Genomic DNA, 111,772 nt, shown 5'->3' on the forward strand with positions numbered 1-111,772 from the left:
GACATATGGATGCAAGCGATCCGATCAGACCCTGAAAAAAACTCTTGTGGCACGGGGGCCGTCCACATATGGGTCCCGGCGCAAGGCCGGGACGACGGCTGGACGTAACTCCGCATTCTCGCGACACGCTGCGCCCGAGTTTTGCAAAATCGTTCGCCCTGAAAATAGAGGGCGCAGGGAAGACCGGGTGCGCGCTGCACCCGCGGTCTCGTGTGCAAAGATGCTTATAGAAAACGCACACGAGCATACAGGTTCAGCGGAAACACTCCGGCCTTCCCTGCGCAATGGTTTACGGCTTATTCCGTGCTCTCCCCGGTGAGACCAGGGCTTGTTTGTCACCGTCATTCCCAAGAAGCGTGAGCTTCCTGCGAACTTGACACCGGCCATTGGGGCGTCAGGACCACACGACTTTGCCGTCCGCGTCACGCGCCGTTCGTCAAAAGCGCATCCGCGTCCACCGCTCCCCGCCCCACGTCAGTGACGATGGCCAACGCCCCTCTCTTGGGACGGGATGACGAGGAATAAGCCGGTGATTTGGGTCAAGAGTCAAGGACAATTTCTGAAAATCAGAAATGGCGCGAGCATGAAAGAGGCTGCACACAACATCGCGTGATTTGCCCCATCGGCAAAATCAATCCGATGATCTCCACGGCAGCGCCATCCAAAAGCGCGTCCGGCGCCGATCAGCTATCCCTTGTCGGCTGCGGCGAACACCTCCCTGCAGGCGGCGACGCCGTTGATCGCCGCGGCGACGCCGACATAGGGCACGAGCTGCATCATGACCTCGACGAGCTGCTCGCGCGTAACGCCGCACCGCAGGGCTCCGCCGATATGAGTCCGCAATTGCGGCGCCGCCGTTCCAAGCGTCGCCAGCGCTGCGACGGTGACGATCTGTCGGGTGCGGGAGTCGAGGACCTCGTTCTGGTAGATATCTCCATAGATCGTCTCCAGCACATAGGTTGCGAGCCCGGGCGCGATGTCGCCCAGCGATCTCTCGACCTGTTCGGGGGCCTGCCCGAGAATCTCGCCGATCTTTTCTGCACCGCGCGCGCGGCGTTGTGGGTCTGATTGCATGGCGGCTTCCTTCTGTCCCGGGTGGCGCTAAGCTGATGCTGCCGCCGGTCTGGTCTGACATGACAAAAGTCCAGGCTGAGCGGCCGGCATCGTTAAACGATAACAAGGCGAAATACGCAACGCAGGGCAAGCGATGGGAGGAAGTATGTTCAGCCGGTATCGCAAATTGATGGTGCTTGGCGCAGCCGCGACGATAACACTGGTCGCAAGCGCTGCTTTGGCAGAGGCTCAGACCTATCCTGCGCGCCCGATCAAGATCGTGATCGGATTCGGTCCCGGTTCTGCCGCGGATATTCTGGCCCGGCTTGTCGGCAGGCAAATGGAAGTTAGCCTCGGTCAGCCGATCATCGTCGAAAATCGCTCCGGTAACAGCAGTATGCTGGCGGCCGAAACCGTGGCGCGCGCCCCCGCCGATGGATACACGCTTTTCATGGCGACCATCGCCAACACGCTCAACCCGGCAGAGACGAAAGCGGATTTCAATCTCGGACGGGATCTTGCGCCGATCGTCCTGCTGGGCGTGGTGCCCAACGTGCTGGTGGCCAATCCTTCGGTTCCAGCCAATAATTTGCAGGAGTTGATCGCGCTGGCGAAGAGCAAACCCGAGAGTTTGTCGTTCGGCTCCTCCGGCTACGCCACCGCGAGCTACATGGCAGCCGAGCTGTTCAATGCCAAAGCGGGCACCAAAATCCTGACGGTGCCTTATCAAGGCGGTAGCAACCAGGCGGTTTCCGATCTGCTCTCCGGCCGCATCACCCTGATGTTCAATGTCGCCCCAACGCTGGCCCCGCAGGTCGAGGCAGGTAAGTTGAAGGCTTTCGCCGTGGCGCAGCCAAAGCGCGCATCGATCATGCCCAACGTTCCCACCCTCGCGGAGGCGGGAATGACCGGCTATGACGCCGGCATCTGGATCGGGCTGCTCGCGCCGACTGGTACGCCGCCCGCCATCATCGAGAAATTGTCGGCTGCGGCGAATGCTGCGTTGAACACCGATGCGGTTCGCACCGGGCTCAAGCAACAGGGGACCGATCCGATCGGCGGTACGCCCGCGGAATTCGCCGACTTCATCCGCGCCGACATCGAGAAATGGGTCGCTCTGCTTGCGGCACCAAGCTCCGGAAAATGACCGGGTCCGCGCCAGCGCGGCCCGGTGACAGAGGCGTAATCCGCCGCTTTTGATCGCGGCCGGCGGATGACAATCCGCCGGCTGCGATCTCCATTGGCAGTGGGATCAAAAACGCTCGCCGACCATTTCCTCGCTCTTGGCCCACAGCGCTTCGGCGTGCTTCGCGTCAAGCGCATAGGCGCGAACGCCTTCGCTGATGGGGCTGATATCCCGATCGTCCGGTACGATCTCGCCCACATGGCAGTTCTCGCAGTAGCGGCCGCCGATCGCATCGGCCGATGCCACGGCGGCGGTCCAGACCGACGTCGCCGCACCTTGCGGGATGGTCTTCCACTGGAACGGCGGCTTGCCCTCGGCGGCCAGATCCTTGTTGATCTGCTCGACCCTCTCCTCCATGCCGCCCGATGGCAGATGACGGGCCAGCTCGGTGCGAATGCCTCCGGGATGCACCGCGGCGGCGCGAATGCCACGCGCGCGATGACGGCGGTCGAATTCGACGGCGAACAGGATATTGGCGGTCTTGGAGCGGCCGTAGCCGATGAAGGGCACATAGGCCGTGCGTTCGAAATTCGGATCGTCGAGATCGACGTCGGCGTAACGGTGACCTGATGACGCCAGGTTCACCAGTCGCGCGCCCTCGCGCATCAGCGGCGCGATCCGGTTCACCAGCACGAAATGTCCAAGATGGTTGGTCCCGAACTGGGTCTCGAAACCATCGGTGGTGTGACCGAGCGGCGGCGCCATCACACCGGCATTGGCGATCACCAGGTCAAAGGGGTCGGCCTTGGCGTTGAGGCGATCGGCGCAGGCGCGGACGCTGGCGAGCGAGGCCAGGTCGAGTGCCACGATCTCGAAACCACCGCCGCCGCTTTTCGCGGCATCCCGCACGGAAGCTGTCACATCCCGGGCCTTGGCCAGGTCGCGCGCCGCGCCAACCACATGGGCGCCGTGGGCCGCGAGCGCGCGGGCGGTCTCTACACCAATACCGGCAGACACGCCGGTCACAAATACCCTTTTGCCCCGCAGGCTGATGCCGGCGAGTACATCGTCCGTTGTCGAGGTCGCACCGAATGGCTGGGTCAAATTCCTGTCTCCTGTCTGTCTGGCCGGCGTTCGTCCCTTGCGGATCGTGCCGATCTCCGCAATAAACGGAGGATTACTCCGAAATGATATACGGAGCGTTTCTCCGTTTACAAGGGGCTGAGATTTGGCGCGCCTGCCCAAGCCTGTGACCGAGCCTGTGACCGAGCCTGTGAGCAAGGCTGTGACCGCCCGCAAGCCGCGCGCCGACGCGCTGCGCAACCGCGATCGCCTGATGGAGGTCGCCAAGGCCACGTTCACGCGCGCAGGCACTGAGATCAATCTGGACGATATTGCCAAGCAGGCCGGCGTGGGGGTCGGGACGCTGTATCGCCATTTCCCGACGCGCGACGCGTTGATCGAAGCGGTGTACCGCGCCGAAGTCGAACGGCTGGCCGCGGCGGCGGCGCGACTGTCGCTGGCTCATGCGCCGCTGGAAGCGTTACGTGAATGGATGCGGCTGTTCGTCGACTATATCGGGACCAAGAATTTGATCGCGCCTGCGCTCAATGCGATGGTCGGCGGCCCGTCGCAATTATACGCGACCTCGAGAGAGTTGGTGAAAGCCGCGATCGATTCCCTGGTCCGCCGCGCCGTGGAATCCGGCGACATCCGGCCCGATCTCGAACCGCTCGACCTGCTGCGCGCGCTGGCAGGTGTCGCCAATCTGTCCGCGAGCCCCGACTGGGAGGCCAGCGCCAAGCGGCTGGTCGACATCCTGCTGCTTGGATCGAAACCAGCCGGTTGACGATCTCGGCCTAGTTGCGCCACGGGTAGTACGCGATGAGAAAAACGTAATGCGCCCTGCTCTGCTCAATCCGCTGTTTGCCCTGGTTACGAGCCTCGCCGGCGTCGGGCCGAAGCAGGACAAGCTGCTGCGCTATCTGCTCGGCCGCAGCGAGACGCCGCGGCTGGTCGATTTGCTGCTGCATCTGCCGGCCAGCGTGATCGACCGCCGGGCGCGGCCGAAAATCCGCGACGCGGCGCAAGGCACCATGGTGACGCTGGAAGTCACCGTCGACCGCCATCGGCCGCCGCCACCGCGCAATTCCCGCGCGCCCTATCTGGTCTATGCCAGCGACGACACCGGCGACGTGGTGCTGACCTTTTTCCGCGCCAAACCCGGCTACGTCGAAAAGCTGCTGCCGGTCGGCGAGAAGCGCTACGTCTCCGGCACGCTTCAGATGTATGACGGGATCCCGCAGATCGTGCATCCCGACCGCGTGGTGGATGAGGCCGCCTTCGCCAAATTATCCGGCATCGATCCGGTCTACCCCCTCACGGTGGGCCTGGCGCTGGGCTCGCTGCGGCGCGCGGTGACGCAGGCGTTGCAGAAGCTGCCGGATTTGCCGGAATGGATCAGCCCGGAAGTCCTTCGCCGCTGCGGCTTTCCGCCGATCGCTGAGGCGCTCAACCGCGTCCACAATCCGGTCGACCTGACGGATATCCTGCCCGATCGCCCGTTCTGGTCGCGGCTTGCATTCGACGAGTTGTTGGCCGGTCAATTGGCGCTGGCGCTGGTGCGCGCGCAATTGCGCCGGCCCGCCGGCGATCGCCATGCCGGCGACGGCCATCTACGCAGCAAGATCATCGATGCGCTGCCCTACGCGCTAACGGCCTCGCAACAGGCGGCGGCGGCCGCGATCGCGGAGGATCTGCGCCAACCGCTGCGCATGCTGCGGCTGCTGCAGGGCGATGTCGGCTCCGGCAAGACCGTGGTGGCGCTGCTCGCCGCCGCCGCCGTCGCCGAGGTCGGCAAGCAGGCCGCGCTGATGGCGCCGACCGAGATTTTGGCGCGGCAGCATATCAAGACCATCACGCCGCTGGCCGAACGCGCCGGACTTCAGGTCGCCATTCTCACCGGCCGCGAAAAAGGTAGGGAGCGGCGCGACCTGCTGACGCGGCTGGAGGCCGGCGAGATCGATCTTTTGGTCGGCACCCACGCGCTGATCCAGGACGACGTGATTTTCAAGGCATTGGCGCTGGCGGTAGTCGACGAGCAGCATCGTTTTGGCGTGCGCGAGCGGCTGGCGCTGACCAACAAGGGCGATGCCGTCGATGTGCTGGTGCTGAGCGCAACGCCGATCCCGCGCACGCTGGTGCTGACGTATTTCGGCGACATGGACGTCTCGGAGTTGCGCGAAAAGCCGGCCGGACGCCAGCCGATCGAAACCCGCACGATCTCGATGAGCAGGCTCGAGGAGGTCACCGATGGCGTCGGCCGCGCGCTCGCATCGGGCAAGCTGGTCTACTGGATCTGCCCGCTGGTCGAGGAATCGGAAGCCGAAGGCACCGAGCATCTGACCAACGCCACCGAGCGGTTCGAATCGCTGCAACAGCGTTTTGGCGATCGCGTCGGGCTGGTCCACGGCCAGATGAAGGGCACGGACAAAGATCGCGTGATGGCGCAGTTCGCCGCGCACGAGATCGGCCTGCTGGTCGCGACCACCGTGGTCGAAGTCGGCGTCGATGTGCCGGCCGCCAGCATCATGGTGATCGAGAACGCCGAGCGTTTCGGGTTGGCGCAATTGCATCAATTGCGCGGCCGCATCGGCCGCGGCTCGGAGGCCTCGACCTGCCTGCTGCTCTACAAGGAGCCGCTCGGCGAAATGTCGAAGTCGCGGTTAAAAGTCATCCGCGAGACCACGGACGGCTTCCGGATCGCAGAGGAAGACTTAAAGCTGCGCGGCGAAGGCGATGTGCTTGGCATCCGGCAGAGCGGCCTGCCCGGCTACCGGATCGCGCGCTCCGAGGTCCACGGCCAGCTCATCACGCAGGCGCGCGACGAAGCGCTGCGCATCCTGAAGGACGATCCGAAACTGAAGGGCGAACGCGGCGAAGCGCTGCGTTGCCTGCTCTATCTCTATGAACGCGACGAAGCCGTGCCGCTGATCGGCGCCGGATAACGGAGACGCGTGGCTTCTTGCATTTCAGTCCGTGGCATGAAAACTGCGCCAATAGCGGTCGTTGAACAGGCGGGCCATTTGCGATGAAGACAGAGGACTCCCAACTGCTGCGCGCGATCGATCTGGCCGGCACCTTCGTGCTGGCGATCCAGGGCGCATCGATCGGCGCCGAGAAGAATCTCGATTTCCTCGGCGTGATGGTGATTTCGCTGGTCACCGCGATGGGCGGCGGCATCGCCCGCGACCTTCTGGTCGGTGAACACCCGCCGGAAGCGTTGCGCGGTTGGCCGATTCCGGCCGTAGCGCTTGCCGGCGGCCTGTTTACGATCTTCTCGTTTCACGTCATCGAGCAGGTTCCGGAGATGGCCCTGCTCACGGTCGATGCGCTGGGCCTGGCGTTGCTGGCGGTCTCCGGTGTCGAGAAGGCGATCGAGTACAAACTGACGCCGATCGCGGCCGTCATCATGGGCGCGATCGCCGGCACCGGCGGCCTGACCGCGGGCGAAGTGCTGCTGGCGCAAATCCCGACGATCCTGCGTACCGATTTTCTGGCGTCCGCGGCCATCATCGGCGCGATCGCCATGGTGATCGCGCGCAAGCTCGGTCTCGGTGCCAATTGGTCGGCGCTGCTTGGCGGCGCCGTCTGCTTCGTGTCGCGAACCATCGCGATCTGGCAACACTGGCATCTACCGACACCGCATTTGCATTAGCCGGCTTCGACGTTAATCCGCCTTTTCCGTCACCGGCTGCAGCGCGGGTGTATTGGCGACGCGCGCGGCGTTGGCCATGCCGGCGAGCGCTGCGATCTTCTTCTGCTGATCGGAGCCGGGCTGCACCACGCCGGCCGACATGATCAGGGTTGCGGCATCCTCGGCACTCATCTCGATTTCGATGATCTTGCTCTTGGGCACATAGAAGAAGAAGCCGGTGGTCGGGTTCGGCGCGCAGGGCAGGAACACCGAGATGTGCTCCTCCTGTCCCGGAAGGCTGTTGGCGATTTCCACGCTCGGCGGCTGCGAGATCAGCACGATCGACCACATGCCCGGCGAGGGAAATTCGACCAGCCCGACCCGGCGGAAGCTCGAGCCTGTGCCGGAGAACAATGTCTCGAACACCTGCTTGAGGCCGCGATAGATCGCGCGCACCACCGGCATGCGGCCGAGCAGTCTTTCGCCGAGATCGACCAGCGTGCGCCCGATCAGATTGTGGGTGAGGAAGCCCAGCAGGGTCAGCGCGATCACGGCGACCACGAGCCCGGAACCGGGCAGTCCGAACGGCAGGTAAGTCTCCGGGCGATAGGCGACCGGCACAAATGGCCGCACCAGGGCATCGACCCAGGTGACGAACCACCAGGTCAGGTACAGCGTGATCGCGACCGGACCCGCCACGATCAGGCCGGTCAGGAAGTAATTCCGCAACCGGGCCGTAAAGCCCCGTGGAGCAGCCGGAGGGAGTTCCGCCGGGGGCACGGCCGGGGGCAGATCGTCGCGGTTCATCGGGTTCCCAACATCGGTCCAAAATCGGTCGAAGTCACAGGCCCCATCGGTCGAGGCGGCTCGCGTCAAAACTCAGCTAAGCCATCCTAGCAGACTTTTGAAGGCCCCAAGGGGATGTACTAACGCCCTGCGACCTGATGGCAGGGTTATTCGACGGTTACCGATTTGGCCAGGTTTCGCGGCTGGTCGACGTCGGTGCCCATCACCACGGCGGTATGATAGGCCAGCAATTGCACCGGCACGGCATAGACCATCGGCGTGAAGGTCGCGTCCATGTCGGGCAGCACGATCGTCACCAGCGACTCGATGGTGGCTTCCGCCGCGCCCTTGGCATCCGTCATCAGGATGATATTGCCGCCGCGCGCCGCCACCTCCTGCATGTTGGAAACGGTCTTCTCGAACACCCGGTCGAACGGCGCGATCACCACCACCGGCATGTTCTCGTCGATCAGCGCGATCGGCCCGTGCTTGAGTTCGCCGGCGGCGTAGCCTTCGGCATGAATGTAGGAGATTTCCTTCAGCTTCAGCGCGCCTTCCAGCGCCAGCGGATAGCTGGTGCCGCGGCCGAGATAGAGCACGTCGCGGCATTTGGCGATGTCGCGCGCCAGTTTTTCGATCTGCGGTTCGCAGTGCAACGCCGACGCCATCAGCCGCGGAATTTCAACAAGGCCATGCACCAGCTTCGCCTCGTCCGCGTCGGACAATTCGCCACGCGCCTTGCCGGCGGCGACCGCGATCGCGGCCAGCACCATCAATTGGCAGGTGAAGGCCTTGGTGGAGGCAACGCCGATTTCAGGGCCCGCCAGCGTCGGCAGCACGGTCTCGCTTTCGCGCGCGATCGTCGAGGTCGGCACATTGACCACCGAAAGCGTGTGCACGCCCTGCGACTTGGCATAGCGCAATGCCGCCAGCGTATCGGCGGTCTCGCCGGATTGCGAGATGAAGATCGCCAGATCGCCCTTGCGCAGCGGCGCCTCGCGGTAGCGGAATTCGGAGGCGACATCGAGTTCGACCGGCACCCGGCCGAGCCGTTCGAACCAGTATTTGGCAATAAAACCGGCATAGCTCGCGGTGCCGCAGGCCACGATCGAGATGCGCTGGATATCCCTGAAGTCGAACGGCAGTTTGAGCGGCAGCATGACGCGCTCGGCCGCCATATCGACATAGCGCGCCAGCGTGTGGCCGACGACTTCGGGCTGCTCGTGAATTTCCTTGGCCATGAAGTGGCGGTAGTTCGCCTTGTCGACCAGGAATGACGACGCGCCGGATTTCAGCACGTCGCGATTGACCACGTTGTTATGGGAATCGTAGATCACGCCGACTTCGCGGCTCAGAACCACCCAATCGCCGTCCTCCAGATAGCTGATGGTGTCGGTGAACGGGGCCAGCGCGATCGCATCCGACCCCAGATACATCTCGCCATCGCCATGGCCGATCGCGAGCGGCGATCCCTTGCGGGCGCCGATCATCAGATCGCTATGGCCCTTGAACAGGAACGCCAGCGCGAATGCGCCGCGCAGTTGCGGCAGCGACGCCTTCACCGCTTCCTGCGGCGAAGCTCCCTTGAGCAAATAGGAGTTGACCAGATGCGCCACCACTTCGGTGTCGGTCTCGCTTGAAAATTGCGCGCCCTGCTGTTCCAGCATCAGCCGCAATTCGCGAAAGTTCTCGATGATGCCGTTGTGCACGACCACGACATTGTCGGTCGCGTGCGGATGGGCGTTGTTCTCGGTCGGCTTGCCGTGGGTGGCCCAGCGGGTATGACCGATGCCGCTCAGGCCCATCAGCGGCTGCGCCCGCAGTTTCGCTTCCAGGTTCTTCAGCTTGCCTTCGGCGCGGCGGCGGTCGAGATGACCGCCCTCCAGCGTGGCGACGCCGGCGGAGTCATAGCCGCGATATTCGAGACGCTTGAGCGAATCCACCAATTGCTCCGCGACCGGAGCCCGTCCCAGAATGCCGACAATCCCGCACATGCGGCTCAATATCCCCAGTCAAACAAAAATGGCCAGAACGGCTCGAGTCTCTCTTAACGAGTTTAGCGAACGCTCAGATATTCAATAATTGTTGCGGATTGAGACGGCGTTAAGCGAAACGCTTAACGATTCGGACCTAACGATTCGGACTTAACGATTCAGACTTAACCATTCAGACCTGCCCGCGCCGCGCGGCTTACCACGCTTGGCCTGCCACCTGCACGCCCATGCGGCACGGTTCTGCCAGCTTAGGCATATTCTCATGCGGTTTGGCCTGACGCTGCCTTGCCGCGCCTCACGCTGCCGGATACCACCGTTCGGGACCCCTGCGCTATATCAGTGAATTGATGGTTCTTCATGAATGAAATGAAGCCGGTCTCCGCCGGCGCGTCGCCAGCCGCCAAGCGATCCTTTGCGGCGATGCGCCACCCGGGCTTCCGTGCCCAGTTCGCGACCTTTGTGCTCGCGATGATGGCGGACAATATCGAGCACGTCATCAGCTACTGGATGGTGTACCAGAAATTCCATTCGCCGGCCTTGGCCGGCTTTGCCATCGTGTCGCATTGGCTCCCGTTTTTGTTGTTTTCGGTCGCCTCCGGCGCGCTCGCGGACCGCTTCGACCCGCGCCGCCTGATCCAGATCGGCATGGCGCTGTTCATCATCGCTTCCTTGAGCTGGAGCTATTTCTTCGTCACCGGCACGCTGCAGATGTGGCAGGCGATGGTGATCCTGGTGATCCATGGCTGCGCCGGCGTGCTGTGGCAGACGCCAAACCAGATGCTGCTCTACGACATCGTCGGACCGCAGGATCTGGAGAGCGCGGTGCGGCTGAACGCGATGGCGCGCTATCTGGCGATCCTGGTCGGCCCCGCCGTCGGCGGCGCCATCCTGCTGGCGCTCGGACCGGCCCCCGGCATCATGCTCAACACCGTGTTCTATCTGCCGCTGGTGCTGTGGCTGGTGAACGCGCCCTATGGTCCGCGCTTCCGCGCCGGCGCGCCTGCCCTGCGCCGCGCCGTGCGCGGATTTGGCGACATCGTGCAGACCATCCGCGATATCAAGGGCCGCTCCGTGATCGTCTCGATGACGCTGCTGGCCGGTGCGGCATCGTTCTTTGTCGGCAATGCTTATAGTTCACAGATGCCGGGGCTTGCCAGCGATCTCGGCCATGGCGATCCCGGCGTCTCCTACAGCATGCTGCTGGCCGCCGATGCCGCCGGTGGTTTATTGGCCGGCATCGTGCTGGAAGGCCGGGGATTGCTGCCGCCACGGCCGCGTACCGCGATCCTGCTCGCGATGCTGTGGTGCGCGGCGCTCGCGACCTTCTCGCTGGCCAACAATTATTGGCTCGCGCTCGGCTTCCTGTTTGCCGCGGGATTCCTCGAATTGTCCTTCAACGCCATGGCGCAAAGCCTGGTGCAGCTCGACGCCCCGCTCGATATGCGCGGCCGCGTCATCGGCCTGTTCAACATGTCGAGCCTCGGCCTGCGTGCCTTCAGCGGCATATCGGTCGGCCTGCTGGGCAGCCTGATCGGCGTGCACTGGTCGCTCGCGCTGTCGGCACTCGCGACCTTGGCCGTCGCGGGGGCACTGCTGGCACTGCCGTGACGGCGGTGCCCTAACCTTCTTTTTTCGGCTTCTTGCCCTTTGTCTTGATCTCGCGGTAGCGCTTGGCGCCGCCTTCGCGGATGGTCTGCTGGCTGCGCTCGACCGCCAGTGCGTCGTCGGGCACGTCTTTCGTGATCACGGAACCCGACCCGATATAGGCGCCGTTGCCGATTTTGACCGGCGCGACCAGCGAGGAATTGGTGCCGACGAAGGCGCCCTCGCCGATCTCGGTCTTGTGCTTGGAGAAACCATCGTAATTGCAGGTAATGGTGCCGGCGCCGATGTTGCTGTTGGCCCCGATATGGGCGTCGCCGATATAGCTGAGATGGTTGACCTTGACGCCGGCGTCCAGCACCGCGGCCTTGGTCTCGACGAAATTGCCGATCCTCGCGCCGTCGCCGAGCGAAGTGCCGGGCCGCAGCCGCGCATAAGGGCCGACTGATGTGTTCTTGCCGATCGACGCCTGCGTGATGTGGCAAAACGAATGTATCACCGCGCCGTCGTCGATCGAGACACCGGGGCCGATCACCACGAACGGCTCGATGGTGACGTCGTTGCCGAATTTGGTATCGGCGGCGAGATAGACCGTATCCGGCGCGATCAGCGTCACGCCGGCCTCGAGGGCTGCCTTGCGCAAGCGCTGCTGCATCACCTGCTCGGCCTCGGCGAGTTGGGCCTTGGTATTGATCCCGCGCACTTCATCCTCGCTGGTTTCGATCACGACGGCCTCCAATCCCAGGTCCCTGATGATGGCAACCGCGTCGGTCAGATAATATTCGCGCTTGCTGTTGGCGTTGCCGATCTTGTCGATGATGTCGAGCGCGCGGCGGCCATCGAACGCCATCACGCCGGCATTGCAGAGATCGACCGCGCGCTCGGCGGCACTGGCGTCGGCCTGCTCGCGGATCGCCACCAGATGATCGCCTTCGACCAGCAGCCGGCCGTAGCCGGTGGGATCGACGGCGCGAAAGCCGAGCACGGCGAGCGCCGCGCCGTTTCGCAACGGCGCCCGCAGCCGCGCGAAGGTCTCGGCCGAAATCAGCGGCGTATCGCCAAACGCCACCAACAGATCGTCGGCGCCGCCGGCGATCGCCTCGCGAGCGGCCAGCACCGCATGCGCGGTGCCGAGGCGTTCGCGCTGAATGTAGATCTTGGCATCGGGACGTATCCGCTTGATCTCCTGCTCGACAGCGGCGTGGTCGGGCCCGACCACCACGGCAAGGGCGGCGCCGGGCCCATGCGGGGCCGCGCCAAGCACATGCGCCAGCAGCGATTGGCCGGCGACCGGATGCAGCACCTTGGGCAGCGAGGACCGCATGCGCGTCCCCTCGCCGGCGGCGAGTACCACGGTCAGGCTGGATCGAGCTGTCATCCGGGTCCTTGCTGGTGCGCCAGTCGCTGCCGGTGCCTGGCAGGCTCCTGGGCGTTGACGGCGATGGTGATGCCGCCGCCGTCATAAAGCGTTTTGCGGTGGAGGGGAAACCCGAATCCCCGTCCGGCAACACAGCGAATCGGGGATCGGGGCGTATTTCCTGTTAATGTTTGCTGTGTGATTCGGCGGGGCCTGAGGGGGGCCGAAGAAGTCGTATGGCGAAAAATAGCGACCAGCGGGCTGGCGGTTTCGAGGCCGAAAATACCGGGGGCGTGCTGTCCGGCCTGTTGGCCGAAGAAGAGCATCTCGACCGCCGCGCCATGTTCCGGCTCGCCACCTGGGGCGTGGTCGCGGTTGGCGCCGTCGTGGTCGCCGTGTTCGCCAATCAGTCGGGCATGAAGTCGCGGCACGACGAGATCGCGGCACTGGACCTGACGCGGCAGTCGCAGCAGATCCAGTCGGTCGCCAAGGAAAGCCAGAACGAAACGCGGCGACTGGCCTCCGCGATCGACACGCTCAATAGCGATCGCGACCGGGTGTACTCCCGTTTGACCACCCTGGAACAAGGGCTGGAGTCCGTGACCGGCGCGATTGCCAAGCAGAACGCGGCGCCGCTGCCCGTGGCCGCAGCGCCCGCGGCCACACCGCCTGCCTCAACAGCTCCAGCCGCAACACCGCCTGCTTCAACACCTGCAGCCACGCCGCAGCCTGTCGCGCAAAATACGGCGCCGGAGCTTGCTCCGGTCATCGCGCCGGTGATGACGGTCGCAGCCGCCATGCCACCCGAAAAACCGGCGAATGAAAGGTGGCGGGGCGAGAGCAGGAAATCGTCGCAAGCAGCCATAGCCCCCGTCGCAGTCGCGACGCCCACGCCTTCGAGTGCGCCGTCGGCGACCTCGGCGACGCCGCTGATGGCTTCGAAATCGATGATCGGGCCGCCGGACCCGGCCGCCGGTAAATTGATCGAGCCCGAGACGGCCGCCAAACCCGTGGCCGCCGCGACACCCGCCCCTGCGACGCCTGCACCCGTCGCACTTGCACCTGCGACGCCTGCTCCTGCGACAGCCGCAACCACGACACCCGCGCCCGCAACATCGGTGGCCGCGATGCCGCCAGCCGCGCCGACACCGACACAAGCGACCAACCCCGAGCCCGCGCCGGAAATCACGGCGGCGGCGCCTGTCGCCGACAAACCCGGCGCCGACAAAGATAAAAAAGACGGCCCGGATGCCGCCCCCGCCCCTGCGCCGCAACTCGCGGTCAAGCGGACCGAATTCGGCGTGGATGTCGGCGGCGCCAATTCGGTCAGCGGCCTGCGTGCGCTATGGCGCGGACTGCTGAAATGGCGTTCGAACGCGGCCCTGGCGGGGCTGCAACCGATCATCGTGGTGAAGGAAAGCAATAACGGCCTCGGGATGCAGCTTCGGCTGGTCGCGGGGCCGCTGACCGACGCCGCCGCGGCGGCCAAGATCTGCGCCGCCATGACGATCAACGACCGGCATTGCGAGACCACCGTGTATGACGGCCAGCGTCTGGCTTTGAAGGCCGAAGATATGCCCACGACGACCGAATCCATTTCGGCCAAGCCATCCGCGGAAAAAACGTCGCCGGAAAAAACGTCAGACCCGGCTGCGGACAAGTCCGCATCGGACAAATCTTCCGCGGACAAGTCTTCCGCGGACAAGTCTTCGGCCAAGCCGGGTTACCGGCAGAGTTCGCGCCGGCACTATTCCTATTCAAGGCGCAGCGCGCCGGTCGCGGAAACGCCGCCGCCGCCACCTCCTGCGCAAACCTCGAGCCTGTCCTGGTTCCATCTCCGGTCGCAATAGGGCCCGCGGCTGCAATGCGTTGCCGCGGAATCTTCACGCGTTATCCTGAGAGCCTATGAAGCTATTTCGACGTCATCCTGAGGAGCGGCGTCTTCGCCGCGTCTCGAAGGATGGCCGCACGCACGGCGCAGAACAACCTCCTTCGAGGCTCGCAAGGGCGCGCACCTCAGGATGACGTCGGTAATTGCTTCACGGCCTCTCGGGAACGTCGATTGCCTCACAAGCTCTCAGGATGACGGCTGAGATAGCTGCCTGACATGCACGCCATTGTCACCCGCGACGGCTTGTCCGGCCGCGCATTCCCCATCATATTCGCCCGATGAAAAAAGCACCGTTCCGGCTGACGCCCTATCAGGTCCAATGGCTCATGATCGTCGGTTTCCTCACCGCCGGTTATGCCTTGTACCTGCGCTATCTCGTGATCGAATTCTCGACCGCGGCGCTGGCTTGCGACGCCGGGTTGCAGACCATGGTGTGCAAGAGCCGTACGCTGGTGACGGCCTTGTTCCAGAACTCGGTGTTCGGCGTCGTGGCGCTCATCATCGCGGTGCTGAACATCATGCGGCCGTCGGTGGTTTTGCTGACCGGTGGGCTGGTCGCCGCCGGATTGGGCATCGTGCTGTACAACGTCAGCCTGTCGGGCCTGGCGATCGGGCTGCTAATTCTGGGATTTGCACGCCCCGCGCCTGCCACAGCGTAAGCGCAAACAACAGAAACACCGCACAGGTCCACAACGATTGCCAGTTGTCCGGACCTTCGTTGAAGCCGGTAAAGAGGGCTGCCCCCGCCAGCAGGCCCGCGAACACCGCTTCCGCGATCGGGCGTGCCCCCGCTTTGGGGCGGTTGAGCAGCATCAGCGTTGCAAACGGCAGCACCGCCATGGTCAGCGAGGCAAACGGAAAGTCCTTGTAGCGCGGGTCGAACACGAAGCCGAGCGCGGTCTGCGCCGCCACCAGGCTGGTCACCGCGAGCACCAATCCCAGCAGGATCGGCAGCGCCGATCGCGTTCTGGCCTCGCGGGGGCCCAATAGTTCGAGGAATGTCGGCAGCGACCGCCCCGACATCAGCGCGTTGGTGCACAGCAAGGGCGAGGCGACGCCTGCCGCCAGCAACGCGCCCCATCCAAGCCAGCCGCCGAAACCATAGCTTTCGTAGTACATCTTGTCGGCGGCGACGCCGAGCAGAATGCCGCCCGAGGTCGCCGACAGCGCCACCGCGATCCAGGACGACAGCCGCGGCTTCCAGGGCCGGCGGCGCAAGGTCAGCCAACCGGTGCCGAACACCAGCACCGCCAAGGTCGTTCCGCCGCCCATCTGCCATTTCCACAGCGGAAAGTTGCTGATGGCCTCGCCGGGCGGATATTTCAGCGCTCGCTGCACCGAATCGAGCAGGCCCCAATAGCCGCCCACCGTGCCCTCGAGCCTGCGTTTCCAGGGCTGGTCATAGGCCTCGATCAGGTTGACGCGGAAATTCTCCTGCTTGGCCATCGCCAGAATCTCGGAGACCACCCTGGCCTGGTTGGTCCGCGACGGCAGCGCGCCGGCGCGCATCCGTCCCTCGCTCGGCCAGCCGGTTTCTCCGATCAGGATTTCCTTGCCGGGGAATGCCACCGCGAGCCGCTTGCGGATCGAATCGACGTGGGCGGCGGCGTATTTGGCGCGGATCGGAAAATCCTCCCAATACGGCAGGATATGGATCGTGATAAAATCGACCGCGTCGTAGATTTCCCGATTGCGCAGCCAGAATTCCCAGACATCGGCATAGGTGACGGGAACCGTAACCTGGGACTTCACCGATCGGATGGTGGCGACGAGGTCGGACGTCGTCATCTCACCGCGCAACAATACCTCGTTGCCGACCACGACGGCGCTGATGACATCGGGATATTGCTTGGTCAGCCCGATCACGGTCGAAATCTGCGCCGCGTTTTTCAGCCGGTCGCTGCCGAGCCAGATGCCCTGGATCACCTTGAGGCCGACCTTGGCGGCGAGACCTGGAACCTGATCGAGCCCGTTTTCGATCGAATAGGTCCGCACGCAATCGGATATTTTGGCCAGTTGCGCCAGATCCTGGGCGATCTGTTCCGAGGTGATGTGCGTGGTCGGCACCAGCGGCGTTTGCGCCGCCCGGAACGGCGCATAGGACACGCACAACAGCTTGGCGGCGGGATCGATCGGCGCGCGCGCCAAGGTGATCGGCGTGGCCAGCCACCACCATGCCGCGGCAATCGCACCTAGCGATATCAGGAGAAGCGCCAGCGGCGTACGAAGAGAAATCTGTTCCATCCTCCGGGCGAGGCCCGTCGCTTAGCCGGTCGCCGCGCGTCTGCCAAGCCCGTCTGCTGGGCACCGTCGATGAGCTATCGAGCGCTGGAGCTGCGGAATCATGTCACGACTTTACCACGACGCGATAAAGTTGTGACTTTGCTGGACAAAATCCGAAATGTCCGTCATGGGAATTCGCTAATGTCTCCGCCGTATTGGAGACCTATTTGGACGGCATCAAAACCAGCCCAAACCGGCCCTGGGCCGCTCTCAGGCTGGCACGGCAGGCAACAAATCGGGGAATCTATGCGTCGACGGGTGCTTCAGCTTCAAAATCCGGTTTTGCGCCATCTCGCCGTTGCCGGACTTGTCGCAAGTCTTGTTGTGGGAGCGGCGCTGCCGATCGCGGGCGGAAGCGCGTTTGCCCAGAGCGGAGACCCCCACCCCCAGGATCAACAGGGCAAGCCCGCCAACGGCAATCCGGCGCAGCCTGGCGATGCGGCCAAGGACAACCAGCGCAAGACCGACGAATTCGTCGAAGCCACCCAGGCCCTCAACGGCCCGGCCGGAAACCCCGAATGCGTCTGGCTCGGCCGCCGCGTCGTGCGCCTGATGTGGCTCGACGACCTCGACACCGCGTTCCGCCATCTCGATCTGTACGACCGTTTTGGCTGCCCCGGCGGCCACGTCCAGGCGGCGTTCCGCTGTCTGACCCGATTTGGCGGCCAGATCGATCCCAAGGTCGCCGATACGCTCAACAGCCGCGTCCACGCCTGCTGGATCAATCCGGCCGCGCAACCGCAGACGGCGGCGGCGACGCCGCCGGCGGCTCCGACCACCGCGGGTAGTGCGGCAGCACCAGCGGCGGTTCCCGCCGCGGCGGCAACACCGGCTCCCGCTCCCACGCCTGCGCCCGCCAAATAATTCCGGCCTGTCATTCGGGCCTGTAATTCGGACTTGCCGACCGGCGCAGACGGAAATTTTACGGCTGTGGTTTATTCGGCCCTGAAAACGCCATGCCGCCGTAAGAAACGGCGCCATAATAGTTGTTAAATCGTGTGGCGGAGATAAGCTCTCTTTGCCGCTGACTTGGTCGGATCTTGGGGACGGGTCCGCTGCCCTGCCATATTGGCCCCCTATGGTTGAGTAGCGATGCGCGCCGTCGTCGCCGTTCTGTTGTTCGTCACCGCCGCTCACGCTGCGCTTTGGGGTCTCCTCCAGCAGAAGCAACCAGCGCCCGATTTCCGGGGCATTCTGCCGAGCGCTTCCTATGCGCCATTTGAACCCGGTCATACCGTCGCCGACACCGCGGCCGACTCCGAGAAGGTTCGCGCCGAGCTGAAGAAACTCTCGACCCTGACGCGAGCGGTTCGGCTGTATTCGTCGACCGAAGGCAACGAGCTGGTGCCGCCGATTGCCGCCGAATTCGGCATGAAGGTCATGGTCGGCGCCTGGATCGACAAGGACGGCAACCGAAACAACCGCGAGATCGAAGCCGCCATCAATCTGGCGCGTCGCAACAGCAACGTCATCGGGGTCGTGGTCGGCAACGAAACCATTTATCGCGGCGAGCAAATACCTCTCGAGAACCTGGGGCCGGCAACCGAGGCCGGGCTCGAACCTGGGGAAGCCGCCGGAATCCTTCGCGAGGAAGGCGAGCGGATTCGGGACGCGGAAGCGCAGCCTGACGACAAGAAGGCCGAAGCGCAGAAATGGGCGGTCGCGGAAAACAACGTTCATCGGCTGATCAAGCTGGTTCAGCGGATCAAGAAGTCGGTCAATGTTCCCGTGACGACGGGCGAAATCTGGAACATCTGGCGCGACCATCCGCAGCTCGCCTACTCGGTCGATTTCATCGCCGCCCACGTGTTGCCCTATTGGGAAAATTTCACGGACAAGCAGGCCGTCGATCAGGCCGTTACGATCTATCAGCTGCTGCGCGACCAGTTCCCCGGCAAACGCATCATGATCGCGGAATTCGGCTGGCCGAGCGCCGGCTATAATCTGCGCAGTGCCGACCCGGGCCCGTTCCAGCAGGCCGTCGTGTTGCGCAACTTCGTGTCCCGCGCCGAAGCCATCGGCATGGAATACAACATTGTCGAGGCGATCGATCAGCCCTGGAAGTTCTTCGAAGGTGGCGTCGGCCCCTATTGGGGCATGCTGAACGCCGACCGCGAGCCGAAATTTTCCTGGACCGGCCCTGTGGTCAACGAGAACTACTGGAAATTCGCCAGCATCGCTCTCCTGGTCGGCATCCTGCTGTCGCTGCCGATCCTGCGGCTCGATCGCCCCACCCTGATGCAATCGATGATGCTGTCGGCCGCCGCCAACGGCGTCGGCGCCTGGGCTGCGGTCGTGTTCGAATACTGGACCGGGCATTATTTCGTGTTCGGCTCGGCCTTCGCCCTGACGCTCGGCCTGATCCTGCTGGTGCCGCTGGTGCTGATCGCGATGGCGCGGATCGAGGAGATCGCCGCGATTGCCTTTGGCCACGCCCCGCGCCGCCTGATCACCAAAAACGCGGCGCTGGCGCCCGCGACAATGGGAGAAGCCGTCAACTTCCCCAAAGTCTCGATCCATGTCCCGGCCTATCGCGAGCCGCCGGAAATGCTCAAGCAGACGCTCGATGCGGTGGCGCGGCTGGACTATCCGAACTTCGAATGCGTCGTGATCATCAACAACACGCCGGATCCGGAGTTCTGGCAGCCGATCCAGGATCATTGCCGTACGCTCGGCGAACGCTTCGTGTTCATCAATGCCGAGAAGGTGCAGGGCTTCAAGGCCGGCGCCCTAAAGATCGCGATGGAACGCACCGCCGTGGACGCCGAGATCATCGGCATCATCGATGCCGACTATGTCGTGACGCCGGACTGGCTGAAGGACCTGGTGCCGCTATTCGCCGACCCGCGCGTCGGCATCGTGCAGGCGCCGCAAGAGCATCGCGACGGCGACCGCTCGCTGATGCACTACATCATGAACGGCGAATATGCCGGGTTCTTCGACATCGGCATGGTCCAGCGCAACGAGTTCAATTCCATCATCGTCCACGGCACCATGTGCCTGATGCGGCGGGCGGCGATGGACATGGCGGGCGGCTGGGCCGGCGATACCATCTGCGAGGATACCGACCTTGGGCTAGCCATCATCGAGCAAGGCTGGGTGACGCATTACACCAATACCCGCTACGGCTACGGCCTGCTGCCGGACACCTATGAGGCGTTCAAGAAGCAGCGCCATCGCTGGGCCTACGGCGGCTTCCAGATCGTCAAGAAGCACTGGCGCCGCTTCCTGCCCGGCGCCAGCCGGCTGAGCCCGGATCAGCGCCGCGAATTCTCGCTGGGCTGGCTCAACTGGCTGGGCGCCGAAAGCCTCGGCGTGGTGGTGGCGATCCTCAATTTGATCTGGGTGCCGATCGTCGCGTTCGCCGACATCGCCATTCCCGACAAGATCCTGACGCTGCCGATCATCGCCTCCTTCGTGGTCTCGCTGGTGCATTTCGTAGCCCTCTATCGGCTGCGCGTGCATGTGAAGGCCGGACAGATGCTGGGCGCCATGATCGCGGCGATGTCGGTGCAATGGACGGTGTCGCGCGCGGTCGCCCAGGGGCTGATCACCGAGCATTTGCCGTTCGCCCGGACCTCCAAAGGCGGGCTGTCGCGGGTCTCGATCGAGTTCCAGGCGTTCTGGGAAGCCGTGATCGGCGCGCTGCTGTTGGCCGGCGCCGCGGTGCTGGTCGCCACCAACAGCACCAAGCAGGTGCGCGAAATCTACATCTTCGCCGGCGTGCTGGTGCTGGAGAGCCTGCCCTTCCTGTCGGCGGTCGCGATCGCCATCCTGGAGCAGTCGCGCATCAATTCGTTCTCGTTCTGGCGCGACAGCGCGATACGGACGGCGGAACTGATCGGGTTGCGCCCGGTGGCGATGCCGACCGTGATCGGCGCCGCCGCCCCGCCGGTCGCAACCTCCGACATTCACCGGGAATCCAACTGAGGGCTGCCCGCTTTTCCTGTGGGCAATCGGCTTGAAGAAGTCGCAGCAACACCCGGTATCGCCGGGGAAATCCGCGCTATTCTGCCTGATGTCAGCGGATTGTCACGCTATTGACCCACGACGCCCCGCCCCCTACACAGCGCGGCAAGTGAGCGCGTAGCTCAGGCGGTAGAGCACGTGACTTTTAATCATGGGGTCGTGGGTTCGAGTCCCACCGCGCTCACCAATGAAATCAATTATTTAGCGGAATTTTTTGTTCCCCTCGGAATTGTCCTGTGGGCAGTGTGTGGGCAAATCGATTGCTGCGGCACCCGCGTTTGACCACACTGCAACGGGCGATGCTCGCGCAGCCGCGATAGCGCGGGTCTTCGCGGCGCGCGTGGAGGCATAGGAGCCGAGATGAAGTCGTTTGCCCGCTCTCTACTTGTCGGAACCATCCTACTCGCCCGGTGCGCCTGGGCCACTGAACTCACCCCGGTAACATTTGCGAAGAGCGTGGTTTCGGAGCCGCGCTCGGAAACTTTTGCGACGGTGAGCTACCCGGACAAAACCTTGATCGTCGAGTTCAGACTCGAGCCTTACTCAACCGGCAAAGCAACCGCGGTTCGGGCTTTTGGCGAGATAACCAGAAAAATCGCAGAAGGCGCGTTCAGCAGATTCCCGAAGATCAAGGGCGTCCAGCTCATTGGCAACCTCGCGCTGCACGACAAGCACGGAAACGAAACTGTTGACCGCGCCGTCATGGCAAAGTTTTCGAGGGTCACCGCCGCGACGATCACATGGGAAAATGTCGATCCCGCCAACATCGTCGAGATCGCCGACAAGCACTGGGTCTTGCCGGAGCTGGGCTCCGATAAGAAATAATCGGTTGCTGGGGCCATCCTATAGCCCGTGAAAAAGCCGCCGCTGAGGTTGAGGTCAGCGACGGCTCTTGCGACAGTTTCATGCAACCCTTGGAGGGGTCGGGTCGCATGGTGGGACGGCCGGGTTAATGCGCGGTTACCCGCGAGGTCGAGCCCTGAGATCGCCTCCGAGCACGACGGTGCCAGTCGACCATGCCGTGCTCTCGTTCGGCCACGCTGGCCCAGCCTTTGCATCCATTCGAGCCATTCGCGGTCAATCGAACAAAACCGAGGAGGCTCCATGACGAAGTCACGTCTCGTTTCGTGCGCGGCCCTGCTTGCATCGATGCTCGCAGCGCCCGCGTTCGCCGAAGAGCTGACCGGTACCTTGCAGAAAATCAAGGAGACCGGTTCGATTGCGCTGGGCTATCGCGAAACCTCGATGCCATTTTCATACATTGACGACAACCAGAACCCGATCGGGTTCGCCCTGGATATCTGCTACAAGATCGTCGATGAGGTGAAGGAGACGCTGAAACTCGACAGACTGGAGGTCAAGCTCATTCCAGTAACGTCGGCGAGCCGGATTCCGCTGATTGGCAACGGGACGATCGACCTCGAATGCGCCTCGACGACGAACAATCTCGAGCGCGAAAAGCTGGTGGCGTTCTCGGCCAGTTATTTTCTCACCGCCAACCGGTTCGTCGCCAAGACGTCGAGCGGGCTCACAACAATCGACAACCTCAAGGGCAAGGCGGTCGCCTCAACAGCAGGCACTTCCAACATGAAGGAGCTCATCGAGACAAACATTTCGCGCAACCTCGGCATGACGATCCAGACGTCCAAGGATACCGCGGAAGGCTTTCTGTTGGTCGAGACCGGTCGTGCCGAAGCCTATGTCATGGACGACATCCTGCTCGCCGGCATCGTGGCCAGTTCGAAGACCCCGTCGGCCTATGTGATATCGACCGACGAATTTGCCGTTCCAGAGCCCTACGGCATCATGCTGCGACGGGATGATCCCGCCTTCAAGGCAGCCGTCGACCGGGCGACCGCCAAACTCTATCCCAGCCCCGAGATGGCAACGCTGTATGCCAAATGGTTCACGTCGCCGATTCCGCCGAAGGGCGTCAATTTCAATTTTCCCATGACACCCGTCATGCAGAAGGCTTTCGCGCATCCAAACGACAGTGGCGATCCCAACGCGTATTGATCTTGAATCTCGGATTACGGGGTGCCGTCCACCCCATCACCGTAATCATTGATTGCCGCGTCAAACGCCTCGTGATTCAAATGCCCGAGGCGTCCGGTCCCGCGCCCGACAGTCAGCGCGTCAGCACGAGATGGGTCGCGAGCTCCATGGGGACCGCCTCCGTCACCCGATAGCCAAGGCCTGGCAAGTCGATGCCTGCGAACAGGGATTCACCACGGCCCAGAACGACGGGCGACAGCGCCAGGTGCAACTCGTCGATCGCTCCTGCGAGCAGGTACTGGCGGACCGTCGAAACGCCGCCGCCGATCTTCACGTCGAGGTCGCCCGCGGCGGCCTTAGCCTGGGCGAGCGCCGCCTCGATCCCGTCGGTGACGAAATGGAAGGTCGTCCCGCCCTCCATCACGATCGGCGCCCGGGCGTGGTGGGTGAGGATGAAGGTCGGCGCGTGGTACGGCGGATTGTCGCCCCACCAGCCCTTCCAGTCGGGCCCGCCCCAATCGTCGCCGGCCGGCCCGAACATATTGCGGCCGAGGATGAAGGCGCCAAAGCCTTCCGCCGCGGCGCTGGCGAAGCGATCGTCAGTCCCGCCGTCTTTTCCGATCATCGATCGAAAGGCCCGGGTTGGGAAGAACCACTGCATCAATTCCTGACCCCGTTTGCCGAGCGGATGCTCCAGGCCCTGGTCCGGGCCGGCCCCGAAGCCATCGATGGACACTCCAAATCCCGCTACGCGCACCTTGCCCATCGGGGCCTCCGTTTGATTGTGAACTGACTTAAGGACGAACGGGCACGCGCGTTTCCGACAGCGTCAGCCCCTTTGACACAGAATTTTTCGAATTTCTAACCTTTGGCTGACTCGGCTTATGTTCTTGTTATGCTGCAGTCAGACATGACCGATCGACCTGCGTTCGAGGGCGACTGCCGCACGAAGTCCACGCCGGTGCCCGCCCCTCACCTCGTCTACGGTTTTCCGACAACCTCGCCCAACGCCGTCGTGCAGCCTATCCAACCGAAGGCCATGCCGGTCCGGCCGTTGTCGTCGATTGCAAAATTCCGAGGATAGATTGTATATTCTGTTGCGACCTATGCGAGCACTTTTCCATATTAACAATTTTGGATTTTAAAATGAGCCATTCGCATTTCAGCCGGCGCACCGTTCTTACAGGCCTCGGAGCCTCCGCACTAAACGCTTACGCGCCTCGCTACGCCCATGCCGACGAGCGCAAGCGAGGATTGGCGCCTGCGGTTCAATTCGTGGACATGGACCATCCCTATCCCATAGCGAACAAACCTCTTCAGCAGAAATTTCACAATGCCGGCGTCAAAATAATCGGGCGCTACTACTCCCACAAGCCAGATCCCCATCATCCGACCGGATGCAACGTACCAGGCAAAGTGCTTACATCGCCCGAACTGGATGCGATTGAGAGCGATCCCGATCAAGCCGTGATCACCGCCTTTCAGTTCTGCAATCGTTGTTCAGGATTCGGTGGCAACCTGACCTCCCAAAGCGACGCTATGAAATACGTCAGTCAAAAGGGGAGAGACGACGGTCAAGCCGCATTCGACATGGCCAAGGCCCTCAATCAGCCCCTCCACACTCCGATTTATTTCGGCGTGGACTTCGATCCTGAGAGCGATTGCGTTCATCGTGCTTCGTGGGACGATATGAGAAAACGGATCGTCGAATATTTTCGTCAGGTGAACGCCATCGTAGCACCAACATGGGATATCGGTGTTTACGGATTTGGCGCGGCTTGCGCCGAGGTCGGAAGCAACGGTTATGCGAACTACTTCTGGCTATCGGCTTCGGTCAGTCATCCAGGCACGCGCGCGTTTTTCAACGACGGCGAATGGAATATCTTTCAGGACATGACGTCGGATACCATAGGTTACGCCGGAATCCCGAACATCGACACGGACGTTCTGAATCCCGCGAAGAAGACTGCCGGACAATGGCGAAGAAGCGGAGCGGTCAATACGGATCAAAAAGCTGCGGCTGACATCCTTGCCGGAAGATTTTTTGTTACGAAAGATGTATGCGCTTATACAGATCGCGATTTGAAGCATCCGGCGAATGGCCCCGCCAGCATTTACCATTGGACTGCGCGGGTCGTCGAAGCGACGGATAAATACATCGCCGCGAGCTTCAACGAAAGCGATCAGGCTGCCTTCTATTTCCGATCAGAGGATATCAAGCTCGGCCTAACGAAAAACATGCCTGAATACTTTTCCGGCGCGCCCTGGCCCACCTGCCATTCGTGAGATTAATTCATGCGCCTTCGCACAACCTCAGAAAAGCGCGCACCGACCACCCTATTGAAGCGAGACCGCACCCGGGCAGTCGTTATGAGAGAAGGTCACCGGAATATTTCGATAAATCCACCCCATACCAAAACCAACATGGAGGGCTGGGAATGAAACACCTGATCTTAGCCGCTACACTTGCCTTGGCCGCGACCGCCGCGCAGGCGCAATATCTCGGGACGGAATCGAACCCGAACAGCCATCCGGTCCGGGCCTACACCACCGCGGGTCCCGCGGGCGCCGGGGCCTACCGGGAGGAGCCCCTGCCGGCCAATCCCAACAGCGCGCAGCTCGATAAAAGCGGCACGAGGGGCAAGGCAGCCGTCGGCGCGCGCAACGCGAGATCCCTAGGCAATTGACGGCTTCGAACATCAATGCCGTCGCAGGCGTCGAAACGCCTCGGCATCGGAGGCTTGTGCGCGCGGCCCGTTACACACGCTGCCCGCCATCCCCTCGCTCATCCACGTTCACGGGCAAATGTGCTGGCCGTTGTGCCAAAAGCAGGCCGAGCCGCGATGGTAGGCGTAGAAACCGCCGCCGTTGCGATAGGCGTGAATGTCGCCGGTCGGACCCACCGCGACCGCACCGTCCCGCGTGACGGCCCAGCTTCCGAGGTGGCCGCTGCAACCGGTGGCATATGAGTTGCTGAAGCAGGTGAATGCATTCGCGCTGGAAGCGCTGAAGAGCGCACCAAGCACTGCGACGGAAAGAGCGATCTTCTTCATGACGAGCATCCTGTTGCAAATGGCTAAATGAATGAGCGTATCGGCCTTCGATCCCTCGTCCGACCACGCCAGCGAACAGCGATGAACCTATTGCCGATGCAGACAGAGCACTGTGACTTCGGTCACGCGCCTGCTCGCGGCCTACCCGGGGGATGGCAACCGTGATGCCACGACATCCGCGCGCCATGTTATCCGCAGCATACCCACAACATATCCACAGCCCGCAAAACGCGGGATTCTGAGCAGTAGGAGCAGCTTGCTGCGCACAAATCCACAGCACGCGTGACGATCGACGATCTCCGCACTTCAGCGATGCCCGAGGCTCACGAGATAGGCGCAAAACATATCGGCCATGGCCGCGGCATAGATGTCGATCTCGGCGGGCGTCCGGGGACTTTCGGAAAAATCCTTGCCCACCGCGCTGAACGTCGTGGTGATGAGGTCGCCGGCCAAGGCACGGACAGCTTCCGGCGCGTCGGGCAGCGTCTCCCGCATAAAGGCATGGATAATGCGGTTTCCCGACGCCCTCGCCTCCTGCGCCTCCGGCGCGTCGCGATACAGCGGCGCGGCGTCGTTGAGCGCCACGCGGATGGCGGCCTCCTCGCATTCCGAACGGATGAAGGCGTGGACCAGGGTGCGCAGCCGCGCCAGCGGCGGCCGCTCGACATCCTCCAGGATTTCGCGCAGCAATTGGCTGGTCTGCCGCCATTCGTCGCTCTGCAGCCGGAACAGGATCGCGGTCTTGTTCGGAAAATACTGATAGAGCGATCCGATGCTCACGCCGGCCTTCTCGGCCACCCGCGCCGTGGTGAAGCGTGGCGCGCCTTCCTTCGCCAAAACCTGAACCGCGGCCTCCAAAATCGTCGCCACGAGCCCCGCCGAGCGAGCTTGTTTGGGCTGTTTTCGTGAGGAAATCCGGGTGCTTGGGCGATCGGTCACGGTGCGGCCTCGGAACGCGATTAGTAAACACGACGAATTAGTCGTATTTCCGATCCAGCGCAACGACGCTTCTCTTCAGACCGGAGACCCCATGACCACGCTGACCAATGCCCCGCTAAAAACCCTGCTGGATCGCTTGTTCGAACAGGCCGCCGCGGCCGAGACCGAAACGATCTCTGCCATCGCCGACATCTCTGACCAGGAGCGGATGCGCCTGATGCAGAGCAAAACCGATTACCGCGACCTCTACGGACGCTTGAAGCATGTTCCGCTCGCGGTCTCGCGCGAGACCGGCGCGCTGCTCTACATGCTGGCGCGCAGCAGCGGCGCCCGGGACATCGTCGAGTTCGGGACGTCGTTCGGCATCTCGACCCTGCACCTCGCAGCAGGACTGCGCGACAATGGCGGCGGCCGGCTGATCACCAGCGAGTTCGAGCCCTCCAAGGTGGCGCGGGCCCGCGATCATTTGACGGCGGGCGGCCTGATCGACCTCGTCGAGATCCGCGAAGGCGATGCGCTGCGAACGCTGAGCGTCAATCTCCCCGACACCATCGACCTCGTGCTGCTAGACGGCGCCAAGGCGCTCTACCCTGACATCCTCGAGCTGGTGGAGAGCCGGCTGCGTCCGGGCGCGTTGATCGTCGCCGACAACGCCGATCACAGCCCCGATTATCTGGCGCGCGTGCGCTCGCCCGCCAACGGCTATTTATCGACGCCGTTCGCCGAGGACGTCGAGCTGTCGATGCGGCTCGGCTGACGCCGATGCGGTGCGCACGGGATGACGAAGATTTACCGACGTCATCCTGAGGTGCGCGCTCTTGCGCGCCTCGAAGGATGGAAGCAAGACATGGACTCGCGGCCATCCTTCGAGACGGCGCTTCGCGCCTCCTCAGGATGAGGTCGGAGATGGCTTCACGACCTCTCCGGTGCGGTGCCGGCCGTTCGGCGATAACGCCTTACTGGCGAACGACTTCGATCGTGAGGTGGGAAACGGTGCTGAACCCGGCGAGCCTGGCGCGATAATAGTCGGCCTCGCGGCGGGTTGCCGTGACGATCGACACGATCGCGCCGAGATGACCCGGCCCCAGCCGCCATAGATGAAGGTCGGCGAGCCGATCGCCTTCGCGCTCGATCGTGGCGCGCAGATTTTGCGCCATGGCCCGATCCGGATTCATGTCCAGCAGAATAGCAGCGGTATCGCGGATCAGTCCGTAGGACCAGCTCGCGATCACGCAGGCTCCGATGATGCCGGCGAGCGGATCCATCCAGAGCCAGCCGAACGTGCGCGCCAGCAGCAGGCCGACGATCACCAGCACCGACACCGCGGCGTCCGCGACGACGTGGATCACGGCCGCCCGCATGTTGTTGTCGCGGTGCGCGTGACCATGCGCGTGCGTATGCTCATGCTCTGTAAAAATCGCCGGAACGTTCTCGCCGTCAACGCTGACATTGGCGGTGAACCCATGCGGCTCCGGAATTTCGTCGATCGATTCCAGATAATCGCCTCTGTCCGCGAAACGGAATGACTGGCGGGCGCCATCCGGCCTCACGGTTTCGATGGACACCGCCGCCACCGACGGCGCCGGACCGGTATCGGCGTAAATGCGAAACCGCGGTGGCACGCCGTCTTCGAAGATATCGAGCACGATGCTGCCGTCCTTGGTCGTCAAGCGCTGACTTTCATCGTGCGCGTCAGCGTCGCCGTGACCATGGGAATGCCCGTGAGCGTGGCCGTGATGGTGATCGCCGCTGCTCAGCAGCCAGGCACTGGCGACATTCACGGCAAGCCCGAGGCAGGCAATCGGTATGGCCTCGCCGAAATGAATTGGCACCGGCGCAAATAACCGGCCGACCGCCTCATAGCCGATCAAGAGCGCAATCATCGCCAGGATGATCGCACTGGTGAAGCCGGCGAGATCGCCGAGCTTTCCGGTTCCGAAGGTGAAGCGGGCGTCGTTGGCGTAGCGACGCGCATAGGTATAGGCCAGCGCGGCAAGCAGCAGCGCGCCGGCATGCGTGCTCATGTGCAGGCCGTCGGCGACCAGCGCAATCGAGCCGAAGAACAACCCGCCGATAATCTCCAAGAGCATCATGGCGCCACAGAGCCAAATCACCGCCCAGGTTTTGCGTTCGCTGCTTTGGTGCTGCTTGCCCAAAAAGACGTGATCGTGAAACCCCGAAAGACCGTTATTGCCACCTGCATTCGCAGCCATGTTCGCGCTCATGTTCACGTTCCTTGCCGACCTCATTTTACGTAAGTTCGGATAACGTCCAGCAACTGGTCGGCAGCCTCGACGTTGAGCGCACCCGGGTGGCGGTCGGCATCGACGAGGTGGGTACGCACGTGATCCTCGACCACTTCAGCCATCAGCCCCGACGTCGCGCCGCGCAGGCCGGCCAACAGGTGCATGACTTTTTCGCAGCCGGCCTCGCTCTCGAGCGCGCGCTCGATGGCTTCGACCTGGCCGCGGATGCGGCGAACCCGCGCCAGTAATTTCTGCTTTTCGCGCACCGTATGTGTCATTCGACGGAAATAGCATAGCCCCCTACCCTATACAAGCAGATGGCAAGACTTTGAACCTGAGCCGGCCTGGCAAGACTAATCATCGGCTGGAGGATTTGAGGGACTTCAGTGAAGAGCTCGACGCCGCCAAGCGATCATATTCCGCTTGAGCGGCGTTGTTGTTTGAACCTTTTCCGGTTTCGCGCATTTGATAACCGAAGCCGATGATCCCCCCCGATCGCCGCTTCCTTTGAGAAGGCCCCGCTTCCCCCCAGGCGGGGCCTTCGCGCTTTTAACGCGCGGCGCCGGCCCGCCTCACCGGCATTTTCGGACGCTTGGGCGGGGCCGGCCCACCCCATGGCGGCCGATGAAAAGATGTGGATCATGGCCTGCGGGCCGGGTTAGAGCATCCGCAGGCCGGCTCATCTATGGCATTCAGGATGGCTCGCACCCGGCGCCACGCGCCTCGTTTCAATCGATTTACGACGGAAGAGCCATCATGCGGATCACCCTCGTCGGCTCCCGCCATTTCGGCGTGACGACCCTGAACATGCTGCGCCAGCACGGCGTCGACATCGTCCGGGTGGTCGTTCATGACGGCGAGGACCGGCTGGCCACGACGGCGAGCGCCGCCGGCATCGAAGTCGTCGTGCAGGCCGATCCGAAGCGCGTGGCCGCCTCCGAGATCGCTCCGGGAACCGACCTGATCGTGACCGCGCACAGCCACGCCCGGGTCACCCGCGAGGCGCTGGCCGCCGCGAAACTCGGGGGCATCGGCTATCATCCGTCGCTGCTGCCCCGTCACCGCGGTATTGCCGCGGTGGAATGGACCATCAGGGAAGGCGATCCGATCGCCGGCGGCACCATCTATCATTTGGCGGACCGCATGGATGCCGGCGCCATCGCGGCCCAGGAATGGGTTTTCGTCAAAAAGGGCGAGACCGCCCGCCAATTGTGGGAGCGTGCGCTGGCCCCGCTGGGCCAAAAACTTCTCGCCGAAGTAATCGACCACGCCAAGGCCCATGGCAGTCTGCCGGCCAAGCCGCAGGACGAGGAGTTTGCGACCAGCGCGCCGAATCTCCCGGAGTAGTCGCTCTCTTCGGAGCGGTCTTTCGAAGAATCGTGCAGGTATCCTGGCACCGAGTGACGTTTTACTGGTCACATGGAACAAATTCGCGGTCCTTTTGGGGAACCAACCTCACTTCTATGTGTTTGAGCAGGTGGAACAATTTGCTTCGCCGCGGCGCAGCAAATTTTGAACACATTTGACCCGAATAAGCCCCCTCATCCAGACAAATTGAGGATTTCATTTCATGCGCCACGATCGCATTCGAGCGGCCTTTTTTGGTTCGTTTCTCGCCGCCGCCACCGCCCTCATCGCAGCTCCGGCCGTTGCCCAGTCCCCCTATGACGGTCTCTGGCAGGTTACCGTGGTAACCAAAACGGGTAGTTGCGAACCGCAGACCAGCTCCACACTTACTGTCACGGACGGAAGGGTTTCGGCGGCTGGCGCCGAGGTTTCCGGCAGCGTTGGTCGTGAGGGTATTGTACGTGTTTCAATCAATGGTGCATATGCGAACGGCCAGCTCAGTGGCAACGCAGGATCGGGGAAGTGGAATGGGGCATCGGCAGGCGTACCTTGCAGCGGCAGATGGCAAGCATCGCGTCAATAAAGCACAACGGACGGCCGGTCGTTTTTCGGTCGTCAGAGGACTGATGGTCGGAGCCGTCGCGTTGTTCGCGGCTTCGATTTCGAGTTCAGCGAGTTATGCCCAGTCGGGGCCATTTAACGGCCTCGCAGGGGTCTGGTCCGGCGCTGGCACCGTGACCCTGGACGACGGCTCGAGCGAGCGGATCAGGTGCCGCGCGACCTATGCGGTCGGCGCCGGCGGCGCGGGCCTCAACCAGTCCCTCACCTGTGCCAGCGACAGCTACAAATTCGATCTCAAGACCAATGTCGTCGCCGAAGGCGGCGCGATCACCGGAAGCTGGAGCGAGAGCAGCCGCGGCATCAACGGCAGCATCCAGGGCCACGGCAGCAGCGGCAATATCCAGGTCGAAGCCAGCGCCCCCGGCTTCACTGCGGGCATCACGGTGACGACGCACGGTAACAAGCAGTCCGTCGTAATCCGCGCCGAAAGCCAGTTCAAGGCCGCGACCATTTCGTTGACGCGCTCCTGAGCTAACCCGCACCCAGCCTACAGAGCGGGATGACTTTCGTTATCCCGCTCTAATTTATTGTTCGAGCATGATCTGCGGGCAAACGCTTCGCGTTTGTCCCGAGGGAAAACCGGTTTCCACTTTTCCGGATCATGCTCTGCTCAGCCCGGTCACTGTTTCGGCCGGGCGAGCCGGTCCGCGGTTTCCTTGATGGTCTTTGCGACCAACAAAGCCTGCTCCTTGTTGAACGCAAAATCCTGAATGCCCTTATGCGTGGTCAGCGTAAGCACCATGATCTCTGGCTGGTTTTCGGGCCAGCCGGTGGCGAAGGCTGTGACAAAATCCGCCGAGGTCGATCGCTTCGTCATCTCCAGATATCTCCTTGTCGCAATTGCCAGGTGCCGCGTTTAATGTTGCTGCGTTGTGGCGGAAAAAACTTGACCGCTATAAGCGCTGCGGCCAAGCCGGTCTACGCCTGCGGCACGAATGCGGTGACTTCGATTTCGACCTTGGCGCGCGCATCGACCAGGCCGTCGATATAGAGCAGCGTCGAGGGTGGAAAATTCCGCGCCAGCGTTTCCTTCCAGGCTGCGCCAATGCCGGCGCCGGCGGCCTGGTATTCGCTCCTGCTGGTCAAATACCAGGTCAGGCGAACGATGTGCTGCGGACCAGCCCCGGCCTCGGCGAGCAGCTTGATGATCCGCTGCAACGCCACCGCGACCTGAGCGGCCATGTCGGCGGGATAGTCCCCCTTATCGTCGCCGCCGGTCTGGCCGGCCAGCACAATCCATTGACCGGGACCATCGACCACGACGCCGTGCGAAAAACCGCGCGGCTTCGACCATTCGGCGGGTTGCAAGATGCGCATCGGCGGATACTCCCGAATTTGTTGTTTGTCGTAACCAAATGAGCCAGAGCGATCCTTAGCACCGATCGGGCGACGGCTCCCAGATCGAAATTGAGCGCAGCGCCGGTTGGGTTGGGTGCAGCGCTGCATCGGCATATTTACGCGTTGCAAATCGGCATGAGGTCGTCGATACCGGCGCGCGCCCCAACCGCCTCCCGCCGAACGTTGCGGCACGCGAAATCACCAAGAAACGGCTCTGCACTGATGAACCAGACACCTTCCAAACCAAAGGCCGCGCTCTGGATGGGGGGCTGGCTCGCCTTGATGCTGATGGTGACGGTCGCGGGCCGCGAGGCGTTGCGGGAGCTGAACGTATTTCAGGTCATGGAACTGCGCACGCTGTTCGGCTTCGTGCTGCTCTACCCCCTGATCCGGAGGAACGGCGGCTTCGCGGCGATGAAGACCTCGCGGCCGGTGCAATTCATCGGGCGCAATCTCATCCACTATGGTGCGCAACTCGGCTGGTTCTTTGCGCTGACGCTGATCCCGCTCGGCCAGGTGGTGTCGATCGAGTTCACGATGCCGATCTGGACCGCGATCCTCGCCGCGAGCTTTCTCGGCGAGCGCATCACGCTCTGGAAGGTCACCGCGATCGTTCTCGGCCTGGTCGGCGTGTTCGTAATCGTTCGCCCCGAGGCCGGCGAGATCAATCAGGGTCAGCTAATCGCACTGGTCGCAGCCATCGGATTTGGCATCTCGGTTGCCATGATGAAGTCGCTGACCCGGACCGAGAAGACCGTGACGATTATCTTCTGGATGCTGGTGATCCAGTCCATCGCCGGATTGCTGCCGTCGCTCTATGTCTGGAAATGGCCGTCCGCCGTGACCTGGGGCTGGGTCGTCGTGATCGCGTTTTGCGGCACGTTCTCGCATTACTGTATGGCGCGCGCGATGCTGTACGCGGATGCCACCGTGGTGCTGCCGATGGACTTCCTGCGGGTCCCGCTGACCGCGACCGTCGGCTGGCTGATCTATTCGGAACGGCTGGACCTGTTCACCGTGCTCGGCGCAGCGCTGATTCTCACCGGCAATCTCCTCAACCTGAAACCGACGACGCCGATTCCCGCCCCGGTCGGAACCTGATCCAGGCTAACGGTATCGGCTTAGCGTTCGACCGCGGCGTCGTGTGATTTAAATCACGTAAGACCGTCCTAAGACCGTCCCCCGATCGGGTCACGTTGAGTGACCGACGGATGGTGCCGGCAAAATATGCGTGCAGCGCAAATTTTGTGGCGCGAAATGCGGTTTTTTCGTGTAATACAGCCAGCTGTTGCAGCCGAAAAAATTACTCGATTTGAGCCTGGGGATTTTTCCAATGCGCTATTTCACCATTTTCCTTTCCCTGATGTGCATGGTGTTCGCCGCCGACGCGGCCCAGGATTCCGCCAAGGCCGACAAGCGCGTCGCCTTCGTGGTCGGCAACGGCGCCTACAAGAACGTGGCCGCGCTGCCCAATCCGCCGATCGATGCCAAGGCGATCGCGGCCGTGCTGCGCAATGTGGGCTTCGAGGTCGTCGAAGGCACCAACCTCACCCGCGATACCATGACCGAGCGGCTGCTCGAATTCGGCAAGAAGGCGCAAGGCGCCGACGTCGCGGTGTTCTTCTATGCCGGCCACGGCATCGCCATCAGCGGCACCAATTATCTGTTGCCGATCGACGCCGACATCAAATCGGAAATGGACGTCAAGCTTGGCGCCGCCATCAACATCGACCTGACGCTCGACCAGACCATGAGCGACGCCAAGGTCAAGCTGGTGTTCCTCGACGCCTGCCGCGACAATCCGTTTGCCGCCAAGATCAAGTCGAACGCAACCACCCGCAGCGTGTCGGTTCAAAGCGGTCTCGCCGAAATGAAATCCGGTGAAGGCACGCTGATCGCGTTTGCGACCGGCCCCGGCCAGACCGCGCTGGACGGCCATGAGGGCACCAACAGCCCGTTTACCCGCGCCCTGATCGACAACATCACGCAACCCGGGATCGAGATCCAGCAGGCGATGACCAAGGTCCGTGCCGAGGTCAATGAACAGACCAACAAGGGGCAATTGCCCTGGGGCCACACCAACCTGACCGGTTCGGTCTATCTGAACCCGGCGCCCGAGCCCGCCGCGGCTGCGGCGTCCAATGCCCCCGCGCCGGTGGCGTCGGTGTCCGGCAATACCGATGTCGAACTGGAGTTCTGGCGCTCGATCAAGGAAACCAACAAGCCGGAAGAACTCAACGCGTATCTGAGCAGCTATCCGAATGGTCAGTTCAAATCGCTGGCGCTGGCCCGGATCGCGTCTCTGGACAGCAACAACAACGGCAATAGCAACAGCTCGAACAACAGCAATCCGCAGACCCGCAACCTGACCAGCGTCGATCCCGCGACCTTCAACGCCGAATCAAACCAGGTCACCGAAGACCAGATCGGCCTCGACAAGGGCCAGCGCCGCGACGTGCAGCGCCGGCTCAATGGCCTCGGTTTCGATACCAAGGTCAACGGCAAGTTCGATGAAGCGACCCGCGCCGTGATCACGCGCTGGCAGGCCGCCCGCGGCTATACCAAGAGCGGCTATCTCAACCAGTTGCAGCACAAGGCGCTGTTGACCGAGATCGTCTCCGCCCAGGCCAGCAGCAGCGACGAGGACTCCGATGACCACGCCTCGCGCCGCCATCACGGCGGTGGTGGCGGTGGTGGTGGTGGTGGCCGTCATTACCGCGGCGGCGGTGGCCCCGGCGGCTTCATCGGCGGCGTGGTCGGCGGGCTGTTCCGGTAACGCCCGCGAGCCCGGTATTCCCTAAAGCAAAAAGCCCGGCTCGCGCCGGGCTTTTTAGTTTCGGGCCGTGGACGCCGCGCCGCTACTTCCCGGCCGCTTTGCGCAGCGCCTCGTTGATGCGCTCCTGCCAGCCGGGGCCGCCTTCCTGGAAGTATGCCAGCACGTCCTGGTCGATCCGCAAGGAGACCAGCTCCTTGACGCCGGGCAGCGTGGCCGGCTTGGGTGGCGCTTCCGGCACCTTGGTCGTGGTCTTCTTGAACGCCGCCTCGGCTTCGGTGCGGGCGTCGTTCAGGGTTCTCGGGCGTCGCGGTTGATCGGCCACTATCAGATTCCTTCGAATAGAGCGGTCGACAGATAGCGTTCCGCGAACGACGGCACAATCGCCAGAATGGTTTTGCCGGCGTTCTCCGGCCGCTTGCCGATCGCCAGCGCGGCTGCGATCGCAGCACCTGAGGAAATACCGCCGGGGATCCCCTCGTTGCGGGCCAGCGCCCGTGACGTCTCCAGCGCCGTGGCGCTGTTGATCTTGACGATCTCGTCGATCACCGAACGGTCGAGGATGTCAGGGACAAAACCCGCGCCGATGCCCTGGATCTTGTGCGGCGAATGCTGGCCGCCGGACAGCACCGGGCTTTCCTCCGGCTCGACGGCGACAACCCGCACGCCCGGCTTGCGCGACTTCAGCACCTGCCCGACCCCGGTGATGGTGCCGCCGGTGCCGACGCCGGCGACGAAGACATCGATGTTGCCGCCGGTATCGTTCCAGATTTCCTCCGCGGTGGTGCGGCGATGAATTTCAGGATTGGCCAGGTTCTTGAACTGCTGCGGCATCACCGCGTTGGGCGTCGTGCGCACCAGTTCTTCGGCGGCTGCGATCGAGCCCTTCATGCCCTGCGCCGCCGGTGTCAACACGATCTCGGCGCCGAGGAAGGCCAGCATCTTGCGCCGTTCGATCGACATCGATTCCGGCATCACCAGCTTGAGCCGATAGCCGCGCGACGCCGCGACGAACGCCAGCGCTATTCCAGTGTTGCCCGAGGTAGGCTCGATCAGCACCGTATCGGCATTGATCACGCCGGCCTTCTCCATCGCGACGATCATCGCGGCGCCGATGCGGTCCTTCACGCTGCCGGCCGGATTGAAATATTCCAGTTTGGCGAGGATGGTCGCTTGCACCCCGTGGGCCTGCGGCAATTTGCGCAACCGCACGATCGGCGTATCGCCGACGGCGTCCACGATACTGTCGAACACGCGCCCGCGGCCGGGACGGTGCACTGCACTCGCAGCGGATGGTGCGTCCATGTTCAGCTCCCCATAGAAGTTTTTAGTGAAAGATTAAGATGTGTAATGCATAGCGCATGGACCGCCAAAGTGTGAGCTATTTGGCGGTAAGATCATGCGACCACTGCTAATTTAACAGGCGCTAGAAGCCGCGACCGCGTGTTGACGATTTGTCGCACGCTGCAGTGCAAATTTGCGAAATCAAAACGTCACACTGTCGCTGCATTGCAAAAAGCCACGAACAAGTCCGACGCCACGCCACCAGATTTGAACCTACCTAAATAACGTAAAACCAACGCATTTGTGTTGCGACATCTTCAAACAAACCGGTGTACGGTGACGCTAGGTTCAGATCGCAAAGGAGGTCACGATGCCAGCACTTGCTGAAGTCCTGTCGACCGTCCCGGCTCAACCCGGCCCGCGTGGAAGTGACCTGCCGACCTGCCCTGTCTGCGCGGATTCCATGATCGCAGCGGAAGCATCAGCCTACCTCTCAGACAATTTGATCAGCTATCTCTGGACCTGTGACACCTGCGGTTATGGTTTCGTCACCAAACACGCGCTGAAGCGCTTGGTCTGTAACTAGGCTTCGCGGCCAATGTTCCGGTTTTTGCTGAATCTTAGCGCGGCGCGATGTCGCCTTGCGCCCATCCGGCGCGTGTGCGCTCGCGAAACTCGGCGAAATTACCGTGCGCGATCGCATCCCTGATGTCGTGCATCAATCGTTGGTAATAAGCGATGTTGATCTCCGACAGCAACATCGCCCCCAGCGTCTCGCCCGAACGCACCAGGTGATGCAGATAGGCACGCGAATAGCCTGAGGTCGACGGCCAATTGCTTTCCTCGTCAAGCGGTCGCGGATCGTCGGCATGGCGCGCGTTGCGCAGATTGATCTGGCCAAACCGCGTGAACGCCATGCCGTGACGGCCGTTGCGGGTCGGCATCACACAATCGAACATGTCGACGCCGCGCGCGACCGCTTCCAGCATGTCGTCGGGCGTGCCGACGCCCATCAAATAGCGCGGCCGGTCCGGCGGCAGGATCGGCGCGACCTCCTCGATCATCGCCAGCATCACCGCCTGGGGTTCACCGACCGCAAGGCCGCCGATCGCGTAGCCGTGAAATCCGATCTCGATCAGACCTCGCGCGCTGGCGTGGCGCAGGCCGGCGACGTCGCCGCCCTGGACGATGCCGAACAGCATGTAGCCCTCTGGCGCGGTCTCGAAGGCGCGCTTGCTGCGTTCGGCCCAGCGCAACGACAATTGCATCGCGCGCTCGATCTCGGCGGGCTCTGCCGGCAGCCGCACGCATTCATCCATTTGCATCGCGATGTCGGAGCCGAGCAGCCGCTGCACCTCGATGGAGCGCTCCGGCGACAGCTCGATTTTGGCGCCGTCGATATGCGAGCGGAAGGTAACGGCCTTTTCGGTGACCTTGCGCAACTCCGACAGCGACATCACCTGGAAGCCGCCGGAATCGGTCAGCATCGGACCGCCCCAGCGCGTAAAGGTCTGCAGGCCGCCCAGCGTCGCGATCCGTTCGGCCCCGGGCCGCAGCATCAGATGATAGGTGTTGCCGAGCACGATATCGGCGCCGGCATCGCGCACCTCGCGCCAATGCATGCCCTTCATCGCGCCCGCCGTGCCGACCGGCATGAAGGCGGGTGTGCGCACGGCGCCATGCGGCGTCGTCAGCCGGCCGGTGCGGGCCAGGCCGTCGGTCGCGGCCAGTTCGAAATGGTTGGGTACGCTCATGCGTCAGCTTATTGCGTAACAAGGGCTCCCTGTTCAACCTTGTTGAGGGCGATTTTGCCGCCAAAAGCCATTGACGCCGGCGAGGGCCTGCCGCATAAGCTCCGCGCCATGAATACGACCACCAAACGCACCGCAAAAACCAAAGCACCCTCCGGGGGCTCGGGAGCCGTGCGCGCGTAGTCGAACGATCGCATCATCTGAACCGAAGCCCCGCCTGAAAAGGTCCGGGGCTTTTTTATTGCCTGCTGTTCAAATAACTGGAGACACACCCGTGAAGAACGATCTCGTTGTTGCCATTGCCGGCGTGACCGGCGCGGTCGGCGCCGAATTCATCGCCACCATGGACAGACGCCGATTTCCGGTCGGGAAATTGAAGGCGTTGGCGAGCGCACGCTCGGCCGGCAAGACCGTCGATTTCCGCGGCGAGAGGATCGTGATCGAGGAGCTCACCGAGCGCTCGTTCGACGGTGTCGACATCGCGCTGTTCTCGGCCGGCGGCGGCATCTCCCGAAAATTCTCGCCCGCGGCGGTAAAGGCCGGCGCCGTCGTGATCGACAATTCGTCGGCGTTCCGGATGGATCCCGACGTGCCGTTGGTGATCCCGGAGATCAACGCGCACCGCATCCGCGAACACAAGGGCATCATCGCGGTTCCGAATTGCTCGGCGATCACCGCGCTGGTGCCGCTGTGGCCGATCCACCGCGTCAACCGCATCAAGCGCCTGATCCTGTCGACCTATCAGGCGGCCAGTGGCGCAGGTGCCGCGGCGATGGCCGAACTGGTGGAATCGACGCGCGCCAGCCTCAACGGCGAGGCCTACCCGCCGAAGGTGATGCCGCATCCCTACGCCTTCAACCTGTTCAGCCACAATACCGCTATTGACCCCGAGACCGGCTACAACGACGAAGAGACAAAGGTCATCAAGGAGACCCGGAAGATCTTCGAGGACGAGCGCATCGCGATCGGCGTGACCTGCGTGCGGGTACCGGTGCTGCGCGCGCATTGCGAAGCCATCACCTTCGAATGCGAACGGCCGATCTCGGAGCACGAGGTGCGCGCGATCCTGTCGACGGCGCCGGGCGTCCGGATCGTGGACGACCGGGCCAAAAACTATTTCCCGATGCCGGTCGACGCGTCAGGCCAGGACGACGTGCTGGTCGGCCGTATCAGGAAGGATCTGAGCGACACGAGCGGTCATTCGATCTCGATGTTCGTGTCGGCGGACCAGCTCCTGAAGGGCGCGGCGTTGAATGCCATCCAGATCGCGGAGTTGTTGCCGGAGCGCGCGATCGCGTGAGGTGAATTCGTAGGGTGGGCAAAGCCACCGGGTCGCGCGAATGCGCGCCCGATGACAGGCTCCCCGTGCCCACCAGGGCAAATTCGGCACGAAGGTGGTGGGCACGGCGAAAGCGCGCCTTTGCCCACCCTACGATTTCTACGATTCAAGCGCGGTTCGCCGGGACGACTTAGTGAGCCAAACATCGTCAAATCGGGGACTGCGCGTCCGGCGCAGTCGTGAGGCTCAACCGCGGCTACTCTCCTACACCAGCGTTATCAGGATAACGAGGCTGGCTTCACGCGGGCGCGCGAAACAAAAGGCAGGCATCACCGTAGGAATAAAACCGGTAGCCGTTGGCGATCGCGTGGGCATAGGCCTGTTTCATGCTGTCGAGGCCGGAGAACGCCGAGACCAGCATGAACAGCGTCGAGCGCGGCAAATGGAAATTGGTCAGCAAAATATCCACCGCGCGAAAGCGATAGCCGGGCGTGATGAAGATCGAGGTTTCGTCCGAAAACGGCTGGATGGTGCCGTCGTCGGCCGTGGCACTTTCCAGTAGCCGCATCGAGGTGGTGCCGACCGCAACGATACGGCCGCCGTTGGCGCGGGCCGCGTTCAGCGCGGTCGCGGTCTGCGCGGAGATGCAGCCCCATTCGGCGTGCATCCGGTGCTCGCTGGTCTCGTCCACCTTCACGGGGAGGAACGTCCCTGCCCCGACATGCAGGGTCAGCCGGTGAAGGCCGACGCCATGGCCGCGCAGCGCGGTCTCCAGAGCCGGCGTGAAATGCAGCCCCGCCGTGGGGGCCGCGACCGCGCCCTCATTGACCGCGAACATGGTCTGGTAATCGGCGGTGTCCTGATCGTCGGGCGTGCGCTTGGAGGCGATGTAAGGCGGCAACGGCGGCGACCCGAGATCGGAGATGGCCTGGTCGAGCGCGGGCCCGTGAAACGAAAACGACAGCGTGACTTCGCCGTCGCTGCCCTTGGCCTCGACCTCGGCGTCGAGATGGCCGAGCAGGCACACCCTGCCCTCATTGCCAAAACGGACCACATCGCCCGGCGCAAGCTTCTTGGCCGGCTTCACCAAGGCCTGCCAGCGCGAACCGTCGAGCCGCTTGATCAGCGTCGCCTCGATCTTCGGCTCGGTCTCGCGGCCGATGCGGCGGCCCTTGAGTTGGGCCGAGATCACCTTGGTGTCGTTGACCACCAGTTGATCGCCCGGCTCCAGCCATTTCGGCAGGTCGGCAATGAACTGGTCGCGCAGCACGTCGCCGGGCTGCACCACGAGCAGCCGCGCGGAGTCGCGCGGGCTGGCCGGCCGCAGCGCGATATTTTCAGCGGGAAGTTCGAAGTCGAAGAGATCGGTGCGCATGGCGCTTTGTGCCTATGAGCCGAGCCATTGCAGGGCGCGGTCCTCACCTCTCCCCGGCGGGGAGAGGTCGGAGACTGAGCGTAGCGAAGGCTCCGGGTGAGGGCGTTTGGACTACCAGGGAGCGTAAAGTCCCCTCACCCGCTCGCTTCGCGAGCGACCTCTCCCCAGCGGGGAGAGGTGAACAGGCTTGCGACCGGAAGCTACTCTACTCCGCCGCGTCGGCGGCCATGTGCGCCTTGACGATCTTGTCCGGATTCTTGACCGGCTCGCCGCGCTTGATCTTGTCGACGTTGTCCATGCCTTCGATCACCTTGCCCCAGACCGTGTACTGGTTGTTGAGGAAGGAAGCATCGTCGAAGCAGATGAAGAACTGGCTGTCGCCGGAATCCGGGCTCGCGGCACGCGCCATCGAGGTGGTGCCGCGCACATGCGGCTCCTTGTTGAATTCGGCCTTCAGCTTCTTGCCGGAGCCGCCGGTGCCGGTGCCCTGCGGACAGCCGGTTTGCGCCATGAAGCCGTCGATCACACGGTGGAACACGATGCCGTCGTAAAAGCCTTCGCGCACCAATTCCTTGATCCTGGCGACGTGGCCGGGCGCCAGATCGGGCCGCATCTCGATGGTCACGGGTCCCTGGGTGGTTTCAAGGATCAAAGTATTCTCTGTAACTGCCATGCTCTTTTCTCCATGGGTTGGGGTGGAGGTCTGCGATTGTGGAACTTGACCGCGAAAGGACGACCCGCCACGGCGCCCGCCATTGCCTCGGTAAATGGCATCGGCGTGCAGCGTTGCAACGTCTCCATCACGGCGATGCGGTAGATCAGGCGGTCATTGTCGGTGGCCTGCTCGGATTCATAGGTAATTTTCGGGTGGCCTAGGATAGTGCCGTCGCGCCTGAAGCTGACGATGACGGTGATTTCGATGGACGGATTGGCTTGCGACGGCGGCGGCGGTCGCCAGCAGGTGCCCAGTTTTGCGAACACCTGCTTGATGTTGTCGACCTGATCGGGCGCGGTTTGCGCCGACACGACCGAACCCGACGACAGCCATGCTGCGGCGAACCAGACCATCGGCCTGCGACGCAGCATGGCAATGCCTCACTTGATGTCGGATGCGACTTGCACCTTCACCATCTTGTCGGGATCGGCGACCGGCTCGCCGCGCTTGAGTTTGTCCACCACATCCATGCCCGCGACCACTTCGCCGATCACGGTATACTGGCCGTTCAACGATGGGCCGTCGTTGAACATGATAAAGAACTGGGAATTCGCCGAGTTGGGATCGCTGGTGCGCGCCATGCCGACGATACCGCGCTTGAACGGCACGCTGGAGAACTCCGACGGCAGGTTCGGATATTTCGAGCCGCCGGTGCCGTTGAAATTCTTGCCGTCGCCGGTCTGTGCCATGAAGCCTTCGATGACGCGGTGGAACGGCACGTTGTTGTAGTAGCCGTCCCGCGCCAGAAGCTTGATGCGCTCGGCATGCTTGGGCGCGAGGTCGGCGCGCAGCTTGATGACGACGCGGCCTTTGGTGGTGTCGATGACGATCGCGTTGGCCTTGTCGAGGTTGGCCGGCAGCGACTGGGCCATCACGGGGGCCGCGCAGACCAGCGCGGCAAGGACGGCAAGAATTCGGATCATGAGAACTCCGGGTCGGGTTATGAGGAAGAACGGTTGGTGTTGCGCGGGTCACCGCGAAACCGGTTCCCGGTTCGCGAACGAACGTGCGATCAGGCGAGTTTGGCTTTCAGGCTGGCGGCGACCGATGGCGGCACGAACGCCGAGACATCGCCGCCCATGGCCGCGATTTGGCGTACCAGTGTGGCGGTGATCGGGCGAACGGCAACCGAGGCCGGAACGAATACGGTATGTACCTCCGGCGCCATGGTCTCGTTCATGCCCGCGATTTGCATTTCGTAATCGAGATCGGTGCCATCGCGAAGGCCGCGAATCATCACGGTAGCGCCGATCTTTTGCGCCGCCGTGACAGTGAGATTGTCGTAGGTGGTGGCTTCGAAGGCACATCCGGCCTGGCCGGCGATCGGGGCGAAAACCGCCGCCACCATGGCGAGGCGCTCTTCGACCGAAAACAGCGGTTTTTTGCCGGGATGGACGCCAATGGCCACCACCAGCCGGTCGCACAGGCCGACGGCGTGGCGGACCACGTCGAGATGGCCATTGGTGACGGGGTCGAAGGAGCCTGGGTAGAGCGCGATACGGGGCATAAACCCCTCTACCCCGGCCCGGGCGGCCTCGCAAGGCGCGTTGGTTCCCGAAACCCGGGCCAAACGCCGGTTTTTTATTTCAGGCCGGTAAATGAACCACTTCGGGGGTCCGCGCGTCTTTCTGGGCAGGCCGCATGTTTCGTCCCTGACGGGGCGACGAAACAAAACTCGGGTGGGACGAAACCATTTTCGCCGCCAGCGAAGACATCCCGAAACGGCCGGTGGGTATCACAGCGTTAACGAAACGACGGGCCGAAACGGCCCATGACAGGGGACCGTCATGATCAAAGCTCTTTCCGCTATCACGATTGCTGCCTTTATCGCCGCCGCCCTTACCGTTCTTCCGGGATTTGCGCCCACGGTCGAAGCGAGCGTGCCGCAGGCCCTCGCCAAGGCCGACCGGCTCGACATTCGCCCGGTTGGCCGCGACTGCTCCCAGCAAGCCTGGCCCAATTTCGAGGCGTCCTGCCTGCGCACGGCCGGCACCAAGGTTTCGGTGGTTCGGGAAGCCCGCCTGGTGACCGCCAACCGCATGCCGTAAGGCGTGCTGTTTGGGTCGCAAAGGCTATCCCATCGTGATTTACGCCAAGGCAAACTTGGGCGCAATCTTGGGCGCAATCTTGGACTTGGCAACTTTAGAATTGGCAATTTTAGAACTGGCGACGCAGACTGACCTCTGACCGTGCAGCCGCCGCGATCTCGCCGGCAGCCGCGCTCGATCTGGGGAGCAGCCCGTGACCGCCACGCCCGTCGCAAACCACACCACATTCAGCGCGTTACCCATGACCGCCACGATCGGCGCACTCGGCGTCGTCTATGGCGATATCGGCACCAGTCCGCTTTATGCGCTCAAGGAAGCGGTCAAGGCCGCCGCCCATGGCGGGGCGCTGACGCCGGAGGCCATCCTCGGGGTGGCGTCGCTGATCCTCTGGGCGCTGATCCTGATCATTTCGATCAAATACGCAGCTCTGATCATGCGCGCCGACAACCGCGGCGAAGGCGGCATCGTCGCATTGCTGGCGCTGCTTTCGGCGCGCAATGCCCAGCCCGGGACCTGGCGCGCGCAATTGCTGATCGTCGGCCTGATCGGCGCCGCGCTGCTCTATGGCGACGGCGCCATCACGCCGGCGATCTCGGTGCTGAGCGCGATCGAAGGCCTCAAGGTCGACGCGCCGGCGCTAACCCCCCTTGTGGTGCCGCTGACCATCGTCATCCTGATCGGCTTGTTTATGATGCAGAAGCAAGGCACCGGCTTCATCGGAAAAATCTTCGGACCGGTCATGCTCGGCTGGTTCGCCATTCTCGCGGCGCTCGGCATTCACGGCATCGTCAAGGCGCCGGCGGTGCTTGCCGCGTTGAGCCCGCTTTATGCGTTCGACTTCCTGATCCACCAGGATTTTCGCGTCAGCTTTGCCATTTTAGGCGCGGCCTTTCTCGCGGTCACCGGCGGCGAGGCGATGTACGCCGACATGGGGCATTTCGGCCGCAATCCGATCCGGCTGGCATGGTTCGCGATCGCCCTGCCCGCTTTGGTGCTGAATTATTTCGGGCAAGCGGGATTGCTGATCACGGATATGACCGCGATCGATAACCCGTTCTATCAGCTCGCGCCGGACTGGGCGCAATATCCGCTGATTGCGATGGCCACGCTTGCCACCGTGATTGCCTCGCAGGCCATTATTTCAGGCGTGTTTTCGCTGACCCAGCAGTCGATCCAGCTCGGCTTCCTGCCGCGGATGCGCATTACCCACACCACCAGCGACTCCATCGGGCAGATTTATGTGCCGCTGGTGAACTGGCTATTGGCGGCAGCGACACTTGGCGCGGTGCTCGGCTTCGGCACATCGGATGCGCTGGCCGGCGCCTACGGCATCGCGGTGTCGCTGTTGATGGCGATCACGACCTTGCTGGCCGCTTTGGTGGCGATCCAATGGGGCTATTCGCCCGTTATCGTCATCGCCGTGAACGGGTTTTTCCTGGTCATCGATTGCATTTTCTTTGCCGCGAACTCGACCAAGCTGTTCGAGGGCGGCTGGTTTCCGCTGCTGCTCGCCGGCGCGGTGGCGTTTTTGATGCTGACCTGGCGCAGCGGTGTCAAACTGGTCGAAGGCGCCCGCGGTAAATTACGCCAGCCCGAAGAGGATCTGATCGAGACCGCGGTCGACAAATGCCACGCCCGGCTGTCCGGCACCGCGGTGTTCCTGGCCTCGGCCCCGAACGGCGTGCCGCTGGCGCTGACGCAGTTCGTCAAGCATAACCACTGCCTGCACCAGCGCGTGGTGCTGGTCACCGTCCTGATCGCGGAAGCCCCGCGCATCCCGGAAGCGGATCGCGCCGAGGTGATCGAGGTGATCCCGGGCATTACCCGAGTCATCCTGCATTACGGTTTCATGCAATATCCGACGATCTATCAGGGCCTGGTTCTGGCCTGCCAGCAGGGCAAGCTGTCCGGCATCGATCTGACCGACATCACCTATTACATCGGCCGCGAGACCATCATCCCGAGCGAGGACATTCCGGGCATGTGGCTATGGCGCGAAAACGTCTTCGCCTTCCTGCAACGCAACGCCGAACGCTCCGCCGCGTTCTTCGGCGTGCCGACCAAGCAGGTGGTGGAGTTCGGCACGGAGATCGAGATTTAGGGCGGATCAGGCGTCCCAACCGACGAGCCTCATCCCGTGAAGCAATCGACGCCGTCATCCTGAGGTGCGCGCCATTTTCGGCGCGCCTCGAAGGATGGTGTTCAGCGCAGTGCGTGCGGCCATCCTTCGAGACGCGGCGAAGACGCCGCTCCTCAGGATGACGTCTGGGATATCTTGACGGAGGAGCGCTGCGGCAGCAGCGCGTCATCCGGCATGCGCGCCAGCACGAACCCGGAGGCTCAGCCTGAGCATGTCTGGACTCCACGATGCGTTCCTCAGGCAGCGCGACTTTTTTATTTCGCTTACCAAATGGCGGGAACGATTCGAGTTGGCAAGATTTGTGAGTCCAGCACGGAGTTGCTGAGATGAACACCATTCTTGGAATGACTGTCGCCGTGATGCTTATGGCCGGCGGCGTTTGGGCAAACGTCAGTGATGCCGGGGTGCTTTCCCACACCCGGGGGGCCTGGGTATCGCGATAAAACGGAAAGAACGGCTCCCCGGATGGCCATGCTCGCCCTTCTTCATCGCATGATGAAGCCGCCGTCCACCGAGATGGACTGACCGGTGACGTAGCTCGCAGCTTCACTGCAAAGCCACAGAACGGCATTCGCAATCTCCCCGGGGCGGCCGACGCGGCCGAGGGGAATACTCTTTTCCATGGCCTTGAGCGCATCGCCTTGACCGGCCGCAACCATCTGATCGGACATCGGCGTCTCAATGAGCCCAGGGCAAACGGCATTGATACGGATGCCGCGTGCGGCATATTCGAGAGCCGCACTCTTGGTGAACCCCAGCACGCCGTGCTTGGCGGCGTGGTAAATTCCGCGCTCGGCACCTCCGACAAGGCCGCCGAGCGACGAACAATTGACGATCTCGCCACTTCCTTGTTTGCGCATCTGCTGCAACTCGAATTTCATGCAGCTCCATTGGCCGCGCAGATTGATCCCCATGACGCGGTCGTAATCCTCACGTGTGGTATCGGCAGTCTCTGCGAGGACGTTTTGAACGCCCGCATTGTTATAGGCGGCATCGAGTTGGCCAAAGGCTTCGACGGTCCGCGCGACCATGGCTTCGACCTGCGCGTCATCAGCGACATCGCAGCGGATGGCGATGGCTTTGTAGCCTTGGGCGGTCAGTTCGTCGGCCGCGGTACGCACGGCGCTCTCGTTCCAATCGGCCAGCGCCACCGCCGCGCCGGATTCCGCGAAAGCCTTCGCCGTGGCCAAGCCTAGTCCAGACGCAGCGCCCGTCACCAGAGCGACCTTTCCCTCGAATGAAATGTTCATGGATATCTCTCCTGTTGATTTGTCTGCATCGGCGTGCACCCAGCGCACGAACTCATTTGCGGTATTGCTCGTCGCTGACCTTTTCCATCCAGTCGACGTTGTTGCCGTCGAGCGATTCCGTAATGGCGATATGGGTCATCGCGGTCGTCGCGGTCGCGCCATGCCAGTGCTTCTCGCCGGGCGGAAACCAGATGACGTCGCCGGGACGGATTTCCTCGATCGGCCCACCCTCGCACTGCACCCAGCCAAGGCCGGAGGTGACGATGAGGGTTTGGCCGAGCGGGTGGGTGTGCCACATGGTGCGGGCACCGGCTTCGAAGGTTACTTGGCCACCGCTGATGCGTGTCGGGTCGCCCACCTGGAACAGCGGATCCACGCGGACCGTGCCAGTGAACCATGCCTCGGGGCCCTTGCCGGAAGGTCGCGAGCCGTTGCGTTTGATATCCATTGTTCCACTCCTTCTCATCGTTAAGTCATTCACTCCCCGAACTCCTGCAAAGACCGCGGATGCCAGCACCACCGATCCCGCCGCGGCCAAGAGCACGCTCCTCCGCATCACCACGCGCCGCGCCTGCGTCGTATCGCTTCCGCAACGCCGGAGCGGATGTCCGATCGATCCATCTGCCGAACTCCGTTTGCTTCGTGGGGTTTTGGAGCCAATAACTGGGCTCAATTTAGCGCGCGCAGCTATATAGATTAGCCGCTATAATCGGCATGGACTTATAAAGAGGCTCGATAAATGCAGCGCGGAAATCTCGACGACCTCTCGGCCTTCCTGATCGTCGCCCGCGAGGGCAGCTTTACGAAAGCGGCTGCGAAACTCGGCGTTTCGCAGTCCGCGCTCAGCTACACCATCAAGGAGCTTGAGGCGCGTCTCAAGCTGCGCCTGCTGACGCGCACGACGCGAAGTGTGTCGCCGACGGTTGCGGGCGAGCGCCTGTTGCGTCATGTGGGTCCGCGGCTCGGGGAGATCGAGGAGGAACTCGCCGCTTTAAGCGAGCTTCGGGAAAAACCCTCCGGCACCATCCGCATCACGGCGACCGAATACGCCACCAACGCCGTTCTCCTGCCGAAACTTACCAAGCTCCTGCACGAATATCCGGATATCAAGATCGAGATCATCAGCGACTACGGCCTGGCTGATATCGTGGCGCAGCGTTTCGATGCCGGCGTACGGGACGGCGAACAGGTGGCCAAGGACATGATTGCGGTGCGCATCGGACCCGACTCGCGCATGGCTGTGGTTGGCGCTCCCTCCTACTTCCGGAGCCGGTCGGAACCGACGAAGCCGCCGGACCTGGTGGAGCACAACTGCATCAATCTTCGTCTTCCCACCCATGGCGGGTTATACGCCTGGGAGTTCGAAAAGGGCTCGCGCGAACTCAAGGTGCGCGTTGAAGGTCAACTGATCTTCAACACCACCACGCAAATGCTCCACGCGGCGCTGGGAGGTCTGGGCCTGACCTATCTGCCGGAAGGCCTGGTGCAACCGCACCTCAGCAAGGGCCGCCTCAAACGGGTGCTCGAGGATTGGTGCCCTCGATATCCGGGCTACCACCTCTACTACCCAAGCCGGCGCCAGCCCTCCGCCGCCTTTGCGCTGCTTGTCGAAGCGCTACGCCACCGCAATTGAGATACCGCGCAGCCGATCCGCAGACCCAAAACACGGCGCTTGCAATCTGCTCGGGGCGGCCAAGCCGGCCGCATGAGTTTTCTCGTTCGATCTGCACGCGTTGAACCCGGATTTAACGGGGGCGCTTTGCGAAGACATCCTTCGCGACGGGCATCGCCGAAAAGACGTTTGGCCAGCCGACATAGAAGGCCAGTTGCGTGATGGCCTCCGAGGCCTCGGTCTGGGTCAGGCCATTATCCATCGCCCTGTTGAGGTGCGGCGTAAGCTGCGCTGTTTGCCCATTCGCGATCAACGCGCTGATGGTGACCAGACTCCGGTCCCTGGGCGCAAGGTCCGGGCGCAGCCACAAATCGCGGAACAGCACGTCGGTGGTGTACTGCACGACGCCGGGAAAGGCCGTACCAAACTGTTGCTGGACGAACGTGGCGCGCTGTGCCTCGGCGGCCTCGTCGATCGGCAGCAGCGTCACGGCAGCGGCCGGAAGCTGATCGGCACCAATGTGACGGGCCGCAAAGACCTCCTTGGCCACAGCGACCGCCGACATCGCATTGGCCCAGCCGGCGTAGAAGGCCAGGTGGGTGATGATCTCCGAAATCTCGCGCGGCTTCACACCGTTATCGAGCGCAAGATTGAAATGATATGGCATCTCGATCGTCTGATTGCGGGCGATCAGGGCTGCCAAGGTGATGATGCTGCGGTCGCGTGGCGCAAGGCCTGGGCGTTTCCAGACATCGCCAAGCAAACGGTTTTGCGTGTAGGCCTCCAGCGCCGGAGCGACCTTCCGAACATCTTCATACGTTAGCATCGGTTTTGATCCGATCATGGTGGTGGTTTCCGCTGCGCGGGCCGAGGGCATCGCCATCAGCGAAAGCAATGCGATTGCCGCGGTCTGAAGTTTCATGGACGGCTCTCCTGCCGCAAACCGCAATGGGACAGGACCAATCACGTGCGGTTTCACCGAACGAAACGCCGGCACGGTCGCCTTTTACGAGACTTGATATAAACGACAGCTCGCCATGCGATTAGCCGGCTGAATTCGTATAGACTTATGAAACTGGTTTCTGAATGCGGCGTGAGGAGCGCGGCGAAAGCAGCGCGTCTCGAAGGGTGGCTGCAAGCTCCATGGTTCAAGACGCGCGGCGTTGCCGCGCTCCTCACCATGACGGCGGTGGCTAACTCGGCCTAGCCCCCGTTGCCGTTCTCGCCGTTTTCCCCGTCGTCGCCGATATGCTCGACCGACACCACGTGTTCGTCCTCGGCGGTATCGAACACGATGACGCCCTGGGTGGAGCGGCCGGCGATCCGGATGCCCTCGACCGGGCAACGAATAAGCTGCCCCTTGTCGGTCACCAGCATGATCTGGTCGGAATCCTCGACCGGGAATGATGCGACCAGATGGCCGTTACGGTTATTGACCGACATCGCGACAATGCCTTTGCCGCCGCGTCCGGTGGTGCGGTATTCGTAGGACGAGGTGCGCTTGCCGTATCCGTTGATGGACACCGTCAAGACCACCTGCTCCTGCGCCGACATGAACGCGTAACGTTCCTGCGAGAGCTGGATCGTGCCCGAAATCTCCTCGCCCTCGGCATCCGCCGGCTCCTCGGTCGTAGCTTCGCCGGCGACGGCGCGGCGCATCTTCAGGTAGGCCGAGCGTTCATCCGAGGTCGCCTCGAGATGGCGCAGGATCGACAGCGAGATCAGCGTGTCCTTGCCGGGCAGCGCAATGCCGCGCACGCCCATCGAGGTGCGGCCGGTGAAGACGCGCACATCGGTGACGGGGAAACGGATGCACTGGCCGCCGGCGGCGGTCAGCAGCACGTCGTCATGTTCCGTGCAGATCTGCACGTCGACGATCGCCTCGTCATCCTCGAGCTTCATCGCGATGATGCCGGAACGGCGGACATCGACGAAATCCGACAGCTTGTTGCGGCGGACATTGCCGCCGGTGGTCGCGAACATGACGTCGAGATTGGCCCAGGAGCTCTCATCCTCGGGCAGCGGCATGATGGTGGTGATCCGCTCACCCTGCTCCAGCGGCAGGATGTTGATCATCGCCTTGCCGCGCCCGTTCGGCGGCGCCACCGGCAGCCGCCAGACCTTTTCCTTGTAGACCTGGCCGCGCGACGAGAAGAACAGCACCGGCGTATGGGTCGAGGCCACGAACAGCCGGCTGACGAAATCCTCGTCGCGGGTCTGCATGCCCGAGCGGCCCTTGCCGCCGCGGCGCTGCGCCCGATAGGCCGACAGCGGCACCCGCTTGACGTAACCGGCATGCGAGACCGTGACCACCATGTCCTCACGCTGGATCAGGTCTTCGTCTTCGACCTCATTTTCCTGCTCGATAATCTCGGTTCGACGCGGGGTGGCAAATTTCGCTTTCACCTCGGCCAATTCGGCCTTGACGATCGCCTGCACCCGGGCACGCGAGCGCAATATCTCGAGATAGTCGGCGATTTCGAGGGCGAGCTTGTCGAGTTCCTCGGCAATTTCCTCGCGCCCAAGCGCGGTAAGACGCTGCAGCCGCAGTTCGAGAATGGCCTTGGCCTGCTCCAGCGACAGCCTCGCGGTTCCCTCCGGAGTCATCCGATGCCGGGGATCATCGATCAGCGTGATCATCGCCTCGACGTCCCTGGCCGGCCATTCCCGCGACATCAGGGTGTCCCGCGCGGTGTTCGGATCGGGCGACGTCCGGATCACCCGGATCACTTCGTCGATGTTGGCGACCGCGATCGCAAGACCCACCAAAATGTGGGCACGGTCGCGCGCCTTGTTGAGCAGGAACTTGGTCCGGCGCGTGATCACTTGCTCGCGGAACGCCACGAACAGCGTCAGAAAGTCCTTCAGGGTCATGGTCTGCGGCCGGCCCTGATCCAGCGCCAGCATATTCGCAGCGAAATTGGATTGCAGCGGCGTAAACCGATAGAGCTGGTTCAGCACAACCTCGGGAACCGCGTCGCGCTTGAGCTCGATCACCACGCGGTAACCGTCGCGGTCGGATTCATCGCGCAACTCGGCGATGCCTTCGATGGTTTTCTCGCGGTGCAGCTCCCCGATCCGCGCCACCATGGTGGCCTTGTTCACCTGGTAGGGAATTTCCGAGATGATGATGGCTTCGCGGTCCTTGCGGATGGTGTCGATCCTGACCTTGCCGCGCATCACGATCGAGCCGCGGCCGAGGTGATAGGCCGAGCGGATGCCCTGGCGCCCCAGGATGATGCCGCCGGTCGGGAAATCCGGCCCCGGGATGATCTTGATCAATTCGTCGATGCCGAGCGCGGGGTCGTCAATCAGCGCCACGCAGGCATCGATGACCTCGCCGAGATTGTGCGGCGGGATGTTGGTGGCCATGCCGACCGCGATGCCGCCGGCGCCATTGACCAACAGGTTTGGAAACTTCGCCGGCAGAACCGACGGTTCGCTTTCGGAATTGTCATAATTGGCCTGGAAATCGACGGTGTCCTTGTCGATATCCCCCAAAACTTCCAGCGCCGACCGGCTCAAACGGGCTTCGGTATATCGATACGCCGCGGGCGGATCGCCGTCGACCGAGCCGAAATTGCCCTGACCGTCGATCAGCGGCACGCGCATGGAGAAATCCTGCGCCATCCGGACCATGGCGTCGTAAATCGACTGGTCGCCGTGCGGATGATATTTACCGATGACGTCGCCGACCACGCGCGCCGATTTGACGTACTTCTTGTCCGGCGTGTGCCCCTGCTCGTACATCGAATAGAGAATGCGCCGATGCACCGGCTTGAGGCCGTCGCGCGCATCCGGCAACGCCCGCGCCACGATCACGCTCATCGCGTAATCGAGGTAGGAGCGCTTCATCTCGTCGAGGATCGATACGGGACGAATATCGGAAGGCCTCGGCGGCTCGCCGGGGGGCTTATCTTCAGGCTCAGACAAAGGGGAAATCCGGTCAATTCTTGCTTAGAATCATATAGCGTATCGGAGCCTTGCAAACCACCCCTTAACGGGCCGGGTGGGCGGTTTTTCCCTTCGTTTTTCCAGAGACTTACGCGGTCAGCGACCGCGCCTTGCGGGGGCCTGGAATCCGCCCCCGAAACGCTGCAACGAACGGCTCCGGCGAATACGGTTTCCCAAGGGACCTCGAGGCGAAAAAACCCCTCGCACCGGACCACGAAGAGACCCGCTAGCTCATTGGCCGAAGACGACCGCATGCATGATCCGGCCCGGCAGCAGCGTGAACAACCCGGCGATGACGAGCGCGCCGCAGAATGTCAGCGTCATGGTGAGCCGATGACCGGCGACATCGTGGCGGCGCGCCCGCCACACGCCGATCGGAACGATGATCAGGGTGAAGATCGACAGCAGATGGATCGGGCTCCACGGGCCAAGCAGCCGGATCTGGTGGATCCAGAACGAGCTCGCGGCGACGAAGAGCATGAGAGCCACCCAGATCCAGCCAAGCGTCCGGTGAGGCAATGTGCCCTTTGGCGCCACCAACTGGACGACGCCGAGCACAAAGGCCGCCATCGCGGCAAAGGCATGCAGGGGTATCTGGGGCGCCGCATTGAGCAATGGCGCCAGACTCATGGCAAAGCCCCCCGGATGATCGGCATCCCGCGTTGGCGCCGAGATATAAGTAAAATCAATATTTTATGAACGGATACAAATCTAATCCATAGCTTTAGGCTTCTTGCCTAAGTCTATGAAACAAAAGAAAATGGTAACAGAGGGCTCTCCGCCCTCCATTACCGGGTTCTGTCTCAGCTTCGACGCCGGCCGCATCAGAACGGAATGTCGTCGTCCATGTCGCTGTTGCTGCGCGCGCCGGCCGCCACGGCACGGCGGGGCGCGCTTGACGAACCGCTTGAGCTCGACGGGCCGCTGGAGCCAAAGTCGCCGCCGCCGGAATCGTCGCCGCCGAAACCGCCACCGCTCCCGCCGCCACTGCGGCCATCGAGCATGGTCAGGGTCGAGTTGAAATTCTGCAGCACCACTTCGGTCGAGTATTTCTCGACGCCCTGCGGGTCGGTCCATTTGCGGGTCTGCAACTGACCTTCAATGTAAACCTTGGCGCCCTTCTTCAGGTACTGCTCGGCGATCTTGCACAGGCCCTCGCTGAAGATCACCACGCGATGCCACTCGGTCTTTTCCTTGCGCTCGCCGGTGGCCTTGTCGCGCCAGGTATCCGATGTCGCGATCCGCAAATTGGCGATCGGCCGCCCATCCTGGGTCCGCTTGATTTCCGGATCGGCGCCAAGATTGCCGATCAGAATCACCTTGTTCACACTTCCCGCCATCACCGCTCTCCACTCTCGAAATTACTGCACTTGCACTGATCGTGCGTTCTACTGATCGTAGGTTCTATTGCGTGCGCCGGTGCGAGCCGGACTTGCCGGTCCTTGCTCTTCATCACGACCGCGGCACCGCTGTCATAACCGACCCTATACGCTCGCCGATCCGGCACGCCCGGCGATCCCCCGCTAACTCGGGGTTATCCACATATAGCACTTCCCAGCCAGATGTTCCAGTTTTGTTCCAGTCGAAAATGAACAGGATTTTACGCCGGAAACGCCGCGAAATCGCGATCGGTATTCTGATCGCGCGTCGCCACAAAATCGCCCGGTTTTGGACCCGAAAAAGTTCCGCTCGTAAGGAAATAGGCCAAACAAATCATTAACTTACAGACATGCAAATGGTTCACGAGTGTTGCTTTTCGGAGACGGCTTTTTTCTCAAAATCGAATATCAGTGGCCTCGGAAATGGGATGGGCTCGCGCACTCGTTGCCTGACTAGAAAACGCTTCGGCACAAACGAAGCAGAATTACTGGAGAGAACCAAAATGAAGAAGTTTTTGCTGAGTACCGCTGGATTGGTTGCATTGGGCTTGGCGTCGGCGCCCGCCTCGGCTGCCGATCTTGCCGCGCGACCGGTTTACACCAAGGCGCCCCCCGCGATTGTGTCGCCCTATTATGACTGGAGCGGCTTCTACATCGGCGCCAACGGCGGCTGGGGCCAGAACCGCGACGACCGCGCCAACGTCACCAATGGTCTTGCGCTCGGCAGCCACGACGCCAATGGCGGCACCGTCGGCGGCCAGATCGGCTACCGCTGGCAGAACGCCGGCTGGGTGTTCGGCCTGGAAGCTCAGGGCAACTGGGCTGACTTCACCGGCTCCGGCGTCAACGCTGTTGCTCCCGGTCTGAACAACAACTCCAAGCTGGACGCGTTCGGCCTGTTCACCGGCCAGATCGGCTATGCCTGGAACAACGTGCTACTCTACGCCAAGGGCGGTGCCGCAGTTACCGACAACAATTACTCGGTGACCTCCAACGCGACCAGCGCCGTGCTCTCGTCGACCGGCGACAACACCAATTGGGGTGCGGTGGTTGGTGCGGGTCTTGAAGTCGGCTTCGCGCCGAATTGGTCGGTGGGTGTTGAATACGACCATATCTTCATGGACCAGCAGAACCGGACCTTCACGACGCCCGCCGGCGTTGCGCTCGGCAGCACGTTCAGCACCGGTGGCGACACCGATCTGGTCACCGCTCGCCTGAACTACCGCTTCGGCGGCCCCGGCCTCATGAAGTATTGATAAAACCACCGATCTCGGCGACAGCCGATCATCTCGAAAAGGCCGGCTCGCGCCGGCCTTTTTTGTTGCGCACGCCCGTTGAACGACACGTTGCCCGTGCCAACTGCTGCCAATTCGAACCTCGGCTACAACAAACCGTTGATGGTTTGCACGCGGCTCTGGAAATTGCTTGACGTTCTTCCTATGTTCCGAGCGCACCCCAATTGGCGTCCGCTTTCGGATTACGCTTCCGAGCGCGCGCCCTTAGCACGCACGCGTCTGGAATTGCCGTTATGGATGAAGTGATCAGGGCCAAGCGCCAAAACAATGCGGGCTCGCTCCGCTCGATAACCATTCGCGGCGCGCGCGAACACAATCTCAAGAACGTCGACCTCGAGATTCCGCGCGACAGACTCGTGGTGTTCACGGGCCTGTCGGGCTCCGGAAAATCGTCGCTGGCGTTCGACACCATCTATGCCGAAGGCCAGCGCCGCTACGTCGAGTCGCTCTCGGCCTATGCGCGCCAGTTCCTGGAGATGATGCAGAAGCCGGACGTCGACCAGATCGACGGCCTGTCGCCGGCGATTTCGATCGAGCAGAAGACCACCTCGAAAAATCCGCGCTCGACCGTCGGCACCGTGACCGAGATTTACGACTACATGCGGCTGCTATGGGCGCGGGTCGGCGTTCCCTATTCGCCAGCGACGGGTCTGCCGATCGAAAGCCAGATCGTGTCGCAGATGGTCGACCGCGTGCTGGCGCTGCCCGAGGGCACAAGGCTGTATCTGCTGGCGCCGGTGGTGCGCGGCCGCAAGGGCGAGTACCGCAAGGAGCTCGCCGAATACCTCAAGAAGGGTTTTCAGCGGGTCAAGATCGACGGCACCTTCCACGAGCTGGCCGAGGCGCCGACGCTGGACAAGAAATTCCCGCACGACATCGACGTCGTGGTCGACCGCATCGTGGTGCGGTCCGACATCGGCCAACGGCTGGCGGAAAGCTTCGAGACGGCCTTAAAACTCGCCGAGGGCCTCGCGGTGATCGAATATGCCGACGCGCCGGCGGCTACGGGCGACGAGAAGAAGCCCGACAAGAAGACGGCAAAAATCCACGACAAGAGCGGCCCGGAGCGGATTCTGTTTTCGGAAAAATTCGCCTGCCCGGTTTCCGGCTTCACCATTCCCGAGATCGAGCCGCGATTGTTCTCCTTCAACAATCCCTATGGCGCGTGTCCGGCCTGCGGCGGTCTCGGCGTCGAGCAGCATATCGACGAAGACCTCGTGATTCCCGACAAGGAATTGACCTTGCGCAAGGGCGCGATCGCGCCGTGGGCGAAATCCTCATCGCCTTATTATGTCCAGACCCTGACCGCGCTCGGCAAATTCTACAAATTCACGCTGGACACCAAATGGAAGGACCTGGCGAAGAAAACCCAGAACGCCATCCTGCACGGCTCCGGCGAGGACGAGATTAAATTCTCCTATGAAGACGGCGTGCGCTCCTACGACACCAAGAAGGCGTTCGAGGGCGTCGTCACCAATATCAACCGCCGCTTTCGCGAGACCGACAGCGAATGGGCGCGCGAGGAGCTGGCAAAATATTTCTCCGACGTGCCCTGCGACGCCTGCCACGGCTACCGGCTGAAGCCGGAAGCGTTGTGCGTCAAGATCGGCGGCAAGCATATCGGCGAGATCTCGGAATTGTCGGTGCGCCGCGCCGGCGAATGGTTCGAGACCGTGCCAAAGGTGCTCAACGCGCAGCAGAACGAGATCGCCGCACGGGTGCTAAAGGAAATCCGCGAGCGGCTGTCGTTCCTGCTTGACGTCGGCCTCAATTACCTGACCCTGGCGCGCGCCTCCGGTACGTTGTCTGGCGGCGAAAGCCAGCGTATCCGGCTGGCATCGCAGATCGGCTCGGGGCTGACAGGCGTGCTCTATGTGCTGGACGAGCCCTCGATCGGCTTGCACCAGCGCGACAACGCGCGGCTGCTGGAAACCCTGAAGCGGCTGCGCGATCTCGGCAATACCGTGATCGTGGTCGAGCATGACGAGGACGCCATTCGGCTCGCCGATTATGTCGTCGATGTCGGCCCCGGCGCCGGCACCCATGGCGGCCACATCGTTGCCCAGGGCACCCCCGCCGAGGTCATGGCCAATCCGAAGTCGCTGACCGGCAAATACCTCACCGGCGAATTGTCGGTCGAGGTGCCCGAGCGGCGGCCGCCGAACCATCGCCGCACTATCAAGGTGATCAACGCCCGCGGCAACAATCTGAAAAACGTCTCGGCGGAAATTCCGCTGGGGCTGTTCACCTGCGTCACCGGCGTCTCCGGCGGCGGCAAGTCGACCTTGTTGATCGATACGCTCTACAAGGCGATCGCGCGCAAGCTCAACAATGCCAGCGAGGGCGCCGCCCCGCATGACCGCATCGAGGGCCTGGAGCATATCGACAAGATCATCGACATCGACCAGTCGCCGATCGGCCGCACCCCGCGCTCGAATCCCGCGACCTACACCGGCGCGTTCACGCCGATCCGCGAATGGTTCGCCGGCCTCCCCGAAGCCAAGGCGCGCGGCTACGAGCCCGGGCGGTTTTCCTTCAACGTCAAAGGCGGCCGCTGCGAGGCCTGCCAGGGCGACGGCGTCATCAAGATCGAAATGCACTTTTTGCCCGACGTCTACGTCACCTGCGACGTCTGCAAGGGCAAGCGCTACAACCGCGAAACGCTGGAAGTGCTGTTCAAGGGCAAGTCGATAGCCGACGTGCTCGACATGACCGTGGAAGAAGCTGCCGACTTCTTCAAGGCGGTGCCGCGCGTGCGCGAAACGTTTAAAACCCTGCACCGCGTCGGGCTCGACTACATCCATGTCGGCCAGCAGGCCACGACCCTGTCCGGCGGCGAAGCCCAGCGCGTCAAACTGGCCAAGGAATTGTCAAAGCGCGCCACCGGCCGCACGCTCTACATCCTGGACGAGCCGACCACCGGCCTGCATTTCCACGACGTCAAGAAGCTGCTGGAAGTGCTGCACGAACTGGTATCGCAGGGCAACACGGTGGTGGTGATCGAGCACAATCTCGAGGTGATCAAGACCGCCGACTGGGTCATCGACCTCGGCCCCGAAGGCGGCGACGGCGGCGGCGAAATCGTCGCCTGGGGCCCGCCGGAAGATATCGTCAAGGCGCCAAGGAGTTATACGGGGAAGTTTCTGGCGCCGGTGCTCGCAAAATCGGAAGCGCCGAGGAAGAAGCGCAGCAGCGGGGCGAGTGAGGCGGCGGAGTAAGCATCTTCGTGGCGCGAACTATGCGTCATCTCGCTTCGTACGCCGATCTTGTTTGGACTTGTCGGTAGCATGTAACGTCAGTTTCGCGATTTCGTTGTCAAAGCCTCGCGCAACTAAGAAATCCACTGAGATGCGCTCTCTCGCGTTATAAACCAACATCAGCAATACCAAGAAATCTCGAGAAACAAACCAATCCTCGCTATCTTTTCGTTTTAGTTTCCACAATCTTGCCAAATAACTCCTGTCTGCACGTTCTAATGCATTCCGTAGCTCTCCTAAATTGCTGATACCCGCCAACACCGCTGTGTCGTAGATATCGGATATAAATTTTCCTGCTTCAAAGTCGTCTTCCTTTAGACTGAAACCAACTCCCTTAGCGGCACTCGCAAGTTTGTCAGAGCCGTCCCAGGTTGCAAGAAACTCCGAAATAGTTACCGCCGTAAGCGGTACACTATCATCACCCTCTTTAAGATCGCGCCTAGCCTGCAAGCGAACGGATTCGCGCTCGTTTCTGAGTCCTACGAACTCCTCATCGGCTAGTTCGAAAAGTCCGGCAATCCTATGCAAGCGGCGCTGTAGTTTCGAAGGTATCGCTGCTTCCTGCTTATATTGAAGCGCGTGAGAAACGGCTGACCAAGCATGTTGAATAACTGTTCGAACCTGAATTTCCGCCACAAGATCGGCATACGGTTTCCACTCTGTCAAATCGCCTCGTGTCTTTCCAATTGAAACGATGTAATGCGCGGATAGATAGCCAAATCTGTCGACTTCGAGCAATTGCGGCTGCCTTGAAAGGTTTTCTTCCGAGATCCGGAATTCTGCTTTAATTGCCTCCGCTACGCGAACTACGTCGTCCTGATAATATACAATTATTCGACAGCCACATAAGTCGGTTATGTCCTTGAGCGGATCATTGTATGATTTTCCAGGACGAAATATTTTATCCTTGAATGAGGGGACGTCTTTAGCTCTTGATTCAACCATCTGATATTTGATGTTGTTGGCCTCAAGTATGTCTCGTATCAACGGCTCCAATTTAAGTGCGTATCCCTCGTAAAGGGGCCGCAACGACTGATATTTCTCAACCATGGACTGCATGTCGTTCGGCATTTTTGAATCCACTTTCTAGGAAGCCCGTAGGGCGGAATAGCGCAGCGTATTCCGCCTCTTTCGTTTGTCCGCGCGGCGCAATGCACGGGGTTATTGCGTCCCGCTCCTAAATATCGCTCCACAGATGACGCGACCTGAAGCGTCCCTCCTCGATTACCGTGTAGCGGCCAAAGAGCGCTTCGCCATATCGCTCGATCGCCGACGTTAACCGCGCCGTCTTCAGTACGGCGGCTTCGGACCCGATGCGGATCAACACAACGCCCGGGATCGAGCGTTCCCGCCGAAAGACGAGATCGCCAAAATCCTTGTCCTCGGTGAGCAGAAGTCGTTCCTCGCGTAACGCGAGCGCAATAACATCGGAGTCGCTCAAACCCGCGGCAGACTCCGCGACGTAGAGTACGTCATGACCGTGTGCACGGAGAAACCCGACCAATGGCGCCGCGACGCACTCGTCCGCAAGCCACCGCACCTATTAGCCGTATACAATGTCTTCGTCGGCGAGATAGTCGGCGGCAAACGCCTGCGCGGCTTGAATATCCCGCGGCGTCAGCCGCGGGTGATCTGCAAGGATAGCCTCGGGCGACGCACCGGCTCCGAGCTTGCGCAAAACCAGCTCTACCGGAACGCGGGTGCCACGAATGACCGGTTTCCCGTCCATGATGTCCGGGCTGATTTCAATCCGTTCGTGCGGCATGGGGTTATCTCCGTACGGTATGCTGTCTACGATATCAAATAGAACGACGCTTGTCAGCGAGTAGCCCGCATGAGCGAAGCGACATTGCGGGACCACGGAACGACCCCGGATATCGCAAGTGCTCATCCGGGCTACGCCCGCCCGCTCAGCTCCGCTGGCCCCCGTCACGCCCATTCCATGTACCTGGACTCGGCGGCAGCACGACGACGGTGGCGCCCTGCCTCGCCCGATCATAGAGATCGATGACGTCCTCGTTGGTCATGCGGATGCAGCCGGAGGAGACGGCTTGGCCGATACGTTCCGGCTGGTTAGTGCCGTGGATGCGGTACAGGGTGTCCTTGTTGCCCTGGTACAGGTACATCGCGCGCGCCCCCATTGGATTGGCCGGACCGCCTGCCACGCGATCCGGAAATGGGCCGAGCCGCGCCTTTATATCGGGGGTCGGAATCCAGTCGGGCCATTCGGCCATGCGGCCGATCGTGGCGGTGCCGGAGAACGCCAGCGCCTCCTGCCCCACCGCGACGCCGTAGCGGACCGCCTTGTGGCCCGGCTGCACGTAGAAGAGATAGCGCGCATCGCTATCGACCAGGATGCTGCCCGGCGGCTCATTGCGCGGATAGTCGACCACTTGCCGGCGAAAATTCTCAGGGATATCCGCCTGCTTGTAAGGCGGATTGGTCAGTAACTCGCGGTCCCGGGGCGTGAAATTAGCACCCATTGGCGGCGCGACCGTCGTGTCCGCGCAACCGCCGAGCATCAGCCCGAGCAACCCTACACACAACCACGCTGGCCCGAACCTCGGCACTCCCTGCCCTCCAAAGCGTTTTCGCGTCTTATTAGTTTCTCGAAGTATGCACAAATCAAGGCGCCGGGGAACCCGGTGGTATCCGCTAGAGTTAATCCTGAAGCGTTCTCACTCCTCGATCGCCGCTTCCACAAACCCCTTCGGATCATCGCAAAACTCGCGCATGACCTTGTAGTGATCCGTCTCCTTCACGGTCACCGGGTCCAGTCCGTATTTTGTCAGCCGCAGCAGTTGCGCGCCGGGATACGCCATCAGCATTGGCGAATGCGTAGCCATGATGATCTGGCAATGGCCGATGTTTTCCATCCGCCGCATTAGCTTCAAAAACTCCATCTGGCGCGCCGGAGACAGCGCGGATTCCGGCTCATCGAAGATGAAGATGCCCTGTCGCTGACAGCGTTCCTGGAAGAACCGGAGAAAACCTTCGCCGTGGGAATGAGAGAGGAAATTGGGTGGCAAATCCCCAACATCGAGAGCTGCCTGGTCGACATATCTCGCGACGGAAAAGAAGCTTTCGGCCCGGAAGAACCAGCCATTGGTGATCTTCGGCAGCCAGCTTGCGCGGAGCGCGCTCGACAGCGTGCCACCCATCACTTCCACGGCGTTGGAATGATCGACCGGCATATAGCCCTTGCCACCGCCGGCTTCGTCAAAACCCGCGAGCACCGCGATCCCTTCGAGCAAGGTGGATTTGCCGGTGCCGTTCTCGCCGACGATGATGGTGATCGCCCGGTCAAAACTCAGTTCGAAATCGTCGCGCAATAACGGCAGGCAAAACGGATAGGCGGCGCGGTCGATAATCCGCGACGGCTCCAGCCAGACGCGCTTGAGGTACGGCGCCGGCAGATCAATCGGCTTGTGTCGTCTTGCCATGCGCGCTTACCCAACAACCGACGCAGTCCAGCGCTCCAATCCCAGCCTCACTCTCTGGCACGGTTTTCAGAACGAAACAAGAACATTTTTGGTGAGCTTACCGTCCATGCCCAGCGCCGCCTACACCCTCTTCCGTAACGCCATCCTCGGCGAGCGACAGGTGGTCTGCAGCTACGAAGGCCGCCATCGCGAACTGTGCCCGCACATCATCGGCACCAACATATCAGGCGAAGAGGTCGTGCTGGCCTGGCAATTCGCCGGCGAGAGCTCAGGCCCGCTGCCGCAATGGCGATGCTTGAAGCTCGCCAATGTCCGGGATGCCCGCGCGCGCGACGGCCGTTGGCACGCCGGCGGCTCGCACAAGACGACGCAGAAATGCGTTGTTAACATCGACCTCGACATCAACGTTCACGTGCGGAAGTTAAGGAAATAGCCCGTTCACGCTGCGTCCGCGGGCCTCACGCGCTTGGCAATTTCCGCCCCTTCTCCCGTTCAACCACCCCAATGTCGTACTGTCCCTGCAAATCCAGCCAGAACTGCGCACCGTTACCAAAGTAGCGGCCCAACCGTACGGCCGTATCGGCCGTGATCGCGCGACGAAAGTTGAGGATATCGGTGATACGGCCAGAGGGAACGCCGATATCGAGCGACAGCCGGTTGGCGCTGAGCTTGCGCGCGACGAGCTCGCGCTTCAGCAGGCGGCCGGGATGTACGATGGGAGCCATGTTCAACCTCTGTGGTGGTATGTAGCCCGGATGAGCGCTTGCGATATCCGGGACGGCACGAAGACCCGGATATCGCAAGCGCTCATCCGGGCTACAATTACCGCGGCTCCCCGGAGAACCCCTCGCGCAATTCCGCCAGCCGTTCCAGCGCCGCTTGCGGCAATGGGCCCTTCTGGACCGCGGCGAGTGCGTCCTCGAACTGCTGCGGCGTCGCCATGCCGACCAGGATCGAACCCATCGCCGGATGCGAGATCGCAAACCGCGTCGCGGCTTCGGTCAGGCTGGTGGCAACCCCCTCCTCCACCAGCGGCAGCAGACGGCGGGCGCGATCGATATCGGCGTCATAGCTCATGGCGGAGCCGATCGGCTCCGGCGCCGGGCTCGCGATCGGGTGACGCTCGGCCGACCCCGACAGCGCGCCGCCGGCCAGCACGCGGATGCCGACGACGCCGGTGCCGGCGGCCCAGGTGCGATCGAACAGGCGGCCATAATCCTGCGCCGGATAATGCTTCGGCAATGTCACGGCGGCCGACGGATTGAGCATGTTGTAGACCACCTGCGCGCTGTCGAAGGCGCCGCCATCGATCACCTGATGCAGCGCCGCGGTGTCGCCGACCGCCGTCAGCCCGAGAAAGCGAATTTTCCCCTGCTGGCGCAGCCGTTCGAACGCGGGCACCACCTCGTCCAGCACCTGCCGGACGCTGAGCGCCGGTCCGCCGCCATCCTCGGTAATCGAATTGTGCAGATGCAGGATGTCGACCCGCTCGAGCCGCAGCCGCGCCAGGCTGCCCTCGATCGATTTTGTCACGGCATCGGCAATGCGGCCGGTGTCGCTTGGCGGCAGCCGCACCTTGGTGCCGACCACGACATCGGCAGGCTTCAAGTTTTGCAGGACACGGCCGAGATTCGTTTCGGATTCGCCGTCGCCATATTGCACCGCCGTGTCGAAATAATTGATGCCGGCCGCGATCGCGCGCGCGACGGTGCGTTCCTGGTCGGCGTGATCGCCCCGCACCATGATGCCGCCGACGGCACCGCAGCCAAAGCCCAGCACCGAGAGCTGCATTCCCGTCCGCCCAAATGCCCGCATCTGCATGACTGGTTCCTCCGGCTGTTCGCACGACTATGCAATGCCGAGCGAGTGTCACCAAGCCCGATGTTTTGCAAGCTTCGCCGTCATCCTGAGGAGCGGCGTCTTCGCCGCGTCTCGAAGGATGCTGTTCAGCGCAGTGCGTGCGGCCATCCTTCGAGGCGCGCAAGAAAGAGCGCGCACCTCAGGATGACGGCGAAGCCGTTGCGCAGGATGATCTCAGCCGATGAAATCGTCAGACCGATCTTGCCCGACGGGCAAATCACCTTCGCGCGCGGAATCCTGTCCAGCCCCTTAGCGAAAAATATTCCGCTTTGTTTTTGACCCAAATCACGTCTTCCATTGTCTATCCCACCCGATGAGAGGGGCGGCTCGCGATCGTCACGAACGTGCGGTGGGATGCGATGGACGCGAAGGCTGCGACTGACGAGCGTGGCTGACGCGGACGGCAAAGTCGTGTGGTCCTGACGCCCCAATGGCTGGTGTCAAGTTCCTGGGAAGCTCACGCTTCTTGCGGACGACGGTGACAAACAAGCTCTGGTCTCACCGGGGAGAGCACGGAATAAGCCGTAAACCATTGCGCAGGGAAGGCCGGAGTGTTTCCGCTGAACCTGTATGCTCATGTGCGCATTTCTTACGTGCATCTTGGCACATGAGACCGCGGGTGCAGCGCGCACCCGGTCTTCCCTGCGCCCTCTTTCTTTAGGGCGATCGAATTTTGCAAACCTCGGACAAATGATGTCGCGAGAATGCCAACGTGTGTGTGAGTCGCGTCGTTGTTTGATGAATCCGAAAAAACCACTCACGTCGTCCCGGCCTCCGCGCCGGGACCCATACGGCGAGGACTCGCGTTTTAGGCAGTTGGGCAGATGCCTTCTATTACAATTGACGCCAGGGGTTATGGGTCCCGGCGTTCGCCGGGACGACGACAGTCCCCTACTCGCCCGCCTCCAGCACTTCCAGCACCAGCTCCATCGTCATCAGCACCGGATTGTCGCCGCGGACCAGCCGTCCTTCGGCGAGGCCGCCGAGATAGTCGACCAGCGCGATGTCGAGTTCGGCTTGCAGCGCGCCGCCTTCACCTTGGGTGATGTTGCCCGAGCGGATCGCCAGTTCGGTCGCGAACGGCACTGTGCTGCTGCCATCGGTGAATTGCGCGCCGATGGTGCTGCCGACGCCGCCATGAATCTTGGCGCGGAAAATTCCGTGCTGACGACAAAAACCTTCCAGCGCGCCGGCAAAATCCTGGTTCGGGCGCAGCCGCAGCGCGAACGCGCGGCTGGAGGTCTTTGTGCCTGTCGCGGCGATCGAGACAGGACCGAACAGTTTAAAATTGGTCTCGGGATCAAGCTCGGCCGCGAACATCGCGCCATCGATGCCGAACGCCTCGACCTCAAAGGGCTCGGCGACGATGGTCTCCTCCGGCAGCATATGGCCGCCATTGAGGCGTCCGGAAGCTTCGCTCCACAGCGCATGGCAATGGTAGAACGGCGCGCCGTCGCGCGTCCCCAACGTCATCGCGCCCATTTTCAGCCGGGTGACGCCGTCGGGCCGAAATGTGTCGCTGTAGAACGCGGCGTTGGCGCCGGTCTTCGACAGCGCCGGCATCACATAGGCGAACGGACCGAGTGCGCCGCCTCGCATGTTCAACGCGCCGCCGGCAAAACCGGCCGCGGCAAAGCCGCGCCGCGCGGCCTCCAGCAACGGCAGGCCGGCTTGCAGCGTAAACGCAAACGCGCGCCCCCGCGCCTCGACCCATTGGATGCGTTCAGGCGCGGGCGGACCGGGCTGCTCGATACGACGCATCATTCAGCTGCTTGGTTTGGTGGTGACATCAAGCAAACCGCGCGCTTCGAGCTCATCGCGCACCAGCCGTTTTGGAATTTTGCCGTAGCCGGATTTCGGCAGCGCATCCCAGAAGAAAAACCGCTTCGGCATCTTGTAGCGTGGCACCTTGGTGGCGAGATAGCCGGCGAGATCCAGCTCGCTCACCGCATCGGCGCCGTCACGCTTGACGCACACCGCGACGCCGACCTCGCCCCAGACCGGATCGGGCACGCCGAGCACCGCGACCTCGCCGATCGCGGGATGGGTCAGGATCTTCTCCTCGACCTCGCGCGGGTAGATGTTGGATCCGCCCGAGATGTACATGTCGGAGGCGCGGCCGGTGATATAGACAAACCCTTCCGCGTCCATATGACCGAGATCGCCGGTGCGAAACCAGCCGTCGCGGAACGCTTTCGCATTGGCCTCGGGATTATCATAATAGCCGGCGAACACGGCCGGACCGATCACGCAGATCTCGCCGGTCTCGAACGGTTTCAGCTCATGGCCGTCATCGCCCTGGATCGAAACCTGCATGCCGGTGCGCTCGTAGCCGCAGCTACCAATGCGCGCCTGCGGCCCGTCTTCGGGGTCGTGCAGCTCCGCCGGCAGCACCGTGATGTTGCCGGTGACTTCGCCAAGCCCGAAATATTGCACCAGCACGCCGCCGAGTTTTTTCAGTGCCGCCTTCTGGTCCTCGCGGTACATCGGCGCGCCGGCATAGATTACGTAACGCAGCGACGAATGATCGAAGCGGTCGATCGCGGGATGTTCGACCATCATCTTCAGGATGGTCGGAACGGTAAAGATGTTGCTGACGCGGTGCCGCTCGATCAGCCGGAATGCCTCGGTGATATCGAACCGCTCGGACGGCAGCAGGATGGTCGGCACCGCCCTCGCCGTCTGCATCAACTGATGCACGCCGGCGCCGTGCGACAGCGGCGCCACCACCAGCGACGCATCGCGCTCGGTGGTGCCGGGCGTGAGGTCGGCCAGGTGGTTGGTCACCACGAAAGCCATCTGGCCGTGGGTCAGCACCGCGGCCTTGGAGCGGCCCGTGGTGCCCGAGGTGAAGAAGAACCAGCAGGGATCGTCATAGTCGACCGCGACATTCGCAAACGAACTTCCCGCATGCGCCTTGATCGCTTCGGTCAGCGTTGTCTCGCCAAAGGCGCCCTCGCCGATCCGCCAGATGAATTCGGGCCCGGATATTGCGGCGGCATGCTCGGGGAAATCGCCGTGGCACAGGAACGCTCGCGCGCCAGAAGCCGTGGCGAGATAGGCGACCTCATCGGGCATCAGCCGGAAATTGGTGGGAACCCAGACCGCGCCCAACCGGAAGGCCGCGAACATCGACCAGAACATCTCGTCGCAATTCTTGGAATGGACCAGGATGCGGTCGCCCTTGACGATGCCGCGCGCCGCGAGTGCCGCCGCCAGCGCCGAGACGTGGCCGTCGATCTCGCGCCAGCTCCAGGACCTGTCGCCCCAGATGAAACCCGCCCGCTCGCCGTGCCGGCGCGCGTTCTGGGTCACGAGATGCGCCAGATTCATCACCCGGCGCGACATCCTGGCCATGCCGCCGCGCGGCGCGTCGGCCCCGGTTGCGTTCGCCTGCCCGTTCACTTATCGGCGCCCGATGAAGACGCCGGCGCCGAGCAGCACCAGGCCGACCACACCAGCCACGATGCCGTGCTTGGTATGCGTATGGACATCGCCGGCCGCGTACCCCGGGAAGAAACTCGGCAGCTGATCCGCCGGGATCAGGAAATAGACCGCGGCGACCACCAGCAGGACGACGCCGAGCAGCGACAGAACGAGTTTCATGGATTTTTTCCTCCCAAACGGATGTTCAGAAAATTGAAGCAGATTCACGCGCGGTTGTTAATGGGGGCCTTCGTCATTCCGGGACGCGCCACCTCGGCGCGGGCCCGGAATCCATACTCCCTGTGCTAGCGTTCGGCGACCAACATCGCCACAGGGGTTATGGATTCTCAGATGCGCAATTGCGCATCGTAGCCCTCGCTTCGCTCGTCCCGGAATGACGCCCGCCCTCACCGCACCCCGGTGCCCTTGCAGCGCTGGCACTTCACGACATGGTCGCCCTTCTTGACCAGGCCCTTGCCCTCGCAATTTTTGCATTTCTGCTTCTTCTTGACGTTGGGGCCCTTTTCATTGGCCATGTTATTGCTCCGCGGCAAATCGAACGCATGATCGCGCCCGAACGACATATTCGAACACCCACATACAGCATACGCCAATTGAGGACAGAGATGATCACCCGCCGCGCCCTGATTTCGACCAGCCTTACTGGTCTCTTTGCCAGCCTGTTTGCCGGCGCCACCGCCCGCGCCGCCTTCGCCGAACCGGCCTCCGGCGGCGATCCCGTGGCCATCGTGACGGCGATCTATACCCGCGCGGCCAAGGGCAAAGGCGATGGCGGCGGCGGCTTCGTGATCGAGAACAAGGCGGCGAAAGCCAAATATCTGTCGAAATCGCTGATCGCGTTATGGGCCAAGGCCGATGCCCACACGGCCAAGGGCGATGTCGGGCCCATCGATTTCGATCCGGTCACCAATTCGCAGGACCCGGAGGTAAAGTCGTTCAAGGTGATCGCCGAAAAACTCGCGGCCGACAAGGCTACGATCGCGGCGACCATGACCGGCAGCCAGCCGCGCACGAAATCCGACGACGAAACCGTGCGCTACGATTTCGTGCGCGACGGCGACAAATGGAAGATCGATGATATCAAGGGGGCGATCGATGGCGCGCCGTGGTCGATCCGCGGCATGCTGAAGGACTCCCTGAAAGAATCCGTGAAGTGAGCTCGACATGAACCAGGTCCGCGACAACAAATCCCAACACCGCTTCGAGCTCGACGTCGAAGACGCGATAGCGTTCGCGAATTATCGCCTTTCGCCCGATACCGTCATCATCACCCACACCGAAACCCCGAGCGCGCTACGCGGCCGCGGCATCGCCTCGGAACTGGTCAAGGGCGCGCTGAATATCATCCGCGCCGACGGATTGAAGGTGGTCGCCGGCTGCGGGTTCGTGGTGGATTATCTGCACAAGCATCCGGAATACGCGGATCTGGAGCGCTGACTTGATCGCCTTCACACGATCCGGATCGACATGTCCGGCAAGCCTTCGAGCTTGCACAACAGCACGTCGCCCTTCACCACCGGGCCGACATTCTCCGGGGTACCGGAATAGATGATGTCGCCGGCCTTGAGTTCGAACGCCTCGGACAACTTCGCAATCTGTTCGGCGACGCTCCAGGTCATGCGGTCGAGGTCGGAATTCTGCCGGATGGTGCCGTTGACGGCGAGCGAGATCGCGCCCTTGGCGAGGTGACCGACTTTGGCCACGGGATGGATCGGGCCGAGCACGGCGGCATGATCGAAACTCTTGCCGATTTCCCACGGCTTCTTTTCGGAAGCCATCCCGTTCTGCAGGTCGCGCCGCGTCATATCGAGCCCAAGCGCGTAGCCATAGACGTGATCGAGCGCCTGCTCCGGCGCGATATTGGTGCCGCCCGATTTCAGCGCTGCGACCAGTTCGACTTCGTGGTGGTAGTTCTTGGTGAGCAACGGATAGGGATGATCCGCCACCGTGCCGACCGCGACGTTCTGGATCGCATCGGTCGGTTTCTGGAAAAAGAACGGCGGCTCGCGGGTCGGATCCGAGCCGCGCTCGATCGCATGCGCGGCATAATTGCGCCCGATGCAGTAGATGCGGCGAACCGGAAACACCTCGGCTTGGCCTGCGATCGGGATCGTCACCGCGGGCACCGCGAAGATCGGCTTGGGGGCGGCCTGCGCCTCGGCGCGGCCGATGGACGTGGCGGCGCCGGTCAGCGCCAGCGCGCCGGTGGCGAGAATGGTCCTGCGATCGACGGTATCCAAGGGCAGTCTCCGCTCAAGCGTTGCTTGTTCCGAGCGGTATCTAGACCCCTGCTTCGCCGAGAGCAAGCAATGCTAGATCAGCGAAACGGCAACGAAAAAGGCCCGCGAGGATGCGGGCCTTGATCGCAGCTTCAAGCCAAAGCTCAGTGCTTGATTTCCGGGGGCAGCTTGCCGCCATTGGCCGCCAGTTTCGCCATCACCTGCTTGTGCAGCCAGATATTCATGGTGGCGGAATCATTGGTGTCGCCGGTGTAGCCGAGTTCCTTGGCCAGCTCCTTGCGCGCCGTGAGGCTGGAATCGATGTTGAGCGCCTTCAGCAGATCGACGATCGATGTGCGCCATTCCAGCTTTTCGCCGGTCGCGGCCGCCGCCTTGTCGACAATCGCCGCGACGTCGACGGTTTGCGCCGGCGCCGCCGATGCAGACGCGGAGGATCCTGCCGACGGTCCGGCGGAGGACGATGCGGTGCTGGCCCCGCTCGACGAAGCGCTGCCAGCCGTGGCCGCGCCGCCGCTCGCCGGTGTTGCGCTGGCGTGGCTGCCAAAGATCGCGCCCATGATTTTTCCGAAAATGCTCATCGTTTGCTCCCAATGAATGCAGATATCTGTGACGGCTCGAACGCGGAAGTTTAGCCGCCCCCCACGCGCTTGCCAATGCGGCAAGGAGGCATTGGAACCAGTCTAGCGGCGGCGCAGTGACGGCGGAATGACAGGCACAAGCATGTGCACCGCGGCAACACCGAAGCGTGAGCGCTCATGCCACAGGATTGAGCGTACGCTGACCGCTCAGCTCGCGACATGGCCAGTTTCGGTTTCCTGTCTTCGCGTCTGGCCTGATCGTGATCGTTTCCGTTAGGCGGCTCGTGTGCGTCCTTTGCCGGGCGCCAAAAAGCGTGACCGCTGTAACAGGGGAAACAACGAAAGGGAGACAACGACATGGCGACATCATACCCAAGCAGTGTCACACCGCCCAGGGACGAGACCGCAGCCGGCTCCGCCGCCGCCCCGATCATCCGCACCATCGGCCTGTCCGACCTGCATCAGGCGTTGCGCCTTGGCTGGGAGGATTTCAAGGCGGTGCCCAGTCACGCCATCATCCTGTGCGTGATCTATCCGGTCCTCGGACTGGTGCTGGCGCGCACCGTACTCGGCTATTCGGTATTGCCATTGCTGTTTCCGCTCGCGGCGGGCTTTGCCCTGCTCGGCCCATTCGCAGCCCTCGGTCTGTATGAACTCAGCCGCCGCCGGGAAAGCGGTGAACGGGCGTCGGCTTGGGATGCGCTCGAGGTACTTCGCTCGCCCTCGTTCGGCGCCATGCTGGGCGTCGGCGTGCTGCTGCTGGCGCTGTTTGTGACCTGGGTTGCGACCGCGCAGGCGATCTATGTCGCCGCATTCGGCTATGAAGCCGCGGCCGGCATTCCGGATTTCGCCGAGCGCATCCTGACGACATCGCAAGGGTGGTGGCTGGTCGTGATCGGCTGTGGGGTCGGATTCCTGTTCGCCGTGGTGGCGTTGTGCATCAGCGTGGTTTCATTCCCTCTGATGCTCGACCGACAGGCTGGCGCCGGCGACGCCATGGTGACGTCGCTTCGCGCGGTGGCGAAAAATCCGGTGCCGATGGCGGCTTGGGGATTGATCGTGGCGGTGCTGCTGGTGCTGGGATCGCTGCCGTTCTTCCTCGGTCTCGCGATCGTGATCCCGCTGCTCGGCCATGCCACCTGGCATCTCTATCGCGCGGTGATCGCGCCCGACCCGAACCCGCGACCGCTTCCGCCGAAGCCGCAGTTTGAAAAGCGTTCCGCGGCCGATTTTCCGTCCGCCCTGTTTTCATGGCGACGCAAGGACGGCGCCTAAGCCGAGCGACCGTCAGTCGTCGGCAAGCCGCCGGTCGCGCGTCGATCGGCGGCGTCACAGCAACGCGCTGCGCTGGATTGCCCATTGCGCCGGCGTCGGCTGGCCATGTTTTGGCCTCTGTTACGCCGGACATTTCGTGCTATTCAATCAATTGTCCTTCAACAGAGAATCGATCTTGGTGCGCACTCCGCTGCTCCCCCGCTTCCTCCTTGCTGCTTTGGCCGTCAGTGCTGCGCTGGCGGCATCCAACGTACCGGCGGCTGCCGCAGCGTCCTGCGACACCGGCAATTTTGACACGTGGCTGGCTGACTTGAAGACCGATGCCGCCGCCAAGGGAATTTCCCAATCGGCCATCACCTCCGGCCTGAACGGCGTGACGCTGGATAAAGCGGTGATCTCCCGGGATCATTCGCAGGCCGTGTTCAATCAGACGTTCGAGCAGTTTTCCGGCCGCATGGTCCCGCCGCGCCTGACGCGCGGCAGCGACATGCTCAAGCGCTATGGATCGGTGCTTGGCCGCATTGAAGAGACCTACGGCGTGCCGGGTGAGATCGTGGTGGCGATCTGGGGGCTGGAAACCGATTTCGGCGTCAATATCGGAAAATTTCCGACGATACGCTCGCTGGCAACGCTGGCTTATGATTGCCGGCGTTCGGATGAATTCCGTGCGCAGCTGTTGGACGCGCTGCGCATCATCGATCGCGGCGACGTCGCGGCGGCGGACCTGCACGGCGCTTGGGCGGGCGAAATCGGCCAGACCCAGTTCATGCCGTCGTCGTACCTCAAATATGCCGTCGACTTCGACGGCAACGGCCGCCGCGATCTCTTGCACAGCGCACCTGACGTATTGGCCTCGACGGCGAACTACCTTGCCTCTTATGGCTGGCAGCGCGGCAAGGGCTGGGATCCCGGCAGCCCCAACTTCGCTGTGATCCAGCAATGGAACAAGAGCGAGGTCTACGCGAAAACCATTGGCTATTTCGCGACTCAGCTTTCCCACGCTCCATAAATCCAGCAAATCCGACCGACCGATAACGCCTGACGGCACGGATGCGCCCGCTGAAGGCTGAGTGGGCCGGCGTATCAAGCAGCTTTGGCCCTCGATAGCGATCAAGACTCAAAGAAGAGATTGGAAATTCATCTCTTTGTCGCATGCGATTGACGCATGAGCGCTCCGGCGAATCATCTCGTCCAATCGGTTTCGAGGCCAGGCCTGCGGGTCAACCCTCTTGAACGAAACCGAAAAATAGCCACCTAGGGTTTCAGTAGGACGTATGTCGCCATTGCGGCAATTTGGCTGTTTTGCAGGCTTTTTGTCGATGCCAGGACGCAAATCCTGGAGTCGGGGCTGTGCTTTGTGCAGCCATGCCGGCTGGTTAATCAGTTGTTACTTTTGCCATGCGTTTTTGGCTTAGCTGCATCGCACCATTGGAACTGTTGCACTGCGATATTCCGTTCTATATTCATTTCAACGATGAGGTCTTCCTTCAAAGGCTGAATCGGAACTACGAAGGAGAATTACCATGTTGCTCTCGCTCATCCGCATGATCCAGGCGTTCCGGGACTATCAGCGCAATGTCAGCGAACTGGCCCAGCTTAGCGATCGCGAACTGGCCGATATTGGCTTGGATCGCTCGGATATTCCGCGCGTGGCAGCCGGTACCTATAACGGCTGATACGCCGTCAAGCTGACTGACGAACGGATAACGCCCGCGTTCCCGCGGGCGTTGTCGTGTCTGCTCATCAGTGCATTCCACTGCGGCAGAAAAAGCGCTAACCCTGCGCGATGACTGGCATGAAATCACCCTCCGAACCCGTGCACATCGTCGGCGCGGGCCTCGCCGGCTCGGAAGCCGCCTGGCAGGTCGCCCAAGCCGGCGTCCCGGTCGTTCTGCACGAGATGCGCCCGCAACGGATGACCGAGGCCCATCGCACCGAGGGGCTGGCCGAACTCGTCTGCTCCAATTCTTTTCGCTCCGACGACGCCGCCAATAATGCGGTCGGCTTGCTGCACGCGGAAATGCGCCGGCTGGGATCGCTGATCATGCGGTCCGCCGATGCCAACCAGGTTCCCGCCGGTGGTGCGCTGGCGGTCGACCGCGACGGATTTTCCGCTGCCGTCACCAAGGCATTGCAGGACCATCCCTTGATCGAACTCCGCCGGGCCGAAATCGCCGGCCTGCCGCCGGCCGATTGGGGCAACGTCATCGTCGCGACCGGTCCCCTCACCTCGGCGCCGTTGGCGGACGCGATTCGCGAACTCACCGATGAAAACGCACTGGCCTTCTTCGATGCGATCGCCCCGATCGTGCACAAGGATTCCATCGACATGTCGGTGGCGTGGTTTCAGTCGCGCTACGACAAGGTCGGTCCCGGCGGCACCGGCGCCGATTACATCAATTGCCCGATGACCAAGGAGCAATATGACGGCTTCGTCGCGGCGCTCGTGTCGGGCGAAAAGACCGACTTCAAGGAGTGGGAAACCAACACGCCTTATTTCGATGGCTGCCTGCCGATCGAGGTGATGGCCGAGCGCGGCCCCGAGACCTTACGTCACGGGCCGATGAAGCCGGTCGGACTGACCAACCCGCGCGACCCGACCGTGAAAGCCTACGCCATCGTGCAGCTGCGCCAGGACAACAAGCTCGGCACGCTCTACAATATCGTCGGTTTCCAAACCAAACTGAAGCACGGCGACCAGCAGCGCGTTTTCCGCGGCATTCCCGGGCTTGAAAACGCCGAATTCGCCCGGCTTGGCGGCCTGCATCGCAACACCTTCCTGAATTCACCAAAACTGCTGGACACGCAGTTGCGGCTCCGGGCCGATCCGCGGCTGCGCTTCGCTGGACAGATGACCGGATGCGAAGGCTATGTGGAGTCCGCCAGCATCGGCCTGATGGCCGGGCTCTATGCCGCGGCCGACGCGCGCGCGACGGCACTGCCGCCACCGCCGCCGACGACGGCGCTGGGGTCGCTGCTTGGCCACATCACCGGCGGCCATATCGAAACCATCGACGCCGGTCCGCGCTCGTTCCAGCCGATGAACATCAATTTCGGGCTGTTTCCGCCGCTGGCCACGCCGCCCACCAAAAAGCCTGATGGCACGCGGCTGCGCGGCAACGAAAAGACGGTGGCGAAGAAGCAGGCGATCAGCGCCCGCGCGCTGGTCGATATCGATCGGTGGATCGCCGACAATTTGCGCGTTGCGGCCGCGGCGTGAGACTTCCATGAGCCTGCCCAAAGACGATGCCGCCGTTTTGTCGGCGCGATGGAACGAAGGCGTCCTGCTCAAGCGCGACGTGTTTTCGACCGTCGAGCGCGGCCGCTTTCGCGGCGATCATGGCGAAGTCGACGCGGTGCTGCGCCGGCTCGATCAGGTTCCCTGGTGGTCCGCCATTCCGGCGCGCCATTTGTTCGCCCGCGAACGCCGCGCGCTGACGCTGGCGCGCGACCTCCACGTCGGGCCGGAACTGCTATGGGGCGGCCGGCGCGCGCTGGTGCGCGGCTTTATCAATGGCGTCGCGCTGCACCTCGCAAAACCGACCGGCGATGTCGCCTATTTCCGCTCGGCCAAGCTTGCGTTGCGCAAGCTGCACCGCGCCGGCATCTGCCACAACGATCTTGCCAAGGAGCAGAACTGGCTGCGCGGCGTTGACGGACAGGCCTACGTCACCGATTTCCAGCTCGCGGCCTGCTTCAAGACGCGAAGCAAGTTGTTTCGTATCGCGGCCTATGAAGACCTCAGGCACCTCCTGAAGCACAAACGCAGTTACGCGCCGGAAGCGCTGACGCCCAAAGAACGCAAGATTCTCACGCGCAAATCGTTCGTGGCGCGGCTCTGGCTGATGACCGGCAAGAAGGTCTATCGCGCCATCACCCGCGGCCTGTTCAATTTCACCGACCGCGAGGGCGGCGGCCGGCGGCTGGTCAACGATGCGCCGGTACTGGTCGATCTCATCAGGCGAAATCCGGACGTTCGCGACACCGCCATCGTGGCGTTCGCCGACCGGCGTACCGGCGTCGGGCTCTACGCCTTCGTCGAGGCCGATCGGACGGCGTTGGAAGCGCAATTGCGCAGCGAATTGAGCGCGGCCAAAGGACCAAAACCGCCGGAGCATATCCAGGTGGTACAAGCCCTGCCTCGCGACCGCGACGGCAAGCCGCGCACCGAGATCCTGCAACTCGTGGCGATGAACCAGCTCGATTTGATCGAGCCGATGATGGCGAGCGACACGGATCGCGCGTTCCTCAAGAGCATCCTGGAGTCGCGGAAGAATCTGCGGGACCGTTTCAATTTCGAGGCGGTCGATCACACCCTGCCGTCCTAAGACGTTCTTGTCCCGCACGCGGTGGAACTCACCGGCCGCTCCCAGCCAATTGCCCCGAAAATCCCTCATTGCGCGCTAATCACGCCTCTATGCACAGTGCGGCCCGCTGCCATGCGCTTGGTATCCCAAAAATGCCATTCATGGGATACCAGACTGGTATATGTGACTCGGTACCAACCTCCTGATACTTCGAGGCGTCCGATGTCGCAGATGTTCCAGATTCACAGCCAGCTGCGCGAGATGATCCTTTCGCTCGATCTGACGCCGGGCGAACGGCTGACGGAGCGCTGGCTGGAGGGCCGCTTTGAGGGGTCCCGCACGCCAATCCGGGCGGCGCTGGCGCGACTGGAGAGCGAAGACCTGGTGCGGCGCGACGGTCGCAACTGGATGGTGGCGCCGATCGACCTTAGTGAACTGGAAGCACTGGCCGAGTTCCGCGAACCTCTGGAAACCACCGCCGTCCGCCTTGGCTGCGCGCGGGCCACCGAAGCCGATCTCGCCGCGATCGAGGAGATGCTGGATGCCTGCCAGCCCGGCGTCCCCCGGGAAGAATGGCACCGGGTCGGCACCGACTTCCACGTCGAGATCGCGCGGCTTTCCGGCAACCCCTTTCTGGTCAAGGCCATCGCGGGCGTGATGACCCGGCTGTCGCGCGCCCGCTGGCTGGAGGTCTGGACCGAACCGTCGCGTGAGCAGGCCTGGGCCGAGCATCGGCGCATTCTCGGCTTCATCCGACGCAATGAGCCCGAGGCGGCCACGCGCGAGGCGGCTGAACATATCAGGGACACCCGCGATCGCCTGCTCGGCTCGCTGAACGAGGATCGCCGCGGCCTGCGCGCGCGCGGCTTCGCCGTCATTGGAAAGCGCTGACGATGGATATGACTGGAGATCGCGAGGCGATCATCGACGCCGGTCCGTGGAAACGAAATCTGATCGTTTGCGTGTTCGGCTCCTTCACCACGATCATGGCGATGACGTTGCTGCTGCCGTTCCTGCCGATCTATGTCGAGCAGCTCGGCGCGACCGACCACGCCGCCATCGTTCAGTGGTCGGGCATCGCCTATGGCGCGACCTTCTTCACCGCGGCGCTGACCGCCCCTCTCTGGGGACGGCTGGCGGATCGCTACGGCCGCAAGCTCATGTTGATCCGGGCAAGCCTCGGGATGGCGGTGGCGATGTCGCTGATCGGCATGGCCCATAGCGTCTGGCAACTGGTGGCGCTGAGGCTGCTGGCCGGCCTGCTCGGCGGCTATGCCTCGGGCTCGATGGTGCTGGTCGCAGCGCAAACTCCGAAAGCCCGTTCCGGCTGGGCGCTGGGCGTTCTTTCCGCCGGCATCATGGCGGGCAATCTGGTCGGCCCGTTGGTTGGTGGCGTGCTGCCGCCGCTGATCGGCATCCGCTCGACTTTCTTTCTGGCGGGCGCCGTCATCTTCGTCACCTTTCTCGGCACCACCTTCTTCATCCGCGAAGAGGCGCGGCCGGCCCAGGCCCGCGCCCGCAAGCCGGGCGGCGGCTGGTCGCTGATCACGGACAAGCTTCCGATCGTCGCCATGCTGGTGACCGGCCTTCTCCTGATGGTCGCGCAGATGTCGATCGAGCCGATCATCACCGTGTATGTCGCGCAACTTGTCGAACCGCCGCGGGTGACGTTCGTCGCTGGCGTCGTGATGTCGGCGGCGGCGCTGGGAAGCATCCTGTCGTCCTCCCAGCTCGGCAGACTGGCGGACCGAATCGGCCACTGGACTGTCATCACCGCAAGTCTGGCGGTGTCAGCGCTCTTGCTGATCCCGCAGGCTTTCGTCGACAGTGGGTGGCAACTCATCCTGCTGCGCTTCCTGATGGGCCTCGCGCTCGGCGGACTGCTGCCGTGCATCGCCGCCGTCATCCGACATAACGTGCCCGAAACCATCGCCGGCGGCATCCTGGGCTACTCGGTGTCGGCGCAATATGCCGGTCAGGTGATCGGGCCGTTGGCCGGAGGTTTTGTTGGCGGACACATCGGCATGCGCGCCGTGTTCTTGGGCACCAGCGCGCTGATGGCCGCGGGAGCCATCGGTAATTTCATTGCGACGAAGCGGCGCTAGTAGTTTCTTGTTTTGACGCGTTTTCTTCACGCGAACCGGTGGCCACGGCGCCTGTCATCGGGCGCGCATTCGCGCGACCCGTTGGCTCGAAAACGCTCTAGAGTCGAAACTGCCGCGACCGCGACGCCCGCCACAGCGTCCAGAGTGTCCGCAGCCGCGACGCGGGCTGTGGTGCAAAGAAATCATAGTCCGTCTGCGACATGCGATCGAGGTCGCGGCGAACCACCGCCAGTGGCAGGAACAGCGGCCTCACGTCCGGCGGCACACTCGAAAGCAACGCCAACGCCGTCTTGAGATGCTCACGCGCTTCGCTGGCCAATTGATCGAGCGCAGCCCGCAATTTCGGCGTCTGCTTGCCGGCGAATACTTCTTCCATCCCGATGCCGTGCGCTTGCAACACTTGCTGCGGCACAAACAATTGCCGGCGCGATGTGTCGAGCGGCAGCGACGCCAGCACCTGCGCGAAACCCTGTGCAAGCCCGGCATGGCGCGCGAGATGCTCGATGGCATCAGAGTGCCAGCCGGCGATCCGGGCGGCGAGCGAAAACAGCACCGACGCAGTGTCGCCGACATAACCTTCCAGCGCCGCCATGGTCGGCATCGGGTCGTTATAGAGGTCGAACTCATGCTCTTCGATCAGGCGCGACAACCGGTCGACCGGCAGCCGCGCGTTGCGGATCGCCAGCAACAATTCCGCCGCGACCGGATTGCCCTCGACCCCGCCATGGCCGGCGCCTGCGAGCATGTCGGTCCACCATTGCAGGCGCATTTCACCCGGCAAGGCCTGGCTGACCTGGAGGCGCACCCGGGAAATCTCGACGTTGAAGGCGTAGACCGCCAGCAGCGCGCGGCGCTGCACTGATGGCACGAACAGCGTGGCTGCATAGCGCGTGAAATCGTGGCTACGAACCAACTCGGCACAGAAGCCGGCGGCATCCTTGTCGGCAGCAGCCTCGCTCATGGCACCGCGATCAGCGCCGCGGCGACCCGCCGCCGCTCGCCCATCATGATGTTATAGGTGCGGATGGCCGGGCCGGTCTGCATCGCATCCAGCACCACGCTGACCGCCCGCAGCGCCTCGCGCAGCTCCCGCGGCGGCACCCAGACATCGGTGCCGGTGCCGACAATCAGCGTATCGATGCTGTTGGCGGCCGCGAAGACCCGCTGCAGCGAAATGCGGTCGATCTGTTCGGGCCGGGTGACCGGCCAGGCCCACATCGCATCCGGCATGCACAGCAGCGAGCCGCGATGCGACATATCATCGAAGGCAAATCCGCCCTTGCCGTAGGCCTCGATCGGCGCCGATCTCGGGAGATGCGGGGCGTCCGAACGATCGTCTTTCGTTTTGATCATGATCTTATCCGAAAACCGGTTCCCACTTTTCGGGATCATGCTCAGACATTATTTTTTCTTCGCAGGCTCGTCCGGCGCTTCGGCCCGATGATCGCCAACGCCGAGATAGATCAGGATCGGTGCGGCGATGAAGATCGAGGTGTAGGTACCGACCAGCACCACGCCGAACATCATCACGGCGGTGAAGCTGTGGATGGCGTTGCCGCCGAACAATAGCAGCGCGAACAGCGCCAGCGTCACCGTGACGTGGGTGATGATGGAGCGCGACAGCGTCGAATTGATCGATTCATTGAGCAGTTCCGGCATCGGCATTTTCTTGTAACGCCGCAGCATTTCCCGGATCCGATCATAGATCACGACCGTGTCGTTCAGGGAGTAGCCGAGAATCGTCAACAACGCCGCGATGCTGGTGAGATCGAAATCGACCTGCGAGATCGACATGAAACCGATGGTCAGCACGATGTCGTGGACGTTGGCGATCATGGCGCCCAGGGCGAACTGCCATTCGAACCGGAACCAGAGATAGATCAGGATAGCGAAGATCGCAAGCATCAGGCCGAGCATGCCGTAGGCCAGCAATTCGCCGGAAACCCGTGGTCCCACCACTTCGACGCGGCGGTAGTCGACGGCATCCCCGAGCGCGCCGCGAACCTTCTGCACCGCCTCCTGCTGCGCGGCGTCGCCGCCGGGCTGTTCAGCCACCCGGATCAGCACCTCCTCAGGACCGCCAAACTGCTGCAACTGGATATCGCCGAGCCCGAGGCCGCCGAGCGTCGCCCGCATCGCAGCGAGATCGGCAGTGCCCGACTTGGCCCGCACTTCCAACAGCGTGCCGCCCTTGAAATCGATGCCGAAGTTCAGCCCGTGGGTGAAGAACAGCGTGATCGCGATAATCGACAGCACGGCCGAAATCGGGAAGCTGATGCGGCGGAAACGCGTGAAATCGAAATGCGTAACGTCGGGGACGATCCGCAACGACGGCAGCCAGCCGAAGCAGCTGACGACCGTCAGCACGACAATGAGGGCGCCCAGCCCCAGAAGAACTAAATGAGTCACGACCGGATCCGCCTTGTCAAATTGGCACGCTCTGCGGCCGCTTCCACCGCACCCAGGTCGCAACGATCAGCCGGGTCAGTGTAAACGCGGTAAAGACCGTGGTGATGATGCCGATGCCGAGCGTCACGGCAAAGCCGCGCACCGGGCCGGTGCCGATATAGAACAGCACCGCAGCGGCGATGAAGGTGGTGATGTTGGAATCGAGAATCGTCGACAGCGCCCGCTTGAAGCCGGCGTCGATCGCCGAGATCGCGGTGCGCCCGCCCCTCAATTCCTCGCGGATGCGCTCGTAGATCAGCACGTTGGAGTCCACGGCGATGCCGACGGTGAGCACGATGCCGGCGATGCCGGGCAAGGTCAGCGTCGCATTCAGGAGCGACAGCACCCCGAAGATCATCGCCACGTTGATCGCGACCGCGATGTTGGCGAACACGCCGAACAGCCGGTAGGTCAGCAGCATGAACACTATGACCAAGATCGAGCCGACATAGGCCGCCAGTTCGCCCTTGTCGATCGAGTCCTGGCCGAGCCCCGGCCCGACGGTGCGTTCCTCGATGATGGTCAGCGGCGCCGGCAGCGCGCCGGCCCGCAGCAGGATCGCCAGATCATTGGCCGCCTGCACGGTGAAACTGCCGGAAATCTGGCCGGAGCCGGCGGTGATCGGCTCGCGGATCACCGGTGCCGAGATCACCTTGCTATCCAGCACGATGGCGAAGGGCTGGCCGACGTTTTCCGAGGTGGCTTGGGCGAATTTCCGCGAGCCCGAGGTGTTGAAGCGGAAGCTGACGATCGGCTCGTTGGAGCGCTGGTCGAAGCCCGGTTGCGAATCGATCAGGTCGCCGCCGGAGACAACCACCTGCTTCTTGATGACATAGGGCGGATGCCCAGGCTCGGTGCTTGGCAGGATTTCCGAATCAGGCGGCAGCTGGCCCGCGGTCGCCTGCTCCGGCGAAACGGTGCTGTCGACCATGCGGAAATCCATCTTGGCCGTTTCGCCGATCAGCTTCTTCAGCCGGGTCGGATCCTGCAAACCGGGCACCTGCACCAGGATGCGATCGGTGCCCTGACGCTGGATCAGCGGTTCGACGGTGCCTAGTTCGTTGACGCGGCGCTCGACGATCTGAATCGATTGCTCGATCGCCTGCCTGATCCGCTCGGTGACCGCGGCTTGCGGCACGGTCAGGCGTATGACGCCACCGCCGGCGTCACTGACTTCAAGGCTGCGCTGGCCGCTGGAGCCGAGCAACCCGCCCAGCGGCTGCGACAGCTCGCGCAACTTGCTCAGCGCTGTTGCCTGATCGGTGTCCTTGGTGACGCGGACCTCGACGCTATCGCCCTTGGTCGCCAGACCAGTATAGCCGATCTTGGTCTCGCGCAGGGTACGACGGACGTCGTCGCGAACCTGATCGAGCTTCTCTTTCTTCACGTAGTTGGAATCGACTTCAAGCAGCAGATAAGAGCCGCCCTGCAGATCGAGCCCCAGCACCAGACGCCGCTGCGCCCAGGCAGGCCAGGTCTTCACCCTGGCTTCGGGAAAGAAATTCGGAACCGCGCAAAGGCACACCACCAGCGCGATCAGGATAATCCCCAGCGCCTTCCACCGCGTGAAATACAACATCGAATTGACCCGTCAGAATTCCGGCAGATTTTTGAACGTGCGCTGTTGCCTTGAGAAACGCGCTAACTCGCCGAGGAATCTTCCTTGGCCGTGTCAGCCTTTTCCTTGGCTGGTTCACCCTTGGCCCGCACGCCCGAAATCATCTGCCGCATTTGCCGAACGCGGACCCCGTCGGAGATCTCGAATTCGATCTGGTCGTCATCGACCACTTTTGTCACCTTGCCGACCAGACCGCCGGTGGTCACCACGGTGTCGCCGCGGCGGATGTTCTTCACCAGTTCGGCGTGGTCCTTCACCTTCTTCTGCTGCGGCCGCAGAATCAGGAAATACATGATCACAAAGATCAGCGCGAACGGCAGCAGCGACATCAACATGCTGTTGGTATCGCCACCACCCGCGGCCTGGGCAAACGCAGGAGTAATCAGCATTCGAACGATCCTCGTGAAAACGGAAATAGACCGGCGACGCATCGGCGTCGGGCCGGTTCGGGTAAATTCGGCGGGACTATAGCGGCCGCGGTCCCAATTGCAACGCTGCCAGACCGCTCATTTGCCCTTCCTTTGAGGCGCTTGCGGCCTTCCCAAAGGCTCGATATGGGTGCGGCATCAGGAACCCCAAAAATGTCAAAAAAAGCCCGAAAAACACCCCCTCGTGCCACCTCCAAGACCGCAGCAAAGGCTGCCGCACGCAAGCCCGCCGCGAGAGCGGCAAAACGCCCCGCATCACCTCAAAGGCCCGGCACCGACGAGCGGATCGCAACCGCGCTCGAGGCCATCGTGGCCCATTTGTCGGCCGGCACGCCGGCGCCCGAGACCGCCGACCCGTTCGACGGCGCTGATGCCTTTGTCTGGCACCCCGACGGACGGCTTTCGCCGGTGCCGCGCGTCAGCCGCGTCGAGATCGGCCTGCTCAAGGGCATCGAGCGGATGCGCGATATCCTGATCGAGAATACCGAGCGCTTTTCCGATGGCCTGCCCGCCAACAACGCGCTGCTCTGGGGCGCGCGCGGCATGGGCAAGTCATCGCTGGTGAAGGCCGCGCATGCCAGCATCAATGTCAACCGCAAGCCGGTGGACCGTTTGAAGCTGATCGAGATTCATCGCGAGGATATCGAAAGCCTGCCGCAACTGATGGAGCTGTTGCGCAGCTCCAGTTTCCGTTTCATCGTGTTCTGCGACGATTTGTCGTTCGACGGCAATGACGCCTCCTACAAGTCGCTGAAGGCGGTACTGGACGGCGGCATCGAAGGACGGCCGGACAATGTGATCCTCTACGCCACCTCCAACCGCCGGCATCTGCTGGCGCGCGAGATGATCGAAAACGAGCGCTCCACCGCGATCAATCCCGGCGAAGCGGTCGAGGAAAAAGTGTCGCTGTCCGACCGCTTCGGCCTGTGGCTCGGCTTCCATCGCTGCAGCCAGGATGAGTATCTTGCCATGGTGAAGGGCTATTGCAGCCATTTCGGCATCAAGCTCGCGGAAGACGAACTCGAACGCGAAGCGCTGGAATGGTCGACCACCCGCGGCTCACGCTCCGGCCGCGTCGCCTGGCAGTTCACGCAGGAATTGGCGGGACGGCTCGGCGTGCGGATAAGCGCGAAGTAACGACCGTGTAGGTCGTCATACGCGGGCTTGACCCGCGTATCCATCCTCTTCGCAAAGGCTCTTGCTTGCGATGGATTGCCGGGTCAAGCCCGGCAATGACAAGCCCTCACGCCCCGTTGAGGAATTGCAGCGGGTCCACCGGTGACGATCCCTTGCGGATCTCGAAGTGCAGCTGCGGAGATTGCACCTCGCCCGACTGACCCGATTTGGCTATGACCTGGCCGCGCTTGATGGTGTCGCCGCGCTTGACCATCAGTTCGCTGGCATGGGCATAGGCGGTGACGTAACCATTGGCGTGCCGGACCAGGACCAGATTGCCGTAACCCTTGAGCTCATTTCCCGAATAGGCGACGACGCCGTCGTCGGCTGCCTTGATCGGCGTGCCCTCCGGCACCGCCAGATTAATACCGTCATTGGCCTTGCCGTTGGCCTTGGCGCCGTAGGCGGTGATCACCTTGCCGCGCACCGGCCAGCGGAACGTGGGCAGTGCACCGGTCGCTTCCGCGGCTTTTACCGGCGATGCAACCGCGGGCTCTTCCGCGTTCGGCGCGGCCTGCGCCAACCGCGCCTTTTGCGGGGTATCGACGGCGGCCAGTTTGGTCATCGGCGCCGCCGGTGCCGCAAGGGGCTGAGCGGCGACGACAGCCACCGGTGCAGCGGTCGGTGGCACTGCGGCTGCGGTCTTCGCGCCGGGCACGACCAGCTTCATGCCGAGGCTCAGTCTGGCCGACGGTTCGAGATGATTGGCCCGTGTCAGTTCCGCCACCGAGATGTGGTTGCGGCGGGCAATGCTGAGCAGAGTGTCGCCGTGGTTGACGACATGGACGCTCGACGGCGCCGCAGCCGCGACGGCGACAGGCTTGACCGCAGGCGCCGCCAGCGCAGGCGCGGCGGCAACCGCCGCGGCATGCGGAATGATCAGTTGCTGGCCCGGCGACAGCGTGCGCGGCCCCTTATAGCCATTGGCCTGCATGATCGCGGCCGCCGGAACATTGTAGCGGCGCGACAGCAGTTCGAGCGTATCGCTGGTGCCGACGATGATCGTGGTGCCGCCCTGCATCGGAGCGTGGGTGGCCGCGATCGAGCGCGGCGCGACGCTGCCGGTCGTCTCAAGCGGCTGATGCGCCGGCGGAGCATAGGAGCCTACGCCGCGCCCTCCGCCGGAAACTCCAGCGCTGGCGCTCGAATAAGACTGCGCGGACGGATAGGATTGCGGCGCCGAGATCGGCGGCGGCAGGGCCGCGGACTGATATTGCGACTGCGGCCGGGCATATTGCGGAAGCTCGCGGCGCGGGGCCGGCTGCACCGAGCCCGTGGCTTCCGGTTGCGAGGCAAAGGGATTGGAAAACTGGTCTTGAGATAAGCGCGTCGACATGTCGGCACTGCAGCCGGCAAAACCAATCGACATCAGCGCCAGGGCCGCAACCTGCGGAACGCGGCGCGAGTAAAGCAATCCGACAACACGGGACATGGTTACTCACTCATACGCAACTAGATACTGTTTTGAGTAAACACCTCCCCAGTAAACAACCGCTTAACCCTTCGAATAAGATGTTGGCGGCACAGCCGATCCGGACTTCCTAGAGTTCGCGCGCAATCCCCGGCAGCGCAGGTACGAAGCGCACCTCCACCAGATTGCGGCGCTCGAACCCCGCCTCGGTCCTGACGGTGCGGATCAGGGTTTGGGTTCCCCGATGCGGGCCGACCGGCGCGATCAGGATACCGCCGGTTTGCAACCGCTCCAGCAGCGCATCGGGGATTTGCTCGATCGCCGCGGTTACGATGATGCGGTCGAATTGACCGCCCGGGATGGCGGATATTTCGAGCCCGTCGCCCAGCAACACCTCGACATTGTCGCAGCCGAGCTTCTCGAGCCTGCGGCGGGCACGGTCGGCCAAGGTCCGGTAACGCTCGATGGTCAGCACCTGCCGGCACAGCCGCGACAGGATGGCGGCCTGGTAACCGGAGCCGGTGCCGAGCTCCAGCACGTTATGCCCCTTTTGCACCTGCAATTGCTCGGTCATATAGGCGACGACGAACGGCTGGCTGATGGTCTGCCCGCAGGCAATGCCGAGCGCGCTGTCGCGATAGGCGCTGTCGCGATCGGCCGGCTCGACGAACATCTCGCGGGGAATTTCCTCCATGGCGCGCAGCACGGCCTGCTCACTGATCCCGCGTCGGCGCAGGTTGAGCTGAAACATCATCTTTTCCGGCGGCTTTTGCGCTGCGGGCATGGCACTCTCGAAAGCAAGGACCGCTCGAAAACAAGGATCGCTCGAACACAGGCGTCCGGTAGAGCCTTATGCGACTCGGCCGCGTGACGATACGATCTGCCTGATTAAGTAATAACTCTCGTCAAATTGGCGTTGCCGCCTCGGCCACGACACCTGATATGGGTGGGATCGGGCGATCCTGTGCGGCCCTATTGAACAAAACCGCGTGCGATAACCGGCTCGGAGCCGGCCATCACTTGCTATCACACGGTCTTGGGGCGTATTCCCTCACGTTGACGTTGCGCAAATCGGCGTTATTTGCCAACCTTCGGCTATGGGACAGGCTAGGATACCATTATGACCGCGACGCAGCCGCTGGGCGGTTCTGTGTTCCTCGTCGAGGACGAGGTCATGATCAGGATGATGGTCGCCGACATGCTCGAGGAATTGGGCTACCGCGTCGTCGCCGAGGCCGGCGAGATCGGCGAGGCCATGAAGCTGGCGCAGACCGCCGATTTCGACATCGCCATCCTCGACGTCAACGTCAACGGCAAGGTGATTTCCCCGGTGGCCGAACTGATCAGCGCACGCAACCGCCCCTTCATCTTCGCCACCGGCTATGGCTCATCCGGCTTGCCGGAAGAATTTCGCGACCGCCCCGCGCTGCAAAAGCCCTTCCAGCTCGAAACCCTGGCGCGGATGATCGACGCCGCGCTGAAGAGCCCGGCAGCGTAGCCGCGCGTCGTCCCGCTATTTCAACGTCGAAGCCAGCGCTTCCGAAAACGCCTCATCGGTGCGATCGAGCCGCAATGGCGTCACCGAGACATAGCGCGCGGCCAGGGCTGCGAGGTCGGTGCCCTCGGCGGGCGCTTCAGTTTGCGCCAGCCGCTCGAAGCCGATCCAGAAATACGGATTGCCGCGGCCGTCGCGGCGCTCGTCGACTTTCAGGAAACCAAAATTACGCTTGCCCTGCCGCGTCACGCGCACGCCCAAAACTTGATCGGGCGCACAGGCGGGAAAGTTGACATTGATCACGGTGTTCTTGGGCACCCCAGCATCGATCACCTTGCGCAGGATCTGCGGGCCGAATTTCAGCGCGGTTTCCCATAGCGGCGCGTGGCGGGTTTCCACGCTGAATTCCTGGCTCAGCGCAAACGACGGCAAGCCCAGGATGGTGCCCTCCAGGGCGCCGGCGATGGTGCCGGAATAGACCACGTCTTCGGCGACGTTACGGCCCTTGTTGACGCCCGACAGCACCAGATCGGGCTTGGTCTCGCCGAGGATGTGACGCGCGCCCATGATCACGCAATCGGTCGGCGTGCCCCTGACTGCGAAACGCTGCGGGCCCACCTCGCGCAGCCGCAAGGGATCATTCAGCGACAGCGAATGCGAGACGCCGGACTGGTCGAGTTCCGGCGCCACCACCCAGACGTCGTCGGACAGCGCCCGGGCGATCTGCTCGACGACCTGCAGGCCGGGGGCATGAATGCCGTCGTCATTGGTGCAGAGAATTCGCATCCGGATAAATGCCCTTTTTCATCGATTGCAATTTTCATCGATTCCAAGTCCGCCGATCCGCCGTCTTATCCGCCCAGCAGCGTTGAGGCAAACCCAACGAACCCGTTAAAATGCCGATCCGTCCCCGCTAAAACGTCAGGCGACCCGCGCGTACCTTTTCGCGCGGCGCCTCGAACATGGCGTTAATCGCCTGACCGGTCCGGCCGACCAGCACGACCCCGTCGCCGGCATGGATCCGGATGGACTTTTGCGGCCCGGTGATCGGGTCGCCCTCGCGCCGGTTGATCTGCACGATGAAGAAGGCGCCGTTGGTGCGGGTCTCGATTTCCTCGATCGACAGATCGGTGAGTGCGCCGCCTTCCGGCGCCACCACGACCTCGATCGCCAGACCCAGAACGCGCAGATTGCGCTCGAGGTCGCGCATCGAATCGGAGTCGCGGATGAAGCGCGAGGTTTCCGGAAACAACAGCATCCCGGCGATCCGCTCGGCGCCGATATGGGTCGGCAGCACGACCTTGTTGGCGCCGGCATGCAGCAATTTTCGTTCGGTCGAGACGGCGTCGCCGCGCGCGATGATTTCGATCTTGCGGTTGAGGCTGCGCGCGCTCAACGTGATGAAGACGTTGGCGGCGTCGTTCGGCAGCACGCTGGCGAGCGCGCGGGCCCGATCGATGCCGGCGTCCTGCAGCGTGGTTTCATTGGTCGCGTCGCCCTGGATGCAGAGATGCCCGGCCTCGCGCGCCTGCTCGACGCGACGCTCATTCTGTTCGAGCACCACGACATCGGCGCGGCCATCCTTCAGAGCCTTGGCGAGTTCGACACCGATGCGGCCATAACCACAGACGATGACATGATCGCTGAGTTTGTCGACTTCAGCCTGCATGCGCCGCCCGCCCAATAGCTGCTGCAGCGAGTTCAGCGTCATGAACTGAATCAGCGAACCGGTCAGGAAGATCATGCCGGTGCAACCAAGCGCCATGGTCGCCATGGTCACGACATGCAGATAGGTGGTGTCGATCGGACGCACTTCGCCGTAACCGACGGTGAAGACCGTCAGCGTCACCATGTAGAGCGCGTCCTGAAAGCTCCATCCTGCCTTCCAATAACCCGCAGTGGCAGCGACCCACACCACCATCATGAAAATGGAGCCGCGGATCAAGTTGCGGGATGGATAGGAATTCAAACTTTCCATCGCGGCTTCCGGGCCCGTTGCGCCCCCTCGGCCGCAACGTTACCGCGACTATGGCCAAAATCATCTGAAGCTAAAAGAGAAATCCGCCGGACCACCGCGTTGGCGCCAACGCCAATGCCGTCAACGCTTGATCCGGATCCGCCACATAGGCGTGAATTTCGCGCTTCCGCCTTCGAGTCGCATGGCGAATTTCGCAACGACCGGCGTTGCCGGCTCAACTTCCGGCACGGGCTTTACTGGCGCAGACCGAGGTCGCGATGGCGGTGGCTGGAGCGGAACGGCTTCCTGCAATGGCGAAACGCTGTTGCGCGGCGCCGGCTTGGCCTGGCGTGCCGGCGTCTGCAAACTCCTGTCCGCATTTGCCGGGTCCGGCGCAGTGGCGCGCGAGGCAGTTTTGGGCTTCACATCTCCCTTGACGTCTCTCTCAATGTCTCTTTTGGCCTCTCGCCCGGCCTCGGGCTTGGCTGGCTCAATTTTGGGCGCCGGTTTTGCCCGGTGCGGCGGCTCCGGATACCGCGCCCGCGCGATCGCCAGCCCCTGGCTGAAATCGTCGAGATTGAACCAGCGTTCTCCCGACAAGCCGTCCAGCAGATCGTCGTCCCACAGCCGGGAAATCTCGATGTCGAATTTGCTCTTCTGCTTCTGGTCGACCGCCTGCATGCCCTGGCCGGTCACGGCCCATTGCCGGCCCACCCAGAAGATGTCGCGATGCAAAGGCATTTTTCAAAACTTCGTTTCCGGCCAAAAAGGCCGCCGGGACGGAAACGAAGATACCGGCGCGGGCCGCCTCCGCAACAGCGAAGCGGTCCCGGACGGTTGATTGCCGCCGTTATGTGTCTTTTTCGACCAGTTTCAGCCCGCCCATATAAGGCTGCAAAACCTCAGGGACCGCGATCGCGCCGTTATCCTGCTGATAGGTTTCCATCACCGCGATCAGAGCCCGGCCGACGGCCGTTCCGGAACCGTTCAGCGTATGCACGAAACGCGGTTTGCCGTCGGGTCCGCGATAGCGCGCATCCATCCGTCGCGCCTGAAAATCGCCGCACGCCGAGCAGCTCGAGATTTCGCGGTAGGCGCCGCCCTCTCCCTGCCCCGGCATCCAGACCTCGATGTCGTAAGTCTTTTGCGCGGCAAAGCCCATGTCGCCCGCGCACAGGGTCATCACGCGATAATGCAGATCGAGCCGGCGCAGCACTTCCTCGGCACAGGCCAGCATCCGCTCGTGCTCGTCCCTGCTGGTCTCAGGCGTCGTGATCGAAACCAGTTCCACTTTCGTAAATTGATGCTGGCGGATCATGCCCCTTGTATCGCGGCCCGCCGCTCCCGCCTCGGCGCGAAAACACGGCGTCAGCGCGGTCAGGCGCATCGGCAGTTGCTTGTCATCGACGATGGATTCACGGACCAGGTTGGTCAGCGGGACTTCGGCGGTCGGGATGAGCCAATATCCATCGCCAACCGGAAATTGATCCTCGCGAAACTTCGGCAGTTGCGCCGTGCCGAACATCGCTTCGTCGCGTACCATGAGCGGCGGATTGATCTCGGCATAACCATGCTCGTTAGTATGCAGATCGAGCATGAACTGCCCGATTGCCCGCTCCAGTCGCGCGAGGCCTTTCTTCAGCACGACAAAGCGCGCGCCGCTCAGCTTCGCCGCCGCATCGAAATCCATGTAACCCATGGCTTCGCCGAGATCGAAATGCGGCTTCGGCTCGAACGCATAGTTGCGCACCGCGCCGAATACGTGGCGCTGTACGTTGCCGTGTTCGTTGACGCCTTCGGGGACTTCATCCAGCGGTAGGTTCGGTATGGCAGCGAGTTCGTTGCTCAGCTCTTCATCCGCCGTCTTTGCTGCGGCCTCCAGCTCCGGCATCGTGGTCTTGAGTTCCGCAACCTCCGCCATCAGCTTGGCCGCGCGCGCGTCGTCCTTCGCTTTCTTGGCGTCACCGATTTCCTTCGATGCGGAATTGCGCCGCGCCTGCGCCTGTTCCGACGCCAGAATCGCCGCGCGGCGCTTCTCGTCGATCGCCAGCAGCGACGCCGACAACGGCTCCAGCCCGCGCCGCTTCAACGCGGCGTCGAATGCCTCGGGGTTTTCGCGGATCGATTTGATGTCGTGCATGACCACATTCCTGCGTCATAGCCGGATTTATTCCGGCCATCCACGTCTTTGCCGCGTTAGAACAAGTCGTGGATGCCCGGGTCAAGCCCGGGCATGACGAATCGCGGGCGTTATCGCGCAATGATAGGTGAAACGGTGGCCTTACGCCCTACTCCGCCGGGGTCGTGGTTGGCGGCGGCGGGGCTGCCGGGGGCGGCGTGGTGGCCTTGGCGGCGGCGGCAGCGGCCCGCTTTTCGACGATGCTCACCGCGATAATCGAGCCTTCGTAGAGCGCCAACAGCGGCAGCGCCAGCGAGGCCTGGCTCAGCACGTCTGGCGGCGTCAGCACGGCGGCGATGATGAAGGCGACCACGATGAAATAGCGGCGCTTCTCGCGCAGCATCTTCGCGGTGATGATGCCGATCCGTCCCAACAGCGTCAGGATCACCGGCAACTGGAACGCGATACCGAACGCGAAGATCAGCGACATCATCAGCGACAGATATTCGCCGACTTTCGGCAGCAACTGGATTTGCGCGGTCTCGGCGCCGCCGGATTGCTGCATGCCGAGCGAAAACCGCACCAGCATCGGCAGCACCACGAAATATACCAGCATCGATCCCATCACGAAGAAAAATGGCGTCGCGATCAGATACGGCAGGAAGGCGCCGCGCTCGTGCTTGTAGAGGCCGGGCGCCACGAACTTGTAGATCTGCGTCGCCACGATCGGGAACGAAATGAAGCCAGCGCCAAACAGCGCCAGCTTCAACTGGGTGATGAAATATTCCAACAGCGCCGTGTAGATGAATTTCGAATTCTCGGCGCCGGCGACCCAGACGAACGGCCATACCAGGATGTTGTAGATCTGCTTGGCGAAGAAGAAGCAGAAGATGAAGGCTATGCCGAAGCCAAGCAGGGCCTTGATCAGCCGCGAACGCAGCTCGATCAGATGGTCCATCAGCGGCGCTTTGCTGGCCTCGATATCCTCGGCGCTCATGAGGCTTTGGCGTCCCTGGGGATTTCGGGCGCAGCGTGCTGCGCGGCCGGCTCAGGCTGAGTCTCTGGCGTGATCACCAGGGGTTCTGACACCGCGCTGTGGGTGGTCGCCTCGACCAATGTTTCAGGGGTTGGCGGTTCCGGCGTGGTCGGCGCCGCCAGCGCGTCACTTGACGTCGCCGGCGCATCGCCGTGCGATGTCGCCATCGCATCGCCATGCGATGTCGCCGGCGCATCGCTGGTCGAGCCGGCCGCGGTCTCGTTCGACGTCGCCACCTGCGGATCCATCGGCTTGTCTGGATCGTCGATCCGCAAGGCGCTGGTGACGTCCTTTTGCAGCGACGTCATGATGTTGCCGCCGGCAAATCCGCTGGCGGCCTCCTTCACCTCGTCGAAGCTTTTCTTGAGGTCGGCCATTTCGGCCTCGCGCATGGCTTCCTGGAACTGGCCCTGGAATTCGGCGGCCATCTTGCGCGCCTTGCCCATCCATTGCCCGACCATGCGCAGCACGCCCGGCAATTCCTTCGGGCCAATGGCGATCAGCGCGACGACCGCGATGACCGCTATTTCACTCCACCCGATGTCGAACATGAAAAATCCCGCTCACGCAAAGCGATCACCCGCCGCGATGGCTTTGCCGCAAGTCTCGTTCGGAAAGCAAGTCTTCTTCGAAGAGCAAGTCTTGTTGGAAAATCAAGTCTTGCTCAGACAGCCTTGCTGCCGACATCCGACCGCGCCGCCGTCGACGGCGTGGCGTTGTGGTCGATCGACTTCACGGGCTCGGACTTTTCCGCAGTCGTATCGTCGTCCTGCATGCCCTTCTTGAACGCCTTGATGCCCTGCGCGACGTCGCCCATCAGGTCCGAAATCTTGCCGCGACCGAACAACAGCAGGACGACTGCGATCACGATGATCCAGTGCCAAATGCTAAGCGAACCCATCCTGCAACCCTCCAAACATCTGGATCAACGATCCAGCCTTCATCTCATCGGAAACTAGGCTTTGGAGGTGTCAAAAACAAGGACTTACGCCCGGTCAAATGGTCGATAGCGCGCTACCGTTAACCGGGAATATCGGCGCTGTTCTGCCGATCTAGCCCTCTTCGCCACCGGTTTCCGGATCGGCTGCCGGCGCCAGCAGCAGTTCCAGATTATCGCCGATCTCCAGCGGATCCTCGTCGTCACGCAGCGCCGGATCATCCGATGGCGCGGGAACGCTGAACCCGGAAGGCAGCCGCGAATCCAATAGGCCCGTTCCCTTCAGTTCCTCAAGGCCCGGCAGGTCGCCGAGCGCTTCCAGGCTGAACTGGGACAAGAAGGCCTCGGTGGTTCCGAAGGTCAGCGGACGGCCGGGCGTCTTCCTGCGGCCGCGCGGGCGGATCCAGCCGGTTTCCAGCAGCACGTCGAGCGTGCCCTTTGAGGTGACCACGCCGCGGATTTCCTCGATCTCGGCCCGCGTCACCGGCTGGTGATAGGCGATGATCGCCAGCATTTCGATCGCCGCGCGCGACAGCCGCCGCGTCTCGGTGCTTTCGCGGGTCATCAGCCAGGACAGATCGCCGGCGGTGCGGAAGGTCCATTTATTGGCGACGCGGACCAGATTGACGCCGCGCAAGGCGTAATCGGCCTGCAATTGGGCCAGCGCTTGCTTGATATCGACACCATCGGGCATCCGCTTGGCGAGCGTGGCTTGATCGAGCGGCTCGGTCGATGCGAACAGCAGCGCCTCCAGGAGCCGAAGTTCCTCGGGTCGGGCTTGCGGATCCACCGGATGGTCCTCGTCATCGACTATGCGTTTTTCGGCCAGGCTAGCCATGGCTCGTCTCCTTCTTCCACTTACTCGACAGGTAGATCCGGCGCAGACATTGCGGCGGCAACGGGCACACGCTTGCGAAAATAAAGCGGGGCGAACGCCTCTTTCTGGTTCAGTTCCATCTCGCCTTCCCGCACCAGCTCAAGGGCGGCGGCAAAGCTCGATGCAAAGACGGTCGCTTTTTGCGAGGGATCGACGACGTAGCTCAAAAGATATTCGTCGAGGCAGCTCCACTCCTCGGCGATACCGACCAGCCGCTCCAGCGAGGCCCGTGCTTCCGCCAGCGACCACACCGTGCGCTTGGCCAGATGCACCGTGGTCAGCACCCGCTGCTGGCGCTGCACCGCATAGGCCGTCAGTAGATCGTACAGGGTCGCCGTGAATTTGGGATGCTTGACCTCGGCGATCGCTTCGGGGTCGCCGCGCGGAAAAATATCGCGCTGCAATTGGGGACGGTTCATCAACCGGTTCGACGCTTCGCGAATGGCCTCCAGCCGACGCAGCCGGTTGGCCAGCGCGGTCGCCATTTCCTCGGCGCTCGGCCCGTCAGGGGTCGCCGGTTCCGGCAGCAACAGCCGCGACTTGAGGAACGCCAGCCAAGCCGCCATCACTAGGTAATCGGCCGCCAGTTCCAGTCGTATTTTGCGGGCAGCCTCGATGAACACCAGATATTGGTCGGCGAGCGCCAGAATGGAAATCTTGGCGAGATCGACCTTTTGCTGCCGCGCCAGCGCTAGCAACAGGTCGAGCGGGCCCTCATAGCCCTCGACATCGACGACCAGCGACGGCTCGCCTTCGACGATCTCGGCCGGCCGCCCGGTTTCAAACGATAGAATTTCCGCGCTCATGCGCTCTTCATCCCTGCCCGATCCAACAACACATCCAGTTCCGCCCGCGCCGCCAACCGATCGAATGGCTGCGGCGGCTTGCGCGACGCCAGCGCGCGTTTGGCGCGCTCCAGCGCCTTGCCCGACAATTCGGGCGTCTCACCGGCAACTTCCTGCATCTCGTCGAGCTTGCCGTTGCAGTGCAGGACCATGTCGCAACCCGCGGCGACGATGGCGCGGGTCCGCTCGGCAATCGATCCCGCCAGCGCATTCATCGACACGTCGTCACTCATCAACAAACCTTGGAACCCGATCACGCCGCGAATCACCTGTTCGATGATTGTCGCAGAAGTCGTCGCGGGATGAACGGGGTCCAGCGCGCTAAACACAACATGTGCAGTCATCGCCATCGGCAGGTCCGCCAACGGCCGAAACGCCGCAAAATCGGTCCGTTCCAGCTCTTTTTGCGGCGTATCGACCTCCGGAAGCCTGAAATGGGTGTCCGCGGTGGCCCGGCCATGCCCTGGAATATGCTTGAGCACCGGCAGGATGCCGCCTTGTTCCAGGCCTTCGGTGACGGCGCGGCCGATCGCGGCGACCTTTGCGGGCTCGGTTCCATAGGCCCGGTTGCCGATGACGGCATCGGCGCCATCGATCGGCACATCCGCCAGCGGCAGGCAATCGACGGTGATGCCCAATTGGATCAGATCGTCCGCGATCAGACGGGCGCTCAACCGCGCCGCCTCAAGACCAAGTGCCGGATCGATGTCGTACAGCGCGCCAAATACGGCGCCGGGCGGGTAGACCGGCCAGTGCGGCGGTCCAAGGCGCTGCACCCTGCCGCCCTCTTGGTCGACCAGGACCGGAGCCTCCGGATCACCAACCGCGGCGCGTAATTCCGAAACAAGCTGAGCGACTTGGGCCGGCGTTTCAATATTTCGTTTGAAGAGGATAAATCCCCATGGGCGCTCCCCACGGATGAATTGGCGCTCAGCGGCGCTCAATTCCAGTCCGGAGATACCCGTGATGAAGGCCCGCGTGCTCATGAGGGGCCGATTAGCCCTCTGTTAACCCTCGGGTCAAGGAAACGGCCGTTAATTCCTTTGGATGATGCATTGCGGGCCGCCGGCCGCCTTCAGACTACTGCAAACCTGCGTCGCCTGATCCACCGAGCTGAACGGACCGGCAAACGCCCGGTAATAGATCCCCTTCTCGCCGAGATCGACGCGCTTCACGAGCACCGACTGTGAGCCGAGCACGCTTGGGTACTTGCCTTGCAGTACCCGGTAGGAAGATTGGGCGTCGGCTTCATTCTTCTGCGACGAGACCTGCACCAGATAGCCGCCGCCGGAACTGGCGGCAGCGGGCGCAATCGGCACCGGCGCGTTGGTCGCCACTCGGGTTGGCGCGGCCGGCGCTGGCGCCGGCTGAGCCGCGGCCTGCGGCGACAGCGACAATGGTGCATTGGCGCTCGAGGCACTGGCATTGGCGTTCGCAGCCGAGGCTGCCGACGGCGTTCTCGGCGCACGGGCCGCGGCGGTAGCAGGCTTTGCCGCCGGGGGCTGCTGGGATGCTGAGGTAACGGGCGTCCCGGAGGCATCCGGCTGGTCGCCACGAACCGTAAACGTCTTGATCGCGCGCGGCTGGTTGTTCGGCATCGTGCCGTTGGCGCTATTCGCCGGCGGCGGGCCGTTCGGCGAAACGCTCGCGGGCGATGGCGGATTGGCATTTTGATTGAGCGCCGGAAACACCATGCGCGGCCCGGACTGGGTGTTGGCATTGACGTCGACCGGCGCTTCCTCGCGCGGGACGATCTTTTCGGTGCCATCGCCCCCGGCTAGGCGATCCGGCACCTTGCCGGTGCTGTCAGCCGCCGCGGGTATGATCTTGGTCGGAGTGGTATCTGCCTTGATGATCGGTGGGTCGCCGCTGCGGGGCGATCCAACATAGGTCCGATAGGCAAACGCGGCTCCCGTCCCGACCACCGCCAGTGCGAGAACCACGATCACGGTGGCAAGGCCGCCGCGGCGCTTCTGGACCGGCTCTTCGCCGTCGTCATATCCATCCTGATACGCGTAGGCGTCATCCTGATAGGCCGGGTCCTGCGGGTTGTCGTGGCCGCCGGCCACCAGCTCACCGTACAGCGCGTCGTCGTAGCGCGCGGGATCGAGCGGCGTATCCGCTTCGGCATAGACCGGCGCGGAATCATATTCTTCATGCTGGGGCTCGGGCGCCGGCTCGGCATGCTGGGCCGCATAGCGCCGTAGCGGATGCTCCGCGGCCGGATAGTCCGGCTCGGCATGATCCTCCGCTGGATAAGGATCGTCGTGATACGAGGGCGCGGGCGTCTCCTGCCGTGCCGCGCGTTGCATCCACGGCGGCGGCCCGGCCGGCGGGTCCTCGTGGATCTCTTCCGGTTGGTATTGATCATGCGGCGGCGCGCTGCGCGGCGGCACCTGCTGATTGGCGCGACCGATATTAGCAAACGGATCGGTCTGGCCGATCAGGCGCGCCAGTTCGGCCAGCGGATCGCTCTCGGCTCTTGCAGGCGCATGCTGATCGTCGCCGTGACCGTAGCCGTCGTCGGCGGGAAAAGGTCTGTCCTGATATCGATCAACCATCGTGATGATGCGTCCCCTTCGGGAAAGCTGCCAACTCGCTTTTCGAAAAAACGAACCAACCGCTGCCAGATGCCCTCACACCCCCATGTGAGAGCCTTCGCCCCTAACTATCGCATCTCGTCTGGAGCATGGACGCCGAGAACGGCTAAGCCAGATGCCAGGATCGAGACGACGCCCTGGACCAGAGCCAGTCGCGCCTTCGTGATCTCTGCATCATTAGTGATAATGAAGCGTAAATAGGGCAAATCCCGCCCCCTGGTCCACAGCGCATGAAATTCGCTGGCGAGATCATAGAGGTAAAAAGCGATTCGGTGCGGCTCATGGGCCGCCGCGGCTGCGTCAATCAGGCGCGGATACTGCGCCAGCTGGCGCAGCAAACTTAGTTCCGCGGGGTCGGTCAATCGCTCCACGGCCGCGTCGCCCAGGAAGGCGGCCCGCGCCCGGTCCTCGTCCGGCAAATCCGGGATCACCTCGCGCGCATTCTTGAAGATCGAGTGGCCACGGGCATGACCGTACTGGACATAGAAAACCGGATTGTCCTTGGACTGTTCGAGCACCTTGGCGAGGTCGAAATCCAGCACCGCGTCGTTCTTGCGGAACAGCATCATGAAGCGCACGGCGTCGGAACCGACCTCGTCGACCACCTCGCGCAGCGTGACGAAATCGCCGGACCGCTTTGACATCTTCACCGGCTCGCCGTTGCGCAACAGCTTGACCAATTGCACGATCTTGACGTCGAGCGCAGCACTGCCTGCCGTCACCGCTTTGACGGCAGCCTGCATGCGCTTGATGTAGCCGCCGTGATCGGCGCCCCAGACGTCGACCAGGTTACGAAAGCCGCGGTCGAACTTGTCCTTGTGGTAGGCGATATCGGACGCGAAATAAGTGTAGCTGCCGTCGGATTTGAGCAGCGGCCGATCGACGTCGTCGCCATAGGCGGTAGCGCGGAACAGGGTCTGCTCGCGATCCTCGTAATCCTCGACCGGCGCGCCTTTCGGCGGCGGCAGCCGGCCCTCATAGACGTCGCCCTTGGAACGAAGATAATCGATGGTCTCGGCGACACGGTTGTTTCCGGTTTCGATCAGCGACCTCTCCGAGAAGAACACCTCGTGTTTGATGTTGAGCGCGGCGAGATCCTGCCGGATCATCGCCATCATATCAGCGACCGCCTTGGCGCGGACGCCCGGCAGCCATGCCGCTTCCGGCGTCGCTAGCAGTTTGTCGCCATGCTCGGCGGCCAGCGCTTCGCCAACCGGCTTCAGATAGTCGCCGGGATAGAGCCCCTCGGGAATCTCGCCGATGTCCTCGCCAAGCGCCTCGCGGTAACGCAGGAACGCCGAGCGCGCGAGCACGTCGACCTGGGCGCCGGCGTCATTGATGTAATATTCGCGGGTAACGTCATGGCCGGCGAAATCCAGCAGGCTTGCCAGCGCGTCGCCGAACACTGCCCCCCGGCAATGGCCGACATGCATCGGTCCGGTCGGGTTAGCCGAGACGTATTCGACGTTGACCTTCTCGGCCGCGCCCGCGGTGCCCCGTCCATAGGAAGCGCCCTCGCGCACCACCGTGCGCAGCGCGTCCGCCCAGGCCTGCGGCTTCAAGGTCAGATTGATGAAGCCCGGTCCGGCGATATCGACCGAGGCGATCAGATCGTCGCGGCGGAGTTTTTCCGCGATCTTTTCCGCAAGCTCGCGCGGCTTGGCCCGGGCTTCCTTGGCCAGCACCATTGCGGCGTTGGTCGCCATGTCGCCATGCGCGGCGTCCCGCGGCGGCTCGACCACCACCCGCGACAGATCGATGCCGGCGGGCCATGCACCCTCGGCCGCGAGCGCCCCGCAAACGGCGTGCACGCGCGCCAAGACATCGGCAAACAGGTTTGGGGATGAGGGTTTTTCGGACATTTTGTTCAACTACCTGGGCCGCCGCCTAACGCAAATCCGGGGTCGAGTCAAAGAGCCGCTGATGCTCGGTCAAGGCGAAGCGGTCGGTCATCCCGGCGATGAAATTACCGATCCGCCGCGCCCGCGCCGTTTCCGTTTCACGCTCCGCGCCCAGCGGCGGCAGCCATTCCGCGGGCAGGTCGCCGGGCGACTTCTGATACCGCGCGAACAGGTCGAACAGGATGCTTTCGGCATCGCCCATCACCCGCATCACCCGCGCATGGCGGTACATCCGGTGCTTCAGGAACGCCTTGATTTCGGCTTCGGCTTGGGCTGCGGGTGGCGAGAACGCGATCAGCCCGTCGCCATAATGGCGGACATCCTCGGCCGTTTCAGGGCGCGCGATCTCCAGCCGCCGGCGTGCTTCCGCGATTACCGCGCCGATCAGATAGGAGATCAGCTCGCGGACCAGCTCCGCGCCGCGCCTGTCGTCATCGAGATCGGGGTAGCGCCTGTCGATGTCGGCGATCATGCCGGCCGTCAGCGGCATGATCTTGAGGTCATCGACCCGAAACAGGCCGGCGCGCAGGCCATCGTCGATATCGTGGGCGTCATAGGCGATATCGTCAGCGATCGCGGCGACCTGGGCCTCCAGCGAGGCAAAGCTCCACAGTTCCAGGTCGTGGCTGCCGATATAGTCCGAGATGCCGCTGGGGATGCCGCGCTCGCGATAGCGGCCAAGGGCAGCACCATCGCGGGTGGTCAGCGGGCCGTTGTGCTTGACGATCCCCTCCAGCGATTCCCAGGTCAGATTGAGCCCCTCGAACGCGGGATAGCGATGTTCCAGCGAGGTCACGACGCGCAAGGCCTGGGCGTTGTGATCGAACCCGCCATGCTCCTTCAGACAGGCGTCGAGCGCACGTTCGCCGGCATGACCGAACGGGGGATGGCCGAGATCATGCGCCAGCGCCAGCGTCTCGGTCAGATCCTCGTCGAGCCCCAATTGCCGGGCCAGCGCGCGGGCGATCTGCGCCACCTCCAGCGTGTGGGTCAGCCGGGTGCGGTAATGGTCGCCTTCGTGGAACACGAACACCTGGGTTTTGTGCTTGAGGCGGCGGAATGCGGTCGAATGGATCACCCGGTCGCAATCGCGCCGGAACGCGCTGCGGGTTTTGCTTGGCGGCTCGTCAAACAGCCGCCCGCGGCTGCGATCGGCGTCGCAGGCATAGGCCGAACGAGGAGCAGCCATTCCGACCGACACGGTGTATTGATCCCTTTAACGGTTTGATTCCGGCCCCCGGCGCACTTAACTTAGGCTGTGCGCCGGATACCAGAGATTTTGGCATCACACCGGCCATTACACCGGCTACTTGGAGACGTCGTCATGACCGCAGCCATCACCGTCAGCGAGCGGGCTGCCCGCCGCATCGGGCAAATCCTCAAGAGCGAGGGTGACGGCGCGATGCTGCGGATCAGCGTCGAGGGCGGCGGCTGTTCCGGTTTCCAGTACAAATTCGACGTCGAACGGGCGCAAGCCGAGGACGATCTGGTAATCGCGCGCGACAGCGCGGTGGTGCTGGTCGACCCGGCCTCGGTGCCGTTTTTGGCGGGTTCCGAGGTCGACTTTGTCGACGATCTGATCGGGGCGTCGTTTCGCGTGGTCAATCCGAATGCCACCGCATCCTGCGGCTGCGGCACCAGTTTTTCGATCTGAGCCACTGCCAGCTTCATGAGAATAGCCACCTGGAACGTCAATTCGGTCAGGCAGCGGATCGAGCATCTGGTGACTTGGCTGAAGGATTGCTCGCCCGACGTCGTCTGCCTGCAGGAAATCAAATGCGTCGATGATTCGTTTCCGCGGCTGGAGATCGAGGCGCTCGGCTACAATGTCGTCACCCACGGCCAGAAGACCTTCAATGGCGTAGCGCTGCTGTCGAAGCTGCCGTTCGAGGAGACCAAGTCGGGCCTCGCCGGCGACGACGAGGATTCGCACGCCCGCTTCCTCGAAGGCGTGGTGCAGTTGAAGCGCGGCGTGCTGCGTATCGCCTGCCTTTATCTGCCCAATGGCAACCCGCCCGAGACCGAGAAATATCCCTACAAGCTCAAATGGATGTCGCGGCTTCTTGAGTATTCGAAGCAGCGGCTGAAGACCGAGGAGCCGCTGGTGCTGGCCGGCGATTTCAACGTCATCCCGGCAGCGCACGACGTGCACAACCCGGCCGCCTGGATCAACGACGCCCTGTTCCGGCCGACCACCCGCGAGGCCTTTCAGTCGCTGTTGGGCCTCGGCCTGACCGATGCGCTGCGTGCGGTCACCGATGAGCCCAACCAATACACCTTCTGGGACTACCAGGCCGGTGCCTGGCAGAAGAACCACGGCCTGCGCATCGACCACCTGCTGCTGTCGCCGCAGGCCAGCGACCGGCTGATCGATGTCGGCGTCGACAGTTACGTCCGCGCCTGGGAAAAACCCTCCGACCATGTGCCGGTCTGGGCCGATCTGGATTTCGAGACGGCCTGACGGACCAGACGGTGGGCACGGCGCGAGAGGCGCCTTTGCCCACCCTACGATCGATCACGGCAATAGATCAGTCCCGGCGGCCTTGCACCCAGTGCTCGAGCATCTGCAGCGCCATCACGCGGTCATCGTCGGACGCGCGTGCGTAGGCCTGATTGTAGTTTTCCTTGATCCAGGTCTCGTCCTGCGTCGCGTTGGCGAGTGCCAGGGTCAGCCACATCAGGCCACGGGCGGCCTGGCGCGGCAACCGATTGCCGTCGAACAGCATCTGGCCGAGCATGGCCTGGGCCTGATGCTGGCCCTTCTGGGCGGCAAGGCCGAGCCAGCGTGCGCCATAGCGGAAATCGTCCCGCGAGGTGCCGCCGCCGTTGAGGTACAGCCGCGCGAGATCATATTGCGCATCGGCATTGCCGAAATACGAGGCGGCGTAGGAGAACATCTCCCGCGCCCGCTCCGGATCGGACTTGATCTTCGAATTGGGAATGCCGTTGAGATAATAGCGCCCCAACGCCACAAAGGCGTCGGCGACGACACTGGCCTGCGGCGCCGACGGGCTGTCTTCGGCATGGGCATTGGCGATGCGGCTGAAATATTCAAAGGCGCGCAAATCGTCCTGGGTGACCCCGTTACCGTCGGCATACATCCGCCCCAGTTTCCACTGCGCGATCGGATGACCGCCTTCGGCGGCATATTGCAGCGAGGTCAGCGAACTGTCCTGCGCCAGCGGGGGAACCGTTTTTTTCAGGGCGGCGGCAGACCCGGGCAGCGCCGAGACCACGGGTATCGTCGCATCCTGGTTGGCGGGCGCGCCGTCGAAGGCGAATCCCAGCGAGGCCACCGGTGTGGCCCCTAGCACCAACGCTAAAATGATACGCCTAGATGTCCGCATAACACTGTTTCTCGTACGCACCACCTGGATGGGTCACTGCACCATCCACCGCCGGCCCAACCTGCTGGGCATATTTCCATAGAGCGCCTGACGTATGGTTGGTCTCGCGGGGCTGCCATTTGGTCTTACGTTCGGCCAGCTCCGCGTCGTTCAACTTTACGTTAAGAGTCCCGACCTCAGCGTCGATTTCGATGATATCGCCGTCCCGCAGCAGCGCGATCGGGCCGCCGACCGCCGCCTCCGGCCCGACATGGCCGATGCAGAAGCCGCGGGTGGCGCCGGAGAACCGGCCATCGGTGATCAGTGCGATTTTACCGCCCATGCCCTGCCCGGTCAGCGCTGCCGTGGTCGAGAGCATTTCCCGCATGCCGGGACCGCCGCGCGGCCCCTCATAGCGGATCACGATAACCTCACCCTCTTTGTAGGTTTTCTTCTGGACCGCCTCGAAAGCATCCTCTTCGCGGTCAAAGCAGCGGGCCGGACCGGTAAACTTCAAGTTCGACATGCCCGCGACTTTCACGATCGCACCTTCTGGAGCGAGATTCCCCTTCAGGCCCACCACGCCACCTGTGACGGTGATCGGCTTGTCGGCGGAACGCACCACGTCCTGGTGCGGATTCCATTTCACGCTTTTGAGGTTTTCGGCGATCGTGCGGCCAGTGACGGTTAAGCAATCCCCGTGCAGGTGGCCATTGTCGAGCAGCGTTTTCATCAGAAGCGGTATGCCACCAACTTCAAACATGTCTTTGGCGACATAACGGCCACCCGGTTTCAAATCCGCGACATAAGGAGTCTTTTTGAAGATTTCGGCGACGTCGAACAGATTGAATTTGATTCCGCATTCGTGCGCGATCGCCGGCAGGTGCAGTGCAGCATTGGTCGAGCCACCGGAGGCCGCCACCACCGCCGCGGCGTTTTCCAGCGCCTTGCGGGTGACGATGTCGCGCGGGCGGATATTCAACGCGATCAGCTCCATCACCTTTTCGCCGGCGGTGGTGCAAAACGCGTCGCGGATTTCATAAGGCGCCGGCGCGCCCGCCGAATAGGGCAGCGCCAGCCCGATCGCCTCGGAGACGGTCGCCATGGTGTTGGCGGTGAATTGTGCGCCGCACGCCCCAGCCGACGGACAGGCCACCCGCTCGATTTCGTCGAGATCCTCGTCGGACATCTCGCCGACCGAATGCTTGCCGACGGCTTCGAACATGTCCTGCACCGTGACCTGCTGGCCCCGGAAATTGCCGGGCAGGATCGAGCCGCCATAGATGAAGATCGAGGGCACGTTGAGCCGCACCATCGCCATCATCATTCCCGGCAGCGACTTGTCGCAGCCGGCGAGCCCGACAAGGGCGTCGTAGGCATGGCCGCGCATGGTCAGCTCGACCGAATCGGCGATGCATTCGCGCGACGGCAGCGACGAGCGCATGCCGTCATGGCCCATCGCGATGCCGTCGGTCACGGTGATGGTGCAGAATTCGCGCGGGGTGCCGCCGGCGGAGGCGACGCCCTTCTTGACCGCCTGGGCCTGACGCATCAGCGAGATGTTGCAGGGCGCGGCTTCATTCCAGCACGAGGCCACGCCGACGAACGGCTGGTGGATCTGCTGGGTCGTCAGCCCCATCGCGTACAGATACGACCGATGCGGCGCGCGCTCCGGACCTTCCGTCACGTGACGGCTCGGCAGCTTCCCCTTGATATTGGTCTTGGCGTCCATCGCGACCCTGTTTCCCCAGCCGATTTTTGCTTCGCTTTCGCGGGCAGCTAGCTGGTTATTTCTTGCGAAAGATCATTTCATGGAGGGGTGTGGCTAAAAAGCGGCGCGGACAAGAACTGCCTGTGATAAGGGTTAAATCTTCACCTAGTGTTGCGGCCGCGCAACAATCGTGGCCCGAGGGCAACCATCTGGAACGCTTCCAAGGCAAGCTTTCAAGTTGAGCTTTTTCAGGGATGCTCGGAATCGGCCCGAGTAAAGGCCTCGCCCAGGGCATCGCGTCTGCACGCTGCGCGGGCTGCCCCTGCCCGGCCTCCACCGTCGTCGTCCCCGCGAAGGCGGGGACCCATACGCCGTGTGTTCTCTTTTCGGCAATGTGGCGGATGCCTTCCTTCACAACCCACGCCAGGGGCTATGGGTCCCGGCCCCTTACGCGCAATTGCGCGCTAGGCCGGGACGACGTGGATGGGTGATCGCGATTCACACACTTCCGCATTCTCGCGACACACTGCGCCCGAGCTTTGCAAATCGTTTCGCCCCAAAAAAAGAGAGGGCGCAGGGAAGACCGGGTGCGCGCTGCACCCGAGGTCTCATGTGCAAAGGCAAACAAAAAAACGCACATGAGCATACAGGTTCAGCGGAAGCAGTCCGGCCTTCCCTGCGCAATGGCTTTACGACTTATTCCGTGCTCTCCCCGGCGAGACCAGGCTTGCTTGTCACCGTCGCCTTGCAGATGTTGGCGCATCGTTAGCCCGGTCGGGCGGATGCACCTCTACAAGACTTGACGCCAACCATTGGGGCGTCAGGACCACACGATTTCGCCGTACGCGCTTGCCTCGTTCGTCCTGCGCGCCGGTTGTTCGCTCACAGCCCCGAAGAGCCGCCCTGCGAAACCATGCGCGCGCGAGCCACCGCGTCCACCGCATCCCACCGCGCGTTTCGTGACGATCGCGAGCCGCCCCTCGTTCGGGTGAGACAGGCGTAATTAGGAAGATGATTTGCCTTGCGAAGGAAGTGAATTATTTTTTGCGTACGGTCTGGACAGGGCAAATCACGTTGAAAAGGCCGAAGAAATTAGATTTTAGGAGCGAGGGAACGAGCGGTTGAAAATGACCGTTTAGGGCTTACGCAACGCGCATTTTGGAACCGGAGGGATTCTGTTTTGCGTGGCTTAAATCCTTGCCACTGCTCTAACGACCGTTAACGGACGTACACTTTCCCTCTGTCTCAAAAGCTGGCAGAAACGCGGGAAGGGTTTTGGCGGGTGCTATGTTGAGAGTAAGCATCATGGGCGTTATCGAACGAAACAATGTCCATGTTCAGGGATCGGGCGAGCGAACCATGGTGTTTGCCCATGGGTTCGGGTGTGATCAGAATATGTGGCGGTTCGTGGAACCTGCCTTTGAAGGCGAGTTCAGGACGATCTTGTTCGACCACGTTGGCGCTGGCGGGTCCGACCTGAAAGCCTACGACAAAACCAAATATTCGACGCTCGCAGGCTACGCCGACGACGTGGTCGAGATGGGCTGCGAACTTGGTTTAAGGGATGCTGTCTTCGTCGGCCATTCGGTGAGCTGCATGATCGGCGTGTTGGCGGCACAAAAAGCGCCGGGGATGTTCGGAAAACTAGTCTTGGTGGGGCCTTCAGCCCGCTACATCGACGATGGTGACTACGTCGGCGGCTTTAGCGAAAAGCAGATCGAGGAGCTTTTGCAGTTTCTTGAAGCCAATCACATGGGCTGGTCCGCTCAGATGGCACCGGCAATTATGGGGAACCCGGATCGTCCCGAACTCGGTGCGGAATTGACTAACAGCTTCTGCCGAACCGATCCCGAAATCGCCAAAGCGTTTGCGCGGGTCACCTTCAAGTCCGACAACCGCGAGGACTTGGCCAAGGTTGATATCCCGACGCTGATACTTCAATGCAGCGACGACATCATTGCTTCTAAAGAGGTTGGCGAATTTGTACATAAAGGTATCCCCAACAGCAAAATAATGCTTTTGGAGGCAACCGGCCATTGTCCCAATCTCAGCGCTCCCGATGAAGTTAACGCTGCCATGCGAACGTTCGTCTGAGCCGCTCGGTGGACGACCCTCGGATCGATGATTTCCAGGACATGTTCGAGAATTCGCCCTGCGGCTACATCACGCTGCAGACCAACGGTCGTATCGCGCGTGTGAACACGACGCTGTTAAGGTGGATCGACCGCACCGCTGACGAGATGATCGGCAAGCGGCTCAGTGATTTCCTCAACATGGCGGGCCGCATTTATTACGAAACCCACATCGCGCCATTGCTGCGAATGCAGGGTTTTTTCAACGAGTTCGCGCTTGATATGGTGACGGCAGCCGGCGAACCGATCCAGATGATCTGCAATGCGTTGGAAGGTCGAGATGCCGCAAGCAAACCGGTGTTTACCCGGATTGCTCTGCTGAAGGCCACAGATCGACGGCGCTATGAAAATGAGCTCTTGAAGGCTCGCGAGGCCGCAAAGGTTAGTTTGGCGAGCGAACGCGAGACTTCGGAGTTACGAGAGCAATTTATTGCCGTACTTGGTCATGATCTTCGTAACCCTCTCGCATCGATAAGCGCAGGGGCACGGATACTCGGGCGAGATGCCAAGACCGAAAAAGAGCACCAAGTCGTGGCGATGTTGCAGACGACCGTCATGCGTATGGCAACGCTGATTGATAACGTGCTCGACTTTGCGCGTGGACGACTTGGCGGAGGCATCACCCTTGATCGGAACGCCCGCAAACCGCTTGAGCCCGTGCTGCATCAGGTTATCGATGAATTGCGACTGTCTTCGCCGGATCGACAGATCGAAGCAGAGTATGCAATCGATAGCCCTGTGGATTGCGATAGGACCCGAATTGGGCAGCTTGTTTCCAATCTCGTTGGCAATGCCCTCAGTCATGGGTCCGCCAAGGAACCCGTTCGTGTGCGTGCGGAGACTCTGGACGGCCTGTTCAGACTGTCCGTTGCGAATAGCGGTGAACCCATCCCCCAAGCCGCAATGGAAAAGCTATTCGAGCCGTTCTTCCGGGGTGAAGTGCGCGCAAGCAGGCAAGGGCTGGGGCTCGGATTGCACATTGCCTCGCAAATCGCGAAGGCTCACGAGGGTGTCCTGACCGTGACCTCAATGCCGGACGAAACCAGGTTCACGTTCGTGATGCCACTTCGATGATAGCTCGGGCGGATTAGTTAGCCGAAGGCGTAATCCGCCGCCATGTCGCTAGATTTCACGAGCGGTCCTGCACGAGCAGTTGCATCGCGTTTGCCGGCTCATGTCGATCAGCGAATAGATATCGCGACCGAATACAAGATGGCGGATTATGCCTTCCGCCTTCGCGCGTTGCGCTACGACGGACGGGGTCGGCCAATCCACCCTACAGGCTGTCACAGAGCCCTATCGAGCCGCAGGCGGCGGGCCAGTGTCTCGGTCTTTTCCTTCCTCTCGCTATAGCGATCGGTCAGGTAGGAAGAAATCCCGCGCGTCAGCAGGGTGAATTTCACCAGTTCCTCCATCACGTCGACGACGCGATCATAGTAGGAGGACGGTTTCATGCGGCCATCGTCTTCAAATTGCTCATAAGCTTTCGCGACTGACGACTGGTTCGGGATCGTGATCATGCGCATCCAGCGGCCGAGCACCCGAAGCTGGTTGATGGCGTTGAATGATTGCGACCCGCCGCTCACCTGCATGACGGCGAGAGTCTTGCCCTGTGTGGGTCGGACCGCGCCGATGGACAGCGGTATCCAGTCGATCTGCGCCTTCATGATCCCGGTCATTGAGCCATGACGCTCAGGGCTGCACCAGACCTGCCCTTCGGACCACGCGGACAGCTCGCGCAGCTCCTGAACCTTCGGATGTTCGACGGGCGCGCCGTCCGGTAACGGCAACCCGGCGGGATCGAAGATGCGTGTCTCGGCGCCCATGGCATCCAGCAATCGCGCCGCTTCGAACGTGGCGAACCGACTGTAAGAACGTTCTCGCAAAGATCCGTAGAGCAACAGGATGCGCGGGCGATGCTCCACGGCGGCCTGCCGCAGCGCTCCGGGAACCACAAAGGCAGCCGCTTCAACGTTCGGGAGGTCGATCAGATCAGACGGCATCGATGACCTCGCCATCTTCTTTGACGAACCGCCCGATGCGAGGGTTTGCCAGCAGGTCGAGCACGGCTTCCGATGGCCGGCACAGCCGGACCCCCTTCGGCGTAACGACGATCGGACGATTGATCAGGATCGGGTGCACCAACATGAAGTCGATAAGTTCTTCCTGGCTCCACTTGTCGTCATCAAGGCCCAACTCCGTGTAGGGCGTTCCCTTCTTGCGAAGCAGCGCGCGTGCCGGAATTGCCATGTCTTCGATAGGCATGTCTTCGATAAGCATGCCTTCGATCAGTTCAATCAGCCGTTGGCGCGAAGGCGGAGTTTTGAGATATTCGATAATGACCGGCTCGATGCCGCTTTGGCGGATCATGGCGAGGGTGTTGCGCGACGTGCCGCAACCCGGATTGTGATAGATGGTGACGCTCATAGTCTAGCCTCTGCACTCAGGACGGGCGCGCTTTCGCTCGCGCGTAGCAACCAGCTCATGATGAGAAGGCCGACAATGGCGCCGACGATTTCAGCCACGATGAAGCCCGGCAAATCTATCGGCCGGATTCCCGAAAACGTATTCGTGAGGGATCGGGCGATGGCCACGGCGGGGTTGGCGAACGACGTGGAGGCCGTAAACCAGTAAGCGGCCGTGATGTAGAGCCCCACCAGCCAAGGCACGGCATCGCGCTGGAACCGGATGCCGCCAAGGATGGTTGCGATCAGTCCAAAGGCTGCAACGGCCTCGGCGAACCATTGAGCGCCGCCCGTGCGCGCCTTCAATGACGCACCGAGCAACGGAAGCCCGAACATCAGGTGCGCCGTCACCGTGCCCGCGATGCCACCGGCAATCTGGGCGATCGTGTACCCTGCGGCGTCGGCAGCGCTCAGCTCGCGCTTGAGTGCGAATACCAGCGAAACGGCGGGGTTGAAATGGGCGCCGGAAATCGGACCCAATACGGTGATCAGAACAACCAGAATGGCTCCCGTCGGCAGCGTATTGCACAGCAGCGCAACGGCGTTATCCCTGGTTAAGGTTTCGGCCATGATGCCGGAGCCGACCACGGTCGCAACCAGGAGCCCGGTTCCCAGTGCTTCAGCCGTCAGCCGCCGGGACAAGCCAAAGGCTGTCATCAACAGCACGGGGTTGCAGCGGCCTTCGGCGTGCAACACGCCAATTGCTTTTCATGCGCGATGCGAGCGGTCCGTTCGCCAGTGCCGTTGCCGTAGTCGATGCTCTCGCCGGTTGTCAGGAAAGTTTCCCAGGCGATGCCCGCGGGATCGTCGATCCATGACTTTTCCGATTTGGCATAGCAGCAAGCGGTTGCGCCTTGCTCGATGACATCGCCGCCGGCTTCCCGCAGGCGCTGGTAGACCTCATGCAATTCCGTGGCGTCCTCGACCTGGATGCCAAGATGGTCAAGGCCGGGCTCGCGGCCTCGGGTCGAGATGGCGAAGTTCACGCGCGGATCATCAAGCATCCATTTGGCGTAATCGGTTTTGACCACGGCGGGCTGCGCCGCGAACAGCGCGGAGTAGAAGCCAACCGACCGGGTTATGTCAGCTACGGCGACGTGAACATGCAGACGCTTCATGGGTTTCCTTTCAGGCTGAAATCCTGCTGCGCTTGCGCGCAGGCTTGCATTCGGCGGCAGGCAAGCATGGAGCGCCACCGCAGCAGTTGTCCGTCAGGTAGCCAAGCAGGGAGTTCATCGTTTCAAACTGGGCTGCATAAATCATGGAGCGGCCATCGCGGCGCACGGTCACGAGGCCCGCCGTCCGCAACCGGTCGAAGTGAAAAGTCAGCGTATTGGGTGCGAGGTCGAGGGCGGTTGCAACCGCACCAGCCGGCATGCCTTCGGGGCCTGCCTCGACCAGCAATCGAAAGACGTCCAGGCGGTTATCCTGAGCGAGTGCGGCCAAGGCTGCGACGACATCCGGCTTTTTCATATTTCAATGAATATTGAAATGACAAATGACCGTCAAGGGTTATTTCAGTAATTGTTGAAATGATAGAACTCGTAGCAACCATTAAAAGCTCAGCGTCGGCCTGAACGTCAGCCGTCAAAACAACGGCCTCAGATCCGAGTTGGACCGAGGCCGTCTTGAGCGTGTCGCGATCGTCGCGAGGGGCCGAACTTAGCCCGCCTTGAACTTGCCTTTGGCGGCGACGCAATCTGCCTTGCTCATCGAGGTAAAGCCCTGGCCCTTGCAGGCGTTTGCCCCGGGACCGGGAGACTTGCCGCCCTTGCAGGCGCTCTGACCCTTGCAGGCGTTCGCACCCATGCAATGGCCGTCAGCGGCCTGTGCGACGGTTGACATGCTCATACCGGCGAGAAACAGGGTGGCGGCGGCTGCTGCGATGGCGGCACCGGACTTGGAAGTGACCTTCATAAGCGCTCTCCGAATGGAACTTGTTACGAATGCATCGGCTCTGGCCCCCAAAAAGGGGCGACAAAGCTGCATCCTGACCAAGCTACGCGCGAGATCGCCTTTGGTTACACCCGCGGACAGAATATTTTGCTCGCGAGCCCGTCAAGCGCGCTTTCGCGATCGGGACATGGCACGAGCGCCGCGGCTTACGGGCCGCGCTTGAGGCTCATCGCCTGTTGCGCGGGCGTGTCGGGCGGCAATTCCTTGTCGCCCTTGGGATAGCCGTTGGCATCGAGCAGGAAGGCCGCGAGGGCGGCGTAGCTCTGGTCGGTCAGGCTACCCGGACGGTCCGGCGGCATCTTGGCCTTCATGAAGGCCACCAGCGCCGCCACCGAGCCTCCGCCCCAATGCTTGCTGAAATACGATCCGTTCAGCGGCGCACCGCCGAATTCGCCATTGTCGAGCGTGTCGCCGTGGCATTGGACGCAGCGATCCACATAGATGTCGGAGCCATGCGTTACCTGGTCCGCGGTGAAACTGACCGGTGACGTGGCTGCGGTCGCGGTCGCCGGGCTACCACCGCCGCCGGCCGTTGCGGCCCGCAGCGCATAGACCGCCGCCGATGTCAGTTCGGGTGTGCGCAAGGCTTTGATCTCATCGGCCGTGAAGGGCTTGAAGCTAGGAGGCAGTGACTTGCCGTTGTCCCAGGCGTTGCTGACATAGTTGAGCACGGCCGCGATGTCGTTGTCGCTCAGCGCCTGCCACGACGGCATGGCGCCGTCGTAATTGCCGCCGTTGACGGTGATCGCGCCCTCCAGCCCGAACAGCAGCACCTTGCCGATATAGATGCGGCCGTCCGCCGGCTTCAAAATATCAGCCACGTGCCCGGCGAGCGGCGGAAACGCGCCGGCGAGCCCCGTGCCGCCCGCCTGATGGCAGGCGGCGCAGTTGGCGGCATAGACGCCCGCCCCCGCATTCGCGCCGGTTTGCGCGTGCGCGGAAAATGCCGCCGCCACCACCATAGCGGCGGCGACGGCTGTGGTCACGCAACGGCGGAACGAGACTCGCTGCATCATTTGCCTTGCGGCAGCGCGAACACGAACAGCGCCGAGCCGCCGTCGGGAACGCCGATCTCGGGCGTCAGCGTCGCCAGCGAACGCGCCTGGCTGGAGCCGTTGCCGACCGCGACCGCGACATACTGCCGGCCCTTCACCTGATAGGTGATGGGAAAGGAGTTGACGATGTTGCTGGCACGCATCTGCCACAGGATCTTGCCGCTCTTGTCGTCATAGGCGCGGAAATAACGATCGAGCGCGCCGGAAAACACCAGCCCGCCGCCGGTGGCGAGCGCTGCCCCGGTCTGCGGCGCGCGGGTGCGGTCGGACCACACGGCCTTCTGGCTGAACAGGTCGACGCCATCCATGCGGCCGATATTGCCGTCGCTGTTGGGGATCTGCCGGCGCGCAAAGATCGCGCGGCTGCCGCCGGTGTAGCTCTTGCCCTGCTCGATCGGGATCGGCGTGGTGTCCGAGCAGTACTCGTTCAGCGGAATGTACAGCATGTGCGTGCGCGGGCTGTAGGCGGTGGCAGGCCAGCCGCGGCTGCCGGGATCGGCCGGGCAGTTGGTGGTGGTCTTGCCGATATGCGGCACGGCATCCGGGTTGATGGTCTTGGCGCCGGTCTTCGAATCGATCGCCGAGACCACGTTCTGGTACACGGTCGGCTTGGACC

Annotated in this window: 113 protein-coding genes and 1 tRNA gene (1 of these 114 cut by a window edge); 43 read left to right on the plus strand and 71 right to left on the minus strand. The window is 62.6% G+C overall.

What is annotated here, in order from left to right; all coding sequences use genetic code 11:
- Window positions 1–687 precede the first annotated feature (687 nt).
- Complete coding sequence (locus tag GSQ88_RS03210; RefSeq protein ID WP_159005947.1) at window positions 688–1,074, minus strand: carboxymuconolactone decarboxylase family protein; 387 nt, start codon at window positions 1,072–1,074, stop codon at window positions 688–690.
- A 145-nt stretch (window positions 1,075–1,219) separates the two neighbouring features.
- Between GSQ88_RS03210 and GSQ88_RS03215 the strand changes: the two genes are divergently transcribed.
- Window positions 1,220–2,200 (plus strand): Bug family tripartite tricarboxylate transporter substrate binding protein, encoded by a 981-nt coding sequence (locus tag GSQ88_RS03215; protein ID WP_159005948.1) that lies wholly within the window; start codon window positions 1,220–1,222, stop codon window positions 2,198–2,200.
- Between the two features lie 105 nt (window positions 2,201–2,305).
- Here the strand turns inward: GSQ88_RS03215 and GSQ88_RS03220 are convergent, their stop codons facing one another.
- Entirely contained in the window at window positions 2,306–3,283 is a 978-nt protein-coding gene (locus GSQ88_RS03220) for an SDR family NAD(P)-dependent oxidoreductase (protein ID WP_159005949.1), read from the minus strand.
- Window positions 3,284–3,416: 133 nt separating this feature from the next.
- On the opposite strand from GSQ88_RS03220, the gene GSQ88_RS03225 reads away from it, so the two are divergent.
- From GSQ88_RS03225 to GSQ88_RS03235, 3 genes are all read left to right on the plus strand, one after another.
- Entirely contained in the window at window positions 3,417–4,028 is a 612-nt protein-coding gene (locus GSQ88_RS03225) for a TetR/AcrR family transcriptional regulator (protein WP_502706690.1), read from the plus strand.
- 49 nt (window positions 4,029–4,077) lie between these two features.
- A complete protein-coding gene (recG, locus tag GSQ88_RS03230; protein ID WP_159005950.1) occupies window positions 4,078–6,186 on the plus strand; it encodes an ATP-dependent DNA helicase RecG in 2,109 nt (702 codons plus the stop codon).
- Window positions 6,187–6,269: 83 nt separating this feature from the next.
- Entirely contained in the window at window positions 6,270–6,896 is a 627-nt protein-coding gene (locus GSQ88_RS03235) for a trimeric intracellular cation channel family protein (RefSeq protein ID WP_159005951.1), read from the plus strand.
- Window positions 6,897–6,908: 12 nt separating this feature from the next.
- Here the strand turns inward: GSQ88_RS03235 and GSQ88_RS03240 are convergent, their stop codons facing one another.
- Together GSQ88_RS03240 and glmS are read right to left on the minus strand one after the other, a co-directional pair.
- The gene (locus GSQ88_RS03240) at window positions 6,909–7,682 is read right to left on the minus strand and encodes a DUF502 domain-containing protein (protein ID WP_159005952.1); all 774 of its coding nucleotides are present in this window, start codon (window positions 7,680–7,682) and stop codon (window positions 6,909–6,911) included.
- Window positions 7,683–7,828: 146 nt separating this feature from the next.
- Window positions 7,829–9,655 (minus strand): glutamine--fructose-6-phosphate transaminase (isomerizing), encoded by a 1,827-nt coding sequence (gene glmS / locus GSQ88_RS03245; RefSeq protein WP_159005953.1) that lies wholly within the window; start codon window positions 9,653–9,655, stop codon window positions 7,829–7,831.
- A 357-nt stretch (window positions 9,656–10,012) separates the two neighbouring features.
- On the opposite strand from glmS, the gene GSQ88_RS03250 reads away from it, so the two are divergent.
- Window positions 10,013–11,263, plus strand: a complete 1,251-nt coding sequence (locus GSQ88_RS03250) for an MFS transporter (protein WP_502706688.1) — start codon at window positions 10,013–10,015, stop codon at window positions 11,261–11,263.
- Between the two features lie 10 nt (window positions 11,264–11,273).
- Here the strand turns inward: GSQ88_RS03250 and glmU are convergent, their stop codons facing one another.
- The gene (gene glmU, locus GSQ88_RS03255) at window positions 11,274–12,635 is read right to left on the minus strand and encodes a bifunctional UDP-N-acetylglucosamine diphosphorylase/glucosamine-1-phosphate N-acetyltransferase GlmU (protein WP_159005954.1); all 1,362 of its coding nucleotides are present in this window, start codon (window positions 12,633–12,635) and stop codon (window positions 11,274–11,276) included.
- A gap of 215 nt (window positions 12,636–12,850) precedes the next feature.
- Between glmU and GSQ88_RS03260 the strand changes: the two genes are divergently transcribed.
- On the plus strand, window positions 12,851–14,464 hold the full coding sequence (locus tag GSQ88_RS03260; protein WP_159005955.1) for a hypothetical protein: 1,614 nt from the start codon (window positions 12,851–12,853) through the stop codon (window positions 14,462–14,464).
- Window positions 14,465–14,783: 319 nt separating this feature from the next.
- Window positions 14,784–15,164: a hypothetical protein gene (locus GSQ88_RS03265; RefSeq protein WP_159005956.1), complete on the plus strand. Its 381-nt coding sequence runs from the start codon at window positions 14,784–14,786 to the stop codon at window positions 15,162–15,164.
- Here GSQ88_RS03265 and GSQ88_RS03270 read toward each other — a convergent pair.
- Window positions 15,094–16,749 carry a glycoside hydrolase family 17 protein gene (locus GSQ88_RS03270; protein ID WP_159005957.1) on the minus strand — a complete coding sequence of 552 codons (1,656 nt, stop codon included), beginning with the start codon at window positions 16,747–16,749 and terminating at the stop codon, window positions 15,094–15,096. The two genes, GSQ88_RS03265 and GSQ88_RS03270, sit on opposite strands and share 71 nt — an antisense overlap.
- Before the next feature lie 285 nt (window positions 16,750–17,034).
- Between GSQ88_RS03270 and GSQ88_RS03275 the strand changes: the two genes are divergently transcribed.
- The 5 genes from GSQ88_RS03275 (at window position 17,035) to GSQ88_RS03295 (ending at window position 22,773) form a co-directional block, all read left to right on the plus strand.
- A complete protein-coding gene (locus GSQ88_RS03275) occupies window positions 17,035–17,652 on the plus strand; it encodes a beta-1-3, beta-1-6-glucan biosynthesis protein (RefSeq protein ID WP_159005958.1) in 618 nt (205 codons plus the stop codon).
- Window positions 17,653–17,880: 228 nt separating this feature from the next.
- Entirely contained in the window at window positions 17,881–20,718 is a 2,838-nt protein-coding gene (locus GSQ88_RS03280) for a glycosyltransferase (RefSeq protein ID WP_159005959.1), read from the plus strand.
- Between the two features lie 150 nt (window positions 20,719–20,868).
- Window positions 20,869–20,944: transfer RNA gene (locus GSQ88_RS03285), tRNA-Lys, on the plus strand.
- 173 nt (window positions 20,945–21,117) lie between these two features.
- Window positions 21,118–21,582 carry a hypothetical protein gene (locus tag GSQ88_RS03290; RefSeq protein ID WP_159005960.1) on the plus strand — a complete coding sequence of 155 codons (465 nt, stop codon included), beginning with the start codon at window positions 21,118–21,120 and terminating at the stop codon, window positions 21,580–21,582.
- Window positions 21,583–21,861: 279 nt separating this feature from the next.
- Window positions 21,862–22,773 carry an amino acid ABC transporter substrate-binding protein gene (locus GSQ88_RS03295; protein WP_159005961.1) on the plus strand — a complete coding sequence of 304 codons (912 nt, stop codon included), beginning with the start codon at window positions 21,862–21,864 and terminating at the stop codon, window positions 22,771–22,773.
- A 112-nt stretch (window positions 22,774–22,885) separates the two neighbouring features.
- Here the strand turns inward: GSQ88_RS03295 and GSQ88_RS03300 are convergent, their stop codons facing one another.
- Window positions 22,886–23,518, minus strand: a complete 633-nt coding sequence (locus GSQ88_RS03300; RefSeq protein ID WP_159005962.1) for a dihydrofolate reductase family protein — start codon at window positions 23,516–23,518, stop codon at window positions 22,886–22,888.
- A gap of 380 nt (window positions 23,519–23,898) precedes the next feature.
- On the opposite strand from GSQ88_RS03300, the gene GSQ88_RS03305 reads away from it, so the two are divergent.
- Window positions 23,899–25,038, plus strand: coding sequence for a glycoside hydrolase domain-containing protein (locus tag GSQ88_RS03305; RefSeq protein ID WP_159005963.1), 1,140 nt, complete (start codon window positions 23,899–23,901; stop codon window positions 25,036–25,038).
- Window positions 25,039–25,190: 152 nt separating this feature from the next.
- A complete protein-coding gene (locus GSQ88_RS03310; RefSeq protein ID WP_159005964.1) occupies window positions 25,191–25,439 on the plus strand; it encodes a hypothetical protein in 249 nt (82 codons plus the stop codon).
- A 108-nt stretch (window positions 25,440–25,547) separates the two neighbouring features.
- On the opposite strand, the gene GSQ88_RS03315 is transcribed toward GSQ88_RS03310, so the two are convergent.
- Entirely contained in the window at window positions 25,548–25,805 is a 258-nt protein-coding gene (locus GSQ88_RS03315; RefSeq protein WP_159005965.1) for a hypothetical protein, read from the minus strand.
- A 306-nt stretch (window positions 25,806–26,111) separates the two neighbouring features.
- Complete coding sequence (locus GSQ88_RS03320) at window positions 26,112–26,744, minus strand: TetR/AcrR family transcriptional regulator (RefSeq protein ID WP_159005966.1); 633 nt, start codon at window positions 26,742–26,744, stop codon at window positions 26,112–26,114.
- A gap of 91 nt (window positions 26,745–26,835) precedes the next feature.
- Between GSQ88_RS03320 and GSQ88_RS03325 the strand changes: the two genes are divergently transcribed.
- Complete coding sequence (locus GSQ88_RS03325; RefSeq protein ID WP_159005967.1) at window positions 26,836–27,501, plus strand: O-methyltransferase; 666 nt, start codon at window positions 26,836–26,838, stop codon at window positions 27,499–27,501.
- A gap of 199 nt (window positions 27,502–27,700) precedes the next feature.
- Here the strand turns inward: GSQ88_RS03325 and dmeF are convergent, their stop codons facing one another.
- Together dmeF and GSQ88_RS03335 are read right to left on the minus strand one after the other, a co-directional pair.
- Complete coding sequence (dmeF, locus tag GSQ88_RS03330; RefSeq protein ID WP_159005968.1) at window positions 27,701–28,957, minus strand: CDF family Co(II)/Ni(II) efflux transporter DmeF; 1,257 nt, start codon at window positions 28,955–28,957, stop codon at window positions 27,701–27,703.
- Window positions 28,958–28,989: 32 nt separating this feature from the next.
- Window positions 28,990–29,268, minus strand: a complete 279-nt coding sequence (locus GSQ88_RS03335; protein ID WP_159005969.1) for a metal/formaldehyde-sensitive transcriptional repressor — start codon at window positions 29,266–29,268, stop codon at window positions 28,990–28,992.
- Between the two features lie 478 nt (window positions 29,269–29,746).
- On the opposite strand from GSQ88_RS03335, the gene GSQ88_RS03340 reads away from it, so the two are divergent.
- The 3 genes from GSQ88_RS03340 to GSQ88_RS03350 all read left to right on the plus strand — a co-directional run bounded on the left by GSQ88_RS03340 (window position 29,747) and on the right by GSQ88_RS03350 (window position 31,428).
- Window positions 29,747–30,337 (plus strand): formyltransferase family protein, encoded by a 591-nt coding sequence (locus tag GSQ88_RS03340; RefSeq protein ID WP_159005970.1) that lies wholly within the window; start codon window positions 29,747–29,749, stop codon window positions 30,335–30,337.
- Between the two features lie 223 nt (window positions 30,338–30,560).
- Window positions 30,561–30,920, plus strand: coding sequence for a hypothetical protein (locus tag GSQ88_RS35490; RefSeq protein ID WP_159005971.1), 360 nt, complete (start codon window positions 30,561–30,563; stop codon window positions 30,918–30,920).
- Window positions 30,865–31,428 (plus strand): hypothetical protein, encoded by a 564-nt coding sequence (locus GSQ88_RS03350; protein ID WP_159005972.1) that lies wholly within the window; start codon window positions 30,865–30,867, stop codon window positions 31,426–31,428. Before GSQ88_RS35490 ends, GSQ88_RS03350 begins: the two co-directional genes overlap by 56 nt.
- A gap of 149 nt (window positions 31,429–31,577) precedes the next feature.
- Here the strand turns inward: GSQ88_RS03350 and GSQ88_RS03355 are convergent, their stop codons facing one another.
- Together GSQ88_RS03355 and GSQ88_RS03360 are read right to left on the minus strand one after the other, a co-directional pair.
- Entirely contained in the window at window positions 31,578–31,775 is a 198-nt protein-coding gene (locus GSQ88_RS03355; RefSeq protein ID WP_159005973.1) for a hypothetical protein, read from the minus strand.
- Between the two features lie 101 nt (window positions 31,776–31,876).
- A complete protein-coding gene (locus GSQ88_RS03360; protein WP_159005974.1) occupies window positions 31,877–32,275 on the minus strand; it encodes a RidA family protein in 399 nt (132 codons plus the stop codon).
- A 243-nt stretch (window positions 32,276–32,518) separates the two neighbouring features.
- Between GSQ88_RS03360 and GSQ88_RS03365 the strand changes: the two genes are divergently transcribed.
- Window positions 32,519–33,397, plus strand: coding sequence for a DMT family transporter (locus GSQ88_RS03365; RefSeq protein ID WP_159005975.1), 879 nt, complete (start codon window positions 32,519–32,521; stop codon window positions 33,395–33,397).
- A 232-nt stretch (window positions 33,398–33,629) separates the two neighbouring features.
- Window positions 33,630–35,072, plus strand: a complete 1,443-nt coding sequence (locus GSQ88_RS03370) for a caspase family protein (protein ID WP_159005976.1) — start codon at window positions 33,630–33,632, stop codon at window positions 35,070–35,072.
- Between the two features lie 82 nt (window positions 35,073–35,154).
- On the opposite strand, the gene GSQ88_RS03375 is transcribed toward GSQ88_RS03370, so the two are convergent.
- Both GSQ88_RS03375 and cysK read right to left on the minus strand, forming a co-directional pair.
- Window positions 35,155–35,394: a BrnA antitoxin family protein gene (locus GSQ88_RS03375; protein WP_159005977.1), complete on the minus strand. Its 240-nt coding sequence runs from the start codon at window positions 35,392–35,394 to the stop codon at window positions 35,155–35,157.
- Between the two features lie 2 nt (window positions 35,395–35,396).
- Window positions 35,397–36,374, minus strand: coding sequence for a cysteine synthase A (cysK, locus tag GSQ88_RS03380; RefSeq protein ID WP_159005978.1), 978 nt, complete (start codon window positions 36,372–36,374; stop codon window positions 35,397–35,399).
- A 349-nt stretch (window positions 36,375–36,723) separates the two neighbouring features.
- Between cysK and GSQ88_RS03385 the strand changes: the two genes are divergently transcribed.
- Entirely contained in the window at window positions 36,724–36,939 is a 216-nt protein-coding gene (locus GSQ88_RS03385; protein ID WP_159005979.1) for a hypothetical protein, read from the plus strand.
- Window positions 36,940–36,973: 34 nt separating this feature from the next.
- On the opposite strand, the gene tgt is transcribed toward GSQ88_RS03385, so the two are convergent.
- Window positions 36,974–38,107 carry a tRNA guanosine(34) transglycosylase Tgt gene (gene tgt / locus GSQ88_RS03390; protein WP_159005980.1) on the minus strand — a complete coding sequence of 378 codons (1,134 nt, stop codon included), beginning with the start codon at window positions 38,105–38,107 and terminating at the stop codon, window positions 36,974–36,976.
- 271 nt (window positions 38,108–38,378) lie between these two features.
- Here tgt and GSQ88_RS03395 point away from each other — a divergent pair, with 271 nt between their 5' ends.
- Window positions 38,379–39,404, plus strand: coding sequence for an aspartate-semialdehyde dehydrogenase (locus GSQ88_RS03395; protein ID WP_159005981.1), 1,026 nt, complete (start codon window positions 38,379–38,381; stop codon window positions 39,402–39,404).
- Between the two features lie 277 nt (window positions 39,405–39,681).
- Here GSQ88_RS03395 and queA read toward each other — a convergent pair whose 3' ends face one another.
- The 5 genes from queA to coaD all read right to left on the minus strand — a co-directional run bounded on the left by queA (window position 39,682) and on the right by coaD (window position 42,980).
- Window positions 39,682–40,758, minus strand: a complete 1,077-nt coding sequence (queA, locus tag GSQ88_RS03400; RefSeq protein ID WP_159005982.1) for a tRNA preQ1(34) S-adenosylmethionine ribosyltransferase-isomerase QueA — start codon at window positions 40,756–40,758, stop codon at window positions 39,682–39,684.
- 205 nt (window positions 40,759–40,963) lie between these two features.
- Complete coding sequence (locus GSQ88_RS03405) at window positions 40,964–41,431, minus strand: peptidylprolyl isomerase (protein ID WP_159005983.1); 468 nt, start codon at window positions 41,429–41,431, stop codon at window positions 40,964–40,966.
- On the minus strand, window positions 41,407–41,844 hold the full coding sequence (locus GSQ88_RS03410; RefSeq protein WP_159005984.1) for a UCP034077 family protein: 438 nt from the start codon (window positions 41,842–41,844) through the stop codon (window positions 41,407–41,409). The genes GSQ88_RS03405 and GSQ88_RS03410 overlap by 25 nt, the downstream gene beginning before the upstream one ends.
- Window positions 41,845–41,853: 9 nt before the next feature.
- On the minus strand, window positions 41,854–42,396 hold the full coding sequence (locus GSQ88_RS03415; protein ID WP_159005985.1) for a peptidylprolyl isomerase: 543 nt from the start codon (window positions 42,394–42,396) through the stop codon (window positions 41,854–41,856).
- Window positions 42,397–42,485: 89 nt separating this feature from the next.
- Window positions 42,486–42,980, minus strand: coding sequence for a pantetheine-phosphate adenylyltransferase (gene coaD / locus GSQ88_RS03420; protein ID WP_159005986.1), 495 nt, complete (start codon window positions 42,978–42,980; stop codon window positions 42,486–42,488).
- Window positions 42,981–43,260: 280 nt separating this feature from the next.
- Here coaD and GSQ88_RS03425 point away from each other — a divergent pair, with 280 nt between their 5' ends.
- Window positions 43,261–43,521 (plus strand): hypothetical protein, encoded by a 261-nt coding sequence (locus tag GSQ88_RS03425; protein ID WP_159005987.1) that lies wholly within the window; start codon window positions 43,261–43,263, stop codon window positions 43,519–43,521.
- Window positions 43,522–43,762: 241 nt separating this feature from the next.
- A complete protein-coding gene (locus GSQ88_RS03430) occupies window positions 43,763–45,622 on the plus strand; it encodes a potassium transporter Kup (protein ID WP_159006100.1) in 1,860 nt (619 codons plus the stop codon).
- Window positions 45,623–46,146: 524 nt separating this feature from the next.
- On the opposite strand, the gene GSQ88_RS03435 is transcribed toward GSQ88_RS03430, so the two are convergent.
- Window positions 46,147–46,911: an SDR family NAD(P)-dependent oxidoreductase gene (locus GSQ88_RS03435; protein WP_159006101.1), complete on the minus strand. Its 765-nt coding sequence runs from the start codon at window positions 46,909–46,911 to the stop codon at window positions 46,147–46,149.
- Window positions 46,912–46,963: 52 nt separating this feature from the next.
- Window positions 46,964–47,359, minus strand: a complete 396-nt coding sequence (locus GSQ88_RS03440; RefSeq protein WP_210253732.1) for a (R)-mandelonitrile lyase — start codon at window positions 47,357–47,359, stop codon at window positions 46,964–46,966.
- Window positions 47,360–47,650: 291 nt separating this feature from the next.
- Here GSQ88_RS03440 and GSQ88_RS03445 point away from each other — a divergent pair, with 291 nt between their 5' ends.
- The gene (locus GSQ88_RS03445) at window positions 47,651–48,544 is read left to right on the plus strand and encodes a LysR family transcriptional regulator (protein WP_159005988.1); all 894 of its coding nucleotides are present in this window, start codon (window positions 47,651–47,653) and stop codon (window positions 48,542–48,544) included.
- Window positions 48,545–48,656: 112 nt separating this feature from the next.
- Here GSQ88_RS03445 and GSQ88_RS03450 read toward each other — a convergent pair whose 3' ends face one another.
- From GSQ88_RS03450 to GSQ88_RS03465, 4 genes are all read right to left on the minus strand, one after another.
- The gene (locus tag GSQ88_RS03450; RefSeq protein ID WP_159006103.1) at window positions 48,657–49,445 is read right to left on the minus strand and encodes a carboxymuconolactone decarboxylase family protein; all 789 of its coding nucleotides are present in this window, start codon (window positions 49,443–49,445) and stop codon (window positions 48,657–48,659) included.
- Between the two features lie 281 nt (window positions 49,446–49,726).
- Complete coding sequence (gene gyrA / locus GSQ88_RS03455; protein WP_159005989.1) at window positions 49,727–52,456, minus strand: DNA gyrase subunit A; 2,730 nt, start codon at window positions 52,454–52,456, stop codon at window positions 49,727–49,729.
- 252 nt (window positions 52,457–52,708) lie between these two features.
- Window positions 52,709–53,107 carry a DUF2306 domain-containing protein gene (locus tag GSQ88_RS03460; protein WP_159005990.1) on the minus strand — a complete coding sequence of 133 codons (399 nt, stop codon included), beginning with the start codon at window positions 53,105–53,107 and terminating at the stop codon, window positions 52,709–52,711.
- A gap of 194 nt (window positions 53,108–53,301) precedes the next feature.
- Window positions 53,302–53,817, minus strand: a complete 516-nt coding sequence (locus GSQ88_RS03465; RefSeq protein ID WP_159005991.1) for a single-stranded DNA-binding protein — start codon at window positions 53,815–53,817, stop codon at window positions 53,302–53,304.
- A 542-nt stretch (window positions 53,818–54,359) separates the two neighbouring features.
- Between GSQ88_RS03465 and GSQ88_RS03470 the strand changes: the two genes are divergently transcribed.
- Both GSQ88_RS03470 and uvrA read left to right on the plus strand, forming a co-directional pair.
- Window positions 54,360–55,112, plus strand: coding sequence for an outer membrane protein (locus GSQ88_RS03470; RefSeq protein ID WP_159005992.1), 753 nt, complete (start codon window positions 54,360–54,362; stop codon window positions 55,110–55,112).
- Between the two features lie 272 nt (window positions 55,113–55,384).
- Complete coding sequence (gene uvrA, locus GSQ88_RS03475) at window positions 55,385–58,369, plus strand: excinuclease ABC subunit UvrA (protein ID WP_159005993.1); 2,985 nt, start codon at window positions 55,385–55,387, stop codon at window positions 58,367–58,369.
- Window positions 58,370–58,387: 18 nt separating this feature from the next.
- On the opposite strand, the gene GSQ88_RS03480 is transcribed toward uvrA, so the two are convergent.
- The 5 genes from GSQ88_RS03480 to GSQ88_RS03500 form a co-directional block, all read right to left on the minus strand.
- Window positions 58,388–59,479, minus strand: a complete 1,092-nt coding sequence (locus GSQ88_RS03480) for a GTP pyrophosphokinase (RefSeq protein WP_159005994.1) — start codon at window positions 59,477–59,479, stop codon at window positions 58,388–58,390.
- Window positions 59,480–59,585: 106 nt separating this feature from the next.
- Complete coding sequence (locus tag GSQ88_RS03485) at window positions 59,586–59,948, minus strand: DUF5615 family PIN-like protein (protein ID WP_159005995.1); 363 nt, start codon at window positions 59,946–59,948, stop codon at window positions 59,586–59,588.
- Window positions 59,949–59,951: 3 nt separating this feature from the next.
- Window positions 59,952–60,173: a DUF433 domain-containing protein gene (locus GSQ88_RS03490; protein ID WP_159005996.1), complete on the minus strand. Its 222-nt coding sequence runs from the start codon at window positions 60,171–60,173 to the stop codon at window positions 59,952–59,954.
- A gap of 145 nt (window positions 60,174–60,318) precedes the next feature.
- On the minus strand, window positions 60,319–60,930 hold the full coding sequence (locus GSQ88_RS03495) for a L,D-transpeptidase (RefSeq protein ID WP_159006104.1): 612 nt from the start codon (window positions 60,928–60,930) through the stop codon (window positions 60,319–60,321).
- 156 nt (window positions 60,931–61,086) lie between these two features.
- Window positions 61,087–61,851, minus strand: a complete 765-nt coding sequence (locus tag GSQ88_RS03500) for an AAA family ATPase (RefSeq protein ID WP_159005997.1) — start codon at window positions 61,849–61,851, stop codon at window positions 61,087–61,089.
- A gap of 106 nt (window positions 61,852–61,957) precedes the next feature.
- Between GSQ88_RS03500 and GSQ88_RS03505 the strand changes: the two genes are divergently transcribed.
- Window positions 61,958–62,284: a hypothetical protein gene (locus GSQ88_RS03505; RefSeq protein ID WP_159005998.1), complete on the plus strand. Its 327-nt coding sequence runs from the start codon at window positions 61,958–61,960 to the stop codon at window positions 62,282–62,284.
- A 25-nt stretch (window positions 62,285–62,309) separates the two neighbouring features.
- Here the strand turns inward: GSQ88_RS03505 and GSQ88_RS03510 are convergent, their stop codons facing one another.
- The 7 genes from GSQ88_RS03510 to GSQ88_RS35930 form a co-directional block, all read right to left on the minus strand.
- Window positions 62,310–62,576 carry a HigA family addiction module antitoxin gene (locus GSQ88_RS03510; RefSeq protein WP_159005999.1) on the minus strand — a complete coding sequence of 89 codons (267 nt, stop codon included), beginning with the start codon at window positions 62,574–62,576 and terminating at the stop codon, window positions 62,310–62,312.
- Window positions 62,577–62,673: 97 nt separating this feature from the next.
- Entirely contained in the window at window positions 62,674–63,672 is a 999-nt protein-coding gene (locus tag GSQ88_RS03515) for an aldo/keto reductase (RefSeq protein WP_159006000.1), read from the minus strand.
- A gap of 125 nt (window positions 63,673–63,797) precedes the next feature.
- Entirely contained in the window at window positions 63,798–63,995 is a 198-nt protein-coding gene (locus GSQ88_RS03520; protein ID WP_159006001.1) for a hypothetical protein, read from the minus strand.
- A gap of 607 nt (window positions 63,996–64,602) precedes the next feature.
- The gene (locus GSQ88_RS03525; protein WP_159006105.1) at window positions 64,603–65,472 is read right to left on the minus strand and encodes a PCC domain-containing protein; all 870 of its coding nucleotides are present in this window, start codon (window positions 65,470–65,472) and stop codon (window positions 64,603–64,605) included.
- Between the two features lie 3 nt (window positions 65,473–65,475).
- The gene (locus GSQ88_RS03530) at window positions 65,476–67,116 is read right to left on the minus strand and encodes an acyl-CoA synthetase (RefSeq protein ID WP_283810661.1); all 1,641 of its coding nucleotides are present in this window, start codon (window positions 67,114–67,116) and stop codon (window positions 65,476–65,478) included.
- The gene (locus tag GSQ88_RS03535; protein WP_159006002.1) at window positions 67,117–67,317 is read right to left on the minus strand and encodes a hypothetical protein; all 201 of its coding nucleotides are present in this window, start codon (window positions 67,315–67,317) and stop codon (window positions 67,117–67,119) included.
- 227 nt (window positions 67,318–67,544) lie between these two features.
- The gene (locus GSQ88_RS35930; RefSeq protein WP_283810662.1) at window positions 67,545–67,673 is read right to left on the minus strand and encodes a hypothetical protein; all 129 of its coding nucleotides are present in this window, start codon (window positions 67,671–67,673) and stop codon (window positions 67,545–67,547) included.
- Between the two features lie 90 nt (window positions 67,674–67,763).
- On the opposite strand from GSQ88_RS35930, the gene GSQ88_RS03540 reads away from it, so the two are divergent.
- Window positions 67,764–68,315, plus strand: a complete 552-nt coding sequence (locus GSQ88_RS03540; RefSeq protein ID WP_159006003.1) for a DUF3828 domain-containing protein — start codon at window positions 67,764–67,766, stop codon at window positions 68,313–68,315.
- 7 nt (window positions 68,316–68,322) lie between these two features.
- Complete coding sequence (locus GSQ88_RS03545; RefSeq protein WP_159006004.1) at window positions 68,323–68,595, plus strand: GNAT family N-acetyltransferase; 273 nt, start codon at window positions 68,323–68,325, stop codon at window positions 68,593–68,595.
- 11 nt (window positions 68,596–68,606) lie between these two features.
- Here the strand turns inward: GSQ88_RS03545 and GSQ88_RS03550 are convergent, their stop codons facing one another.
- Entirely contained in the window at window positions 68,607–69,398 is a 792-nt protein-coding gene (locus tag GSQ88_RS03550) for a fumarylacetoacetate hydrolase family protein (RefSeq protein ID WP_159006005.1), read from the minus strand.
- A 143-nt stretch (window positions 69,399–69,541) separates the two neighbouring features.
- Entirely contained in the window at window positions 69,542–69,976 is a 435-nt protein-coding gene (locus tag GSQ88_RS03555) for a DUF3597 domain-containing protein (protein WP_159006006.1), read from the minus strand.
- 357 nt (window positions 69,977–70,333) lie between these two features.
- On the opposite strand from GSQ88_RS03555, the gene GSQ88_RS03560 reads away from it, so the two are divergent.
- The 7 genes from GSQ88_RS03560 (at window position 70,334) to GSQ88_RS03590 (ending at window position 77,663) form a co-directional block, all read left to right on the plus strand.
- The gene (locus tag GSQ88_RS03560; RefSeq protein ID WP_159006007.1) at window positions 70,334–71,251 is read left to right on the plus strand and encodes a DUF2189 domain-containing protein; all 918 of its coding nucleotides are present in this window, start codon (window positions 70,334–70,336) and stop codon (window positions 71,249–71,251) included.
- A 178-nt stretch (window positions 71,252–71,429) separates the two neighbouring features.
- Window positions 71,430–72,260: a lytic murein transglycosylase gene (locus GSQ88_RS03565; protein WP_502706691.1), complete on the plus strand. Its 831-nt coding sequence runs from the start codon at window positions 71,430–71,432 to the stop codon at window positions 72,258–72,260.
- Window positions 72,261–72,774: 514 nt separating this feature from the next.
- Window positions 72,775–72,927, plus strand: coding sequence for a DUF1127 domain-containing protein (locus tag GSQ88_RS03570; protein WP_159006008.1), 153 nt, complete (start codon window positions 72,775–72,777; stop codon window positions 72,925–72,927).
- 110 nt (window positions 72,928–73,037) lie between these two features.
- A complete protein-coding gene (gene trmFO / locus GSQ88_RS03575) occupies window positions 73,038–74,471 on the plus strand; it encodes a methylenetetrahydrofolate--tRNA-(uracil(54)-C(5))-methyltransferase (FADH(2)-oxidizing) TrmFO (protein WP_159006009.1) in 1,434 nt (477 codons plus the stop codon).
- Window positions 74,472–74,478: 7 nt separating this feature from the next.
- Window positions 74,479–75,579, plus strand: coding sequence for an AMP-binding enzyme (locus tag GSQ88_RS03580; RefSeq protein ID WP_159006010.1), 1,101 nt, complete (start codon window positions 74,479–74,481; stop codon window positions 75,577–75,579).
- A 201-nt stretch (window positions 75,580–75,780) separates the two neighbouring features.
- Window positions 75,781–76,449, plus strand: coding sequence for a GntR family transcriptional regulator (locus tag GSQ88_RS03585; RefSeq protein ID WP_159006011.1), 669 nt, complete (start codon window positions 75,781–75,783; stop codon window positions 76,447–76,449).
- Between the two features lie 2 nt (window positions 76,450–76,451).
- Window positions 76,452–77,663 carry an MFS transporter gene (locus GSQ88_RS03590; RefSeq protein WP_159006012.1) on the plus strand — a complete coding sequence of 404 codons (1,212 nt, stop codon included), beginning with the start codon at window positions 76,452–76,454 and terminating at the stop codon, window positions 77,661–77,663.
- Between the two features lie 97 nt (window positions 77,664–77,760).
- Here GSQ88_RS03590 and GSQ88_RS03595 read toward each other — a convergent pair whose 3' ends face one another.
- The 5 genes from GSQ88_RS03595 to yajC form a co-directional block, all read right to left on the minus strand.
- Window positions 77,761–78,624, minus strand: coding sequence for a phytoene/squalene synthase family protein (locus GSQ88_RS03595; protein WP_159006013.1), 864 nt, complete (start codon window positions 78,622–78,624; stop codon window positions 77,761–77,763).
- A complete protein-coding gene (locus tag GSQ88_RS03600; RefSeq protein WP_159006014.1) occupies window positions 78,621–79,016 on the minus strand; it encodes an Mth938-like domain-containing protein in 396 nt (131 codons plus the stop codon). The genes GSQ88_RS03595 and GSQ88_RS03600 overlap by 4 nt, the downstream gene beginning before the upstream one ends.
- A gap of 48 nt (window positions 79,017–79,064) precedes the next feature.
- Complete coding sequence (secF, locus tag GSQ88_RS03605; protein ID WP_159006015.1) at window positions 79,065–80,072, minus strand: protein translocase subunit SecF; 1,008 nt, start codon at window positions 80,070–80,072, stop codon at window positions 79,065–79,067.
- A 16-nt stretch (window positions 80,073–80,088) separates the two neighbouring features.
- The gene (gene secD, locus GSQ88_RS03610) at window positions 80,089–81,690 is read right to left on the minus strand and encodes a protein translocase subunit SecD (RefSeq protein WP_159006016.1); all 1,602 of its coding nucleotides are present in this window, start codon (window positions 81,688–81,690) and stop codon (window positions 80,089–80,091) included.
- A gap of 62 nt (window positions 81,691–81,752) precedes the next feature.
- Window positions 81,753–82,118: a preprotein translocase subunit YajC gene (gene yajC / locus GSQ88_RS03615; RefSeq protein WP_159006017.1), complete on the minus strand. Its 366-nt coding sequence runs from the start codon at window positions 82,116–82,118 to the stop codon at window positions 81,753–81,755.
- Window positions 82,119–82,310: 192 nt separating this feature from the next.
- Between yajC and GSQ88_RS03620 the strand changes: the two genes are divergently transcribed.
- The gene (locus GSQ88_RS03620; RefSeq protein WP_159006018.1) at window positions 82,311–83,294 is read left to right on the plus strand and encodes an ATP-binding protein; all 984 of its coding nucleotides are present in this window, start codon (window positions 82,311–82,313) and stop codon (window positions 83,292–83,294) included.
- Between the two features lie 106 nt (window positions 83,295–83,400).
- Here GSQ88_RS03620 and GSQ88_RS03625 read toward each other — a convergent pair whose 3' ends face one another.
- Complete coding sequence (locus GSQ88_RS03625; RefSeq protein ID WP_159006019.1) at window positions 83,401–84,765, minus strand: LysM peptidoglycan-binding domain-containing M23 family metallopeptidase; 1,365 nt, start codon at window positions 84,763–84,765, stop codon at window positions 83,401–83,403.
- Window positions 84,766–84,874: 109 nt separating this feature from the next.
- Window positions 84,875–85,528, minus strand: a complete 654-nt coding sequence (locus GSQ88_RS03630) for a protein-L-isoaspartate(D-aspartate) O-methyltransferase (RefSeq protein WP_159006020.1) — start codon at window positions 85,526–85,528, stop codon at window positions 84,875–84,877.
- Between the two features lie 336 nt (window positions 85,529–85,864).
- Between GSQ88_RS03630 and GSQ88_RS03635 the strand changes: the two genes are divergently transcribed.
- Complete coding sequence (locus GSQ88_RS03635) at window positions 85,865–86,242, plus strand: response regulator (protein WP_159006021.1); 378 nt, start codon at window positions 85,865–85,867, stop codon at window positions 86,240–86,242.
- 15 nt (window positions 86,243–86,257) lie between these two features.
- Here the strand turns inward: GSQ88_RS03635 and surE are convergent, their stop codons facing one another.
- The 13 genes from surE to GSQ88_RS03700 all read right to left on the minus strand — a co-directional run bounded on the left by surE (window position 86,258) and on the right by GSQ88_RS03700 (window position 99,712).
- Complete coding sequence (gene surE / locus GSQ88_RS03640; protein WP_159006022.1) at window positions 86,258–87,025, minus strand: 5'/3'-nucleotidase SurE; 768 nt, start codon at window positions 87,023–87,025, stop codon at window positions 86,258–86,260.
- Between the two features lie 127 nt (window positions 87,026–87,152).
- Window positions 87,153–88,217, minus strand: a complete 1,065-nt coding sequence (locus tag GSQ88_RS03645; RefSeq protein WP_159006023.1) for a potassium channel family protein — start codon at window positions 88,215–88,217, stop codon at window positions 87,153–87,155.
- A gap of 120 nt (window positions 88,218–88,337) precedes the next feature.
- A complete protein-coding gene (locus tag GSQ88_RS03650) occupies window positions 88,338–88,892 on the minus strand; it encodes a hypothetical protein (RefSeq protein ID WP_210253733.1) in 555 nt (184 codons plus the stop codon).
- A gap of 154 nt (window positions 88,893–89,046) precedes the next feature.
- A complete protein-coding gene (serS, locus tag GSQ88_RS03655) occupies window positions 89,047–90,336 on the minus strand; it encodes a serine--tRNA ligase (protein ID WP_159006025.1) in 1,290 nt (429 codons plus the stop codon).
- Window positions 90,337–90,484: 148 nt separating this feature from the next.
- Window positions 90,485–91,312 (minus strand): twin-arginine translocase subunit TatC, encoded by an 828-nt coding sequence (tatC, locus tag GSQ88_RS03660; RefSeq protein WP_159006026.1) that lies wholly within the window; start codon window positions 91,310–91,312, stop codon window positions 90,485–90,487.
- Window positions 91,309–91,902: a Sec-independent protein translocase protein TatB gene (gene tatB / locus GSQ88_RS03665; protein WP_159006027.1), complete on the minus strand. Its 594-nt coding sequence runs from the start codon at window positions 91,900–91,902 to the stop codon at window positions 91,309–91,311. Before tatB ends, tatC begins: the two co-directional genes overlap by 4 nt.
- A gap of 113 nt (window positions 91,903–92,015) precedes the next feature.
- Entirely contained in the window at window positions 92,016–92,252 is a 237-nt protein-coding gene (locus GSQ88_RS03670; RefSeq protein ID WP_159006028.1) for a twin-arginine translocase TatA/TatE family subunit, read from the minus strand.
- Window positions 92,253–92,403: 151 nt separating this feature from the next.
- A complete protein-coding gene (gene scpB, locus GSQ88_RS03675) occupies window positions 92,404–93,126 on the minus strand; it encodes an SMC-Scp complex subunit ScpB (RefSeq protein ID WP_159006029.1) in 723 nt (240 codons plus the stop codon).
- 20 nt (window positions 93,127–93,146) lie between these two features.
- On the minus strand, window positions 93,147–93,971 hold the full coding sequence (locus GSQ88_RS03680; RefSeq protein WP_159006030.1) for a segregation and condensation protein A: 825 nt from the start codon (window positions 93,969–93,971) through the stop codon (window positions 93,147–93,149).
- A complete protein-coding gene (nagZ, locus tag GSQ88_RS03685) occupies window positions 93,968–94,996 on the minus strand; it encodes a beta-N-acetylhexosaminidase (RefSeq protein ID WP_159006031.1) in 1,029 nt (342 codons plus the stop codon). Before nagZ ends, GSQ88_RS03680 begins: the two co-directional genes overlap by 4 nt.
- Before the next feature lie 48 nt (window positions 94,997–95,044).
- The gene (locus GSQ88_RS03690) at window positions 95,045–96,571 is read right to left on the minus strand and encodes an SPOR domain-containing protein (protein ID WP_159006032.1); all 1,527 of its coding nucleotides are present in this window, start codon (window positions 96,569–96,571) and stop codon (window positions 95,045–95,047) included.
- A 107-nt stretch (window positions 96,572–96,678) separates the two neighbouring features.
- On the minus strand, window positions 96,679–98,472 hold the full coding sequence (argS, locus tag GSQ88_RS03695; protein ID WP_159006033.1) for an arginine--tRNA ligase: 1,794 nt from the start codon (window positions 98,470–98,472) through the stop codon (window positions 96,679–96,681).
- Window positions 98,473–98,497: 25 nt separating this feature from the next.
- Window positions 98,498–99,712 carry a deoxyguanosinetriphosphate triphosphohydrolase gene (locus GSQ88_RS03700; protein ID WP_159006034.1) on the minus strand — a complete coding sequence of 405 codons (1,215 nt, stop codon included), beginning with the start codon at window positions 99,710–99,712 and terminating at the stop codon, window positions 98,498–98,500.
- Window positions 99,713–99,835: 123 nt separating this feature from the next.
- Here GSQ88_RS03700 and erpA point away from each other — a divergent pair, with 123 nt between their 5' ends.
- Complete coding sequence (erpA, locus tag GSQ88_RS03705; protein WP_159006035.1) at window positions 99,836–100,165, plus strand: iron-sulfur cluster insertion protein ErpA; 330 nt, start codon at window positions 99,836–99,838, stop codon at window positions 100,163–100,165.
- Window positions 100,166–100,180: 15 nt separating this feature from the next.
- Complete coding sequence (xth, locus tag GSQ88_RS03710; RefSeq protein ID WP_159006036.1) at window positions 100,181–100,972, plus strand: exodeoxyribonuclease III; 792 nt, start codon at window positions 100,181–100,183, stop codon at window positions 100,970–100,972.
- Between the two features lie 67 nt (window positions 100,973–101,039).
- Here the strand turns inward: xth and GSQ88_RS03715 are convergent, their stop codons facing one another.
- Both GSQ88_RS03715 and ilvD read right to left on the minus strand, forming a co-directional pair.
- The gene (locus GSQ88_RS03715) at window positions 101,040–101,858 is read right to left on the minus strand and encodes a tetratricopeptide repeat protein (RefSeq protein ID WP_159006037.1); all 819 of its coding nucleotides are present in this window, start codon (window positions 101,856–101,858) and stop codon (window positions 101,040–101,042) included.
- Window positions 101,845–103,569 carry a dihydroxy-acid dehydratase gene (gene ilvD / locus GSQ88_RS03720; RefSeq protein ID WP_159006038.1) on the minus strand — a complete coding sequence of 575 codons (1,725 nt, stop codon included), beginning with the start codon at window positions 103,567–103,569 and terminating at the stop codon, window positions 101,845–101,847. The genes GSQ88_RS03715 and ilvD overlap by 14 nt, the downstream gene beginning before the upstream one ends.
- Window positions 103,570–104,853: 1,284 nt before the next feature.
- Here ilvD and GSQ88_RS03725 point away from each other — a divergent pair.
- Window positions 104,854–105,642: an alpha/beta fold hydrolase gene (locus GSQ88_RS03725; protein WP_159006039.1), complete on the plus strand. Its 789-nt coding sequence runs from the start codon at window positions 104,854–104,856 to the stop codon at window positions 105,640–105,642.
- Between the two features lie 41 nt (window positions 105,643–105,683).
- The gene (locus tag GSQ88_RS03730) at window positions 105,684–106,754 is read left to right on the plus strand and encodes a PAS domain-containing sensor histidine kinase (RefSeq protein WP_159006108.1); all 1,071 of its coding nucleotides are present in this window, start codon (window positions 105,684–105,686) and stop codon (window positions 106,752–106,754) included.
- Between the two features lie 212 nt (window positions 106,755–106,966).
- Here the strand turns inward: GSQ88_RS03730 and arsH are convergent, their stop codons facing one another.
- The 8 genes from arsH to GSQ88_RS03770 form a co-directional block, all read right to left on the minus strand.
- Window positions 106,967–107,683 (minus strand): arsenical resistance protein ArsH, encoded by a 717-nt coding sequence (gene arsH, locus GSQ88_RS03735; RefSeq protein WP_159006040.1) that lies wholly within the window; start codon window positions 107,681–107,683, stop codon window positions 106,967–106,969.
- A complete protein-coding gene (arsC, locus tag GSQ88_RS03740) occupies window positions 107,673–108,107 on the minus strand; it encodes an arsenate reductase (glutaredoxin) (protein WP_159006041.1) in 435 nt (144 codons plus the stop codon). The genes arsH and arsC overlap by 11 nt, the downstream gene beginning before the upstream one ends.
- The gene (locus GSQ88_RS03745) at window positions 108,104–108,802 is read right to left on the minus strand and encodes an aquaporin (protein WP_159006109.1); all 699 of its coding nucleotides are present in this window, start codon (window positions 108,800–108,802) and stop codon (window positions 108,104–108,106) included. The genes arsC and GSQ88_RS03745 overlap by 4 nt, the downstream gene beginning before the upstream one ends.
- Window positions 108,802–109,263 carry an ArsI/CadI family heavy metal resistance metalloenzyme gene (locus tag GSQ88_RS03750; protein ID WP_159006110.1) on the minus strand — a complete coding sequence of 154 codons (462 nt, stop codon included), beginning with the start codon at window positions 109,261–109,263 and terminating at the stop codon, window positions 108,802–108,804. Before GSQ88_RS03750 ends, GSQ88_RS03745 begins: the two co-directional genes overlap by 1 nt.
- 10 nt (window positions 109,264–109,273) lie before the next feature.
- Window positions 109,274–109,618, minus strand: coding sequence for an ArsR/SmtB family transcription factor (locus GSQ88_RS03755; RefSeq protein ID WP_159006042.1), 345 nt, complete (start codon window positions 109,616–109,618; stop codon window positions 109,274–109,276).
- Between the two features lie 189 nt (window positions 109,619–109,807).
- On the minus strand, window positions 109,808–110,062 hold the full coding sequence (gene bufA2 / locus GSQ88_RS03760; protein ID WP_159006043.1) for a BufA2 family periplasmic bufferin-type metallophore: 255 nt from the start codon (window positions 110,060–110,062) through the stop codon (window positions 109,808–109,810).
- Window positions 110,063–110,247: 185 nt separating this feature from the next.
- Complete coding sequence (locus GSQ88_RS03765) at window positions 110,248–111,087, minus strand: c-type cytochrome (RefSeq protein WP_210253734.1); 840 nt, start codon at window positions 111,085–111,087, stop codon at window positions 110,248–110,250.
- 26 nt (window positions 111,088–111,113) lie between these two features.
- Window positions 111,114–111,772, minus strand: the 3' portion of a protein-coding gene (locus tag GSQ88_RS03770; protein WP_159006045.1) for a pyrroloquinoline quinone-dependent dehydrogenase. Its footprint extends 1,171 nt past the window's final position; the window shows 659 of its 1,830 coding nt (coding positions 1,172–1,830); its start codon lies off the right edge, out of view; the stop codon is at window positions 111,114–111,116.

This window comes from Bradyrhizobium sp. S69, assembly GCF_009766005.1.
In the GTDB taxonomy this organism is placed as follows: domain Bacteria; phylum Pseudomonadota; class Alphaproteobacteria; order Rhizobiales; family Xanthobacteraceae; genus Bradyrhizobium.

Excerpts from the sequence above, each read along its gene's own strand:
- GSQ88_RS03600 (WP_159006014.1), bottom strand. The coding sequence starts at position 79,016 with ATGATCAAAACGAAAGACGATCGTTCGGACGCCCCGCATCTCCCGAGA.
- GSQ88_RS03315 (WP_159005965.1), bottom strand. The coding sequence starts at position 25,805 with ATGAAGAAGATCGCTCTTTCCGTCGCAGTGCTTGGTGCGCTCTTCAGC.
- GSQ88_RS03290 (WP_159005960.1), top strand. The coding sequence starts at position 21,118 with ATGAAGTCGTTTGCCCGCTCTCTACTTGTCGGAACCATCCTACTCGCC.
- GSQ88_RS03495 (WP_159006104.1), bottom strand. The coding sequence starts at position 60,930 with ATGCTCGGCGGTTGCGCGGACACGACGGTCGCGCCGCCAATGGGTGCT.
- GSQ88_RS03515 (WP_159006000.1), bottom strand. The coding sequence starts at position 63,672 with ATGCAGATGCGGGCATTTGGGCGGACGGGAATGCAGCTCTCGGTGCTG.
- GSQ88_RS03240 (WP_159005952.1), bottom strand. The coding sequence starts at position 7,682 with ATGAACCGCGACGATCTGCCCCCGGCCGTGCCCCCGGCGGAACTCCCT.
- GSQ88_RS03620 (WP_159006018.1), top strand. The coding sequence starts at position 82,311 with ATGTCAAAAAAAGCCCGAAAAACACCCCCTCGTGCCACCTCCAAGACC.
- GSQ88_RS03215 (WP_159005948.1), top strand. The coding sequence starts at position 1,220 with ATGTTCAGCCGGTATCGCAAATTGATGGTGCTTGGCGCAGCCGCGACG.
- yajC (WP_159006017.1), bottom strand. The coding sequence starts at position 82,118 with ATGCTGATTACTCCTGCGTTTGCCCAGGCCGCGGGTGGTGGCGATACC.
- GSQ88_RS03745 (WP_159006109.1), bottom strand. The coding sequence starts at position 108,802 with ATGACAGCCTTTGGCTTGTCCCGGCGGCTGACGGCTGAAGCACTGGGA.
- GSQ88_RS03325 (WP_159005967.1), top strand. The coding sequence starts at position 26,836 with ATGACCACGCTGACCAATGCCCCGCTAAAAACCCTGCTGGATCGCTTG.
- GSQ88_RS03505 (WP_159005998.1), top strand. The coding sequence starts at position 61,958 with ATGCCCAGCGCCGCCTACACCCTCTTCCGTAACGCCATCCTCGGCGAG.
- GSQ88_RS03440 (WP_210253732.1), bottom strand. The coding sequence starts at position 47,359 with ATGGATATCAAACGCAACGGCTCGCGACCTTCCGGCAAGGGCCCCGAG.
- GSQ88_RS03425 (WP_159005987.1), top strand. The coding sequence starts at position 43,261 with ATGATCAAAGCTCTTTCCGCTATCACGATTGCTGCCTTTATCGCCGCC.
- GSQ88_RS03385 (WP_159005979.1), top strand. The coding sequence starts at position 36,724 with ATGCCAGCACTTGCTGAAGTCCTGTCGACCGTCCCGGCTCAACCCGGC.
- GSQ88_RS03730 (WP_159006108.1), top strand. The coding sequence starts at position 105,684 with ATGTTCGAGAATTCGCCCTGCGGCTACATCACGCTGCAGACCAACGGT.
- GSQ88_RS03335 (WP_159005969.1), bottom strand. The coding sequence starts at position 29,268 with ATGACACATACGGTGCGCGAAAAGCAGAAATTACTGGCGCGGGTTCGC.
- bufA2 (WP_159006043.1), bottom strand. The coding sequence starts at position 110,062 with ATGAAGGTCACTTCCAAGTCCGGTGCCGCCATCGCAGCAGCCGCCGCC.
- coaD (WP_159005986.1), bottom strand. The coding sequence starts at position 42,980 with ATGCCCCGTATCGCGCTCTACCCAGGCTCCTTCGACCCCGTCACCAAT.
- GSQ88_RS03510 (WP_159005999.1), bottom strand. The coding sequence starts at position 62,576 with ATGGCTCCCATCGTACATCCCGGCCGCCTGCTGAAGCGCGAGCTCGTC.
- GSQ88_RS35930 (WP_283810662.1), bottom strand. The coding sequence starts at position 67,673 with ATGGCCAATGAAAAGGGCCCCAACGTCAAGAAGAAGCAGAAATGCAAA.
- GSQ88_RS35490 (WP_159005971.1), top strand. The coding sequence starts at position 30,561 with ATGCGCCACGATCGCATTCGAGCGGCCTTTTTTGGTTCGTTTCTCGCC.
- GSQ88_RS03715 (WP_159006037.1), bottom strand. The coding sequence starts at position 101,858 with ATGCGGACATCTAGGCGTATCATTTTAGCGTTGGTGCTAGGGGCCACA.
- GSQ88_RS03460 (WP_159005990.1), bottom strand. The coding sequence starts at position 53,107 with ATGAGTCTGGCGCCATTGCTCAATGCGGCGCCCCAGATACCCCTGCAT.
- recG (WP_159005950.1), top strand. The coding sequence starts at position 4,078 with ATGCGCCCTGCTCTGCTCAATCCGCTGTTTGCCCTGGTTACGAGCCTC.
- uvrA (WP_159005993.1), top strand. The coding sequence starts at position 55,385 with ATGGATGAAGTGATCAGGGCCAAGCGCCAAAACAATGCGGGCTCGCTC.
- GSQ88_RS03590 (WP_159006012.1), top strand. The coding sequence starts at position 76,452 with ATGGATATGACTGGAGATCGCGAGGCGATCATCGACGCCGGTCCGTGG.
- GSQ88_RS03365 (WP_159005975.1), top strand. The coding sequence starts at position 32,519 with ATGAACCAGACACCTTCCAAACCAAAGGCCGCGCTCTGGATGGGGGGC.
- GSQ88_RS03305 (WP_159005963.1), top strand. The coding sequence starts at position 23,899 with ATGAGCCATTCGCATTTCAGCCGGCGCACCGTTCTTACAGGCCTCGGA.
- GSQ88_RS03415 (WP_159005985.1), bottom strand. The coding sequence starts at position 42,396 with ATGATCCGAATTCTTGCCGTCCTTGCCGCGCTGGTCTGCGCGGCCCCC.
- tgt (WP_159005980.1), bottom strand. The coding sequence starts at position 38,107 with ATGAGCGTACCCAACCATTTCGAACTGGCCGCGACCGACGGCCTGGCC.
- tatC (WP_159006026.1), bottom strand. The coding sequence starts at position 91,312 with ATGAGCGCCGAGGATATCGAGGCCAGCAAAGCGCCGCTGATGGACCAT.
- GSQ88_RS03210 (WP_159005947.1), bottom strand. The coding sequence starts at position 1,074 with ATGCAATCAGACCCACAACGCCGCGCGCGCGGTGCAGAAAAGATCGGC.
- GSQ88_RS03265 (WP_159005956.1), top strand. The coding sequence starts at position 14,784 with ATGAAAAAAGCACCGTTCCGGCTGACGCCCTATCAGGTCCAATGGCTC.
- GSQ88_RS03445 (WP_159005988.1), top strand. The coding sequence starts at position 47,651 with ATGCAGCGCGGAAATCTCGACGACCTCTCGGCCTTCCTGATCGTCGCC.
- GSQ88_RS03275 (WP_159005958.1), top strand. The coding sequence starts at position 17,035 with ATGCGTCGACGGGTGCTTCAGCTTCAAAATCCGGTTTTGCGCCATCTC.
- GSQ88_RS03645 (WP_159006023.1), bottom strand. The coding sequence starts at position 88,217 with ATGGAAAGTTTGAATTCCTATCCATCCCGCAACTTGATCCGCGGCTCC.
- secD (WP_159006016.1), bottom strand. The coding sequence starts at position 81,690 with ATGTTGTATTTCACGCGGTGGAAGGCGCTGGGGATTATCCTGATCGCG.
- GSQ88_RS03680 (WP_159006030.1), bottom strand. The coding sequence starts at position 93,971 with ATGAGCGCGGAAATTCTATCGTTTGAAACCGGGCGGCCGGCCGAGATC.
- GSQ88_RS03450 (WP_159006103.1), bottom strand. The coding sequence starts at position 49,445 with ATGAAACTTCAGACCGCGGCAATCGCATTGCTTTCGCTGATGGCGATG.
- GSQ88_RS03435 (WP_159006101.1), bottom strand. The coding sequence starts at position 46,911 with ATGAACATTTCATTCGAGGGAAAGGTCGCTCTGGTGACGGGCGCTGCG.
- GSQ88_RS03280 (WP_159005959.1), top strand. The coding sequence starts at position 17,881 with ATGCGCGCCGTCGTCGCCGTTCTGTTGTTCGTCACCGCCGCTCACGCT.
- GSQ88_RS03470 (WP_159005992.1), top strand. The coding sequence starts at position 54,360 with ATGAAGAAGTTTTTGCTGAGTACCGCTGGATTGGTTGCATTGGGCTTG.
- tatB (WP_159006027.1), bottom strand. The coding sequence starts at position 91,902 with ATGTTCGACATCGGGTGGAGTGAAATAGCGGTCATCGCGGTCGTCGCG.
- scpB (WP_159006029.1), bottom strand. The coding sequence starts at position 93,126 with ATGGCTAGCCTGGCCGAAAAACGCATAGTCGATGACGAGGACCATCCG.
- GSQ88_RS03535 (WP_159006002.1), bottom strand. The coding sequence starts at position 67,317 with ATGAAACTCGTTCTGTCGCTGCTCGGCGTCGTCCTGCTGGTGGTCGCC.
- GSQ88_RS03300 (WP_159005962.1), bottom strand. The coding sequence starts at position 23,518 with ATGGGCAAGGTGCGCGTAGCGGGATTTGGAGTGTCCATCGATGGCTTC.
- trmFO (WP_159006009.1), top strand. The coding sequence starts at position 73,038 with ATGACTGGCATGAAATCACCCTCCGAACCCGTGCACATCGTCGGCGCG.
- surE (WP_159006022.1), bottom strand. The coding sequence starts at position 87,025 with ATGCGAATTCTCTGCACCAATGACGACGGCATTCATGCCCCCGGCCTG.
- GSQ88_RS03270 (WP_159005957.1), bottom strand. The coding sequence starts at position 16,749 with ATGGAACAGATTTCTCTTCGTACGCCGCTGGCGCTTCTCCTGATATCG.
- GSQ88_RS03480 (WP_159005994.1), bottom strand. The coding sequence starts at position 59,479 with ATGCCGAACGACATGCAGTCCATGGTTGAGAAATATCAGTCGTTGCGG.
- argS (WP_159006033.1), bottom strand. The coding sequence starts at position 98,472 with ATGTCCGAAAAACCCTCATCCCCAAACCTGTTTGCCGATGTCTTGGCG.
- GSQ88_RS03690 (WP_159006032.1), bottom strand. The coding sequence starts at position 96,571 with ATGGTTGATCGATATCAGGACAGACCTTTTCCCGCCGACGACGGCTAC.
- GSQ88_RS03295 (WP_159005961.1), top strand. The coding sequence starts at position 21,862 with ATGACGAAGTCACGTCTCGTTTCGTGCGCGGCCCTGCTTGCATCGATG.
- GSQ88_RS03755 (WP_159006042.1), bottom strand. The coding sequence starts at position 109,618 with ATGAAAAAGCCGGATGTCGTCGCAGCCTTGGCCGCACTCGCTCAGGAT.
- GSQ88_RS03570 (WP_159006008.1), top strand. The coding sequence starts at position 72,775 with ATGTTGCTCTCGCTCATCCGCATGATCCAGGCGTTCCGGGACTATCAG.
- serS (WP_159006025.1), bottom strand. The coding sequence starts at position 90,336 with ATGCACGACATCAAATCGATCCGCGAAAACCCCGAGGCATTCGACGCC.
- GSQ88_RS03595 (WP_159006013.1), bottom strand. The coding sequence starts at position 78,624 with ATGAGCGAGGCTGCTGCCGACAAGGATGCCGCCGGCTTCTGTGCCGAG.
- dmeF (WP_159005968.1), bottom strand. The coding sequence starts at position 28,957 with ATGGCTGCGAATGCAGGTGGCAATAACGGTCTTTCGGGGTTTCACGAT.
- GSQ88_RS03360 (WP_159005974.1), bottom strand. The coding sequence starts at position 32,275 with ATGCGCATCTTGCAACCCGCCGAATGGTCGAAGCCGCGCGGTTTTTCG.
- GSQ88_RS03635 (WP_159006021.1), top strand. The coding sequence starts at position 85,865 with ATGACCGCGACGCAGCCGCTGGGCGGTTCTGTGTTCCTCGTCGAGGAC.
- GSQ88_RS03430 (WP_159006100.1), top strand. The coding sequence starts at position 43,763 with ATGACCGCCACGATCGGCGCACTCGGCGTCGTCTATGGCGATATCGGC.
- arsH (WP_159006040.1), bottom strand. The coding sequence starts at position 107,683 with ATGCCGTCTGATCTGATCGACCTCCCGAACGTTGAAGCGGCTGCCTTT.
- GSQ88_RS03340 (WP_159005970.1), top strand. The coding sequence starts at position 29,747 with ATGCGGATCACCCTCGTCGGCTCCCGCCATTTCGGCGTGACGACCCTG.
- GSQ88_RS03370 (WP_159005976.1), top strand. The coding sequence starts at position 33,630 with ATGCGCTATTTCACCATTTTCCTTTCCCTGATGTGCATGGTGTTCGCC.
- GSQ88_RS03585 (WP_159006011.1), top strand. The coding sequence starts at position 75,781 with ATGTCGCAGATGTTCCAGATTCACAGCCAGCTGCGCGAGATGATCCTT.
- GSQ88_RS03235 (WP_159005951.1), top strand. The coding sequence starts at position 6,270 with ATGAAGACAGAGGACTCCCAACTGCTGCGCGCGATCGATCTGGCCGGC.
- erpA (WP_159006035.1), top strand. The coding sequence starts at position 99,836 with ATGACCGCAGCCATCACCGTCAGCGAGCGGGCTGCCCGCCGCATCGGG.
- GSQ88_RS03725 (WP_159006039.1), top strand. The coding sequence starts at position 104,854 with ATGGGCGTTATCGAACGAAACAATGTCCATGTTCAGGGATCGGGCGAG.
- GSQ88_RS03545 (WP_159006004.1), top strand. The coding sequence starts at position 68,323 with ATGAACCAGGTCCGCGACAACAAATCCCAACACCGCTTCGAGCTCGAC.
- GSQ88_RS03670 (WP_159006028.1), bottom strand. The coding sequence starts at position 92,252 with ATGGGTTCGCTTAGCATTTGGCACTGGATCATCGTGATCGCAGTCGTC.
- GSQ88_RS03490 (WP_159005996.1), bottom strand. The coding sequence starts at position 60,173 with ATGCCGCACGAACGGATTGAAATCAGCCCGGACATCATGGACGGGAAA.
- GSQ88_RS03250 (WP_502706688.1), top strand. The coding sequence starts at position 10,013 with ATGAATGAAATGAAGCCGGTCTCCGCCGGCGCGTCGCCAGCCGCCAAG.
- GSQ88_RS03260 (WP_159005955.1), top strand. The coding sequence starts at position 12,851 with ATGGCGAAAAATAGCGACCAGCGGGCTGGCGGTTTCGAGGCCGAAAAT.
- GSQ88_RS03750 (WP_159006110.1), bottom strand. The coding sequence starts at position 109,263 with ATGAAGCGTCTGCATGTTCACGTCGCCGTAGCTGACATAACCCGGTCG.
- GSQ88_RS03500 (WP_159005997.1), bottom strand. The coding sequence starts at position 61,851 with ATGGCAAGACGACACAAGCCGATTGATCTGCCGGCGCCGTACCTCAAG.
- GSQ88_RS03555 (WP_159006006.1), bottom strand. The coding sequence starts at position 69,976 with ATGAGCATTTTCGGAAAAATCATGGGCGCGATCTTTGGCAGCCACGCC.
- GSQ88_RS03465 (WP_159005991.1), bottom strand. The coding sequence starts at position 53,817 with ATGGCGGGAAGTGTGAACAAGGTGATTCTGATCGGCAATCTTGGCGCC.
- GSQ88_RS03625 (WP_159006019.1), bottom strand. The coding sequence starts at position 84,765 with ATGTCCCGTGTTGTCGGATTGCTTTACTCGCGCCGCGTTCCGCAGGTT.
- GSQ88_RS03580 (WP_159006010.1), top strand. The coding sequence starts at position 74,479 with ATGAGCCTGCCCAAAGACGATGCCGCCGTTTTGTCGGCGCGATGGAAC.
- GSQ88_RS03630 (WP_159006020.1), bottom strand. The coding sequence starts at position 85,528 with ATGCCCGCAGCGCAAAAGCCGCCGGAAAAGATGATGTTTCAGCTCAAC.
- ilvD (WP_159006038.1), bottom strand. The coding sequence starts at position 103,569 with ATGGACGCCAAGACCAATATCAAGGGGAAGCTGCCGAGCCGTCACGTG.
- glmS (WP_159005953.1), bottom strand. The coding sequence starts at position 9,655 with ATGTGCGGGATTGTCGGCATTCTGGGACGGGCTCCGGTCGCGGAGCAA.
- arsC (WP_159006041.1), bottom strand. The coding sequence starts at position 108,107 with ATGAGCGTCACCATCTATCACAATCCGGGTTGCGGCACGTCGCGCAAC.
- glmU (WP_159005954.1), bottom strand. The coding sequence starts at position 12,635 with ATGACAGCTCGATCCAGCCTGACCGTGGTACTCGCCGCCGGCGAGGGG.
- queA (WP_159005982.1), bottom strand. The coding sequence starts at position 40,758 with ATGCGCACCGATCTCTTCGACTTCGAACTTCCCGCTGAAAATATCGCG.
- GSQ88_RS03310 (WP_159005964.1), top strand. The coding sequence starts at position 25,191 with ATGAAACACCTGATCTTAGCCGCTACACTTGCCTTGGCCGCGACCGCC.
- GSQ88_RS03410 (WP_159005984.1), bottom strand. The coding sequence starts at position 41,844 with ATGCTGCGTCGCAGGCCGATGGTCTGGTTCGCCGCAGCATGGCTGTCG.
- GSQ88_RS03405 (WP_159005983.1), bottom strand. The coding sequence starts at position 41,431 with ATGGCAGTTACAGAGAATACTTTGATCCTTGAAACCACCCAGGGACCC.
- GSQ88_RS03560 (WP_159006007.1), top strand. The coding sequence starts at position 70,334 with ATGGCGACATCATACCCAAGCAGTGTCACACCGCCCAGGGACGAGACC.
- GSQ88_RS03355 (WP_159005973.1), bottom strand. The coding sequence starts at position 31,775 with ATGACGAAGCGATCGACCTCGGCGGATTTTGTCACAGCCTTCGCCACC.
- GSQ88_RS03350 (WP_159005972.1), top strand. The coding sequence starts at position 30,865 with ATGGGGCATCGGCAGGCGTACCTTGCAGCGGCAGATGGCAAGCATCGC.
- nagZ (WP_159006031.1), bottom strand. The coding sequence starts at position 94,996 with ATGAGCACGCGGGCCTTCATCACGGGTATCTCCGGACTGGAATTGAGC.
- GSQ88_RS03525 (WP_159006105.1), bottom strand. The coding sequence starts at position 65,472 with ATGCGTCGTATCGAGCAGCCCGGTCCGCCCGCGCCTGAACGCATCCAA.
- xth (WP_159006036.1), top strand. The coding sequence starts at position 100,181 with ATGAGAATAGCCACCTGGAACGTCAATTCGGTCAGGCAGCGGATCGAG.
- GSQ88_RS03540 (WP_159006003.1), top strand. The coding sequence starts at position 67,764 with ATGATCACCCGCCGCGCCCTGATTTCGACCAGCCTTACTGGTCTCTTT.
- cysK (WP_159005978.1), bottom strand. The coding sequence starts at position 36,374 with ATGGACGCACCATCCGCTGCGAGTGCAGTGCACCGTCCCGGCCGCGGG.